At 63.0% G+C, this 115,343-nt stretch carries 91 protein-coding genes, 1 tRNA gene, 2 pseudogenes and 1 riboswitch (2 of these 95 only partly in view); of the genes and pseudogenes, 30 read left to right on the top strand and 64 right to left on the bottom strand.

Going from position 1 to position 115,343, the window contains the following annotated elements; translation table 11 throughout:
* Positions 1 to 13, bottom strand: the 5' end (the start) of a protein-coding gene (locus tag SIN04_RS15545; RefSeq protein WP_341264044.1) for an alpha/beta hydrolase. It extends 647 nt beyond the left edge of the window; 13 of the gene's 660 nt are visible here — the first part of the coding sequence; the start codon lies at positions 11 to 13; its stop codon lies beyond the left edge, outside the window.
* Between the two features lie 67 nt (positions 14 to 80).
* Positions 81 to 1,001 (bottom strand): thioredoxin family protein, encoded by a 921-nt coding sequence (locus SIN04_RS15540; protein ID WP_134490619.1) that lies wholly within the window; start codon positions 999 to 1,001, stop codon positions 81 to 83.
* A 219-nt stretch (positions 1,002 to 1,220) separates the two neighbouring features.
* On the opposite strand from SIN04_RS15540, the gene SIN04_RS15535 reads away from it, so the two are divergent.
* Entirely contained in the window at positions 1,221 to 2,183 is a 963-nt protein-coding gene (locus SIN04_RS15535; protein ID WP_244605835.1) for a metallophosphoesterase, read from the top strand.
* 24 nt (positions 2,184 to 2,207) lie between these two features.
* On the opposite strand, the gene SIN04_RS15530 is transcribed toward SIN04_RS15535, so the two are convergent.
* The 4 genes from SIN04_RS15530 to rplM all read right to left on the bottom strand — a co-directional run bounded on the left by SIN04_RS15530 (position 2,208) and on the right by rplM (position 4,878).
* The gene (locus tag SIN04_RS15530; protein WP_134490617.1) at positions 2,208 to 2,696 is read right to left on the bottom strand and encodes a CDP-archaeol synthase; all 489 of its coding nucleotides are present in this window, start codon (positions 2,694 to 2,696) and stop codon (positions 2,208 to 2,210) included.
* A gap of 171 nt (positions 2,697 to 2,867) precedes the next feature.
* Positions 2,868 to 3,782: an N-acetyl-gamma-glutamyl-phosphate reductase gene (argC, locus tag SIN04_RS15525; protein WP_134490615.1), complete on the bottom strand. Its 915-nt coding sequence runs from the start codon at positions 3,780 to 3,782 to the stop codon at positions 2,868 to 2,870.
* Positions 3,783 to 3,925: 143 nt separating this feature from the next.
* A complete protein-coding gene (rpsI, locus tag SIN04_RS15520) occupies positions 3,926 to 4,405 on the bottom strand; it encodes a 30S ribosomal protein S9 (RefSeq protein WP_134490613.1) in 480 nt (159 codons plus the stop codon).
* A 2-nt stretch (positions 4,406 to 4,407) separates the two neighbouring features.
* Positions 4,408 to 4,878 carry a 50S ribosomal protein L13 gene (gene rplM / locus SIN04_RS15515; RefSeq protein ID WP_134490611.1) on the bottom strand — a complete coding sequence of 157 codons (471 nt, stop codon included), beginning with the start codon at positions 4,876 to 4,878 and terminating at the stop codon, positions 4,408 to 4,410.
* A gap of 257 nt (positions 4,879 to 5,135) precedes the next feature.
* Here rplM and SIN04_RS15510 point away from each other — a divergent pair, with 257 nt between their 5' ends.
* On the top strand, positions 5,136 to 5,597 hold the full coding sequence (locus SIN04_RS15510) for a CoA-binding protein (protein WP_341264043.1): 462 nt from the start codon (positions 5,136 to 5,138) through the stop codon (positions 5,595 to 5,597).
* On the opposite strand, the gene SIN04_RS15505 is transcribed toward SIN04_RS15510, so the two are convergent.
* Positions 5,598 to 6,677: a COX15/CtaA family protein gene (locus tag SIN04_RS15505; RefSeq protein WP_134490609.1), complete on the bottom strand. Its 1,080-nt coding sequence runs from the start codon at positions 6,675 to 6,677 to the stop codon at positions 5,598 to 5,600.
* 314 nt (positions 6,678 to 6,991) lie between these two features.
* Here SIN04_RS15505 and SIN04_RS15500 point away from each other — a divergent pair, with 314 nt between their 5' ends.
* On the top strand, positions 6,992 to 7,201 hold the full coding sequence (locus SIN04_RS15500; protein ID WP_134490607.1) for a DUF2842 domain-containing protein: 210 nt from the start codon (positions 6,992 to 6,994) through the stop codon (positions 7,199 to 7,201).
* Between the two features lie 6 nt (positions 7,202 to 7,207).
* Here SIN04_RS15500 and SIN04_RS15495 read toward each other — a convergent pair whose 3' ends face one another.
* The 3 genes from SIN04_RS15495 to SIN04_RS15485 all read right to left on the bottom strand — a co-directional run bounded on the left by SIN04_RS15495 (position 7,208) and on the right by SIN04_RS15485 (position 10,945).
* Positions 7,208 to 8,665: a hypothetical protein gene (locus SIN04_RS15495; RefSeq protein WP_134490605.1), complete on the bottom strand. Its 1,458-nt coding sequence runs from the start codon at positions 8,663 to 8,665 to the stop codon at positions 7,208 to 7,210.
* Between the two features lie 160 nt (positions 8,666 to 8,825).
* Positions 8,826 to 9,791: a bifunctional 5,10-methylenetetrahydrofolate dehydrogenase/5,10-methenyltetrahydrofolate cyclohydrolase gene (locus tag SIN04_RS15490; protein WP_244605834.1), complete on the bottom strand. Its 966-nt coding sequence runs from the start codon at positions 9,789 to 9,791 to the stop codon at positions 8,826 to 8,828.
* Positions 9,792 to 10,066: 275 nt separating this feature from the next.
* Positions 10,067 to 10,945: an aldose 1-epimerase family protein gene (locus SIN04_RS15485; RefSeq protein ID WP_341264042.1), complete on the bottom strand. Its 879-nt coding sequence runs from the start codon at positions 10,943 to 10,945 to the stop codon at positions 10,067 to 10,069.
* A 227-nt stretch (positions 10,946 to 11,172) separates the two neighbouring features.
* Between SIN04_RS15485 and SIN04_RS15480 the strand changes: the two genes are divergently transcribed.
* From SIN04_RS15480 to SIN04_RS15465, 4 genes are all read left to right on the top strand, one after another.
* Positions 11,173 to 11,529: a DUF2147 domain-containing protein gene (locus SIN04_RS15480; RefSeq protein WP_134490601.1), complete on the top strand. Its 357-nt coding sequence runs from the start codon at positions 11,173 to 11,175 to the stop codon at positions 11,527 to 11,529.
* 225 nt (positions 11,530 to 11,754) lie between these two features.
* Positions 11,755 to 14,157: an ATP-binding protein gene (locus tag SIN04_RS15475; protein WP_244605991.1), complete on the top strand. Its 2,403-nt coding sequence runs from the start codon at positions 11,755 to 11,757 to the stop codon at positions 14,155 to 14,157.
* 31 nt (positions 14,158 to 14,188) lie between these two features.
* A complete protein-coding gene (locus SIN04_RS15470; protein ID WP_244605833.1) occupies positions 14,189 to 15,352 on the top strand; it encodes an adenylate/guanylate cyclase domain-containing protein in 1,164 nt (387 codons plus the stop codon).
* 17 nt (positions 15,353 to 15,369) lie between these two features.
* Positions 15,370 to 16,323 (top strand): M91 family zinc metallopeptidase, encoded by a 954-nt coding sequence (locus SIN04_RS15465; RefSeq protein ID WP_134490597.1) that lies wholly within the window; start codon positions 15,370 to 15,372, stop codon positions 16,321 to 16,323.
* A gap of 71 nt (positions 16,324 to 16,394) precedes the next feature.
* On the opposite strand, the gene SIN04_RS15460 is transcribed toward SIN04_RS15465, so the two are convergent.
* From SIN04_RS15460 to SIN04_RS15445, 4 genes are all read right to left on the bottom strand, one after another.
* Entirely contained in the window at positions 16,395 to 16,826 is a 432-nt protein-coding gene (locus tag SIN04_RS15460) for a hypothetical protein (protein WP_341264041.1), read from the bottom strand.
* Positions 16,827 to 16,831: 5 nt separating this feature from the next.
* Positions 16,832 to 19,939: an efflux RND transporter permease subunit gene (locus tag SIN04_RS15455; RefSeq protein WP_341264040.1), complete on the bottom strand. Its 3,108-nt coding sequence runs from the start codon at positions 19,937 to 19,939 to the stop codon at positions 16,832 to 16,834.
* A complete protein-coding gene (locus SIN04_RS15450) occupies positions 19,939 to 20,949 on the bottom strand; it encodes an efflux RND transporter periplasmic adaptor subunit (protein WP_134490595.1) in 1,011 nt (336 codons plus the stop codon). Before SIN04_RS15450 ends, SIN04_RS15455 begins: the two co-directional genes overlap by 1 nt.
* A gap of 136 nt (positions 20,950 to 21,085) precedes the next feature.
* Positions 21,086 to 22,636: an SUMF1/EgtB/PvdO family nonheme iron enzyme gene (locus SIN04_RS15445; RefSeq protein ID WP_341264039.1), complete on the bottom strand. Its 1,551-nt coding sequence runs from the start codon at positions 22,634 to 22,636 to the stop codon at positions 21,086 to 21,088.
* A 542-nt stretch (positions 22,637 to 23,178) separates the two neighbouring features.
* Between SIN04_RS15445 and SIN04_RS15440 the strand changes: the two genes are divergently transcribed.
* Together SIN04_RS15440 and SIN04_RS15435 are read left to right on the top strand one after the other, a co-directional pair.
* Entirely contained in the window at positions 23,179 to 24,792 is a 1,614-nt protein-coding gene (locus SIN04_RS15440) for a B12-binding domain-containing radical SAM protein (protein ID WP_244605831.1), read from the top strand.
* 257 nt (positions 24,793 to 25,049) lie between these two features.
* The gene (locus tag SIN04_RS15435; RefSeq protein ID WP_341264038.1) at positions 25,050 to 27,833 is read left to right on the top strand and encodes an autotransporter domain-containing protein; all 2,784 of its coding nucleotides are present in this window, start codon (positions 25,050 to 25,052) and stop codon (positions 27,831 to 27,833) included.
* A gap of 61 nt (positions 27,834 to 27,894) precedes the next feature.
* Here SIN04_RS15435 and SIN04_RS15430 read toward each other — a convergent pair whose 3' ends face one another.
* The 6 genes from SIN04_RS15430 to rpsM form a co-directional block, all read right to left on the bottom strand.
* Entirely contained in the window at positions 27,895 to 29,214 is a 1,320-nt protein-coding gene (locus tag SIN04_RS15430) for a replication-associated recombination protein A (protein ID WP_341264037.1), read from the bottom strand.
* Between the two features lie 110 nt (positions 29,215 to 29,324).
* Entirely contained in the window at positions 29,325 to 30,719 is a 1,395-nt protein-coding gene (locus tag SIN04_RS15425) for a DegQ family serine endoprotease (protein ID WP_134492577.1), read from the bottom strand.
* A 307-nt stretch (positions 30,720 to 31,026) separates the two neighbouring features.
* On the bottom strand, positions 31,027 to 31,449 hold the full coding sequence (gene rplQ / locus SIN04_RS15420) for a 50S ribosomal protein L17 (RefSeq protein WP_134490587.1): 423 nt from the start codon (positions 31,447 to 31,449) through the stop codon (positions 31,027 to 31,029).
* A gap of 84 nt (positions 31,450 to 31,533) precedes the next feature.
* Complete coding sequence (locus tag SIN04_RS15415; protein ID WP_134490585.1) at positions 31,534 to 32,550, bottom strand: DNA-directed RNA polymerase subunit alpha; 1,017 nt, start codon at positions 32,548 to 32,550, stop codon at positions 31,534 to 31,536.
* 188 nt (positions 32,551 to 32,738) lie between these two features.
* Positions 32,739 to 33,128, bottom strand: coding sequence for a 30S ribosomal protein S11 (gene rpsK, locus SIN04_RS15410; protein WP_012591970.1), 390 nt, complete (start codon positions 33,126 to 33,128; stop codon positions 32,739 to 32,741).
* A 71-nt stretch (positions 33,129 to 33,199) separates the two neighbouring features.
* Positions 33,200 to 33,568: a 30S ribosomal protein S13 gene (gene rpsM / locus SIN04_RS15405; RefSeq protein ID WP_134490584.1), complete on the bottom strand. Its 369-nt coding sequence runs from the start codon at positions 33,566 to 33,568 to the stop codon at positions 33,200 to 33,202.
* Between the two features lie 376 nt (positions 33,569 to 33,944).
* On the opposite strand from rpsM, the gene SIN04_RS15400 reads away from it, so the two are divergent.
* Positions 33,945 to 34,019, top strand: a tRNA-Gly gene (locus SIN04_RS15400).
* Positions 34,020 to 34,282: 263 nt separating this feature from the next.
* Here the strand turns inward: SIN04_RS15400 and SIN04_RS15395 are convergent.
* Complete coding sequence (locus SIN04_RS15395) at positions 34,283 to 34,870, bottom strand: DUF308 domain-containing protein (RefSeq protein ID WP_134490582.1); 588 nt, start codon at positions 34,868 to 34,870, stop codon at positions 34,283 to 34,285.
* Positions 34,871 to 34,952: 82 nt separating this feature from the next.
* Positions 34,953 to 35,708, bottom strand: coding sequence for an alpha/beta fold hydrolase (locus SIN04_RS15390; protein ID WP_134490580.1), 756 nt, complete (start codon positions 35,706 to 35,708; stop codon positions 34,953 to 34,955).
* Between the two features lie 166 nt (positions 35,709 to 35,874).
* Here SIN04_RS15390 and SIN04_RS15385 point away from each other — a divergent pair, with 166 nt between their 5' ends.
* Positions 35,875 to 36,768, top strand: coding sequence for an AraC family transcriptional regulator (locus SIN04_RS15385; protein ID WP_134492575.1), 894 nt, complete (start codon positions 35,875 to 35,877; stop codon positions 36,766 to 36,768).
* Between the two features lie 219 nt (positions 36,769 to 36,987).
* On the opposite strand, the gene SIN04_RS15380 is transcribed toward SIN04_RS15385, so the two are convergent.
* Positions 36,988 to 37,320: a hypothetical protein gene (locus SIN04_RS15380; RefSeq protein WP_166795956.1), complete on the bottom strand. Its 333-nt coding sequence runs from the start codon at positions 37,318 to 37,320 to the stop codon at positions 36,988 to 36,990.
* Positions 37,317 to 38,024, bottom strand: a complete 708-nt coding sequence (locus SIN04_RS15375) for an ABC transporter substrate-binding protein (protein WP_134490576.1) — start codon at positions 38,022 to 38,024, stop codon at positions 37,317 to 37,319. The genes SIN04_RS15380 and SIN04_RS15375 overlap by 4 nt, the downstream gene beginning before the upstream one ends.
* A 437-nt stretch (positions 38,025 to 38,461) precedes the next feature.
* Here SIN04_RS15375 and SIN04_RS15370 point away from each other — a divergent pair, with 437 nt between their 5' ends.
* The 3 genes and pseudogenes from SIN04_RS15370 to SIN04_RS15360 all read left to right on the top strand — a co-directional run.
* Positions 38,462 to 39,505 (top strand): AI-2E family transporter, encoded by a 1,044-nt coding sequence (locus SIN04_RS15370; protein ID WP_166795955.1) that lies wholly within the window; start codon positions 38,462 to 38,464, stop codon positions 39,503 to 39,505.
* 255 nt (positions 39,506 to 39,760) lie between these two features.
* Positions 39,761 to 41,527, top strand: a complete 1,767-nt coding sequence (locus SIN04_RS15365; RefSeq protein ID WP_244605830.1) for an MOSC and FAD-binding oxidoreductase domain-containing protein — start codon at positions 39,761 to 39,763, stop codon at positions 41,525 to 41,527.
* A 130-nt stretch (positions 41,528 to 41,657) separates the two neighbouring features.
* A pseudogene (locus SIN04_RS15360) lies at positions 41,658 to 41,908 on the top strand (IS481 family transposase); the annotation flags it as partial.
* Positions 41,909 to 41,914: 6 nt separating this feature from the next.
* On the opposite strand, the gene SIN04_RS15355 reads toward SIN04_RS15360, so the two are convergent.
* Together SIN04_RS15355 and SIN04_RS15350 are read right to left on the bottom strand one after the other, a co-directional pair.
* Positions 41,915 to 42,895 carry an aldo/keto reductase gene (locus SIN04_RS15355; RefSeq protein WP_341264036.1) on the bottom strand — a complete coding sequence of 327 codons (981 nt, stop codon included), beginning with the start codon at positions 42,893 to 42,895 and terminating at the stop codon, positions 41,915 to 41,917.
* A 51-nt stretch (positions 42,896 to 42,946) separates the two neighbouring features.
* Positions 42,947 to 44,050 (bottom strand): YihY/virulence factor BrkB family protein, encoded by a 1,104-nt coding sequence (locus tag SIN04_RS15350; RefSeq protein WP_134490570.1) that lies wholly within the window; start codon positions 44,048 to 44,050, stop codon positions 42,947 to 42,949.
* A 117-nt stretch (positions 44,051 to 44,167) separates the two neighbouring features.
* Between SIN04_RS15350 and SIN04_RS15345 the strand changes: the two genes are divergently transcribed.
* Positions 44,168 to 45,040, top strand: coding sequence for a Ku protein (locus tag SIN04_RS15345; protein WP_341264035.1), 873 nt, complete (start codon positions 44,168 to 44,170; stop codon positions 45,038 to 45,040).
* 4 nt (positions 45,041 to 45,044) lie between these two features.
* Here the strand turns inward: SIN04_RS15345 and SIN04_RS15340 are convergent, their stop codons facing one another.
* From SIN04_RS15340 to ligD, 3 genes are read right to left on the bottom strand one after another with little or no spacing between them, the layout of a single operon-like run.
* Entirely contained in the window at positions 45,045 to 45,875 is an 831-nt protein-coding gene (locus SIN04_RS15340) for a Ku protein (protein WP_341264034.1), read from the bottom strand.
* Between the two features lie 45 nt (positions 45,876 to 45,920).
* Positions 45,921 to 47,003, bottom strand: coding sequence for an ATP-dependent DNA ligase (locus SIN04_RS15335; RefSeq protein ID WP_134490568.1), 1,083 nt, complete (start codon positions 47,001 to 47,003; stop codon positions 45,921 to 45,923).
* Positions 47,003 to 49,675 (bottom strand): DNA ligase D, encoded by a 2,673-nt coding sequence (gene ligD, locus SIN04_RS15330; protein ID WP_341264033.1) that lies wholly within the window; start codon positions 49,673 to 49,675, stop codon positions 47,003 to 47,005. Before ligD ends, SIN04_RS15335 begins: the two co-directional genes overlap by 1 nt.
* A 432-nt stretch (positions 49,676 to 50,107) precedes the next feature.
* On the opposite strand from ligD, the gene SIN04_RS15325 reads away from it, so the two are divergent.
* Positions 50,108 to 50,722 (top strand): SH3 domain-containing protein, encoded by a 615-nt coding sequence (locus SIN04_RS15325; RefSeq protein ID WP_341264032.1) that lies wholly within the window; start codon positions 50,108 to 50,110, stop codon positions 50,720 to 50,722.
* Between the two features lie 76 nt (positions 50,723 to 50,798).
* Here SIN04_RS15325 and phaZ read toward each other — a convergent pair whose 3' ends face one another.
* Positions 50,799 to 51,839: a polyhydroxyalkanoate depolymerase gene (gene phaZ, locus SIN04_RS15320; RefSeq protein WP_423136029.1), complete on the bottom strand. Its 1,041-nt coding sequence runs from the start codon at positions 51,837 to 51,839 to the stop codon at positions 50,799 to 50,801.
* A gap of 394 nt (positions 51,840 to 52,233) precedes the next feature.
* Between phaZ and SIN04_RS15315 the strand changes: the two genes are divergently transcribed.
* On the top strand, positions 52,234 to 52,728 hold the full coding sequence (locus SIN04_RS15315) for an Hsp20/alpha crystallin family protein (RefSeq protein WP_134490562.1): 495 nt from the start codon (positions 52,234 to 52,236) through the stop codon (positions 52,726 to 52,728).
* A gap of 270 nt (positions 52,729 to 52,998) precedes the next feature.
* On the opposite strand, the gene SIN04_RS15310 is transcribed toward SIN04_RS15315, so the two are convergent.
* Both SIN04_RS15310 and SIN04_RS15305 read right to left on the bottom strand, forming a co-directional pair.
* Positions 52,999 to 53,856, bottom strand: a complete 858-nt coding sequence (locus tag SIN04_RS15310) for a universal stress protein (RefSeq protein WP_134490560.1) — start codon at positions 53,854 to 53,856, stop codon at positions 52,999 to 53,001.
* A gap of 190 nt (positions 53,857 to 54,046) precedes the next feature.
* Entirely contained in the window at positions 54,047 to 54,487 is a 441-nt protein-coding gene (locus SIN04_RS15305; RefSeq protein WP_134490558.1) for a DUF2267 domain-containing protein, read from the bottom strand.
* A 322-nt stretch (positions 54,488 to 54,809) separates the two neighbouring features.
* Here SIN04_RS15305 and SIN04_RS15300 point away from each other — a divergent pair, with 322 nt between their 5' ends.
* Positions 54,810 to 55,220: a DUF3775 domain-containing protein gene (locus SIN04_RS15300; protein WP_134490556.1), complete on the top strand. Its 411-nt coding sequence runs from the start codon at positions 54,810 to 54,812 to the stop codon at positions 55,218 to 55,220.
* A gap of 87 nt (positions 55,221 to 55,307) precedes the next feature.
* Positions 55,308 to 55,523, top strand: a complete 216-nt coding sequence (locus SIN04_RS15295) for a ChaB family protein (protein ID WP_134490554.1) — start codon at positions 55,308 to 55,310, stop codon at positions 55,521 to 55,523.
* A 22-nt stretch (positions 55,524 to 55,545) separates the two neighbouring features.
* Here SIN04_RS15295 and SIN04_RS15290 read toward each other — a convergent pair whose 3' ends face one another.
* The 4 genes and pseudogenes from SIN04_RS15290 to SIN04_RS15275 form a co-directional block, all read right to left on the bottom strand.
* Positions 55,546 to 56,208, bottom strand: a complete 663-nt coding sequence (locus tag SIN04_RS15290) for a phosphoribosyltransferase (protein WP_134490552.1) — start codon at positions 56,206 to 56,208, stop codon at positions 55,546 to 55,548.
* A 139-nt stretch (positions 56,209 to 56,347) separates the two neighbouring features.
* Positions 56,348 to 56,785, bottom strand: coding sequence for a universal stress protein (locus SIN04_RS15285; protein WP_341264031.1), 438 nt, complete (start codon positions 56,783 to 56,785; stop codon positions 56,348 to 56,350).
* A gap of 102 nt (positions 56,786 to 56,887) precedes the next feature.
* Entirely contained in the window at positions 56,888 to 57,088 is a 201-nt protein-coding gene (locus tag SIN04_RS15280) for a hypothetical protein (RefSeq protein ID WP_341264030.1), read from the bottom strand.
* 852 nt (positions 57,089 to 57,940) lie between these two features.
* Positions 57,941 to 58,591, bottom strand: a pseudogene (locus SIN04_RS15275) (PEP/pyruvate-binding domain-containing protein); the annotation flags it as partial.
* Between the two features lie 374 nt (positions 58,592 to 58,965).
* Between SIN04_RS15275 and mgtA the strand changes: the two are divergent.
* From mgtA to SIN04_RS15260, 3 genes are all read left to right on the top strand, one after another.
* A complete protein-coding gene (mgtA, locus tag SIN04_RS15270) occupies positions 58,966 to 61,641 on the top strand; it encodes a magnesium-translocating P-type ATPase (RefSeq protein ID WP_134490548.1) in 2,676 nt (891 codons plus the stop codon).
* A gap of 418 nt (positions 61,642 to 62,059) precedes the next feature.
* A complete protein-coding gene (locus tag SIN04_RS15265; protein WP_134492573.1) occupies positions 62,060 to 62,536 on the top strand; it encodes a (2Fe-2S)-binding protein in 477 nt (158 codons plus the stop codon).
* Positions 62,536 to 64,866 (top strand): xanthine dehydrogenase family protein molybdopterin-binding subunit, encoded by a 2,331-nt coding sequence (locus SIN04_RS15260; RefSeq protein ID WP_341264029.1) that lies wholly within the window; start codon positions 62,536 to 62,538, stop codon positions 64,864 to 64,866. The genes SIN04_RS15265 and SIN04_RS15260 overlap by 1 nt, the downstream gene beginning before the upstream one ends.
* A gap of 117 nt (positions 64,867 to 64,983) precedes the next feature.
* Here SIN04_RS15260 and SIN04_RS15255 read toward each other — a convergent pair whose 3' ends face one another.
* From SIN04_RS15255 to SIN04_RS15195, 13 genes are all read right to left on the bottom strand, one after another.
* Positions 64,984 to 65,634: a sarcosine oxidase subunit gamma gene (locus SIN04_RS15255; protein ID WP_341264028.1), complete on the bottom strand. Its 651-nt coding sequence runs from the start codon at positions 65,632 to 65,634 to the stop codon at positions 64,984 to 64,986.
* Complete coding sequence (locus SIN04_RS15250) at positions 65,627 to 68,602, bottom strand: sarcosine oxidase subunit alpha family protein (protein WP_341263996.1); 2,976 nt, start codon at positions 68,600 to 68,602, stop codon at positions 65,627 to 65,629. Before SIN04_RS15250 ends, SIN04_RS15255 begins: the two co-directional genes overlap by 8 nt.
* Positions 68,599 to 68,880 (bottom strand): sarcosine oxidase subunit delta, encoded by a 282-nt coding sequence (locus SIN04_RS15245; RefSeq protein WP_134490172.1) that lies wholly within the window; start codon positions 68,878 to 68,880, stop codon positions 68,599 to 68,601. Before SIN04_RS15245 ends, SIN04_RS15250 begins: the two co-directional genes overlap by 4 nt.
* Positions 68,881 to 68,934: 54 nt before the next feature.
* Complete coding sequence (locus SIN04_RS15240) at positions 68,935 to 70,185, bottom strand: sarcosine oxidase subunit beta family protein (RefSeq protein WP_341263997.1); 1,251 nt, start codon at positions 70,183 to 70,185, stop codon at positions 68,935 to 68,937.
* Positions 70,186 to 70,255: 70 nt separating this feature from the next.
* Entirely contained in the window at positions 70,256 to 71,557 is a 1,302-nt protein-coding gene (gene glnT / locus SIN04_RS15235) for a type III glutamate--ammonia ligase (protein ID WP_134490174.1), read from the bottom strand.
* Positions 71,558 to 71,661: 104 nt separating this feature from the next.
* Positions 71,662 to 72,996, bottom strand: a complete 1,335-nt coding sequence (locus SIN04_RS15230; protein ID WP_341263998.1) for an FMN-binding glutamate synthase family protein — start codon at positions 72,994 to 72,996, stop codon at positions 71,662 to 71,664.
* The gene (locus SIN04_RS15225; protein ID WP_134490542.1) at positions 72,996 to 73,703 is read right to left on the bottom strand and encodes a protein glxC; all 708 of its coding nucleotides are present in this window, start codon (positions 73,701 to 73,703) and stop codon (positions 72,996 to 72,998) included. Before SIN04_RS15225 ends, SIN04_RS15230 begins: the two co-directional genes overlap by 1 nt.
* Positions 73,700 to 74,599, bottom strand: coding sequence for a class II glutamine amidotransferase (locus SIN04_RS15220; protein WP_134490540.1), 900 nt, complete (start codon positions 74,597 to 74,599; stop codon positions 73,700 to 73,702). The genes SIN04_RS15225 and SIN04_RS15220 overlap by 4 nt, the downstream gene beginning before the upstream one ends.
* A gap of 132 nt (positions 74,600 to 74,731) precedes the next feature.
* Entirely contained in the window at positions 74,732 to 75,385 is a 654-nt protein-coding gene (locus SIN04_RS15215) for an XRE family transcriptional regulator (protein ID WP_341264027.1), read from the bottom strand.
* 208 nt (positions 75,386 to 75,593) lie between these two features.
* On the bottom strand, positions 75,594 to 79,874 hold the full coding sequence (locus SIN04_RS15210) for a translocation/assembly module TamB domain-containing protein (protein WP_134490538.1): 4,281 nt from the start codon (positions 79,872 to 79,874) through the stop codon (positions 75,594 to 75,596).
* Positions 79,874 to 81,895 (bottom strand): autotransporter assembly complex protein TamA, encoded by a 2,022-nt coding sequence (locus tag SIN04_RS15205; protein ID WP_134490536.1) that lies wholly within the window; start codon positions 81,893 to 81,895, stop codon positions 79,874 to 79,876. Before SIN04_RS15205 ends, SIN04_RS15210 begins: the two co-directional genes overlap by 1 nt.
* A gap of 248 nt (positions 81,896 to 82,143) precedes the next feature.
* Positions 82,144 to 82,620, bottom strand: coding sequence for a Crp/Fnr family transcriptional regulator (locus tag SIN04_RS15200; RefSeq protein WP_134490534.1), 477 nt, complete (start codon positions 82,618 to 82,620; stop codon positions 82,144 to 82,146).
* A gap of 417 nt (positions 82,621 to 83,037) precedes the next feature.
* Complete coding sequence (locus SIN04_RS15195) at positions 83,038 to 85,164, bottom strand: molybdopterin-containing oxidoreductase family protein (RefSeq protein WP_134490532.1); 2,127 nt, start codon at positions 85,162 to 85,164, stop codon at positions 83,038 to 83,040.
* 252 nt (positions 85,165 to 85,416) lie between these two features.
* On the opposite strand from SIN04_RS15195, the gene SIN04_RS15190 reads away from it, so the two are divergent.
* Positions 85,417 to 86,880: a PLP-dependent aminotransferase family protein gene (locus SIN04_RS15190; RefSeq protein ID WP_341264026.1), complete on the top strand. Its 1,464-nt coding sequence runs from the start codon at positions 85,417 to 85,419 to the stop codon at positions 86,878 to 86,880.
* Positions 86,881 to 87,183: 303 nt separating this feature from the next.
* Here the strand turns inward: SIN04_RS15190 and SIN04_RS15185 are convergent, their stop codons facing one another.
* Positions 87,184 to 88,467: an NAD(P)/FAD-dependent oxidoreductase gene (locus SIN04_RS15185; protein ID WP_341264025.1), complete on the bottom strand. Its 1,284-nt coding sequence runs from the start codon at positions 88,465 to 88,467 to the stop codon at positions 87,184 to 87,186.
* A 248-nt stretch (positions 88,468 to 88,715) separates the two neighbouring features.
* Here SIN04_RS15185 and SIN04_RS15180 point away from each other — a divergent pair, with 248 nt between their 5' ends.
* Together SIN04_RS15180 and SIN04_RS15175 are read left to right on the top strand one after the other, a co-directional pair.
* Complete coding sequence (locus tag SIN04_RS15180) at positions 88,716 to 89,729, top strand: DUF4105 domain-containing protein (protein WP_134490524.1); 1,014 nt, start codon at positions 88,716 to 88,718, stop codon at positions 89,727 to 89,729.
* Positions 89,730 to 89,945: 216 nt separating this feature from the next.
* Positions 89,946 to 91,184 (top strand): MFS transporter, encoded by a 1,239-nt coding sequence (locus tag SIN04_RS15175; RefSeq protein ID WP_134490522.1) that lies wholly within the window; start codon positions 89,946 to 89,948, stop codon positions 91,182 to 91,184.
* A 20-nt stretch (positions 91,185 to 91,204) separates the two neighbouring features.
* On the opposite strand, the gene SIN04_RS15170 is transcribed toward SIN04_RS15175, so the two are convergent.
* The 4 genes from SIN04_RS15170 to SIN04_RS15155 form a co-directional block, all read right to left on the bottom strand.
* Positions 91,205 to 92,194: a zinc-dependent alcohol dehydrogenase family protein gene (locus tag SIN04_RS15170; protein ID WP_134490520.1), complete on the bottom strand. Its 990-nt coding sequence runs from the start codon at positions 92,192 to 92,194 to the stop codon at positions 91,205 to 91,207.
* A gap of 102 nt (positions 92,195 to 92,296) precedes the next feature.
* Positions 92,297 to 92,938 (bottom strand): peptidase S14, encoded by a 642-nt coding sequence (locus tag SIN04_RS15165; protein WP_244605828.1) that lies wholly within the window; start codon positions 92,936 to 92,938, stop codon positions 92,297 to 92,299.
* An 86-nt stretch (positions 92,939 to 93,024) separates the two neighbouring features.
* The gene (locus SIN04_RS15160) at positions 93,025 to 94,188 is read right to left on the bottom strand and encodes a glycosyltransferase family 4 protein (protein WP_134490518.1); all 1,164 of its coding nucleotides are present in this window, start codon (positions 94,186 to 94,188) and stop codon (positions 93,025 to 93,027) included.
* A gap of 13 nt (positions 94,189 to 94,201) precedes the next feature.
* Positions 94,202 to 95,473: a hypothetical protein gene (locus SIN04_RS15155; RefSeq protein WP_341264024.1), complete on the bottom strand. Its 1,272-nt coding sequence runs from the start codon at positions 95,471 to 95,473 to the stop codon at positions 94,202 to 94,204.
* Between the two features lie 327 nt (positions 95,474 to 95,800).
* Here SIN04_RS15155 and SIN04_RS15150 point away from each other — a divergent pair, with 327 nt between their 5' ends.
* Positions 95,801 to 96,328, top strand: coding sequence for a hypothetical protein (locus SIN04_RS15150; RefSeq protein ID WP_341264023.1), 528 nt, complete (start codon positions 95,801 to 95,803; stop codon positions 96,326 to 96,328).
* Between the two features lie 41 nt (positions 96,329 to 96,369).
* On the opposite strand, the gene SIN04_RS15145 is transcribed toward SIN04_RS15150, so the two are convergent.
* The 8 genes from SIN04_RS15145 to SIN04_RS15110 form a co-directional block, all read right to left on the bottom strand.
* The gene (locus SIN04_RS15145; RefSeq protein WP_134490514.1) at positions 96,370 to 97,047 is read right to left on the bottom strand and encodes a YoaK family protein; all 678 of its coding nucleotides are present in this window, start codon (positions 97,045 to 97,047) and stop codon (positions 96,370 to 96,372) included.
* Between the two features lie 164 nt (positions 97,048 to 97,211).
* The gene (gene atzF, locus SIN04_RS15140) at positions 97,212 to 99,029 is read right to left on the bottom strand and encodes an allophanate hydrolase (protein ID WP_134490512.1); all 1,818 of its coding nucleotides are present in this window, start codon (positions 99,027 to 99,029) and stop codon (positions 97,212 to 97,214) included.
* A complete protein-coding gene (uca, locus tag SIN04_RS15135) occupies positions 99,026 to 102,559 on the bottom strand; it encodes an urea carboxylase (RefSeq protein ID WP_341264022.1) in 3,534 nt (1,177 codons plus the stop codon). Before uca ends, atzF begins: the two co-directional genes overlap by 4 nt.
* 4 nt (positions 102,560 to 102,563) lie before the next feature.
* Positions 102,564 to 103,214: an urea amidolyase associated protein UAAP2 gene (locus SIN04_RS15130; RefSeq protein WP_134490508.1), complete on the bottom strand. Its 651-nt coding sequence runs from the start codon at positions 103,212 to 103,214 to the stop codon at positions 102,564 to 102,566.
* A 23-nt stretch (positions 103,215 to 103,237) separates the two neighbouring features.
* Positions 103,238 to 104,059: an urea amidolyase associated protein UAAP1 gene (locus tag SIN04_RS15125; RefSeq protein ID WP_134490506.1), complete on the bottom strand. Its 822-nt coding sequence runs from the start codon at positions 104,057 to 104,059 to the stop codon at positions 103,238 to 103,240.
* A gap of 83 nt (positions 104,060 to 104,142) precedes the next feature.
* Complete coding sequence (locus SIN04_RS15120; RefSeq protein WP_134490504.1) at positions 104,143 to 104,919, bottom strand: ABC transporter ATP-binding protein; 777 nt, start codon at positions 104,917 to 104,919, stop codon at positions 104,143 to 104,145.
* The gene (locus SIN04_RS15115) at positions 104,916 to 105,734 is read right to left on the bottom strand and encodes an ABC transporter permease (RefSeq protein ID WP_134490502.1); all 819 of its coding nucleotides are present in this window, start codon (positions 105,732 to 105,734) and stop codon (positions 104,916 to 104,918) included. The genes SIN04_RS15120 and SIN04_RS15115 overlap by 4 nt, the downstream gene beginning before the upstream one ends.
* 11 nt (positions 105,735 to 105,745) lie before the next feature.
* Complete coding sequence (locus SIN04_RS15110; RefSeq protein ID WP_134490499.1) at positions 105,746 to 106,828, bottom strand: putative urea ABC transporter substrate-binding protein; 1,083 nt, start codon at positions 106,826 to 106,828, stop codon at positions 105,746 to 105,748.
* Between the two features lie 59 nt (positions 106,829 to 106,887).
* Positions 106,888 to 106,996, bottom strand: a riboswitch (guanidine-I (ykkC/yxkD leader).
* Between the two features lie 315 nt (positions 106,997 to 107,311).
* Between SIN04_RS15110 and panE the strand changes: the two genes are divergently transcribed.
* The 3 genes from panE (at position 107,312) to SIN04_RS15095 (ending at position 109,923) form a co-directional block, all read left to right on the top strand.
* On the top strand, positions 107,312 to 108,268 hold the full coding sequence (gene panE / locus SIN04_RS15105) for a 2-dehydropantoate 2-reductase (RefSeq protein WP_134490497.1): 957 nt from the start codon (positions 107,312 to 107,314) through the stop codon (positions 108,266 to 108,268).
* 64 nt (positions 108,269 to 108,332) lie between these two features.
* A complete protein-coding gene (locus SIN04_RS15100) occupies positions 108,333 to 109,220 on the top strand; it encodes an NAD(P)-dependent oxidoreductase (RefSeq protein WP_134490495.1) in 888 nt (295 codons plus the stop codon).
* Between the two features lie 43 nt (positions 109,221 to 109,263).
* Positions 109,264 to 109,923: a class I SAM-dependent methyltransferase gene (locus SIN04_RS15095; RefSeq protein ID WP_134490493.1), complete on the top strand. Its 660-nt coding sequence runs from the start codon at positions 109,264 to 109,266 to the stop codon at positions 109,921 to 109,923.
* Positions 109,924 to 110,174: 251 nt separating this feature from the next.
* Here SIN04_RS15095 and SIN04_RS15090 read toward each other — a convergent pair whose 3' ends face one another.
* Entirely contained in the window at positions 110,175 to 112,754 is a 2,580-nt protein-coding gene (locus SIN04_RS15090; RefSeq protein WP_134490491.1) for a putative bifunctional diguanylate cyclase/phosphodiesterase, read from the bottom strand.
* Between the two features lie 400 nt (positions 112,755 to 113,154).
* Between SIN04_RS15090 and bfr the strand changes: the two genes are divergently transcribed.
* The gene (gene bfr / locus SIN04_RS15085; protein ID WP_134490489.1) at positions 113,155 to 113,640 is read left to right on the top strand and encodes a bacterioferritin; all 486 of its coding nucleotides are present in this window, start codon (positions 113,155 to 113,157) and stop codon (positions 113,638 to 113,640) included.
* 158 nt (positions 113,641 to 113,798) lie between these two features.
* On the opposite strand, the gene SIN04_RS15080 is transcribed toward bfr, so the two are convergent.
* Positions 113,799 to 115,343 carry the 3' portion of a thioredoxin domain-containing protein gene (locus SIN04_RS15080; protein ID WP_134490487.1) on the bottom strand. The gene runs 540 nt beyond the window's last position, so only the last 1,545 of its 2,085 coding nucleotides appear in the window; its start codon lies off the right edge, out of view — the gene reads right to left on this strand; its stop codon occupies positions 113,799 to 113,801.

The raw sequence follows: 115,343 nt of genomic DNA, 5'->3' as shown, positions 1-115,343 counted from the left end.
GCGGCTCGGCCACCCGCCGCCATGCCACGACCCATGCGCCAGAATGAAGGTTTTGCGCTCGCCCAGCGATCCGGCTCAGATCAGGAGAAGAGCACGATAGACAGTTTCTTGCGGGCGCCGATCGTCGCCGGCTCGGCCGGGCCCCAGGCCTCGAAGAATTGCAGCAATTGCTTGCGGGCGGCGTCCTCGTTCCAGGCGCGATCGTTCTTGATGATGTCGAGCAGCGCGCCCGCTGCTTCCTCGCGGCGGTCCTGCGCATTCAGCCCGATGGCGTAGTCGAAGCGCGCCTGATGATCGTTCGGATCAATCTCGATCTTTCGCTTCAGCTCGGCGAGATCGCCGATCGAGCCCGCCTGCTCGGCGAGGTCGAGGGCGGCCTTCGCCGCGATGACGCCGGCGTGCTTCTCGGCGCCGGCCGGCGCCGTGGCGAGAAGCTGTTTTGCCGCCTCCAGATCGCCAGCTTGAATGTAAAGCTTGGCAAGGCCAGCGAGCGCTTCGAAATCGGCCGGGTTTTCGGCCAATAAGGCGGCGTAGACCTCACCCGCGCCAATGGCGTCGCCTTCGGCCAGCAGCGCCTCGGCCTCGGCGATGAGGTCTGCGGCCCCGCCGATCGGACCGACGAGACGCTCAATGAAGCCGCGCACTTCGGATTCCGGCAAGGCGCCGAGGAAGCCGTCGGCGGGCTGGGAGCGTTCGAAGGCGATGACCGCCGGGATGGAGCGAACGCCGAGCCGCCCCGCGATCTCCGGATGTTCGTCGATATTCATCTTGACCAGCTTGACCTTGCCGCCGGCCGCCTGCACGACTTTTTCCAGAATGGGCGCCAGTTGTTTGCAGGGCTCGCACCAGGGCGCCCAGAAATCGACTAGAACCGGCTGGCGCGCGGATTCGGCGAGGACGTCTGCGCCAAATGTCGCCGTCGTCGTGTCCTTGACAAGAGCGCCGCCCGCGGCTCCATTCGGCTTGGCTTGTTCCGCGCCGAGGCCGTATAATCCCGCCATGTCCCGCTCTCCTTCGGCGCCGTTCGCGCTCACTTGATTGGCTTTGCCAAAATGGAGCTTCGGCGGCAAAATCGCAACCCTTGCCCTGGTTGATTGCGATGATCCGAACGCCGCCCATTGAAGCAAAGCGCCCTCGCGGCGGCGCGATTTAACTGCCGAGTCCGTTCCTTGCTGCAAGCTTCCTCTCCGCGCCTTAAGTCCAGCCCCGAAGGAATCGCCGTGCAACCTCTGGACGTCGCCTCAGATGAGGCCGCTCACCGCCTTGAGCAGCGCCTCGGCAAGATCCACACGCGCCAGCGCATCGGCATCGAGGAGGCTCATGAGGCTCAGGTCTTCGGCCAGGGCCTGAATTTTTTCCATATCGAGAACTGGTATTCGGTGCATGCGATGATGCGCCTCGCGCTGCGCCTCGCGGGCCTTTACGGACGCGGCCAGCGCAACGCCGCGAAGGTCGAATTACGGCGCAACGCGATCGTCTCCGAGCGGCTGCCGCCGGCGTTCGAGGGCTTCACGGTGCTGCATCTCAGCGACCTCCATGTCGAAATGAGCGGCCCGGCGATGGTGCGGGTGGCCGAACTCGTCGCGGACCTTGAATATGACATTTGCGTCATGACGGGCGATTTCCGCGCGGGCACCTGCGGCTCCTTCGCCGCCGCGCTTGAGGGCGTCGCGCCGATCTGCGCCGCTCTCAAAGGGCCGGTCTATGGCGTGCTCGGCAATCATGACACCATCAAAATGACGCCGGGTCTCGAAGACATGGGCGTCGTCATGCTGCTCAACGAATCGGTTCGCATCGAGCGGGGCGGCCAGTCGATCCATCTCGCGGGAATTGACGACGCGCATTTCTTCCGCGTCGACAATATCGAAAAAGCGGCGGCAGATATTCCGTTCGACGAATTTTCAATTCTGCTCTCGCATACGCCCGAAATCTACCGCCAGGCGGCGCACGCCGGCTTCAACATGATCTTGTCCGGCCACACCCACGGCGGCCAGATCTGCCTGCCGGGGGCGATCCCGATCACGCTCGATTCAACCCTGCCGCGCGCATTCGGCGCGGGCGCGTGGAAATATCTGGAAATGGCGGGCTATACCTCGGTCGGGGCAGGATCGAGCGTGCTTCCGGTGCGCTTGAACTGTCCGCCCGAGATCACGCTTCACCGACTCCAGCGCGTCACTGATTGACCTTGAGGGATCGTTACGGCGGGGTCAGTAAGGGTGCTCGCGGATCTTGAGGCTGAACAGGGCGCGGGAAATCAAGAGTTCACCGATCCAGAACACGAGCGTCGCGAGAAGCACGTCCGAGACGGTCAGGCCAAGCGCGCTCATGCAGGCCACCAGCGGAAACAGGCATTCCGGCCCCTGATCGAGGCCCGGCGCCATGCTGTGCGGCGGCAGGCCGAGACGCCGCTTGATAAAGCTCGAGAGAAGGTCGCCGGCCATGGCGGCGGCGCCGGCCAGCGCTCCGACCTGCCAGCTCAATCCGAGCAGCAGCGCCGTCAGCGAGGCCGCGATGAGACTGGCGATGACGCCCCGGATGGTCTTGGCCGAACCGAACAAAGGGCCGCCGTCGGAAAAACGGGCGCCGAAATCCAGCGCAAACGCGCCCCGCTCGCGAAACATCCAATGGGCCAGAACCGGCGCGCCATTGGCGGCGAAAACGAGGATCAGTCCCTGAACGATCGGCAGAAGATGCATGGCGGTTCTTCACCTGCGCGGCCGACCCCGGGCGCGGTTCGGTTTCAACTTGTCCCGTTAAACGCCAGGGCGGCCCGCTTCGTTCCGCGCTTTACATTGCGGCAATTTCACACCCAGGCGCAAATCATCCGCTTCGTCAGTGATTTTGGCGCGACGTTCCGGCGCGGCGCGCTACCGCTCCAGCATCAGTTCGAGATTTTGCAGAGCCGCGCCCGAGGCGCCCTTGCCGAGATTGTCGAGCTTTGCGACGAGAATCGCCTGACGGCGCGCCTCGTTGGCGAAGACGCGCAGCTCAAGATCATTGGCGCCGTTCAGCGATTCCGGCTCGATTTTGCCGGAAGGGTCGGCCGGCGCGAGTGTGACGAAGCGGGAGCCGGCGTAATGGGCCGAAAGCGCGCCCTCAAGATCGACGCCTTTGGGCTTTTGCGGCAGGTCGTCGAGAAAAAGCGGTATGGAAACGAGCATCCCTTGCGCGAAATTGCCGACCGAAGGCGCGAGGATGGGGCGGCGCGAAAGACCCGCGTAATGCTGGATCTCGGGCACATGCTTATGCTCCAGGCCAAGGGCATAGAGCTCGAAGGCGGGCGCGGCGCCGCTCTCATAATCGGCGATCATGCTCTTGCCGCCGCCCGAATAGCCGGAGACCGCATTGATGGCGATCGCCCAGTCCACCGGAATGAGGCCGGCGTCGACGAGCGGACGCAAAAGCGCGATCGCGCCGGTCGCATAGCATCCGGGATTTGCGACGAATTGCGCCTTGGCGATGGCCTCCGTCTGGCCAGGAGCGAGTTCGGGAAAGCCATAGATCCAGCCCTTGGCGACCCGGTGGGCGGTCGAGGCGTCGAGAACGCGCGGCGCCTTTTCGCGCAAAGTCTCGACGAGAGCGACGGTCTCGCGCGCGGCGTCGTCCGGCAGGCACAAAATCACCACATCGACGGTCGCCAGAAGCTCTTTCTTGGCGGCGGGGTCCTTGCGCTTTTCGGGCGGAAGGCCCGCAATCTCAATGCCCGGCTCATTGGCGAGGCGCGCCTTGATGCCAAGCCCGGTGGTTCCGGCTTCGCCGTCGATAAAGACTTTTCCGCGCATGATCGTCGCCCGAAAGGTGAAGTTGCGGCCTAAAATCCTCCGATCATGCCGCGCTTTTATGAAGGCGGATCGGAGAATCGCCGTTTGCTGACAAAAAAGGCGGCCAACGGCCGCCTTGATCGTCAACGTCCAACCGTAAATGGTTAACGTTTTGAGAACTGGAAGCTGCGGCGGGCTTTTTTCTTGCCGTATTTCTTGCGCTCCACGACGCGCGAATCGCGGGTGAGAAAGCCCTCTTTTTTCAAGGCGCCGCGCAGGTCAGGCTCGAAAGCGACGAGCGCCTTGGAGAGACCGTGACGCACCGCGCCGGCCTGACCGGAAAGGCCGCCGCCAGCGACGGTAACGGTCAAATCATACTGGTCGACGCGCTTTGCGACGCCAAGCGGCTGCTGCAGGATCATGCGCAGCACGGGGCGGGCGAAGTAAACCTCGATCGGACGGCCATTGACGATGACCTTGCCGGTGCCGGGCTTGATCCAGACGCGGGCGACGGCGTCCTTGCGCTTGCCGGTGGCGTAGGCGCGTCCCTGCGCGTCGAGCTTTTGCACGTAACGCGGCGCTTCCTCGGGTGGGGCGGCGGTGGCGCTCTTCAGATCCTGAAGCGAAGACAGAGTCTCGGCCATAATCAGACAATCCTCGAATTCTTACGGTTGAGACTGGCGACGTCGAGCGTGACCGGCTGCTGCGCGGCGTGCGGATGATCCGCGCCCTTATACACTCTGAGGTTGCCGAGCTGCTTGCGCCCGAGCGGCCCGCGGGGCAGCATGCGCTCGACGGCCTTTTCCACGACGCGCTCCGGGAAGCGTCCATCGAGGATGAACTTCGCCGTCCGCTCCTTGATGCCGCCCGGATAGCCGGTGTGGTGATAATAGACCTTCTGGTCGCGCTTGCGGCCGGTGAAAACCACCTTCTCGGCGTTGATGACAATGATATTGTCGCCATCGTCCATGTGAGGCGTGAAGGTCGCCTTGTGCTTTCCGCGCAGGCGAAGCGCCACCAGCGTCGCGAGCCGGCCGACGACGAGGCCATTGGCGTCGATCAGCACCCATTTCTTGTCGATGTCCGCCGGTTTGGCGGAATAGGTCTTGCCGAACATCGTTTGAAATCCATGCGTAAAATCCGCACGGCGTTCTGCTCGGGCGGTCGATGGCTTGCCTTTTATGGCGCGGACGCCCGCCAGTCAAGCGTTTGCAACGAGCAAGACGAAAGAAATGCCTCAGCAATCAATCGTTTGTCATGAGAGGTAATATAATACCGCAATTGGCTGCTTCGGATCAAATTTTCCTCGGCCGCGCCTTGACGATCGCAGGCGATCGGCGTTTGCCTCAGAACGCCGCCGGAGGATCGCTCGACATGACACGCGCTTACGACACAGATTACACCGATGATTTTCTCCGCGCGGTTTTGCGCAAGGTCAAGACGGTCGCCGTCGTCGGCGCTTCCGCGAACCCCGAGCGGCCTTCGTATGAGGTCGCGGCTTTTCTGATGTCGCGCGGCTATCGCGTGACCGGGGTCAACCCCGGTCTTGCCGGACAAACGATCCTAGGGGCGCCTTTTGTGGCCAGCCTCAAGGATCTGCCCGAGCCTGTCGACATGATCGACATTTTCCGCAACTCCGCGGCGGCGGGGGGCGTTGTCCAAGAGGTTCTGCCGCTGGATTGGCGCCCGCTAGTGATCTGGATGCAGCTTGGCGTGCGCAATGAGCCAGCCGCCGCGCTGGCGAAAGCGCAAGGAATCGAAGTTATCATGAACCGCTGTCCGAAGATCGAATACAGCCGTCTGGGACTCGACCGGACCGGCGCGGAGGCCGACTAGCTAGCGAGCCTGCGCCAGAGCCTGCGCATGGGCGACCGCCATGCCGAGAACGATCATCGCGAATGCCTGGTGCAGCAGGCCGGCCCAGAGCGGCACGACAAGCACGAGCGTCGTAATTCCAATCAGGGCTTGGGCCGCGACGAGGCCCGCAAGCGCGTTGGCGCGCCGGCTCGCGCCTCCAGCCCCCGCGCTTCTGCGTGTGAGAAGCGCCTGGGCGAGCGCAAAGGCCAGCACCGCATAGGCGACCATGCGATGCTGGAACTGCACCGTCAGAAGATTATCAACGAAATTGCGCCAGACCGGCCGCAGCAGCGTCAACTGGTCGAGCGGGGGAATGAACCGTCCATCGATCAGCGGCCATGTATTATAGGCGCGGCCGGCGCGTAATCCCGCGACGAGGGCCCCAAGGCCGATCTGCGCCAGCACGGCGACGATGAAGATATTGGCCCAAACGCCGAGAGCGCGCGGCGGCGCGGGGACCGCGGCTCTCTTCTCGCGCAGCGAGGCGGCGAGCCAGACCAGAACCGCGAACGTCAGCGACGCCAGCATGAGATGGATGGCGAGGCGCTCCTGCGCGACCTCGACGCGGCCGGTAAGGCCGGACTTCACCATCCACCAGCCGACGAACCCCTGCAGGGCGCCGAGCGCCAGCACGCCGATAAGCTTTGGCTTCAGCGCGGCCGGGAGCTGTCCTCTCGCCCAGAAAAAGATCAGCGGCAGAAGGGTGGCGAGGCCGATCAGGCGCCCGAGCAGCCGGTGGCTCCACTCCCAAAAGAAGATGAACTTGAAGCCGCCGAGATCCATGTCTGGAAAGACGGCGGAATATTGCGGAATGTGTTTGTAATTCTCAAATTCGGCCCGCCAGTCCGCCTCGCTGAGGGGCGGAATGACGCCGGTCAGAGGCTTCCATTCCGTAATCGAAAGGCCGGATTCCGTCAGCCGCGTCGCGCCGCCGACGACGACCATCAGGAACACCAAGGCCGCGAGCGTCCAGAGCCAGACGGCGACGGCTGGTCCCGCGCGCTGAACCCTGACATCGAAGGCCGTCGGCGCCGGCAGCGGATCATAAACCCAAGTCATGCCAGTCCTTTCGCGCATGCCGGCACGTCATGCCCTTTGGCGATTGCATGCATTTTCCGAAAACTCCGCATCTTTCCGCCCCGACGCTCTGGAGCGATTTCTGATCGATCGAATGAAGACATTCGATCGATCAGAAATCGCTCCAGATTCAAAAGCTTGAGCATATTCTCGTCGATCAGTTCAAACCGATCTGATCGGAATATGCTCTAGAAGCTTCGCCGCAGATCATCTAAAGCTGTCCGCCGGCATAAAGCCCCCGGCGCACGAAGTCCATGCGCGCCAGCGCGCATCCCGGCGCAGACATGGAGACACACATGCGCATGCGAACCCGCAAATTCATCGGCGCGCTGGTGATGACGGGATTTGTGGTGGTTTACGCGCTGATCGCCATGGCGCTGGCGCAGGCGCGTCCGGTGCAGGAAGCGCCCCCGGCGCTTCAGATCGTTTTCTACGCGGTGCTCGGCATGGCGTGGGTGCTGCCCCTGATGCCGCTCATCAGATGGATGCAGAAGCCGGATATTTGACCGGCTTCATGCCGCGTCCTGGCCGATGCTCCGCTCGACGGGGGCAATGGCGCCGATAACGAGAATGCTGCGCGCGCCTGCCTCGCGCAGCTCGGCCTCAGCTCTCGCGATGGCGCAATCATGCGCCTCCGGCGCGGCTTCCAGCACAAGAAAATCGGCGTCCGCGGCGAGCGTCTTCGCCATGTCGTTGGCCTCCAGCGGCGGCGTCCGCAGCCAGATGAAGTCATAGGTGCGCGCCAGGGCGTCGATGACGTTGGAAAGCTCGGAAATATCAATCGGACTGGCGCCGCCTGCCGGGACGAAATGGAGCCGCGAGCGGGGATCGCGCCGGATCACCGCGGAAAATGAGGCGCCGCCGGCGAGCAGGTCGCTCAGCCCCGGCCCGTCGCATGCTGGAAGAGCGTCGGCGTCATCGGCCTCGGCGGCGTCGAGACTGACGGCAATCGAGCGCCCTTCGCTTCCCAAAAGCCGCGCGAGGGCCAGCATGATGTCCGGCGCGGGGTAGGCCGGCGACAGCTTCGCGCCGACGATGCGAAGGCCTTTTGAGGGCCGTCGCGCGGCCAGAATGTGGGCGGCGATCTCATCGAACGCCGCTGCGTTTTCAGCTTCGGCGCGTCGCGACGCCGCGCTCCGGCCTCCTCCGGGCAGCGGAAATTCCGGGAGCTTTTTGAGACGAACAAAAAAGGGGAAGTCGCCGACCGCGCGCGGGAGCGCCATCGGCTCTTCGCCCGAAGGCGGCCGCGGCGCTCGCCTGAATGCGCCAAAGCCGAATGCCGCGAGGGCCGCGGCGCCTGCTCCGATCGCGAAGATCAGGTGACTGCCCGGAAGCAAGGGCCTGCGCGGGACGACGGCGGGTGAAATGACGCTCCCCGTGATCCCCGGCTCGCCGGCCTCGCGAGGCTCCGCGACGGCGCGCATCTCGAGATAAAGGCTCGCTATGCGGTTGGCCGCGCTGGCGGCGAAGGCGCGGTCACGCGAGCGAAAAGCGATTGTGACAAGCCGCTGCGCCTCGGAGGCCCTGACGCTGAGCCGATCTTCGTAGGATTGCAGGATGCGCTCGTCCTGACTGACGCGCGCCGGATCGCTCATCAGTCCGAGGGAAATGAGCGCGCGGGCGATCGGCCCAACGCCTCTGGCCAGAGGATCGAATTCGGTCCGGGCGTCGATGCGCAGCTCTTTGATGGCGCGCCGGCCAAGATCGCGCGAGGCGATAAGCCGGGCCTCGCCGATGAGAGAGTCGGCGTCATTTGCGGATTGCGCCGGGGCGTTGACCGGGGCCGCGATATATAGCTCAGTCTCGGCGCGATATTGCAGGGGCGTCAGAGCGAGGAACAGGCCGGCGGCGAACGGCGCCGCCAGAGCCGCCGCGACCAGCGCCTTTTTGCGCGCCGCGACGGCCTCGCGAAAAAGGTCGAGCCTGTGGGGACGGTCAACGTCCGGCTCTTCCCAATCCAGCCAATGCATCGGTCCGCTCCAGAAGCCGCAACGCGTCAATATGAGACGCCGTTATGGTTTCGGAGTGGTTAACGACACAACTAAATCGGGAGCCGACGCAGAGTCGGCTGTGGAACGCCCCATCGCCTGGCGAAGGTCCAAAGCCTTACGCCCGCTTGATCCGCTTGGGTCAGTGCGCCGCCTTGAGCCCTGCGATCTGGATCGCAGCTTTCAGCGTATTGCTCATTAGCATGGCGATGGTCATGGGTCCGACGCCACCCGGCACCGGCGTGATCGCCGCGGCGCGATCGAGGCACTCGGCGAAAGCGACGTCGCCGACGAGCCGCGTCTTCGCCGGGGCGGAGGGATCATGGCTTGGGACCGAAATGCGATTGATGCCGACGTCGATGACGATCGCTCCCGGCTTGATCCAGTCGCCGCGAATCATCTCCGGCCGTCCCACGGCGGCGATGAGGACGTCCGCGCGGCCGACGACGGCCGGCAGATCGCGCGTGCGCGAATGGGCGATGGTCACGGTCGCGTTGCGGCCAAGCAGCAGCTGCGCGATCGGCTTGCCGACGAGATTCGAGCGGCCGACAACCACGGCTTCGGCGCCTTCCAGCTTGACGCCGAGCGCGGCGGCGGCCTTTTCAAGCAAAATCATGCTGCCAGCCGGCGTACAAGGCACCAGCGCGCGGGAAAGATTGCCGATCGCGAGCAGGCCGGAATTGATTGGATGCAGGCCGTCGACGTCTTTTTCAGGAGCGATCGACTCAATGATCCGCGTAGCGTCGGCGCCGCCCGGCAGCGGCAGCTGCAACAGGATGCCGTGGATTGCCGGATCGGCGTTGAGCTGCCGGATCAATGCGATGATCTCAGCCTCGCTGGCGGTGGCGGGAAGATCATGCTGCACGGAATGAAAGCCGACAGCCTTCGCGGCCTTGCCTTTGGCGCCGACATAGACCTGACTTGCGGGGTCTGCTCCGACGAGGATCACGGCGAGGCCAGCCTTCAGCCCCTGCCCCGCCAGTCCGCGCACTTTCTCGGCGATCTCGGCGAGAACTTCCTCCGAACCACGCTTTCCGTCGATCAGAAGGGCCTTGCCGCTCGATGGGCGCAGGACGCCGCTTTCGGTCGGCGTGGGTGCAGCGGACATCATATTCCTCCAGTTACGGCTTCGGCCGGGGTACGGCCTTGCCATGTTCTTGTGTCAAAATTCTGCGCCGCCGCCAAGCGCGCCCGCGAAGGGGGCTCTTGGCAGGCTCGTGCGACAGCGACGGGTATAAGTGGAAGCGAAAATAATAATGGTCGAGCGACTTCGATACAAAAATAATTTTGCGGGCCGCCAAGATAAATTTGGCGGCAGGTTCGTTGCCGGCGCGCGTAAACGCAGGTAGCGGCCGTTCGCCCACGCGGGGTGCTGGCGGCGGGTCAGCCGGACGGGGGCGCAATAAAGGAATAGCGCGCGACGTGATGGGCGACGGCGCCCGGCGCCAATATGCGCATGGATGGCTTTTCAAAGAGATCGCCTTGAAAATCCTCAGGATCGCCGTGCCCCGTCCAGGATTCGATCGCCAGAAAAGAGGCGCCGGCTTTCGACCACAGGGCGAAATGATTGAAATTCGACATTTCAATCGCGATCGCCGCGCCGTCCTTATGCTCAAAGCGGAGACCGCGGCTGCGCGCATTGAGAAAACAGAGCGCCTCTTCGGCGAAAAGCTCCGGCTTCAGCGCGAGCCCGCGCCCGTTTAGCGGCACACGCCGCCGGGCCGCCTGAAAGAGCCCCTGCCGGGAGATTCCGGGCGTGAGCGGATCTTCCTGCGCCGCGAAGGAGATCTGATAGTCTTTTGGCTCGCCGCCGGCGAATGGCCAGCGAAATCCAGGGTGCAGGCCGCAGGCATAGGGCATCGGGCCTTCGCCCCGGTTTTTGACGGTAAGGGTCGTCGTCAGGCTGTCCTTTGCGAGGCGATAGCCGACGCACAGCCAGAACGCGAAGGGATAAAGCCTCAAGCTTTCCGCGCTGCTCGAAAGAGTGAGGCGCACGCGATCGGGAGTGATGACGCCCGGCGAAAATGTCATGCTTCTGGCGAAACCATGAAGACCGAGGGAATAGGTTTGTCCGAATACGCGCGCCTGTCCGCCGCGCGTCCAGCCGACGAGCGGAAAAAGGATCGGCGCCGTCCCGTCCCAGAAGGTCTGGTCCTTGTCCCAGAGCAGAGGCGTCCCGCCGACGCTCCAGCGCAGCAGCTCAGCGCCGTGCAAGGCGAGCGAGGCGCGCGCCGGCCCCGAGGCGAGTTCGATCACATCCATGCGGCTTTGAGGCTCCGTTCGCCCGGCGCGGCTGATTCGAAGCGTCCGGAGCGAGGGCGACAAGACGCAAGCGCGGCGGGCGCGTCAAGAACCCGGCAGTATGGCGGGGCGGCCGACCAGAAGAAGGCGCTGGTTCGATGCCGGGCTGTGTGCAAACTCACAAACGCGGAGGCCCGCGAACGCCATGGTGGCGGGACGTTTCGACCCATTAGCTCGGGAGAGCCGCCATGAAATGTCTCGCTGTCGCCGCTGCCCTTTTCGCCAACTTTGGCGCGCCGGCGATAGCGAACCCCGCCGGAGAGTGGCGCATCGCGGACGGCACGGCGAATGTCGCCATCCGTCCGTGCGGCGCCAATTATTGCGGCTATGTGTCCTGGGCAAAGGACGCGGACATGGTCGGCAGGCCGGTCCTGATCAGCATGAAGCCGAGCGGCAAAACATGGGCGGGCTCGATCCTCAACGCCAGAGACGGCCAGAAATATACTGGCCGCATGTCGCTGCGCGGCGAGGAACTGCTGCAGGTCGAAGGTTGCGTCCTCGGCGGAATGATCTGTGGCGGCCAGCAGTGGTCGCGGGTGAGGTAGACGCCTCCCCGCCGGGCGCCGGCTGCCGCCGGGGCGGCAAATGCTTTGGCTTTGGCGCCGGAGCGTAAACGCGCTAAATCTTATCTGGAGATAGCGCGGCGCCGCGGTCTTGACCGCGCAAACGCGGACGCAATGCATTTTCGATTTCACGGGATCGAAAAATCTGTCTATCTTTTTGTTTTATCGCATTTTCTTCATGCGAATGGAGGCCAGCTTCGCGTGAAAATGCTCTCAACGCGGGATGATGCTTTGAAGCCGGCCTTGACGGCGTCTCCCACAGATCTGTTGCGAAATCTGTTCCGGCAGCGGAGCCTGTTTGGGAAATATATCGCCTATTTTGTCGGACTTGTCGTCTTCGTCCTGACGATCAGCAGCGCGGTCGACGTGTGGATCACCTACCGCGACACGAAAAACATGCTGCTCCACGCACAAGGCGAGAAGGCTGACGCGGCGGCGCGGCGGGTTGAGCAATTCCTCGCCGAGCTCGAGCGCCAGATCAGCTGGGCGACGCGGGCGAGCGCCGTGACCGCCAACCAGCGCCAGGAAGATTATCGTCGCATTCTCGCGAACACGCCGGCGATCGCCGAAATCGCGCAGATCGACGGCTCCGGCAAAGAGGTCGTTACGCTCTCGCGCGACGGCGGCGTTCTCCATACGGGCGATGACTGGACGCTGACCGCGGCCTTCCGCGAAGCGCGGCTCGACTCCGCCTGGTTCGGCCCCGTCGTCTTCGCCTCGACCGGGCCGCGCATGCAGATCGCAATGGCCCATGCCGGCGAGGGCGCCGGCTTCACGGTCGCCGAGATCGAGCTCAAATATCTGTCCGATATTCTGAACGGCATTCAAGCCGGCCCCGGCATCTCGGCCTATCTGACGACCAGCGAGGGACGGCTCATCGCTCACACCGACACGAGCCTCGTCGGCAAAAACCTCGACATGTCCCGGCTTCCCCAGGTGCACGCGCTGAAAAAGTCGGATGCGCCGGTCGACATTGGCTCCGATCTCGAAGGCCAATCCGTGCTGAGCGCCGCGGCGACCGTGCCGCGCATGAACTGGCTGCTGTTTGTCGAACAGCCGGTGTCGCAGGCTTTCGGGCCCGTTCTCGCCCTGCTCGTGCGGCTCGCCTGGCTGTTTGCGCTGGGGCTCATTCTGTGCGTCGGCGCGGGAATGTTGCTGGCGCAACGCATGATGGGGCCGATCCGCGCCGTGCAGGAAGGAGCCTTGCGGCTCGCGGCCGGTGATTTCGACCACATGATCGAGGTCCATACCGGCGACGAGGTCGAGGTCCTTGCCGATGAATTCAATCGCATGGCCGCGCAATTGCGCGAATTCTACGCAAGGCTGGAGCAGAAAGTCGATGATCGTACCCGCGATCTCGCCCGCTCCGTGAGCGAGCTCAAGGCCCTGGAAGAGATCGGCAGGGCCCTCGCCGCTTCGCTGGAGCTGAGCGAGGTGCTGCAGACGGCCTTGACGCATGCGGTCGAACTCGCCGAGGCCGACGGCGGCGCCATCTACAGTTTCGACCGCGAGCGCAACGCCTTTCATCTCGCCGAGGCGCATGGCCTTGATCCGTCTTTCGTCGCCGCTCTGCGCGAGGTCAAGCTGACGCGTCTCGATGGATTGCTTGGCGAGGTCGCCGAGCACGGCCGCACGGTGCAGGTTCCTGAAATCGGCGACGTTCCCGGTTTTCCCTTGCGGGCGGCGACGATCGCCGCCGGCTTTCGTTCGGCTCTCGTCGTTCCGCTCATCGCGCCGGATGGAGTGCTCGGCGCGCTCCTCGTCGAGAGCCGCAGGCCAGGCCCTTTCGCCGCGAACAAGGTGAGCCTGATGCAGGCCTTCGCGCATCAGTCGGTTCTCGCCATGCGCAACGCGCGGCTGTTCCGCAAGGTTGAGGAAAACGGCCGTCAGCTCGCCATCGCGAGCGAACACAAGTCGCGATTCTTCGCCAATATGAGCCATGAACTCAGAACGCCGCTAAACGCCATTCTCGGCTACGCCGAGCTGCTGCGCGATGGCCTCTACGGCGACCTGCCCGACCGCGCGAAAGGCGTCCTCGAACGCGTGCAAAGCAATGGCGCCCACCTGCTCGGACTGATCAACGACGTGCTCGACCTGTCGAAGCTCGAAGCCGGCGAATTGTCGCTCGCGCTCGATGAATATTCCATGCGTAATATCATCGAACAGGTCGTCGGCACGACCTATTCGCTCGCCCACGCGAAAGGCCTGGAGCTCTCGGAGGAAATCGAGGAGCCGCTGCCGATCGGGCGGGGCGACGAACGGCGCCTCGTGCAGGTGCTTTTGAATGTCCTCAGCAATGCGATCAAGTTCACCGACGAAGGCGGCGTCACCATCAACGCGCGCGCCGTGGCCGATATGTTCGAGATCATCGTCAAGGATACAGGGCCGGGAATAGCGCCGGACGATCAGGCGCGGATCTTCGAGGCGTTCCAGCAGGGCGACAACACCAGCACGCGTCAGAAGGGCGGCACGGGGCTTGGCCTTTCGATCAGCAAGCGCTTCGTCGAAATGCATGGCGGGACGATCAGCGTCGCCTCGAAGCTCGGCGAGGGCGCGACATTCACCATTCACATTCCGATCCGGGTCGAACGGCAGAAGGCGGCGGCGTAGAGACGCGGCTCTGCAAAAAAGGGGGAGGCCAGTGCATAATCCGCCGCGCATTCTCGCCGTCGACGACGTCGCGGAAAACCTTGAGATCGTGTTCGTGCGCCTGCAGGCGCATGGCTATGAGATCATCACCGCCGCCGACGGAGAGGAAGGCCTCGCGAGGGCGCGTGAGCAAAAGCCCGATCTCATCCTTCTCGACATCATGATGCCGAAACTTGACGGCATATCGGTGCTGAAGGAACTGAAGCACGACGAGAGCCTTGGCTTTATTCCGGTCATTTTGCTGACCGCCAAGGCTGACCGCGCCGACGTCGTCGCAGGGCTCGACGCCGGCGCCGACGATTATCTGACCAAGCCTTTCGACCAGAGCGCGCTCGTCGCGCGCGTGCGCTCGATGCTGCGCATCAAGGCGCTGCATGATCTCGTTCAGGACCAGGCGGAAAAGCTCGCCGAACAGACGAAAGAACTTGCCGCCTTCAATGCGACGTTGGAGGCGCGCGTCAGCGAGCAGGTCGGCGAGATCCAGCGAATGAGCCGCCTCAAGCGCTTCCTGTCGCCGCAGATCGCCGATGTGGTGGCGGCGAGCGGCGACGCGCAGAGCCTTCTTGAGAGTCACCGCCGCGAAGTCACCGTGCTGTTTTGCGACTTGCGCGGCTTCACCGCCTTCACCGAGACCGCCGAGCCCGAAGAGGTGATGCGCGTTCTCAACGATTATCACGAAGCGTTGGGGGAGCTGATCGATCGCTATGAGGCGACGCTGGAGCGCTTCGCGGGCGATGGCATGTTGATCCTGTTCAACGATCCGCTACCCTGCGACAAGCATACCGAGCGGGCGGTGCGCATGGCGCTCGACATGCAGGCGACGATCAAGGCGCGCGCCAGCGTGTGGCGCAAACGCGGACACGAACTTGGCTTCGGCATCGGCATCGCGCTCGGCTTTGCGACGCTTGGACGGATCGGCTTCTCGCGGCGCTTCGACTATTCGGCGGTCGGCAGCGTCACCAATCTCGCCTCGCGCCTTTGCGACGAAGCGAAGTCAGGCCAGATCATCATACAGACACGGGCGTTTCACGCGGTCGAGGGACTGTTCGAGGCGCGCGAACTTGAACCCATGACTCTCAAGGGCTTTCGCCGGCCGGTTGAAGCCTTTGAGATACTCGGGGCGATGAAGCAGGAAGAAAAAAGCGCGGAGGCCTAGCTGATCGGGAGGGCGTCATGTTCTGGCCGCACTGGAAATATGAGGAATATGTAGAAAAGCATGTAGGCTGGGCCGATTCGGTCGAGTTGTTTGATCCCCATTCGGAGCGGCTCGACGAAACCTTCCATAACGTCCGCGTGACCTTTTATTCCATGCCGGACTGGATGGACTGGTATGACCTCACGCTCGATGATTCAGCATTCAAAATCTTCCATCACCGCTACAGGGCTGAGATGAAGGATTATAAGGCGAAACTGCGCCGCCAGTTTGCGCCGATCACAGGGGTGAGCGTAGGCAAGGCTTTGTTGAAAGAGCTCGGCTCCGTTCATCGCGTCGTAAAATTCCGTCCCAACTGGAATTGGGGCGATCCGCTCAATGCGGACACAGAGCCAAGAAGCGTCGCCCACCCCGAAAACGCCGATTGGATCCATTCGATGGCAAAGGGCGAGCGGTTCTATTTCCATCACAAGCGCCGGGTCGGCGCCGGCGGCGGCGCCAACTCGATCATTCGCTACACGCCCGAGATGTGGGGGCCAGGGGGCGCGGCGAAGTCGAAGGCGCCGGGCGACGATCCGGATGAAATCATCTTTCACGAGTTGATTCACGCCTCTCGACAAATGAGAGGCGTCCAGGAAAACAAGAAGGTCGATCGCGGATATGACGACGTGGAGGAATATCTCGCGGTTGTCATTTCCAACATCTACATGTCCGAGAAAGGAAAGACGGTTCTGCTCGGCGATCATGGCGACGCGACGCTGCGGCATCCGGAAAAATTCCTGGACAATGTGCAGCACGTCGATTTGACGCCGCGTCAACTGTTGCTGAATTTCAAAACCGCACAACCGGACTTCTTCCGCGATCTCGCAAATATCGGTCGAGGAGTCGCCGCCTTCAATCCGGTCCGCCAATTCGATGAAGAATTGAAGGCTGGCAGGGCGCTCGCCGATGTCATGCTCGACGCCGGCCGCTGAGATTTGGCCAGGGTCCGCGGCGTTGGCGCAAGGCGTTCAGCGTGGCCTTGCGCCGACCCGAGCGAGGCGGATTACGGCTGCTTCCCGGCGATATTGCGAAGAGCATTCATAAGATTTTCAATGGCGTCGCTCCGGGCCGTCCCTTCCATATAGATCAAAGTCATGGAGGGGCTGAGGCCCATCTGCTCCGCGGCGCTTTGCCTTTCCTCCGGACCGCCGGGCACGCCCTCGCTCACCAAAAATCTGATCCACGCCGCGTCGAGCGCCTCCGGCCCCTTCCCGCAATCAATCTTGTCGGGCAGATCGGGCGACTCTTCATCCTGAAGAATGGTGACGCCGCATTTGTCCTTAAGGTCCTGCACCGCGGCCTCGATGCTTTTAAGGTTCTTCGCCGCAAGCTCCGCCTTCGTCGGCGGAGCGCTTTCCTCGCCTGGCGCCGCAAGGCACCAAACCACTGTAAGAAGGGCTCCTCCCGCTATCCCTTTTTTGGTCAGCCAACGCATTTTGCTCACTCCTTTCCCAATATGCTCTTTGCTTCCCGCCGGGGCGTCGGCGCGCCCGAAGATCGCGCCGCCGCGAACCGCCGCCATAAGCCGCCGATCCCGCGTCCGGCGTCGTCCATCATGGCGAAGAACGCGGGAACGAAGAGTAGCGACAGCACTGTTGAGACAATAAGGCCGCCGATCACCGCGATCGCCATGGGCGAGCGGAATTCGCCGCCGGCGCCGATCGCCAAGGCGCTCGGCAACATGCCGGCGACCATCGCCACCGTCGTCATGATGATCGGCCGCGCGCGCTTCTTGCCCGCTTCGACGATGGCCTCTGTCCGCTCCATGCCGCGCTTCATGGCCTCGATCGAAAAATCGACCAGCATGATGGCGTTCTTGGTGACAATGCCCATCAACATCAAAATGCCGATGATGACGGGCATGCTGACAGGGCGTCCGGTGAGCAGCAGGCCGAAGATCGCGCCGCCGATCGAGAGCGGCAGCGAAAACAGAATGGTGACCGGCTGGAGAAAACTCGCAAAAAGAATGACGAGCACGGCGTAGACCATGACGAGGCCGTTGCGCATCGCCTCGGTGAATCCGTCGAACAGTTCGGCCATCGCCTCGGCGTCGCCGGATTTGCGCACTCTTATTCCTTTCGGCGGGTTTTTCATGAGCGGCAGATCATAGATCGCGGCTTCGGCCTCGCTCAGCGTCGCCCCGGGGGCGAGCGCCGCCTGTATCGAGGCTTCGCGTTCGCGATCGAAGCGGCTGATGGTCGCCTCGCCCTGGCCGAGTTCGACGGCGGCGATTGAGGACAAGGGCACGACGGCCCCGGTCGCGGTAGGGACGCCGATCGTCTCGAGGACGTTCTTGTCCGTCCGCGCGAGGCCGCCGAGTTGCGCCCGGATCGGGATTTGCCGCTCGCCGGCGTCGAATTTTGCCAGAGCGGGCCCAACATCGCCGATTGTCGCGATGCGGAGCGTCTCCGAAAGGCTCTCGGTCGAGACGCCAAGCCGCGCGGTAAGGTCGCGGTCCGGCTTGACCAGAAGCTCGGGCCGTTCCAGCGAGGTCGAGGCGACGACATTGGCGAGCGCCGGGACGCGGTTCATCTGGCCGGCGAGCTCGGCGGCGAAATTCGCCACCGTCACGGAATCGGGGCCGGTGACGACATAAGACACGGGGCGCTGGCCATAGTCGTCGACGAACCAGCTGCGGATGTCGGGCAAGGCGTCGAGCTCGCGGGAGATTTCCGTCTCGAGCTCGCGCACGCTCTTCGTGCGCTCCGAGCGCGGCCTGTAGTTTACGACCAGCGAGGCCTTGCGCACGTCGGAGGTGCTCGGCGGAACATGGCCGCCGTCGATAAAGACATGCGTGATCTCGGGACGCTTGCGCAGCGCGCGCGCCACTTCATCGGCGATGGCCTGCGTCTGCGACAGATCGGAGCCGGAGGGCAGCTCGATCGCAAGATGCGAGCGGCTGGCGTCCTGCGTCGGCTGGAAATCGGTGCCGATCAGTTTGGTGCTGAGAATCGACAGGGCGAAGAGGACGAGCCCGATCCCAACCGTGCGGTAGCGGCGGCGCACCGACCAGGCGACCAGCCGCCCATAGCGCTGCGTTAGCTTGCCTTCCGCCGTTTCCTCGCGCCCTTGCGTCTTGAGGAAATAGGCGGCGAGCATCGGCGTGATGAGGCGCGCGGCGAGCAGCGAGAACAGGACTTCGGCCGAGACCGTCAACCCGAACTGCTTGAAATATTGCCCGGCGATATTGCTCATGAAGCTGACGGGGGCGAATACGGCGACGATCGTCAGGCTGATCGCGACGACGGCGAGGCCGATCTCGTCCGCGGCCTCGATTGCGGCCTGATAGGCCGATTTCCCCATCCTCATATGGCGGACGATATTCTCGATCTCGACGATCGCGTCGTCGACGAGAATGCCGGTCGCCAGCGTGATCGCGAGCAGGCTGACAAGGTTCAGCGAGAAACCCAGCATATCCATGACAAAAAAGGCGGGCAGGATCGAGAGCGGCAGGGCGACCGCCGCGATGACCGTCGCGCGAATGTCGCGAAGGAACAAAAACACCACCACGACGGCGAGGATCGCGCCTTCGAACAGTGTGCTCATCGCCGAATGATAATTGCCGAGCGTATAGGCCACCGATGTGTCGATCCGCTTCAGGGCGACGTCGCGATGGGCGGCTTCGAGTTCGGCGATGCGCTTTTCGACTTCGGCCGCCACCGCCACGTCGCTCGCGCCTTTCGAGCGCTGGATGCTGAAAGCGACGATCGGCTCGCCGTCGAGGCGCGCGAAGGTGCGCGGCTCGGCGATGGTGTCGGTGACGACGCCGAGTTCGTCGAGGCGCACGGCGCCCCCGCGCGGCAGGCTCATCATCGCGCCGGCGAGTTCATCCAGCGTGCGCGCGCCCGCCAGCGTGCGGATCGACTGGATCTGGCCGCCAAGCTCGGCGCGCCCGCCGGCGAGATCAAGGTTTGATCCGCGCAGGCGCCGACTGACGTCGGCCGCCGTGAGGCCAAAGGCGGCGAGCCTTGCGGGATCGAGCGAGACGAGAATCTCGCGGTCGACGCCGCCGATGCGTTCGATATTGCCGACGCCGCGCACCTCGAGGAGCCTGCGCTCGACGACGTCGTCGATGAAATTCGATAATTGTTCCGGCGTTTTGCCAGGCGCGATGGCGGCATAGGTGAGGATGCTCGCGCCGACGACGCCGACCTGCCGGATCAAGGGTTCGCTGATGCTGCGCGACAGCTGCCCCCTGATGCGCGTGATGGCGTCCTTGACGTCGTTCAGCGCGCGGTCCGTATTGGCGTCGAGCGCCAGCGTGATCGTCGTCGCCGAGACGCCGTCGGTGACTTCGCTGAGGATATGGCGCACGCCTTCGACGCCGGAGACGGCGTCCTCGACCGGCCGCGTCACCTGCGTTTCGAGTTCGGCCGGCGCCGCGCCGAACTGGGTGATGACGACGGTGATGATCGGTTGATCGACGTTCGGCAGCAGCGTCACCGGCAATTTTTTGAAACTCGCCGCTCCGAGGGCGAGGATCACCAGCGCGAAGACGATCGCCGGCAGCGGACGCCGGATCGAATAGGCCGAGACATTGATCGTCATCAGGGGGTCTCCGTCGCTTTTCCGGCGTCCTCGCGAAGGACCGGAGAGACGATGTCGCCGTCGCGAAGAGAGGCGCCGGCGTTGGCGACGACGAGATCGCCGCTGTGCAGCCCGGCTTCGATTTCGGCGTCGCCGCCGGCGATGAGGCCGACCTTCACGCGCACGGTCTCGATGGCGCGCCCGCGCACAACCTGCACGCTCGCGCCCTCGCTGGTGTAGGACAGCGCGGAACGCGGGATCGAGACGCCGCAGCTGTGGCGCGCATCGATCGTCGCACGGATCAGGCGCCCGACGCGCAGCGCGGGGTCGCGTTCGAGGGCGAGCCGGACCTGACCCATTTGCGTCGCAGCATCAATCTCGGATGCGATCCTGCGCACGCGGCCGGTCATGTCGCGGCCGTCATCGGTCTGCACCCGCGCGCTCTGGTCTTCCTTGATCTCGGCAAGATAGACGCTCGAGACTTGCGCCACCGCCTCGATCAATCCATCGACCGCGAGGCGAAACAGCGGTTCGGCGCGCGGCGAGGCGATCGCTCCGATGCGCGCGCTTGATGCGACGATCGAGCCGGCGGCCGGCGCGCGCAGCACGATCGAGGCGGGCGGGGCGGCTTGCCCTTGCGCGGCGGCCTGCTGCGCCGCGGCTTGCGCATAGGGGCTTGGGCTCTCGACGCGGTCAAGGCGGACGAGAGGCTGCCCCTCGGCGACGACATCGCCCTCGCTGGCGAGGATTTCGGCGACGGCGTAGCCTTCCTGCGTCAGCACGACGACCGCATCGGAGCGCGGCGCTAAAAAACCCGTCGCGTGGATCCCCTCCGAGAAGCAGGCGGAAGCAGCCTGCGCCACGCTAACGCGAATCCCCGCCGACTCACTGCCCGCATCGCCCTCCTGCCGCCTCAAATCCTGCTGCGCCGCGGCGGGATCCAGCCGGACGAGGCCGAGCGCAAAGGGAAACGCCAGGGCGAGCGCGGCTGCGAAAGACCATCTGAAAGGCAAAGCGCGCAAAAAGGTCATGACGGGCTTTTCCTAAGTCTGCGGATGCAGGGCGGGCGGTCGAAGCAAGGAAAAGTTGAGGCGAACCGGTTAAATCAGAATCGAATCGATCGAAGGCGCAATGGGTTGACAGCTTGCGGCAAAGCCGGATCGGCGATCAAGGGAGATCGCGCACAACCCGAAAGCCGTTTGTGTAATAGCGCAGCTCGGCGTCGTAGAGAAAGCGCGAGGCGGAGCGGACATAGCGCGGCCCCGCGTCGAATGACCCCCCGCGCACGACGCGCTGCTTGCACGGGCCATCATGCGCGACGCCTCCATCGCGCGGCGCGCCCTCGTAGTTCTCGCTCCAGCAATCTTCAACCCATTCGGCGATATTGCCGGCGGTGTCGAAGAGGCCAAAGGCGTTCGCGGTATAGGAGCCCGCCGGCGACGGCAGGCCGGCGCCGCCGCAGCCACGGCAATTGGCATGGCCGCTTCCGGCTTCGTCTCCCCACCAGAACCGCGTCAGGGCGCCCGCGCGGGCGGCATATTCCCATTCCGCCTCGCTTGGCAGCCGATAGGGATGACCGCTCTTGCGGGACAGCCAGTCGAGAAAGCGATGCGCATCGCTCCAGCTGACTTCGCCGACCGGGCCGTCATTATGGTCCCGGCCGCGATCATCGGGGCGCCAGCCGGCGCAGCCGCCATCGGCGATGCAGGCGTCCCACTGCGCGAAAGTTACTTCGACGCGGCCTATCGCAAAAGGCCGGCCGATTGTGACCGAATGTACCGGCTGTTCGGCGGCAAAATCCTGCGATCCCATGGCGAAGTCCCCGGCCGGAACGATGACGAGCTCGGGACAGGCGGCGCAATCGCGAAAGACCGCTCCAGGCTTTGCGTCTTGCGGCGGCCCGAGTTGGACCGCGCCCGCGTCGGCCTTCGCGTCGGCCGGCAAATCCGGCGTCCCGGATCCGGATTTCAGGAAAAACGGTTCCGTCAGCGTCGACTTCACAACAGGCGTCTGCTGGTTGCTGGTTGCGCGCGCAACGCCAAGCCGGGTGTGGTTGAAGACATCGTCGGCGCGGGCGTCGGGCGAGCGTAGTTCCTTCAAAAGCTCGCCGATGAACATGTTGCTGTCGCCGTCGACGACCTTGCCCGGCTCTGCGGATGACAGAAGCAGGGTCTGCGGCGGCGGATCGATCGCGCCAAGGCCTCCCGACAGACTGCGGAAACGGCGTTCGAAGGGATTTCGCCGGGAGGCGTCGAGAATCATGATCTTGACCTTGGCGCCGGCCTTATCCATCGCGGCTAAAATCGCGTCGACGCTGATCCCCTGGTCGCGAACGTCGGCCTCCGTCCAGATGTTGGCGTCGATGGGGATGAGATAGGTCGTCCCTTTCGCCTCGACGCCGTAGCCGGAAAAGAAGAAAAGCGCCGCTGAGCCGGGCTTGATCGTTCCCGTGAAGGCGTTGATTGCGCCGCGCATGGCGTTCTGGCGCAGGTTTGCGGCGATGCCGACGTTAAATCCGATGCGCGTCAGTTCACGCGCGAGACTCTGCGCGGAGCTGAGAGCGGGGGCGGAGGGCAGGCCGCCGGACGCATAGGCGGCGTTGTCGATGACAAGCGCCGATCCGGGCGGCGGCGGCGCGTCGGTCAATTCCTCCGTTGCCTGAGCCAATCCGGGCTGCGCCTCGAGCGCGAGACTGATGACGAGGCTGAGGAGGACCATGAGACAGGCGCGCATGAGACCCGCGGGGGCGTGGCAGGACAATTCTCCGCGCCGGAACGCGGGAGACGCATGAGCGATTTGGGGCGCCCAGGCGTCCTCGATGCGAGGCTAGCACGCGTCGCCGGAAAGTCTATGCTCGGCGCCGTCTCGCCCTGGCTCCGATGCGCGGCGAAGCGCGCGCTTGTTGCGACGCGCTCGCCTCGCGACTGCTTTACTTCCCATTGGAAGGCGATAGGCTTCGTCCGAATGGGCATTGGAGCCGCGCTTGGAGCCCGCCGCTTGGGGATCAAGGCGGGGCGGGCCCAGGCTGAAGCTCCGACGGGTTGTTTTGGCCGGCTGCAAGGATTGAGTGATGAATTGCGATCCGCGCGGCCGGAAACTTGAACAGGCCCATCGGCGTTCGCCGTCCAGGATCTGTTTTGCGGGGGCGTCGTCCGGCGTCCTTATCTTTGCCCGCTTGTCCTGACCAACTTGTTTCAGGAATGAATCAGCCATCGGCGATTGAAAGCGAGAGGTCGATCCCTTTGACAGAGAGCGCAATCTTGTCTTCCGTCGAAAGTGGGCCAAAGCGCCGCATTCTCTGCGTTTTTCCCCGCTACGTCCCCTCATTCGGCACCTTTGAATACGCCTATCCGCTGACCCCCGGCGTCAGGGCCTTCATGCCGCCGCAGGGGCTTCTGCTTATCGCGGCGGTTTTGCCCAAACATTGGGACGTGCGCTTCATCGATGAAAATATGGACGCGGCGAGCGCTCACGATTTTGCCTGGGCCGACGCCGTTTTTGTCAGCGGCATGCACATTCAGCGCCGCCAGATGGAGGATATAAGGGCGAGGGCCCATGCTCTCGGCAGGCCCGTCGCTCTCGGCGGCCCGTCGGTTTCCGCGTGCCCCGAAGAATATCCGCGATTCGATTATCTTCATGTGGGCGAATTGGGCGATGCGACCGGCGCGCTGATCGCCATTCTGTCGCGCGACGTAGCGCGGCCGCCGAAGCAGATCGTCCTGACGACAAAAGAGCGCCTCCCTCTCGCCGAGTTTCCGGCGCCCGCCTATGAACTCGCCAAAATAGACCGCTATTTCCTCGGCAGCATCCAGTTTTCGAGCGGCTGCCCCTACACCTGCGAGTTTTGCGACATTCCCGGCCTTTACGGGCGCGTGCCGCGGCTCAAGACCCCGGCGCAGGTTGTCGGCGAACTAGACAAGCTGCTCGCTTGCGGCGTTAACGGCTCGATCTATTTCGTCGACGACAATCTCGTCGGCAACCGGCGCGCGCTGCAGGATCTGCTGCCTCACCTTGTCGAATGGCAAAAGCGCAACGGCTATGCGGTCAGCTTCGCCTGCGAGGCGACGCTCAATATCGCGCGCTCGCCGGAGATCCTGAGGCTGATGCGCGAGGCGGCGTTCGACACGATTTTTTGCGGCATCGAGACGCCGGAACCCGCGGCTTTGAAAGCCATCCAGAAATCGCACAATGTCGCGGCGCCGATCCTCGATTCGGTGCGCGCGATCAATGATCATGGAATGGAGGTGGTGACCGGCATCATTTTAGGGCTCGACACGGATACGCCGGAGACGGGCGAACGGATCGTCGATTTCCTCGCGCAGTCACATATTCCGCTGGCGACGATCAATCTGCTGCAAGCCCTGCCCCGCACGCCCTTGTGGGACCGCCTGCGGAGCGAGGGGCGCCTTCGCGAAAACGACGCGGAGCTCGAATCGAACGTCGAATTCAAACTGCCCTATGACGACGTGCTCGCGATGTGGCGCCGCTGTATGGAGAAGGCCTACGATCCCAAAGCTCTTTTCGCCCGCTATGAATATCAGATGCGCGCAACGCGGCCTAACCGGCTGAAACGTCCCAAAAGCCGCCAGCGCCTGTCGCCGCGCAACATTCGCATGGCTTTCGTCATTTTGGCGAAGCTCTCCTGGAAAGTCGGCGTTCGCGGAAGCTACAGGCGGGCGTTCTGGTCTTTCATGCTGCGCCGGCTGATGCGCGGACAGATCGAGCCCGTCTTGAGCGTCGGCCTCGTCGCCCATCACCTCATCATGTTTGCGCGGGACGCGTGCTCGGGAAAAAGCAACGCATCGCATTATTCAGCGAAGACCCGGCCGCTTGAGGTCAACGCGCCGCTCGCCCAGCAGAGCCCGGCCCAATAGAGTCCGATTCTGTGGCCCTAGCGCAACATGTTTCAAGATTTAGCTCTTTGAATAAACCTGGCCGCAATGGCGCGGCTGAACAAGTGAGGGCGTGAACTGCGCCTAGCGCGTTGCAATTAAAGCCCCATGCGTCATGCGTTGCACTGGGTTCAACTGCCGTGTGATATTTTCCCACGACAAGGGCGATTTGTTGCTGATTGCACGCAATTCAACCTGTGAGGTAACTATCATGTGTTGAGGGATTTGGGGCCAAGTCCATGCGCGATTTACTTTTCCGCCGCAACGCGGCTATCGAGCCGCGGCCAGCAACAGCGGGCGGGGGACGGCGGCGCATCGCGATGGTCTTGCGCATAGGCTTGATCGCCGGGGGCCCCGCGATCGGTTTAGCCAGCGGCGCCAAAGCCCAGACCATGACATTCGAGGGTCTCCAGGACGGGGAACTCGTCAACGCCTATTATAACGGCGGCTCCGGCAGTCTCGGATCGCAAGGCGGACAGGCCAAGAATTATGGCGTCGCCTGGGTCGGCGCTCTCGCGGGTTTCGCCCCCAATGGGACTTTCAACAACGTCGCGAACGAGCCTACTTCTCCGACGGTTATGGGATTTTTGTCCGGCCCCGCGCCAGTGATGAATGTGGCGAACGGATTTACAAAGGGATTTTCCTTCGCATACGCCGCGCCTTTCTTCACGGGAACGATCACCGTCTGGTCCGGCCTCAACGGCACGGGCACGGAGCTCGCGACGCTCACTTTGCCGACCAACGGCAGCAATCCGAATTTCAGTGAAAGCTATTCAAATTGGACGCCAATCGGCGTCGGCTTTTCTGGAATCGCGGAATCAGTCACCTTCGGGGGCACGGCGAACTTCATTGTGTTCGACGATGTCACGATCAATTCGATCAACCCCGGCGGCAGCACGATCAATACCACGCAGCCGTTTTTCCTCGCCAGCGCCCTTGGCGCCACCGTTTCGCCCGTATTTCAGGGCGGCACGCTGCGGATGGATCAGATCAACGGAGTCTACGCCCAGAACTTCACGCTCAACAATTCCGCCACCAACACAATTGACGAGGCCGGCAACGTTTCCACGTTCACCGGCGTTTTTTCGGACGCCGCGCCAGGAACGCCAGGCAATCTCATCATCGCCAACAGCGGCGCCGGCGGCTCCGCGACCTTCACCGGCGTCAACACCTATACGGGAACGACAACGATCAACGCCGGCGCGACCTTGATCATTGGTCCTGGCGGCTCAATCGACAATCTGAGCACGATCACAAACTCAGGCGTGCTCAATGTCGCCGCCGGAGGCGCAATCACCGTCGCGGGCATCACCAACAACACGACCGGCGTCATCACCAACTTCGGCGCCATCACCGACGCCCTGGACAATTCCGGCGTCGTCATCAACGCCGCGGCCTATAATGCCGATGTCAATAATTTCGCGACGGGCGCCATCGTCAATAGCGGCGTCTGGACCGGCGATCTCCTGTCCAACACAGGCTCCATCATCAACAGCGGAACCTGGAACTCCGCGAGCTTCAACAACAATGCCGGCGGCGTAGTGAATACGGCGGGCGTTTTGACGGCGACGGCCGCCCTCGCCAACGCCGGCCTCTTCAACGCGCAAGGCTCCTTGACGACGCCGCTCGTCAACAATACCGGCGTCTTTAACGTCACAGGGCCGCTCGCCGGATCCATAGGAACATTCAACAACGCCGGCACGCTGAGCCTCGTCAACGGTTCGACGACCGACACATTCGCCGCGACGACCTACAATGGACAGGGCGGCCGATTCGCCATCGACGTCAATCCGACTTCGACAGCCGCGACACAGCGCGCCGACCTCCTGAAAGTGACCAACCTCAGCGGCTCGACATCGCTTTTCATCAACGCAGTCGGCGGTTCGGGACTCATCCGCACGCCGATACCCGTCATCGCCGCGACGACTGTCGCGCCGGGAACCTCAGTCTCAGTCGGCAACAACCCGGGGATCATCAATTACAGCCTGCAGCAGGCCGGCGGAACTTACAATCTGATTTCGACGGTCAATACGAGCGTCGCCTCGGCGACGCCAACCGGCATCAACGCGGTCGTCAGCGCGCTCAACACCGGATTTTTCCAGAACGCCAGCGCCTTCATCTCAGAGCCGCCAGACCCCAGCAGGAACCAGTGGAACGGCGGTCCCTGGATCCGCGTCGCCGACGGACAAAACGATGTGAGTTCGCTGACCTCGGCGCAAAATCCGACAGGAACCGCGTCGGCGCCCGCGAAGGTTCGCGCGAACTTCAACGGCTTCCAGACCGGGGTCGATCTCGGCGTCGCAAATGTCGAAGGATCGGGCTGGAACACCCATCTCGGCGTCACCGCCGGTCAGGTCAATCTTCGCACCAATGATCTAGTGACGACCAACATCTCGAGCCAGGTGCAGGTGCCGTTCATCGGCATCTATGGCGCGGTGACGGGTCATAACTTCTTCGCCGACTTTCAGGTCCGCGAGGATTTCTATGAAATGAATCTCTATAATCCGGGGGCGTTTCTGACTGGATCCAATCTCGCGGGGACGGCGCTCGCCGTCAACGCCTCGGCTGGCTATCGGTTTGATCTGCCCTCCTCGTGGTTCGTCGAGCCGTCGGTCGCATTCATGTATTCGGATCTGCATCTCGACAGCCTGCGGGTCGGGCTCGATTCGAGCGGAATGTCATCGGCCTATCTTAATTTCAATCCCTTCCTCAGCGACCTTGGGCGCGCCGGCGTTCGCGTGGGCACCACTTATATCTCCGATGCTCTCCAACTGGCGCTGCAGCCTTTCGTGACGGGCAGCGTCTGGCGCGAATTCGCCGGCGACACGCATACGACGTTCGTGACGCAGGGAGCCTCGGTGCCGCTGAGCGTCACCCGCATAGGGACCTTTGGGCAGGTCGGCGTCGGCGTCTCCGCGCAGGTGTTGAAGACGGGAGTTCTTGGCTTTTTGCGCGGCGATTACCGTTTTGGCGACTCCATCAGCGGCTATGCCCTGGTCGCCGGATTGCGCTATCAGTTCTGAAGCCTGGCCCTTCAAGGGCGCGGTTGTCGGTCTGAATGACGCGGTCGATCTCGGGGAGGCCTCAGGAGCCGGACCCTTCTTCGCGCGCTTTGCGCAGCTTCGCCCAATAGGCGAGGCGCTCGCGCAGGTCCCGCTCAAAGCCCCGGGCGGCCGGCGCGTAGAGCTTTTGCCGTCCCAGCGCCTCGGGCCAATAGTTCTGGCCGGAAAACGCGTCGGGCTCGTCGTGATCATAAGCATAACCTGAGCCGTATCCCTCGCGCTTCATGAGCTTCGTCGGCGCGTTAAGGATCACTTTCGGCGGCATCAGCGAGCCGTGCTCTTTGGCGAGGCGCATCGCGCTTTTATAGGCGACATAGGCCGCATTCGACTTTGGCGCCGTAGCCACATAGATCACCGCCTGCGCGATGGCGAGTTCGCCTTCGGGCGAGCCCAGAAAATCATACGCCTCCTTGGCCGCGTTGGCGACGACCAGCGCCTGGGGGTCGGCAAGACCAATGTCCTCCACCGCCATCCGCACCACGCGCCTTGCAATGAAAAGAGGATCTTCGCCGGCGTCGAACATGCGCGCGAGATAATAAAGCGCAGCGTCGGGATCCGAGCCGCGGACTGTCTTATGCAGCGCGCTGATGAGGTTGTAATGGCCCTCCTGCGCCTTGTCGTAGATGGGCGCGCGGCGCTGCACGATTTCGGCCAATGCGGCGGCGTCGAATATCTCGTCCGGCGCCGCCGCGCGCCAGACTTCTTCGGCGAGCGTCAAAGCCGCCCGGCCATCGCCGTCGGCCATCCGGATCAGAGCCGCGCGCGCCGACTCGTCGAGCGGCAAAGGCCGCCCTTCGAGCAGTTCCGCGCGCGCCAGCATCTTTGCGATCGCCTCGTCGTCGAGAGCGCGAAATGTCAGCACGCTCGCGCGCGACAGCAGCGCCGCATTCAGCTCAAAACTCGGGTTTTCGGTGGTCGCTCCGATGAGAATGACCGACCCGTCCTCCATGACGGGCAAAAAGCTGTCCTGTTGAGCCCGGTTGAACCGATGCACTTCATCAACGAAAAGCAGGGTGCCCTGCCCCGCCGCCCGCCGGCCACGCGCCTCGTCGAATAGCTTTTTCAGTTCGGCGACCCCCGAAAAAATAGCCGAAATCTGCACGAAAGTGAATGTCGTCTCATGCGCGAGAAGCCGCGCGACCGTCGTCTTGCCGGTGCCGGGCGGCCCCCAAAAGATCAGGCTGCCGAGCGAGCCCGAAGCGATGCGGCGCGTCAGCGCGCCTTCGGGACCGACGAGGTGATCCTGCCCTACGACTTCCGCGAGGCTTTTTGGGCGCAGGCGATCCGCGAGCGGCTGCGGCGCCTGATTTTCAAGACCTGCTGCGGCGAAGAGATCGCTCATATATGATCCAGGGCGCCGAGTTCACGCTCGACGCCAAAACGGCGCAGACCTTTCAAATCGGATCATGCGCCAGAAAGAAAGCCCGTCATAGGATCACCGCCGGCCGAACCTCAGCCGCCGAGCATGGTGGTGACCACCTCGCCGCCCCGCCCGATAGTCAGTTTCCAGTACTCGTGCCTGCTGCTGACAGCGCGCTCGAGATCGCGCGTCGTCCGCACCTTGACATCGTTGACCGACAAAATGACGTCGCCCTTCTGAAAGTTCACTGCCGCGGCGGTCGACCCGTCTTCGATATCGCTGACGACGACGCCCTCGCTGACGCCATGCAAGGACATTTCCTCGATAACCGCAGGCGACAGATTGACGACCGTCGCCCCCGCGAAGGGCGAAGCCCCCTTCAGCTTGACCGGATCGCGCGCGGGGATTTCCGCGGCCGGCGCCAATGTCAGCTTCACGTTGAGCGGCTTGCCGTCGCGAATGAGCGCCAGCGAGGCCGTTCCGCCGAGCGGTTTCGTCGCGATCCGGTAGCCGAAGCTCTCAGGATCGTCGACGCTCTGCCCGTCGATGGCGGTGATGAGATCGCCGCCTTTCACGCCCGCCTTGTCGGCCGGGCCGTCGCTCGTCACTTCGTTCACGAGAGCGCCGGACGGCCGGTCGAGGCCAAGCGAATCGGCGATCTCCACGGAAACGGACTGGAGGCTCGCTCCGAGCCAGGGCCTCTGCACCGGCTTGCCGCTTTTCGCCGCGGCGACCACGATTTTCACCATATTCACGGGAATCGCGAAGCCGATGCCAACCGAACTTCCGGTTTGCGAAAAGATCGCCGAATTGATTCCGATCAGCCGCGCCTTCATGTCGATGAGGCCGCCGCCTGAGTTGCCGGGATTGATCGCGGCGTCCGTCTGGATGAAAAACGCCGAATCGGAGATGCCCCCTTGCGTGCGGGCCAGCGCGGAGACGATCCCTTGCGTCACGGTCTGGCCGACGCCGAACGGATCGCCGATCGCGAGCACGATGTCGCCGACCTCGAGGGCGTCGGAATCGCCAAGCTCCATGAAGGGGAAATCTCCCCCGCCCTTGATGCGCAACACCGCAAGGTCGCTGCGGTGATCGCGCAGCACGATGTCGGCGTCGAATTCGCGTTTGTCCGAGAGCGCGACTTTGACGTCCGTCATGCCGTCAATGACATGGTAATTGGTGACGACCAGCCCCGATCGGTCGACGAGCACGCCCGAGCCGAGCGAGCGCGTCGTGGAGCTGCCGGGGCGTCCGCTGCCAAAGAAACGCTCAAAAACGGGATCGTCGAACAGGGGATTCTTGGGGCGCTTCTCGGTGCGGGAGGCGTAGACGTTGACGACAGCCGGCTGCGCCTTCTTCACCACAGGCGCAAACGACAGGAGAATTTCGCCTGGCGTCGCGGGAACCTGCCGCGCGGGCTCCGCCGCCGCCAGGCCCGCGCAAAAAATCAAGGAAAGCGCCAATGCGGCGCAAAGCGCGGGACGCATGGCCGCGGGAGCCCGCCGGCGCGAAAAAAGTCCCGTCGTCATGGATCGCCCCATCGCCCGAGCATCCTGAATTGACATGGCCTCGTCCACAGCAGAGCTTATGCCTGAAGCCGACCCCTGCGCCAAAGGCATCGGAAAACGATCTTTTATCCTACCGCACCGCCTGCATGCGAAACGAGATCCGCTCGGCGCGAAGATGCGGCAGGGGGGAGCCACCCCAGAATTTTTTCTAGAAGCAGCGAGCAAAAAAACCCTGCTTCGCCGATTCCGCATTGGTTGCGTCTGCGCGGCGGCGCAAGCGCGCCGATCAGGCCGCCGCTTCTTCGTCCTGTCCGCCCTGCGCCGGGCCGGAATCCTGACCCTTTGCGGAAACGTCGCGATCAACGAATTCAATCACGGCGAGCGCCGCATTGTCGCCATAGCGGAAGCCGGCCTTGAGGACGCGCGTATAGCCGCCATGCCGGTCCTTGTAGCGCGGTCCGAGGACCGAGAACAATTTGCCGACGAGCGCCACATCCTTGATCTGCGCGATCGCCTGACGGCGCGCGTGCAAGTCGCCCCGTTTGCCGAGCGTCACCAGCTTTTCCACGATCGGACGCAGATCCTTCGCCTTCGGCAAGGTCGTGACGATCTGCTCATGCTTGATCAGCGCCTGGGCCATATTGGCGAACATAGCCTTACGATGTTCATGCGTGCGGCCGAAGCGCCGATGAGCGTTGCCGTGATACATTGGCTTTCTCCATCATTTTTGCGGCCGCCGTGCCAAGGTACGGCCGCTCCTTATTGTCTCCCTTTTTGGGAGCGTTAGATCTGATCAATAATGTTCTTCAAAGCGCTTGGCGAGTTCGTCGATATTGTCCGGCGGCCAGCCGGTGACTTCCATGCCAAGATGCAGGCCCATCTGAGCGAGAACCTCTTTGATTTCGTTCAAAGACTTGCGGCCGAAGTTCGGCGTGCGAAGCATTTCGCCTTCGCTCTTTTGAATGAGATCGCCAATATAGACGATATTGTCGTTCTTCAGGCAGTTGGCCGAGCGCACCGACAATTCGAGTTCGTCGACCTTCTTGAGCAGAGCCGGGTTAAAGGCGAGTTCCGGAATCGACGGCGTAAGCTCGACGCGGCGCGGCTCCTCGAAGTTGACGAAGACATTCAGCTGATCCTGCAGAATGCGCGCGGCGAAAGCGACCGCGTCCTCGGGCGTCAGGGCGCCATTGGTTTCGACCTGCAGCGTCAGCTTGTCGAGGTCAAGGTTCTGACCTTCGCGGGTGTTTTCGACGCGATAGCTGACCTTTTTCACCGGCGAATAGAGGCTGTCGATCGGAATGAGGCCGATCGGGGCGTCTTCGGCGCGGTTGCGGTCCGCGGCGACATAGCCTTTGCCGGTGTTGACCGTGAATTCCATGCGGATCTCGGCGCCCTCATCGAGCGTGCAGATGACAAGGCCGGGATTGAGGATGGAAATGTCGCCCGTGGTCTGGATGTCTCCGGCGGTGACTTTGCCGGGGCCCTGCTTTTTCAGGACGATGCGCTTCGGGCCTTCGCCCGGCATTTTGATCGCAATGTCCTTGATGTTGAGGACGATGTCGGTCACGTCCTCGCGCACGCCGGGGATCGACGAGAATTCGTGCAGGACGCCGTCGATATGCACGGAGGTGATCGCGGCGCCCTGGAGCGACGACAACAGAATCCGGCGCAGCGAATTGCCGAGGGTGAGGCCAAAGCCAAGCTCAAGCGGTCCCGCGACGATGGTCGCAAAACGCTTCGGATCATCGCCTGAGATGACTTCGAGTTTGTTCGGTTTGGTGAGCTCTTGCCAGTTTCTTTGGATCACGAAAGAGCCTTTCTGACGGTGCGGCGCCCGCCTGGCGCCCGGACAAAGTGCCGAAAAATGCGGCGGACGCCTGATCGCCCGCTTTTCGGCTTCGAGAAATGCGCCTGACCGCGTCGCGGCGCATGTCTCTGATCTTGTTTCGCAGAGCGCGAACCGCTAAGGGGCTCGCTTTTTGCGTGACCTCGGCCTTAGACGCGGCGCCGCTTGCGCGGCCGGCAGCCATTATGGGGGATCGGCGTGACGTCGCGAATAGAGGTGACAGTGAAACCAGCCGCCTGCAGCGCGCGCAGCGCGGATTCACGACCAGAGCCGGGCCCCGACACTTCCACCTCAAGCGTGCGCATGCCGTGCTCGGCGGCTTTGCGGGCGCAGTCCTCGGCCGCCATCTGGGCGGCGTAGGGGGTCGATTTACGCGAGCCTTTGAAGCCCATGGTGCCGGCGGAGGACCAGGAGATGGTGTTGCCCTGCGCGTCCGTGATGGTGATCATCGTATTGTTGAACGTCGAGTTCACATGGGCGACGCCCGAGACGATGTTCTTGCGTTCGCGACGGCGAACGCGGGTAGCTTCCTTGGCCATATGCTATTTCCTTCAGGCGCGCCCGTAATGCCAGGCGCTCGGGATTGATCTCTTTTGTAAATGAATGACGTCTACTTCTTCTTGCCTGCGATCGGCTTGGCTTTGCCTTTACGGGTGCGCGCATTGGTATGAGTGCGCTGCCCGCGCACGGGCAATTGCCGGCGGTGACGCAGGCCGCGGTAGCAGCCAAGGTCCATCAGGCGCTTGATGTTGATCGCAACTTCGCGGCGCAGATCGCCTTCGACGAGATAATCGCGGTCGATCGTCTCGCGAATCTGCAAAACTTCGGCGTCGGTCAGTTCGGCGACGCGCCGCTCCGCCGGGATATTTACCTTGGCGCAAAGCGCCTCAGCCTTTTTGGGGCCGATTCCGTGAATATATTGGAGAGCAATGACGACCCGCTTATTGGTCGGAATATTAACGCCTGCGATACGTGCCAAGACCCATGCTCCATGTCGGCCGCGCTCGTAAATGCCGCGCGGCAAGTTTCCTCGCGTCCGGTGGAGGCCGGCCCATGCGAGGCGCCTGACAAATAAAATTATGGGGCGCGCGTGACGCCCCCGAAACTTTCGTTTCAGGCTGGAAGCGGCGTGCATAGCCGATGCCGGGAGCCGCGTCAACTATTAAAAGCTCGCCTATCAAAATCCATGGCCTTGGGTCCGCCCGCGGCGGAGCGGGGGAGGCAGCGGAGGTTATATGAGGAAAACTTCGCCGCCGGTCCAGGAAGCGAGAATAGAAAGCGAAACGGCCTGTTGCATTCCCCAATCGTTTGCGCCATATAGCGCAAACCGTCGGCGTCGCAGCCTGCGGATGGATGCGGGTGTAGCTCAGGGGTAGAGCACAACCTTGCCAAGGTTGGGGTCGAGGGTTCGAATCCCTTCGCCCGCTCCAAAAACTCTTAGAGATTTCAAGCTGATAAAAGGCGTCCCTCGGGACGCCTTTTGCTTACCTGGGCTTCGCCGTTCGCGGGGTAAGCGAGCGAAGGCGGATTTCCGCGGCAGATCCTCGCTTTTGCGGCAATTCGCTCACCAGGGACCTTCGCGAGAGCGGATCCGTCAATCTACCCAAATCGAAGGTTTGTTAAGCGCCAGGGCGGGAACTGTGGATCAAAAAGGAGGGGCGACGCATCGCGGGCCCCTTATGTGCAGACTGGATTAGGCGGCGCGCCCGGAGGCATGGCGACGTGCTTGCGCGATGGTGAGCCAAATGGCCGAAATGAGGAAGTATAAGGCGCCGAACGCCGCATACGGCGCGATATCGGTGATGCCTACGGTTGCGCTCCCCGTCGCCTGTTTGATGAAGTAGGCGCCGACGAGCGCCGACTGCGCCCCAGCGAGGATCATCGCCCACTGCGCACCGATCTTCCAACGGCGCACACCGGTGATGAGTTGGAACAGACCAGCCAATATGGCCCACGTCCCGAACACCGCCATCACCACATGCAAGTCTCGCGTAAGGGCGCCAGCGACCGCGATCGTGGCGAAGGCGCTGATCGCGACATTGATCGTCTGGCTGCTATTCGGCTTCAGGCCGCCGCTGCGCTGGGCGTCGACGAAATTGGCGAGCGCGTCCCAAGCCGGATAAGCGACGAGGAGCGCCGCCGCAACCAACGGCGAGCTCTTGCCGACGGCGAAGGCCGCAGCGAACCAGACGACCGCGACCGCGGCGCGGATGAAATAATAGGATTTCAGCCAGCGTGACGCTGCGTCGCGATCCGGCTGCGGGAAGGTTTGACTGTTCATTGCAAGGATCCTGTTTCTGCTGGAGGGCGCGAGATGGCGCCGGACGACGGGCGGCTTCGGCCTCCCGTCGTCCGGCCCGGGATCACTGTCCTTTGGCGGCCCGTTCGATGAGCGCGGCGACCTCTTTGGGGTGCGACACGGGAGACGCATGGCTCGACTCCAGCGTGACGGTCGTGGCGTTCATGCGTTTGGCGAAGAAGGCCTCGGCCTGCGGCGGAAGCATCAGATCGTTGGCTGAAATCGCGTAATAGGTCGGCTTGAGATGCCAGGCCGCCACGGTCGCCGGGGCGCCGAAGGCGGCGCCGCTGATTGGCTTCTGCTTCAGAGCCAGGGCCTCGCCTTCCGCGGCCGGCGCGTCGCCGACGAAGACATGCGCGTAGGCGGCCGGATCGATCGACAGGAAGCCCTTGGAGTCCGGCCGGACGGCCTTCAGGCCCTCGGCCGGCGGGCCGTTGGCCGTGAGCGCCTGAAGGGTTTCACCCTTGTCCGGCGCGAAGGCCGCGACATAGACCAGCGCCTTGACCTTGGGGCTGTCGCCGGCTTCGCCGATCACAACGCCGCCCCAGGAGTGGCCGACGAGGACGGTCGCGCCCTTCTGGGCGTCCAACACCTCGCGGGTCGCGGCGACGTCGGCCTCGAGCGAGGTCAGCGGAATGTCGACTTCGGTAACCTTGAAGCCCTTCTTGCGCAGCAGGTGGGCCACCTTGTCCCAGCTGGACTTGTCGGTGAAGGCGCCGGGCGCAAGCACCACATTTTTGGCGGTTGCGGCGGAGGCGGCGATGGGAGCTCCCATCGCGAAAACGGCGGCGAGAGCGGCGCCGACAGTGAGCATTTTCATTGGATTGTCCTTTCGACAGGGCGATCAAGCCGGTAGATCAGAACATTTCCGATCAAAGCAACTTGACGCGGGAAAACAATTACGGTTTGCTTAGAAAAGTGCATATTTCCATGTAGTTAAGCACTCTGCACGGCGCATTGATAGATTCAATGGGGTGGTCATGGCCATGACTGAACTACCGGAAAATTTGACCATTCGTCCGGAAGTGGAAGTCGACAGTCCCGCATCGACCGATCTGCTGTCGCGCGTGCTGGCGCAAATCCACCTCACGGGAGACCACGTCTATTCCCGCGCCCTCACGCCGGAGGGCCGCTTGGATTTGGAAGCCGAGGCCGCGCACGTCTGCATCGTGACCCAGGGGGCCCTGCGCATCGAGGGCGAGGAGAGCGGGCCCATGGTCATGGATACGGGCGATCTTGTGATGTTGCCGCGTGGCGCGGGCGACCTGCGACTGACGGCCTCGGGCGCCCCCGCGACCATGGTCCTTTGCCGCTTCCGGTTCGATCCGGACAGCCTCCGCGGGATGGTGTCCGCCCTGCCTGGATGCATCCACATCCGACAGGCGGAGGGCGCGGGCTGGCTGGAGGGGATCGTGCATTTCCTGATGCTCGAGGCCGGCGATATTCAGCCTGGCGCCGCCTTGATGGTCTCCCGACTGATCGACTTGGTGGTCATCCGCACATTGCGCAGTTGGGTCCATCAAGGGCCCGCATCCGGATGGTTAGGAGGACTTGCCGATGTGCGCATCGCAAATGCTCTGAAGGCCATTCATGAGCGGCCCATGCAGCGGTGGAGCATCGAGACCCTCGCGGCTATTGCAGGAATGTCCCGCTCCAGCTTTTGTGAGCGCTTCACCGCCTTGGTAGGCCGTGCGCCGCTGCGCTACCATAATGAGTGGCGCTTGGCGCTAGCACGGGACCTGCTGAGCAAGCGCGACGCGCGGGTCGGCGAAATCGGGTTTAGCATCGGCTACGAGTCGGAGGCCGCATTCAGCCGCGCTTATAAAGCGCTTTTCGGCCACTCACCGCGCGTCGATTATAGACTGAGCATTCGAGGTTGACGGCCGAGGCCGTTCGCACGCGCTTGGCCATCCGAAAGGGGCCGGGAGCCGTCCGTCAGTTTCCTGGCGACGGACGGATCGAAGCAGAGGCGGGCGCTTGAACAGACGGCTCCTTCCGACCCAGCAACGAACCTTGGCGCTTCATCTCAAAGCAGACCTACTGGCGGCAGGCCAAAGCTCGAGCGCCGCGCCAGCCTCGCGAAGGGGAATTGCCCATTCTCACGACCGAACGAACTCCACATACATTCTGCGCCACGGCGAAGCGTCGATCAGGCGCCAGCGGTGACCCGATCCCGTGGTGTCGTCAGCGAGGAGCACGTCTCCCGGAGCGAGGATGAAAGTCTCCCCGTCGCGCGTCGTGAACTCGAGCATCCCTAAAAGGGTGACCACATATTGCTCACAGGGCGCGACATGCCAATCGAGCGCCGATCCCGGCGGACTTTCCTCGATGTGGACCAGACGGACCGGGCGCTTCTCCCCGACAGGCCATTCCAATTCCTCGACATGGGACTGGCCATCCGTACCGCTATAGAGGCGGACGCAGCGGCTCATGGCTCGATCCATTCCTTGACGAGCTTCGCGAGCGCGCCCTCGGCGGCCAATTGCGCCTGCATGTGGTTCAGGGAATCGCGCAGTTGGCCGTTGCCCCGGCGCACGGACAAGGCCAACTGCTCTTTCGTGATCCCCTCCTGCACGATGCGGAGGGTGGGTCGGGTCCGGATCAGCCAGCGCGTGACAGGCGCCAGCTTCATGGCCGCCGCGATCCGGCCGACCTCGACATCGTCGAGCATCTCCTCGATGCCGTGATATGGGTAGATCCGAACCTCGGCCACGCGGCCCTCTGACTTGAGACGCTCGGCGACGGGCTCAGAGGTGTTGCCCTTCTGGACCCCGATAATCCGCCCTGCGAGGTCGCCCGTTGACCGGACGCCCGGATCACGCGTCACGCACGCGACGAGGCTTTGGCCCGACACGACATAGGGATCGCAGAAGTCGGCCCGCTCCTGCCGTTCCGGTGTGACGGTCGCCCCCGAGGCGACGCAATCCCAGGACCCGTCAGCTAGGCCTTGAAAGATATCGTTGAAGTCAGCGCCGGTGAACGGGACACGCTCCAGCGTCAGCCCCAACCGGGTGCAAATCGCGCCCGTGAGGGCGATGTCAAAGCCCGTGGGCTGGCCATCCTGCAGAAACTCGAATGGCGGGTCTGGAAAGGCCGACGCGATACGAAGGAGGCCGGGAGAGATCGTGCTACTCATTGGCATGCTCGCAATTCACTGGTCGACTGCTGTACCACGACCGCACCGCCAGGGCGATCCGTTCGCGCCGCCGCGGGCCACGCCTCTTGGGAACGCTTCAACTCGTTCATGGGCGCGGCGCGCGTCCCGGGATCAAACCATCCGTCACACCGCCGCCACCGCGGCCGATGATGCTGGATCGAGCACGAAACATCCTTTTTTTGCCCGGTTTTGAAGATGTACGCTTGTTGCTGCAGCGATCGACCCGACCAGGCATCTGGAAAAAATGTTGGCTGAACTGGCAAGAGCGGATGACGCTCTGAAGGAACACTGAGCGATGCTGACGCGCCGTGCAGTTATTACCCTGCTCGAAGTCACCCCGTATTATGGTAATGGCGTCGTTGGCCGACGCACCTCGCCCAGGCACACCCAGTCGCCACACCTTCCAGGCAATCTCGATGCTCGACGAACATTCCACTCTCCGCCAGCGCTTCTCCACCATCCTCCTCACCGCTGGGGTCGGCATGGGGGCCCTCCTTTGCTACCTGATTGCCGTCCCCTTCCTCCCCGCCATCGTCTGGTCTTTCGCCCTCGCGATCCTCTTCGCTCCGCTCGACACCCGGATCCGCAAGGCGGTGCGAGCCCGCGGGCTCGCCGCCGCCGCCACTCTCGCCATCGTCGCCGGCGTCATTGTGGCGCCCGCTATCACCGCCATCGGCTTCCTGCTGAACGAAGCCGTCGGCAGCGCCCCCCGACTCAACGCCGTATTTGACGCCCGTAACTGGACCCGCGCCATCGACAACTATCCTCACCTCGCCCCGGCCATCCACTCCGCCATCGAGCGCCTCAACATCCCCGACCTCATCCAGGCCGCCACCGCTTGGCTCGCCGGCTGGAGCGGCTACTTCGTCCGGGGCTCCATCGCGGGCCTGGTCAACCTGCTGCTCGCCTTCTATTTCCTTTTCTATTTTTTGCGGGACCGCGAGATGGCGATCGCCACCACCCGTCGCGCCCTGCCACTCTCTGAGGCCGAATTCACCCGGTTGACCGCTCGGATCGCCAACACCATCTTCGCCTCTGTCTACGGCACGGTCGCGGTCGCCGTTCTGCAGGGCAGTCTGGGCGGCGCGATGTTCTGGTGGCTCGATCTGCCCGCGCCGGTGTTCTGGGGCGTGATGATGGGTCTGCTCGGTATAGTGCCTTTCCTCGGGGCATTCGTGATCTGGGCTCCCGCCGCGGCGGCCCTCGCCCTGACCGGCGAACTGCAATCCGCCATCATTCTCACGGTCTGGGGAACCATCGTCGTCGGTCTGGTCGACAACGTGGTCTACCCAATCCTCGTCGGCAGACGACTGATGCTTCACACGGCGCCATCCTTCGTCGCCGTCGCCGGCGGCTTGCTCTTGTTCGGCGCCTCGGGGGTTGTGCTGGGACCGATCGTCGTCGCAGGGACCCAGACCTTGCTTGAGATCTGGCGGGAACGAACCATGGAGTCCGCCTGACCCGGCCCGCCGCGCACCGAATAGATGTCATGGCGGTCAGCGGAGCAGATTAGCGCGTCGTACGTCGGTCGGTAGGCTTGGAAAATACCTCGTGGATCGACTCTAACACTTGAGTGCCCACGCCGTGCCTCGCACGCTTGCATGAACAAGCATTACGCGCCAACAATCGAACCGGGAACCCGCAGCAGCCGCTTGGAGAGATCGGGCGCAAACGCCTGGCGATGGGCATTCCTCTTGTCGGCGAGGGAGGTGGAAGTGACGGCGCGTTTGCTATCAGTGAACGTCGGTGTGCCGCGCGATATCGACTGGCGCGGAAGGACTGTTCACACCGCCGTCTGGAAGACGCCCGTTCAAGGGCGACGCATGGCGCGTCGTCTCAACATCGACGGCGACGGGCAGGGAGACCTCGCCGGACACGGAGGCGAGCACCGCGCCGTCTTCGTCTATCAGATCGACTCCTACCGCTACTGGCAGAGCCAGCTCGGTCGAGACGATTTTGCCTATGGGCAGTTCGGCGAGAATTTTACCGTTGACGGCCTGTCCGACGACGAGGTTTGCATCGGCGATCAATATCGGATCGGCGGTGCGTTGTTGGAGGTGACGCAGCCGCGCGTCACCTGTTACCGTGTGGGCATGCGGATGAGTGAGCCACAGATGGCCGCACTGCTGGTGGCGCAAGGCAGACCGGGGTTCTACCTTCGTGTTCTGCAGGAAGGCGAGGTGGCGGCCGGCGACGAGATCGTGCAGGTGGCCGAGGGTCCCGAACGCATGACCATCTTCAAGATCAACGCTCTGCTGTACATGCCCGGTCACAGTCGCGGCCAGTTGGAGCGCGCGCTTCGCATCCCGGCGCTGAGCGCCGGCTGGCGCGCCTCTTTCCAGGCCCTGCTCCAGCAGGACCAAAGCCGCGGCGCGACGACAGGAAACGCGGGGCTTGCTCCGTCGTCAGGACCTGTTCCGGCGTGGCTGGGATTCCGCCCGCTTCGGGTTTCGCGAAAGTTTCGCGAAAGCAGCAACGTAATCTCGCTGACTCTCGAGCCTGTTGACGGATCCTCCCTGACCAGAGCCTTGCCGGGCCAGTTTATCGTTCTGCGGCTGAAGGCTGCGCCCGATGCGCCCACGCTCTTGCGCAGCTACTCGCTGTCGGGCGAACCCAGCACCGAGCGCTATCGCGTAAGCGTAAAGCGTGAACCCCATGGAGGGGCCACCGCATACATCCACGATGAGTTGCAGGTTGGCGACGTACTTGACGTGAGCGCGCCCCGGGGAAGCTTCACGCTTCGCCCGGGCGACGGACCTGTCGTCTTCCTAAGCGCCGGCATTGGCGTCACCCCAGTGCTGGCAATGCTGCACGCTTTGGCGGCAGATGCGTCAACGAAGGAAATCTGGTGGCTGTACGGGACTCGCGAACGTCGTGAGCACCCCTTTGCCGTTGAGACGGACGCCCTCCTCGAAGCTTTGGTCCACAGTCGCCGGCACATTCGCTACAGTTCGCCTGCGGCCGAAGATCAGTTGGGAGTCGATTTCGACGCTTGCGGACACTTGGATATGGATGGGCTCCGAGAGACCGCGGCGCCGCGCGATGCTGAGTTTTACATCTGCGGGCCGCCCACCTTCATGCGTGATATGACCGCCGGCCTCGCCGGCTGGGGGGTTGCCGCCGGCAACATCCACACCGAGATTTTCGGCTCAGGTCCGTCCGTAACTCCCGGCATCGCCGCGGCGCCGCGCCCGCAGCCTCATCTGCCGCCCGGGGCTCCCGGCAATGGACCACGCGTCTCGTTTGCCCGGAGCGGCATTGAAGTTCGTTGGGAGTCGGGCTACCAGAGCCTGCTCGAGCTCGCCGAAGCGTGCGACGTGCCTGTGCGATGGTCGTGCCGGACGGGGGTTTGTCACACTTGTGACACCGGGCTTGTGGCGGGGGCCGTCACATATCGGCCCGACCCAATTGACTCGCCGGCTGGCGACAATGCGCTGATCTGCTGCTGCCAGCCGCAAGGCGACGTCGTTCTCGACCTTTGAAATTTTGCTGTGATGCGATCAGAGCTGCGCACGGCATTGTCAGGTTATTGGGTGGCGAGCGCGAAAAACCTGCATCTCTTAGCTCTCGAAGCGACAGCGACGGCGGCGCTCGGGGTCGGCATGCCATCGGCATGGGAGCGCCCGGACAACGCCGCGAGTTCGAGCCGAACTCTCAGCATCGACGACGGATGCGCCGATGGGGCCGCGCGAGCGCCGAAGCACGGTGCTGACGCCGGTCGAAGGAGCCATGATCGTCGCGTTCCGGCAGCGGACGCTGCTGCCGCTCGACGATGTCATGGGATGCCTGCGCAACAGCATCCGGAAGCTGACGCGATCAAGCGCCTGCGTCGCTGTCTCGAACGCCATGGCAGGTCCCTGCTGACAGCTTTAGCGATTTAAGGCGCTCATTTGCGGAGCCGCGTAGCGCGTCCCGGCGGCTTTGCCGGGAGGAGCGATGCGCGAGATGCGCTCAAGCTCCCCGGCGCTCAGGGAAACGTCGAGGGCGCCGACGTTCTCTTCAAGATATTTGCACCGCTTCGTGCCAGGGATCGGCACAATATCGTCGCCCTGCGCCAGCACCCAGGCGAGCGAAAGCTGAGCCGGCGAGCATCCCTTCTCGCGGGCGATCGCTTCAATCTCGTGGACAAGATCGAGATTTTTGGCGAAATTCTCGCCCTGGAAGCGCGGTGAATTGCGCCGGTAGTCGTCGGATGCGAGATCATCGACGCTCTTGATCTGACCGGTGAGAAATCCGCGTCCGAGCGGCGAATAGGCGACGAAGCCGACGCCAAGTTCGCGCACGGTCGCAAATATCTCGTCTTCGGGATCGCGGCTCCACAGCGAATATTCCGTCTGCAGCGCTGCGATGGGGTGAACCGCATGCGCCCGCCGGATTGTTTCGGGGGCGGCTTCCGACAGCCCGAGGTGTAGCACCTTGCCCTCGCGCACGAGGTCCGCCATCGCGCCAACCGTGTCCTCGATCGGCGTCTGCGGATCGACCCGATGCTGATAATAGAGGTCGATCACGTCGACGCGCAGACGCCGCAGGGACGCCTCGCAAGCCTTGCGCACATAGTCGGGCCGGCCATTCTGGCCGAGAAAGGCTCCGTCCACGCCGCGGACATTGCCGAATTTGGTGGCGAGAACGACACGCTCGCGCCGGTCCCGGATCGCCGCGCCGACCAGTTCTTCGTTTCGCCCAAGGCCATAGACGTCGGCGGTGTCGAGAAAGGTGACGCCAAGCTCAATGGCGCGATGGATCGTTGCGATCGACTCGGCTCGATCGCTTTCGCCGTAGAATTCCGACATTCCCATGCAGCCAAGACCCAGAGCGGAAACCTCCAGGCTGCCAAGATGGCGCTTGTTCATGTTCATTTCTCCTTCTTGCAAGCTTTTATTAGTCCAGGATGCGCGCCCGCGCTATTTGGCTCCGGACGCGGTTGCGCTCGCGTCCCGGCCGCTCTGACGCTCGATCTTGGAGTTCAGCTCCCCGCCGAGCAAAACGACGATGACGGACAGCCAAAGCCAGGTCATCAAGCCGACGGCCGCGCCGAGCGATCCGTATGTCGCGTTATATTTGCCGAAATTGGCGACGTACCACGAGAACAGGACCGATCCGCCAAGCCACAGGAAAGCTGCGAGCGCGCTTCCCCATGTGACCCATCTCCATCGCGGAGCGCGGCGGCTCGGCCCGAAGCGGTAAAGCACGGCCAATGCGAAGAGGGCGACGAGAAGCAGGAGCGGCCAGCGCAGAAGCGACAGGAGCGCGTCGCCGCTTCCGCCGAGCCCAATGTCGCCGAGGAGGAGGGGCGCAACCACCATAGCCCCGAGCGCCAGAAGAATGAATGCGATCGCCGCGAGGGTGAAGGCCAGCGAGAGAAGATTAAGCCCGATGAAGCCGCGCTTCTCCTTTTCTTCATAGACGACGTTCATGCCTTCGATCAGGCCTTTCATGCCGGAGTTTGCGGTCCACAGCGAAACAGCGAGGCTGATGAAAAACGCCGCGCCCAAAGCGTGATGGGCCTCGCCTGCGATGCGACCGATTTCGCTCCCGATGAGATCCAGCGCTCCGCTCGGCAGAAAGCTTGCGAGGCTGTCGAGGCGGCCGCCAACGTTGGCGGGATCTGCAAAAAGTCCATAAAGCGATACGAGCGCCGCCAGCGCCGGGAATAGAGAAAGCAGGGCGTAAAACGTGATTCCGGCGGCGACCAACAGGATGCGGTCTTCGCCGAGACCCTGCCAAGTCCGCCCCAGGATATGTTTCCATCCCTGCGCCGGTATTTCGGCGGGGCTATCGGCGGCCTGCCCCGCCAGCGCCTCGCGCGCATGCCGCCCCGGCCCGGTTAAAGCAAAGGTTTCAGCATTCGGCCGAAGGCGGGTCTCGCGGGCGGCGTCCGGCGCATGAGGCGACAGGCGAGATCTCATTGAAAGCAGCATGGAAACAAGCCCCAGCCCAAGGATCAGCGCCCACCAGGCCAGGGAAGGCTTCCTTTGGTCAGGTTCGAGATTTGCGATTCTGCTCAAGCTTATGCCTCGTGAGCGCGCGCGGTGAGTGATGCATCAAAGCCGGAGTGTAGCAAGGACAGCCGACGCGGAACGGCTTATGCTGAGAGACGTTCCGAACAGAAAGGAGAAACAGGCATGGCGCCGCGAGCGAATTGGAAAGGCGTTCTGAAGGTCGCCGAATTGAGCTGCCCCGTTTCGCTCTTCACAGCGGCGTCGACATCGGAGCGGATCGCCTTCCATACCTTGAACAGGCAGACCGGGCATCGCGTGCAACGGCAGTTTGTCGACAGCGAAACGGGTGAGCCGGTCGAGCCGGCCGATCAGGTCAAAGGATATGAGATGGGACAAGGCGATTATGTCGTGCTCGAGCCTGAGGAGATCGCCGCCGTAATTCCAGAGAGCGACAAGGTTCTCGACGTTCAGGCCTTCATCAAATGCGACGACATCGACGACACTTACTTCGACCGGCCCTATTATCTCGCCCCCAGCAATCCGGTCGCTCAGGAAGCTTTCACATTGTTGCGCGAATCCATGCGATCGAAAAAGGTCGCGGCGTTAGCGAGAGCCGTCCTGTTTCGCAGACTGCGGTCCATTCTCATTCGCGCTCATGGGAACGGCCTGATCGCCACGACGCTCAATTTCGATTACGAGGTGCGGTCCGCCGAGGAAGCGTTCAGCGAGATACCGGAGATGAAAATCGAAGGCGAAATGCTCGATCTCGCAAAGCATATCATCCGGACGAAGAAGGGCAAATTCGATCCTAAGACCTTCGACGACCGTTATGAGGCCGCCGTCGCCGAGCTTGTCAAAGCCAAGCTCGAAGGCCGCGAGATCAAGGCGCCCGAAAGGCTCGCGCCGAGCAAGGTCGTCGATCTCATGGCCGCGTTAAGGGAAAGCGCGAAAGCTTCGTCCCGCTCCGCTAAACCGGCGGCGAAACCGTCAAGGGCTCGCAAAGGGGGCGCCTCCAAGGCGGCCGCAACGCCAGCGCCGCGCAAAAAGGCAGGCTGACGGTTTATCGCTTGGACGTCCTGGGGTTGGAAGTCTTGGAGTTGGAAGTCTTGGGGCTTGATCCGAGGCTTTGCCGCAAAGCGTCCATGATGTTGACGACATTGCTGGGCTTTTCCTGATCGGCTTTGGCCCTGCGCGGAGGCTTGCCCTTTGTCTTGGCTTCGATGATCCCCAGCAGCTGGCTTTGCACCGGATCCGTCGCCATTTCAGGCGACCAAGGCTTTGTTTTTTCTTCGATGAGCCTGTTCACGAGGGCCATCAGCTTCGGGTCGAGCTTTAGATCCTCGACGGCGTCGAAGTAGAGCTTTTCATCGCGAACCTCGTCGCCATACCGTAAGGTCCACAAGATGATGCCCTTATCGCGCGGCTCGAGCATGACGGCGCGTTCCCGCCGATAGAGAACGAGGCGGGAGATCCCGACCATTCCGGTCGCCTTCATCGCCTCCCTGATGACGGCATAGGCTTCTTCCCCGACCTCATCGTCCGGCGTCAGAAAATGCGGCGTATCGTACCAGATCCAGTCGATCGACTCTTTGGGCGTGAACATCTGGATGTCGATGGTCCGCGTGCTCTCAAGCGCCACGGCTTCGAGCTCCTCATCCTCCAGCATGACATAATCATTGTCGCCGCGCGGATAGCCCTTGACCTCATCGTCGTCATCGACGGCTTTGCGCGTGACGGCGTCGATGTAGCGGCTTTGAATCCGATGGCCCGTCTTCCTGTTCAGCGTATGAAAGCGGATTTTTTCTTTCTCCGATTGCGCCGGCGCCATTGCGACGGCGCAGGTCACGAGCGAAAGCTTCAGATAGCCTTTCCAGAATGAACGCGGAGCCATTGGTTTTTCCTCCATGCTCCAGGACGGCGGCCTTTGCCGAGGCTCTCAAGCAGCGCCTTGCGCCGGAGCGATCTGTTCGAGCGTACATTGCCGCGGCGCCTTGTCGGGACGCCAGCGGATCAGCTTCGTCCCATGCCGGAAGCGGCCGTCAGTTACGTGATCGAAGCGAACCTCGGCGACCATGACGGGCCTCACCGGCGTCCACTCGCCGCTGCGCTCCGTGCTCCACCGGCTCGGACCTCCCGGCGCCTGCCCCGTGAAGCCTGGCGTCTGGCGGAGCGCTTCGAGCTGGCGCGTCAAGGCCGGGCGCTCGACGTCCGAGATGGTCGAGGTAAAGCCGATATGGTTGAGCTTCCCCTCAGCGTCATATAGGCCAAGCAGCAATGAGCCGACTTCTTGGCCTCCGCTTTCGTAGCGAAAGCCGCCGACCACGCAATCGGCTGTGCGCAAATGCTTGACCTTGATCATCGCCCGTTGTCCGGCCTCATAAAAGCCGTCGAGACGCTTGGCGACGACCCCATCGGTTTCGCCGCGGCCCGCCGCCTTCAGCCAGCCTTCCGCTACGGCGTCATCCAGCGTGCGCGGCGAAAGGGTCAGCGTTTTCGAAACGCCGACGGACGCGATGAAAGTCTCGAGGACCGCGCGCCGCCGGCTGAGCGGCTCGTTCAACAGGATCGCTCCATCCGGCGCGACGAGCATATCGAACAGCGTCAGGCGCGCGGGCGTCGCCGCCGCGAGCTTGCGAATGCGGCTTTCGGCTGGATGCAGCCGCATTTGCAGAGCCTCGAACGACAAACGCCCATCGACCTCAATGACCAATTCGCCGTCAACGACAAAGCAGGGACTCGGCAGATCGGCAAGAAAGGCGACGACCTCGGGAAAATAGCGCAGAAGCGATTTCCCCGACTTCGCCCGCAGCTCGACCTTCCCGCCCTGCTTGAAGGCAAGGCACCGGAACCCATCCCACTTCGGCTCATATTGCCAGACGCCATCGGCTTTCGGCAGCGTCTGCGCGCTCAACGCCTCCATCGGGGGCGTCGTCAGGGGAATTGGGAACGGCGCATCCGGCTCCGCTTTGAGCGCGGCCGCGCTCTCGGCGCGAGACGTTTTGACGCCGCCGGGGGGCATCACGCCGCGACCTTCGATCGGCCAAGCTTGTTGATGGCCGCACCGAGTGATCGTTCTCCTTCGCAATAGTCCGCCCAGGCTTTGCTTTTGGCGATGAGGCCTGGCGCCGTGCGGATCGTGAATCGCTTGGGATCGAGACCGGCCTTCACCTGCATCCAGCTCAACGGCATGGAAACCGTAGCCCCTGGTCTCGCCCGCGGAGACAATGGCGCGATCGCGGTCGCCATCCGGTCATTGCGGAGATAATCCAGAAAGATGCGGCCAGTCCGAAGCTTTTTCGCCATGTTGATGACGTAGCGCCGCGGACTGTCGCCCGCCATACGCCGGCATACCTCCCGCGCAAATTCTTTCGCCTGAGGCCAGGTCGGTTCGCTGTCTTCAGGCGCGGCGAGCGGCGTCACGACATGCAGCCCTTTCCCGCCTGTCGTTTTGCAGAAACTGACCAAGCCCAGGGCGTTCAGCCTGTCCTTCATTTCACGAGCGGCCGCGACGACGTCGGAAAAAGCCACCTCCGGCCCGGGGTCGAGATCAAAGACGAGGCGCCCAGGGGTTTCAGGGCGATACGGCTCGCAGTTCCAGGGATGAAGCTCGAGCCCCCCGATCTGCGCAATCGCGGCGAGACCCTCGACGCGGTCGATTTGGAGATAGGGCTTTCGATCTCCAAAGACGGTGACGAGATCGAGCAGGTTGGAGGCTCCCGGCATGGCGTGGCGCTGGAAAAACTGTTCCCCGGCAAGGCCATCCGGCGCGCGAACGATCGAGCAGGGACGTCCGCGGATATGGCTCATCAGCCGCGGCCCCACCGCTTCATAATAGCGGGCAAGGTCGAGTTTGGTGACCGGTTTGCCGTCGCCGGCGTCCGGCCAGAGAGCTTTGTCCGGATTTGAGATCACGACTCCCATCACGACGGGCTTGCCCGTCTTGGCCGCGGCGGAGCGCCTTCCCACGGCTTTGATCGGCGCCACGGGTTCCGGAGCGCTCACGTCAGCGGCCCGCACTGGCGTCTCGACCTCAACTTCGGCGGCTGGCTTATCTTCGCGCAGCCCCTTGAAGGCGGCCTGACGAACCATGCCGGCGCCGGTCCAACCGGCAAATTCGATCTCGGCGACGAGTTCGGGCTTCGTCCAGTGGATGGTTGCGTCCTTACGCGGAGCGCCGGCGCCGGTGAAGGGCGACTTGGCCGTCGCAAGCGCCTTGAGGCGGGGCAGCAGCGTTTTCACTTTCGCCTCGCTATAACCCGTGCCGACCCGGCCGATATAGACGAATGCCTCGCCGTGATTGACCCCGACGAGGAGCGAGCGGAACTTGCCATTGGTCGTCGTCCATCCGCCGATGACGACCTCATAGCCTGCCCTGCACTTCGATTTTGTCCATGCGCCGGAGCGCCCGGACCGATAACGCGCATCGAGCTTCTTCGAAACAATGCCTTCAAGAGCCAGGCGGCAGGCGGATTTCAACACCGCGTCTCCGCCGGTGGCAAAATGCTCAACATAGCGAATGAGGGCGTCTTTTCCCCGCCCCTGCCCGTCAATCAATTGCCGCAGCCGATCTTTGCGCTTTGACAAAGGCTCGGGACGCCAGTCCCTCTTGCCTTCGATCAGAAGGTCAAAAACGAAAAAAATCAGATTATCGGTTTCCCGCTCAGACAAAGCCGCCTGGAGCGCCGCGAAATCAGGCGCGCCGCGATCGTCGAGCGCGACGATCTCGCCGTCGATGATCACATCCGGAAAAGACTTCGCTTCTCTCGCGATCGCCGGAAACTTCCCGGTCCAGTCAATGCCTTTGCGCGTCTTCAGCGTGACCTTTCCGCCTTCCACGCGCAATTGCACCCGGTATCCGTCAAACTTGATCTCATGCGCCCACCCTTCACCCGATGGCGGCCGCGCCACCGGCTGGCAAAGCTGCGGGGGGATGAAATCCGGCATCGCTTCGATGTTGCTCCGCGCCGGCTTGCTGGTGGATTTTTTTGCCCCCGCCAACAGGCCCGATCTTTCATCGGCGGCGAGACCGTGGTTCGAATCCCAAACAGCATCGGGGTCGGCCGTCTCGCTTCCGCTCAGCATGAATGGCTCCGGGCCGGCGCCCTTGCCCGCGGCGATCGCCGCCATCGGCCGGCCGGAGGCGACGGAACGATCTTCCGCGAGAATGGAGTCGGCGTCGCCTTCCCGCGCATATTCATCGTGGTGCTTGATCAAAAGCCAATTGGCGCGCTTGCCGCCGGTGCGGTCCTGCTTCATGCGCACAAGCACCCAGCTCCCGTGTAAACGCTCGCCGTAAAGCGAGAATTTCAGATCGCCATCGGCGAGCATGTCTTCAGGGCTTTTGTCGCCATCGGGAACCCAATAGCCGCGGTCCCACAGCTGGACCGTGCCGCCGCCATACTGGCCTTTGGGTATCGTGCCTTCAAAGTCGCCGTAATCGAGCGGGTGGTCCTCGACCTCAACCGCGAGGCGCTTGTCATGGGGGTCGAGAGATGGTCCGCGCGTCACGGCCCAGGATTTGAAGACGCCGTCCATCTCAAGACGCAAATCATAATGAAGCCGGGTCGCGGCATGTTTTTGAATGACGAACCGGCGGCGATCCGAACCGGGAATTTTGACCTCTCCGCTCGGCTCGGCCGTTTTGGCAAAGTCACGCTTTGCGCGGTATTTCGTCAGCTGCTTCTCCGCCACGAGTTCTCCGGAAGATTGTGAGCGTGCTGAACAGGCGCTTCGCCGCTATCGGGGCGCCCCAATGCTGCCTCGCCGCCGAAGCGCCCCAACAACAACGCGGCTGCAAAAGTTTAGTTCACGCATCTTCGCCGTCGCGGGGAAAATGTCCGCCCTTGTTCGGCTTCACGCAATATTGCTCAGGCGATGTTGCTTCGCTCGCGCCCGCGGGTTGCTTCCTGTTGCGCCAGATCATAGCTCAATGCGCGCCTTGCGAGTCTTAATCGTCGAGGCGGCGTCGCTCGTCAGCAGGCGGGCGGCGGCTACCGCGCCTTAACCCGTTCGCGAGTATGACAATTCATCATTACGGGCCGAGAACGCGCCTTTCGTCACAATTGCTGAATGGAGCGCCAGCGGCGCGAATATCGAGCTTCTCCCAACCGAATGAGAGCAATCATGAAGATCCTTTCGCTATCGCTTCTGACTGGATTGGCGCTCGCTGGAACACTCGCTTCGGCCAAAGCCCAGACCGCCGTCAGCCTGGATCTCGCCAATCTGCGCTCTGGACCGGGCACGGGCTATGCGGTGATAACGACGGTCCCCCCGAACGCCCCGCTGAACATTCTTCGCTGCCGAAACAGCTGGTGCCGGGTCTCCTGGCAAGGGCAAACCGGCTACATCGCCGCAAGCCTCCTCGGCAGAACGAGGGGCTCCTTCGTCGCCGCCGCTCCGCCGCCGGCGACCGTCTATGTGGGCCCTTCGGTCGTGGTCGGCGGGCCCTACATTGACCCCTACTGGGACGACTGGGGCTATGGCTGGGGCGGCGGCTGGGGACCTGGCTTGGGCTTGGGCTTGGGCTGGGGCGGCGGCTGGGGTGGCGGCTGGGGCCCGGGCTGGAGAGGCGGCTGGTCTCGTGGCGGATGGGGCGGGCGCGGCGGATGGGCCGGGCGCGGCGGTTTCGGCCGTCCCGGATTCGCGCGCGGCGGATTTGGCGGCTTCCGCGGGGGAGGCTTCCACGGTGGATTTGGCGGCTTCCATGGCGGCGGCTTCCATGGCGGCGGTCGACGCTAAAGCATGACGCCAAAAAGCGGAGCCGGTTTTCGGACGGCGGCGGCGCCCACGCGCGAATAACGGCAATGCGCCAGGCTCACGCTATGATGGATGAGGGATTTGAACGGTCCGGCGGCCTCGGGACGCCGGGCGCCCTTCCCCGGTCCTGCTCGCGGATGAAGCGGCGCAGGCGCGGAAGCACGGCCGAACGCCACACCGCGCCGTGAAGCAGGCCAAAATGGCCAACGCCGGGCTGCACGTAGCGCTGGCGCAGGGACTTCGGAATATTGACGCAGAGATCTTGCGCCACATGCGTCTGTCCGGCCCCCGAGATATCGTCCTCTTCCGCTTCGACCGTGAAAAGCGCCGTGCGCGCGATGGCGTCTAGCCTGATTGTCTCGCCTTGCCAGGCAAGGCGCCCGAGAGCCAGGTCAAATCGCTGAAAGACCCTGACGATCGTCTCCAGGAAAAATTCGGCCGGAAGATCCGTCACCGAAAAAAACAGGTTCGGGAAAGGACGCTCGGACGGATATTCGCCATCGTCATTCATGAATTTGCGGAAGAGTTCTCCGCCGGTCAGGATGTGACGCGTCAGATAAGCGAGCAGAGTGGCGATCTGAAGGCTCGCCGGATAAACGAGCCGCCCCTGTCCGGGATCCGGGGACGGAACCTCGATTATTGAGCTTTGCCGGAGCCAGGCGATGGATTGCCTCCTCGCCAGAAGATCGCTTCGCGTCGGGTTGATGCGCGGATCGATCTTGCCGCCAAACAGCGTCATCGATCGCGGCGCGCCGCTTCCACGGAGCGCGCAGATCGCCGTCGCCGCAACCGCCGGCAAAGCCGATTGGCAAAGACCGATGAGGTGAAGGTCGTCGCCCAGAAAATGCAGGAAATCGACAAGATAGCCGATGTTCTCGTCAAGACCGAAGCGTCCCTCCGACAACGCCACCTGCGACGCATCCGCCCATTGCGCGAGATAAAGGTCATGATCCTGCGCAAGGGCGAGGATCATGTCATAAAGCAAGGCGGCGCGATGGCCCGATATGGGGGCAACAACAAGGACGCGCGGACGAGGGCGGCTGTCGTCGCGTTCGAACCGGACGAGCCGGCCAAACGGCCTGTCCACGACGACCCTCATGGACAAGGGTTGAATCCGATCGCTTGTGTCGGGGAGCAAAAGGCCGAATGCTCGTTCCCTGAGGTCTTCGTCCTGCTGGCGGTGCGCCGTCATCGCGACCTTTCGTGTTGTAGCGCCATTTCCGACTGTGACCGCGGCCTCGGATCAAAGTTTAGCATGTTATATCAACATACAGCGCCGTAGCCATTCATATCAATCACCATATCAGAAGCTAAAGATACGCTTGCGGCTTCATCGAAATGCAAGAAGGCGGCAACCACGCCCGCTCGTTCCATTGCTGCATTCTTGACCTAAATCAACACCACTGTGGAACTTGAGGGTATAGTCTTCCTTGGCCGCTCAAGGCTATTCTTTGTAGCCTCTTGGCGGCGCGATCAGAAGTGGAGATGAACCCATGGCGCTGTTGCCAACGCTGAGGTCAAGAAATCAAAATCTTGCCGATCCATTCGCGGCGTTCAGACGCGAACTCGACTCCTTCTTCTCGGACTATAATCGCGGCCTTCCGACGCTCACCGAGGTAGGCGCCCAGATGCCCGTGCTGAATATCGCCGAGACCAAGGACGCGATCGAAATTACGACCGAACTTCCCGGCGTCGACGAGAAGGACATCAACGTCAGCCTCGATGGAAACCGGCTCGTCATCGCTGGCGAGAAAAAACAGGAAAGCGATCGGAGCGAGAAGGAGTGGCATGTGGTCGAGCGCAGCTACGGCGCATTTCACCGCGCCATCGCCTTGCCGTTCGAACCAAGCGATGCGTCGATTGAGGCCCATTTCGACAAGGGCGTCCTGCACCTCAAAATCAACAAGCCGACTGAAGTCGCCAAAGCAAAAAAGACGATCGACATCAAGGCCGGTCCGCCCAAGGGCGCCGCCCCGGATGCGGCCTGAGGGCCAACTCCCGGCGAGCCTGAAAGCGCAGCGCGAAATCCGGTCCGCTCAAATCGGATTTCGCGCCATAAATGCCGCCCTTGAAGACCCGCCGAAGAGCGGTGCGTTATGGCGCGGCCGGCCAGCGTTCAATTCGGTTCAGCCAGCACCGATGTTGTATCGCAAGCCGCACGGATAGAGGCATGCGGGCTTCGGGGGGAATCGCCGCTGGCGCCGGCTAGGGGCGGCGCTCGAACGCGCCGGACAGGACCGGTTCGCAATCCAAGGCCGTCAATGAGCCATCAACATAGGCGACGGGCAATCCGCGAGGAAACGCCGCGTCACGCCGCCTGTAATCCATTCGCGAAAGCGAGAATGCCCATAGGCGCCGAGCACAACAAGGCCGACGTCAAGGCGCCTGATCTCATTGAGAAGCGCGTCGGCGGTATTATCCCAGTTCGCAACATGGCGCAGCTCGACTTTGACGCCGTGACGGTCGAGATGACGCGCGATATCGGCGCCGGGCTCAGCGTTTCTCGCCTCGGCGGGACCGTCGCGGTCGACGATGGCGACGATGACGTCTTGCGCCTTTTCGAGGAAGGGCATCGCTTCGGAGAGCGCTCGCGCCGCCTCGCGCGTGTCGTTCCAGGCGACGAGAACCGTTTTGGTCATATGCTCCACTGTCCCCTGAGCGACCGGGACTGCTTCGTCGGGGACGACATAGACGCCGCGCCCGGACGCGAACAAGGCCGCCTCGATGACTTGCGGCCAACAGTCTGGCGCGTCCGCGCGATAAGGCTTCATCGTGACCATCAGATCGGCGGTCCGGGCCTGACTGGCCACCGTCCTCCATAAGCCGTCGGCAAAGAGGTCGAAGCGGCGCAACTCCGCCGGCGCCGCGATCGTCTCGAAACGGCGGCGAAGCGCGCGTTCGATCTGGTCGCCGTTTGCGCGGGCTTCGTCCTGACTGGCGGCGATGACGGGCGTGACAGCCGCGTATTCGGCCATCGCAAGCGTGATTTCCGGAAGGATGTTGGCGTAAAGCCCCCTGATATGCGCGCCAAAGGTCGCGGCTATGCGTTCGGCATGGGCGAGCCTCACCGCATCGTCAGCGGAGCCATCGAGATGGACGATAATGTCTTTGATCATGGTGAGCGACCTTTTCCTGACGCAGCGCAAAGGTTGCGTCCAACCCGGCTATGAAGCGCGAAGCGATGGCGCATTATGTCCTCCGGCGGCGCAGCCATCGTCTGCGCAAAATCGCGCCGCTATGTTGATCTGCATCAAGACGTCGATGTTTCGCGCTACGGATAAGGCAAGACGCCCTGCGGCCCTCCGGCTAACGCCGGGCCGCGGGCGGCCACAGGGCTTTCAGGGGCGCCGGCAGTGTGTCGATGATCTTGGCGGTTTCGCCGGGATCGAGTTCCTCGAAGAGCAGTTGAAAGACAGCCCGGGTCATAGCCAGCGCGTCCCGCGGGAACTGAGGCGGAAGCTCGGCGGCGACGCGCTGGACAAATTCGTCTACATGTTTGTCGTCGATCGGCTTTCCGGCGATCCGCCACCCCTCATAATAGACGCCGCGAATGACAATGGGGAGCTGAGCGCCGAAATGGACCGCCTGTTCGGGAGTCAAGCGGTCCCGCAAAGCATGCAGAACGGCGCGCAACGCGCTGTAGGCGTCATGGCGTTTTTCGAGGTGATGCTCCGCCGCGATCCTTTTCAACCAGAGGTTCGTCTGCTGGTTGGCATGCTCAAGCGCTGGAATTTGCGCGTCGCCCATGTTTGCCTCCGTTAAGAAATGGCGTCTGATTCATGATAAGGTTACTCGCCCCCTTGTACGCAAGCCTTGTTCCTGATTAAGAGTTTTGACTCAATGGGAACTCGTCGGCGGCGGTGGTGTTGGTTTGATCGAGCGCGAGCTGAACGTTGCGCGCCGCATAAGTCGCGATGGCGAGGCGGCGTTCGCCTGAAACTATATCCGCCCCTTTTGAGCTTGCTCAACCCGCTGCGCGCGCTCGCCGTTAATCTCATCTTCGGCAGACCGATCTCACGCCGCCGGTCGTTACGTGTTACGTTTTAGGCAATCTTTTTGGAGGCATGTGATGCCCGACCTGTCCATCTCGCCTGAGAAAGTATGCTTCATCATCGTCAAGGTCCGCCAATTCGACGCCAAGGATGCGATCACCGAGCCAGACCCTGGATCCAACGCGAGCGATGACGGCATGGTCGAAGTGCTTGAGGATCATCCCGATGATCCGGTGCGCGTCGAGCTCACCAGCGTGATCTGGGGTTTGAACGAGGACGAACAGATCGATCTTGTCGCCCTGGCCTGGCTTGGACGTGGCGATGGTGATCTCTCCAACTGGGACGAGCTGCGCGCCGAGGCGGCCCGCGCCCATAACGACCGCACGGCCGCCTACCTCCTGGGGATGCCGCTGCTCTCGGACTATCTGGAGGAAGGCCTTTCCCAATTCGGGGAGTCCTGCGCGGGTTATGATTCGGGGCTTCTTTAGGGCGTGACGCCGAAAGAGCGGAGCGCACGCCGCCGGACATATTTGCGCTCTTGAAGATTAGGCTCCAGCGGTTGTTTTGAAAAACTGATGCCTTATCGCGCCAACGCAGATCTTCCCGCCTCCATCCGCGAGCGCCTGCCCGAGCACGCGCAGGACATCTATCGCTCGGCCTTCAACCACGCCTTCGCCGCCCACGCCGGCGATCCGCGACAGGAGGAAGCGGCGCACCGCATCGCGTGGGCGGCCGTGAAACGGTCCTACGTGAAGGTTGGAGATCGCTGGGAGGCGATTGAGCAACGGTAGGCAAGCTTTGACCGCGAATAGCTCAACCCGTGGTGCGCTGTTCTGTTGGAAAGCGGCTCAAAATGGCGATAACCTCCCCATCGCTCACCTGTCGGAAGTCGTCGTAGAAAAAACCGATGGCCCCGAACAACTCCGGCGTCTCCAGACAAATCAGGGCGTCGGCCTCCTGGCGAAGCTCACGGACCGCGTCGGGGGGAGCTACAGGGATGGCGAGAACAAGCTCCGCGGGTCCGCGCTGGCGTATTGCGCGCAGGGCGGCCTTCATCGTCGCGCCGGTCGCGACGCCATCGTCGATGACGATCACTGTCTTTCCGGCAATCTCCGCCCTGGCCCGTTTGCCTATGTAGCGCTTTCGGCGGCGCTCGATCTCGGCGAGTTCGTCCCTGCAGGCCGCGTCGAATTCGGCGCCCGCGACGCCCACGCTCCGGATCACGTCATCATTGCGAACGATGATGGGCGCGGCGCCATCGACCACTGCTCCCATCGCCAGCTCCGGCTGCGTCGGCACGCCGATCTTGCGGACAAGAACAAGGTCGAGCGGCGCGTTGAGCGCAGACGCGACCTGCGCCGCGACAGGCAGGCCGCCACGCGGCAATGCGAGAACCACCGGCTGCTTGCTCTTGTAGCTCGCGAGCGCCTCGGCCAGCTGGCGGCCGGCGTCTTCCCTGTCCAGGAACAGGCTCATGAATCCTCGCTTCGATTCGCCGCGAGGTCCGCTGCGTCTGTCGACATTTTGTTAGCTCCCGCTGGCATGGCGTCTGATTCGTTGAAACATCCCGCGCTCCCCGAGAAGAGCCTACGCCCGACTTCAGCAGGCGAACAGGCTACCTGTAGACGAGCACCGGAACTTTTGAGTGCGTAAGCACCTTGAGGGTCTGACTGCCAAGGATTATCGCGTCAAGACCGCGGCGTCCGTGTGAGGCCATTGCGATCAAATCGCAGCCTCTCTGCACCGCCGCGTCAATGATCGCCTGATATGGCTGATCGTTCTCGACCTGCAATGTTTCGCAAGGAACCCCGAGCGCCTTGGCCTTAAGCTCGGCGACCGTCAGATAGTCCGCCGCCCGCTCCCGGCCTAGCCTCTCATGGTCGGCGCGCATTTTCGAAATCTGATCGGCGTCGGAAGAAATGACATGAAACGGCTCCGCGATCGTTATGACGGTGACCTTGGCCCCCGTCTCCCTCGCGAAATCAATGCTTTTTTCCATGGCGACGATCGACAGCGGCGAACCGTCCGTTGGGATAAGTATATGATTATACATAACGCTACCTATTTTCTGCGAAGTATTCCGCCCTGGCCGAGAACGACAAAACCGGATGGCGACGAATACAATAGATCAAGTTCGCCGTAGACGCAGTGGAGATTATGTCCGGCTTTTTTGCATCACGGCGGCGGCGATCATGGAGAAGCGGCCGCGAGGACTGTAGTCACAGTAGCCGAAGGCGCGCCCGCCGTCTCGCGCGTCATTGCCGGCGGCGAGACAGACCTTTTCATCCTGTGCGCTGTTCTCGGAACGGTGGAGAGAGGGGTGGTCGCGATCGACGCGATATATGGAGTTCGTCAACGAGACGCAGGATGCGCCGCCAACAGCATACGAGAATCCCCACAATCAAGAGGTCGAAGCGGTCACAACCGATATCATGCCGGACAATCGCTCGTAACGCCGGGCGAGGCTGTTGATTGTGTTGGCGGAGGTGCGCGGAAGGTCATGATCAACGGAAGCCACGAAGATAAATGGAAAACACGGGGCGCAGGCATAAAGCCACGTAGAACCCTCCGGGCTGGCCGTCAGCCCGTGCGTTGATCTGATTTATTCTCCTGGCGTTAATCCGGCGGTCAGCCGGGAGCAACGAAAGCCAGGCGTTATACGCACTCGCTCCTGTGGGTGAAGCGCCTTCGGCTCCCGCTCACCTCGACATCAAGGAGCACTGTTCCCGAAGCGCCCGTGATGCGATAATTCGTAAGCTTTCCCGACGAACATTCGCCCGGATTTGCCGCGGCCTCAGCGCCTTTGACAGCATCTTCGAAGGTAGCAAAGCTCAACCCCAGGTCGTGAGGCTCCATTAGCCCATGGGCTCCGCGTCCGTATAGCTGAACCTTGAACATTGTCGGATTCTCCGCTCCCACGCCAACGCATGAGACGCCCTCGCGGTTCAATTTTAAATGATGAATCTGCCAGACCGGCGGGTTGTGGCGCGCACGCTCCGATTGCGAAACTGGACCGCGCGGACGCCCAAGGTAAGCCGTCTTCGCTATCGATTGATGGAGCCCCTAACGCGCCGCGGCCGCCGCGCGTTCCGCATCCGCCACCACCTTCAGCGCGCCGATCAGGCTGGATGGATTGACGCTGATGGAATCAAATTCCCCAGCGGACCAGAGCGGCGGCGATCTCGGGATAGTTTGCAGGCGCCTCGCTCGCCACATCGCGAAATCCGGTCTCGGTGTCGAGGGTGAAGATCACGCCGCTCGAGCCGACATCCGAACGCACCATTTTGATCACGGCGACGGACAGGGCGACCTTGAAATGATCGAAGCCATTGTCGAGGCGGTAGGTGATGGCGCGGTCGGTGAAGATCGAGGCGAAGCACTGCCGGCAGGCCTCGACCGCGGCGGCCTCGCCGCTCACGTTCAGATAGCTCTCATGCTGGCCGGCAAAGCTCGCCGTCGGCAGATCCTCGGCCGTCGCCGAACTGCGCACCGCGACGGAGAGGCTCCCGCCGCATCTTTTCTTCAACTCCCGGTAGGCGGCGACGATCTGACGGCGAAGCTCCTCGCCTCCAGTCGCTGCGTAGACGATCCGGCGCGCCTCGGCCGCCCTTTCGGACAAGAGATCGACGTCGCTTACGTCCAGCCCGTCGAGCAGGCGATGCAATGGCGCAGGGGCGCCCGCCGCCGTGAGGGCGTCGCGGTAAGCCTCAGCGGTGACGGCGAAGCCCGGCGGAACCTTGACGCCCTGGCCCGAAAGCGCCGAGCAGAGCTCGCCGAGCGAGGCCGTTTTGCCGCCGACGATGGCGACATCGGCGCCGCTGAGGTCTTCAAACCAGCGGATATAGTTTGAGCTGGTCATCGGCTCCTCGCCCTTTCAAGGCCTCGAACTTGCTCCAAACGAGGCTCGCGCCCCTTGATCGCGATCAATGGTGGCGGCCCAATTCCGGTTGTAGGCCTATTTGCATCGGCAAGAGCAGCGGGGCGCCTTTGGCGCGGCCGGTGGATCGTAAGCACATTGACACATGCAGTCGCTATCGAATGGCTGATAAACGCATCGCTCGTTCCAGATCATGGGAGCGGCGCTCGCAGGACGCGGCTGATGAACCTTGTGCGAGACATGCGAGAGCCGGCAAACCGCCTCCTCCGGCTCGGGGCGAGACTGAAGGGCCTCGACCCGACTCCGACTGCGCGAGAATTGGTCCACGCGAAACGGACATCGAAAAGGCGGCGCGCATGAACGGCCAGACTCTCCTCGATCATCTAAAGTTTTTTCAGGCGCCGCCCAACCGCCATCCACAGGCGTGCGATACCGACATCGTTCTGTCGAAGGAGATTCTCGCTGTGAGCCGGTTGGAGCAGGCCGAGATCTGGCCGCTGCTTCGGGCCTCACCCGAGGGGCTGACGCGCGATGAGGCGGCGGCAAGGCTGGCGTCGGTTGGACCTAATCTCGTCACTCAGGAGGGACGCCCGAGCGTCCTGCGCGAATTATGGGGCCGCGCGAAGAATCCCCTGAACGGGCTTTTGCTCAGCCTCGCGACCATGTCTTATTTCCTCGGGGATATCCGCGCATCCGTCGTCATCGCGATCATGGTGGTCCTCGCCATCACGACGGCGTTCATCCAGGAGCATCGCTCCAACGACGCCGCCGCCAAGCTCCGCGCCATGGTGAAGACGACGGCGAGGGTCAAGCGACGCGGCGCCGGCCTTGAGGCCAGCGAAGGCCAACCCGACGGATTCATCGACATCCCGATGGACCAACTTGTTCCCGGCGATATCGTGCGCCTTTCGGCCGGCGACATGATTCCGGCCGATCTCAGAATCCTCAGCGCGAAGGATCTTTTCATCAATCAGGCGGCGTTGACCGGCGAGGCCATGCCGTCCGAGAAATCGCCGGCGATTGCGGACGCGAGCGTCGCCGATCCCTTCGACCTGCCCAATCTCTGTTTCATGGGAGGCAGCGTGGTCAGCGGATTTGGAACCGGCGTGATCGTACACACGGGGGCCAGGACCTATTTCGGCCAGCTCGCCGAACAGATCGCTGGGCGGCGCGAACTGACCGGCTTCGACAAAGGGGTCAACCGCTTCACCTGGCTGATGATCCGGTTCATGCTGGTGATGGTTCCCACCGTGTTCCTGATCAATGGCTTCACGAAGGGCAATTGGCTCGAGGCGCTTTTATTCGCGGTGGCCGTCGCGGTCGGCCTGACGCCGGAAATGCTGCCGATGATCGTCACCGTCAATCTCGCCAAAGGCGCGATGGCGATGTCGAAGAAACGCGTGATCGTGAAGCGCCTCAACGCGATCCAGAATTTCGGCGCCATGGATGTCTTATGCACCGACAAGACCGGCACGTTGACGCAGGACCGCATCATCCTCAAGCTGCATCTCGACATTTGCGGCGAAGATAGCGAGCGGGTCCTGGAGTATGCCTATCTGAACAGCCACTATCAGTCCGGTCTCAAAAATCTGCTCGACGTCGCGGTCCTGCAACATATCGAGCTCGGCAAGAACCTTCATCTGCAGCATCAATACAAGAATATCGACGAAATTCCCTTCGACTTCGTCCGCAGGCGGCTTTCCGTCATTCTGTCGCGCGAAGACGAGACGCATGTCCTCATCTGCAAGGGCGCCGTCGAGGAAGTTTTCGCCGTTTGCAAGCATTATGAACTCGACGGCGAACGCGGAGCTCTGGACGCATCTCATCTTGCGACCGCGAAAGCCGAGACTCTGGCGCTCAACGAGGACGGTTTTCGCGTCGTCGCCATCGCTTACAAGGAAATTGCTGATCTCAAGCCAAGCTATTCAGTCGAGGACGAAAGCGAGCTGACGCTGCTCGGATATATCGCCTTTCTTGATCCACCGAAGGATAGCGCCGGCGCCGCCATCGCGGCGCTCAATCGATCCGGCGTCGCAGTCAAGATTCTGACCGGCGACAATGAGATCGTCACCCGCAAGATCTGCCGCGAGGTCGGCCTCGAGGTAAAATGCGTCGCGCTGGGTCCCGAAATCGAACAGATGAGCGACGGGGCCCTGGCCGAGCTTGTGGAATCGACGACCGTCTTCGCCAAGCTTTCCCCGGCCCAGAAAGCGCGCGTGATCGGGGCGCTTCACGCCAAGGGCCATGTCGTCGGCTTTCTCGGCGACGGCATCAACGACAGCCCGGCGCTCAAGGCCGCCGACGTCGGCGTGTCAGTCGACACGGCGGTGGACATCGCCAAGGAATCCGCTGACATCATCCTGCTCGAAAAGAGCCTGATGGTGCTTCAGGAAGGGGTCATCGAAGGACGAAAGGTCTTCGGCAATATCACCAAATATATCAAGATGGGCGCAAGCTCTAATTTCGGCAACATGTTCAGCGTGCTTGGCCCCAGCATCTTTCTGCCCTTCCTGCCGATGCTGCCGATCCAGGTGCTCACCAACAACCTGCTCTATGATTTTTCGCAGACCGCGATCCCGACAGACAATGTCGACGAAGATTATCTTGAGATCCCGCGCAAATGGGACATTGGCAATATATTCAAGTTCATGGTCTTCATCGGGCCAATAAGCTCGATCTTCGACTATGCGACCTTTTTCACCATGCTCTATGTTTTCGATGGCTGGAACAATCCATCGCTGTTCCAGACCGGCTGGTTCGTCGAATCCCTGCTGACGCAGACGCTCATCATTCACATCATCCGCACCGCGAAGATCCCGTTTCTGCAAAGCCGCGCCAGCCCTGCCTTGATCGCGACCAGCGTCACGATCTGCGCGATCGGCATTGCGCTGCCCTTTACCCCCGTAGGCGCGGCGTTGAAGTTCACGCCCTTGCCGCCGCTCTACTGGCCCATCGTCGCAAGCTTCCTCTTGAGCTACGCGATCCTGACGCATCTCGTAAAAACCTGGTTCGTGCGCCGCTGGGGCATGTAAATTCTGGTCAGAAATGACCCTGCAAGGGAGCACTCCTCGTCGACGCACCGTTAAGATTAAGCGCAACGGGCGCATTGCAAGTTGTGGTTCACGCGTCCGCCACACGCGCTGACCGCAGCCGCGCGCGGCATTCCGACGCGCGCGCAAGCTAAAGCAAAAGCGCTGAATCGCCATTTTTGGCGCGCATTTGCGCAATCGGCGCGGCGAACGCTCATCGCATCGTCAATTCCGCGCCGACAAAGCCGGCGCTCCTGAGCGCGCTTTTCGGCGCTGGCGTATTTGTGAGTTGGCAATGAGGCCGCATTGCTCGAACATAAGCGCCTGAGAGCGTTGGCTCGTTGGACTTCTTTTTCCAGACAAGCGGACTTTGCCAACTCGGCGGCTGAAACGCTTCAGCCGCTCCATTGGAGATTGAATGATGATCAAGACGACGGTGAACGGCAAAGCGCGAACCTTCGACGGCGATCCGGACACGCCGCTGCTTTGGTATCTGCGTGACGAACTCGGCCTGACCGGAACGAAATTCGGCTGCGGACAGGCCCTATGCGGCGCCTGCACCATCCATCTCGGCGGAACGGCCACGCGCGCCTGCGCCACCCCCATATCCAGCGCGGAAGGCCAACAGATCACGACGATCGAGGGGCTTTCTCCTGACGGCAATCATCCTGTCCAGATCGCCTGGCGCGAGCTGAACGTCGCCCAGTGCGGCTATTGCCAGGCCGGCCAGATCATGCAGGCCGCATCGCTCCTCAAGGAGTCGCCAAAGCCCACGGATGAAGAGATCGACAATGGGATGAGCGGCAATCTGTGCCGCTGCGGAACCTATCCACGCATCCGCGCGGCGATCAAGCAGGCCGCCAATGCAGCGGCGAATTCCAGCAAAGGAGGGCTGTGATGACCCATGACCATTCCTTCTCCCGGGCCGCCTCGGTCGAAGAGCCAGCCGGCGGCGAGATCGTCAACGTCAGCCGGCGCGGCCTGCTTGGCGGCATGGGCGCCCTGGTGCTCGCCGTGTCGCTGCCGCGCGCCGCTAAAGCGGAAGAAGCCAAGCCCAAGGCGTTTGGGGCCGACGGCATGCCGCACGGCTGGCAGGACAACCCCAAAGTCTTCGTCTCGATCGCTGATGACGGCGCCGTCACCATCACCTGCCCGCGCTCCGATATGGGGCAGGGCGTCCGCACAGGCTGGGCGATCATGATCGCCGATGAACTCGAGGCCGATTGGGCGAAGGTCCATGTGAAGCAGGCCGAGGGCGATGAAGCCAGATATGGCAATCAGGACACTGACGGCTCGCGTTCGACGCGTCATTTCTTCATGCATATGCGCCATGCCGGCGCGGCTGCGCGCCTGATGCTGATCGAGGCCGCCGCCAAGCAATGGGGCGTTCCGCTGGGCGAAATCAAGGCCGAGAACAGCGTCGTCACCCATGCCAAATCCGGCCGGAGCCTCGGCTATGGCGCGCTCGCCAAGGCGGCGTCCGAATTGCCGGTCCCGGCGCGGGAGTCCGTCGTCCTTAAGGACCCCAAGGATTTTCGTTATATCGGCAAGGGGACGCTCGGGATTGTCGATAACCGCGCCATCACGACCGGCGCGGCGCTCTACGCGGCCGACAAGAGCTTTGATGGCATGCTTTACGCCGTCGTCGCCCGGCCGGCGGTGTTTGGCGGCACGGTCAAAAGCTTCGACGCCGCCGAGACGCTGAAGGTTCCCGGCGTCGTCAAGGTGATCCAGATCGCTCCGCCGTCGGCGCCGGTCAAGTTCCAGCCGCTCGGCGGCGTCGCCGTCATCGCCAAAAGCACCTGGGCGGCGATGAAGGGGCGCGAAAAGCTCAACATCGTGTGGGACGACGGGCCAAACGCCGCCTATGACTCGACCGCCTTCCGCGCCGAGCTCGAGAAGGCCGCGCGCAAGCCCGGCAAGGTGGTTCGCTCCCAGGGCGACGTCGACGCGGCCTTCGCGACGGCGGCCAAGCGCGTGTCAGCGGAATATTACGTGCCCCATCTCGCGCAGGCGCCGATGGAGCCCATGGCCGCCGTCGCGCGGATCACTGACGGTCATTGCGACATATGGACTTCGGTTCAGGCGCCGCAGGCCGCGCGCACGCTCGTCGCCGGCCAGCTCGGCGTCGGCGAAGAGAATGTGACCGTCAATGTCAGTCTGCTCGGCGGCGGCTTCGGCCGCAAATCAAAGCCTGATTATGTGGTCGAAGCCGCTTTGTGCAGCAAGGCGATGGACGGCGCCCCCGTCAAGCTGCAATGGACGCGCGAAGACGATATCCATCACGGCTTCTATCACACCGTCTCGGTCGAACGTCTCGAAGCATCGCTGGACGAAAAGGGCTTTCCGACCGGCTGGCTGCATCGCAGCGTCGCGCCGACAATCGCCTCGATCTTCGCGGCGGGCGCGGACCATGAACAGCCGTTCGAACTCGGCATGGGCCTTGTCAATATGCCCTTCGCCATTCCGAATGTCCGGATGGAAAACCCGGAGGCGCCGGCCCATGTCCGCATCGGCTGGTTCCGCTCGGTGTCGAACATTCCGCACGCCTTCGCGATTCAGTCATTCGTGGCGGAACTTGCGCATGCGGCCGGGCGCGATCCGAAAGACTATCTGCTCGAGCTCATCGGCCCGGCGCGCGTCATCGATCCGACCAGCCTCGGCGACGGGTGGAACCACGGCGAAGATCCGAAACTCTATCCGATCGACACCGGCCGCCTGCGCCGCGTGATCGAGACGGCGTCCAGCGCGATCGGCTGGGGCCGCAAGATGCCGAAGGGCCGCGGCCTCGGCGTCGCCGGGCACTATAGTTTCGTGACCTATACCGCCGTCGCGGCGGAAGTCGCGGTCGACGATAAAGGCGTCATCACGATCCCCCGCGTCGATATTGCGATCGACTGCGGCCCGCAGGTCAATCCCGAACGCATCCGCTCTCAGATGGAAGGCGCGGTGGTGATGGGCATGGGTCTCGCGCTCACCGCCGAGATCAGCTTCAAGGACGGCCGTGCGCAGCAGAACAATTTCGATGGCTACGAGATCACCCGCATCGACGCGGCTCCCAGGGAGATCAACGTCCACCTGCTGCCGCTCGCCGATTACAACCATGTGCTCGGCGGCGTCGGGGAGCCCGGCGTGCCGCCGGTCGCGCCGGCGATCGTCAACGCGATCTTCGCGGCGACGGGACGGCGTGTGAGGCAGCTGCCGATTCGCGACCAGCTGAAAGCGTAACAAGCTTTGACGAGGGCGGTTCAATCCGCCCTCGCACTTCGGCGGCGCGGGCCCGTTTCGCCGAGCAAGAAGACATGCGTTTGGCGCGTTGCCGCCCCGAGGGCCGGCGCGTTTGCTTCAAACCTCTTCTGCGAGGTCGACCCAAACGGCGTATTGGTGGCTGGCGTGGATGAGTGCGTTGTAGAGGCTTGCGGCGAAGCTTCGGGCGACGGCGCATTCATAGGCGTGGCCGGCGGTTGTGCGGCGGAGCTGGACGCTCATGCCGTGCAGCTCGGTGGCGGCGGCGGCGCCTGGCGGGAAGGCGGCCGGGTCGAGGTCGAGGCGGACGAGCTTGACGAGCGCGTCGGCGGCGCGCGGTCCGCTGAGCCTGAACGCCGTGAAGCCGTGCGAGACGTCGACGACGGTCGCGAGATCGCGCGCCGCCGCGATCAGCGCGGCGCGGCGCGGGGCGCGGTCTTTTCCGCGCGCAATGGCGTGCCAGCGCGACGGGCCGACGCCGACGAAGGAAAAGCCGCCCGCCTCGACGGTTTGCGGGCCGTCGGCCGGCGCCTGTCCGAACGCCGCGCCGATCGCCGCGATGAGCTCCGCCGTCCTGCCGCGGCGCGCCTCGATGTTGAAGCGGTCCTCCCCGGCGACCAGCTCCAGCGTCACGCCGGGCGCCGGCGCCGGCGCGCCAAAACGTCCGGCGCGAAAATAATGCGGCGTCAGTTCCAGGGCGAGCCCGGCCGCGGCGCCGGCCGCATGAGATGTTGCAAAGGGGTCAGACACGGGAGCGCTCGCCTTTCGGATCAACGAAGCAGGAGGCGACGATTTCGGCCGCGACGTCGCCGCCGCGAAGGGGATCGTAAACGCGCACTTTTTCGCCGATCCGGTCCGGGCCGCCCGACGCCAGGGCGAGGCCGATCCAGGAGGACAGCGTTGGCGACCAGCAGGCCGAGCTGATCCAGCCAAGATCCGTTTCGGCGCCAGGAACGGCGCCGGCCGGGATGATATGCGCGCCGCTGCGAATGCGTTGACCGGGATCGAGCGGCCTGACGCCGACGAGGCGCGGCCGGGCCGGATCGACGAGCGCCTCGCGCGCGCAAAGGACGCGGCCGACATGATCCTTGTCCTTGGCGAGCGCGCGCGCCATGCCGAGATCATAGGCGGTGGTCTGGCCGTTGATCTCGCCGCCGGCGGGATGGCCTTTTTCGATGCGCATCACGCCCATCGCCTCGCTGCCATAGGCGACGACGCCATAAGGTTCGCCGACCGCCATGACGCGGCGGATCAGCGCGTCGCCAAAGCCCGCCGGAACGCCAAGCTCGAAGGAGCGCTCGCCGGAGAAGGACAGCGCGCAAAGGCGCGCCGGAACGCCGCCGCAGATCGTGATCTCGGCCGCCCGCATCGGCGGAAAATCCGCCTGGGTGATCAACACCGGCGCGTCGACGAGCGCCTGCAGCACCGCCGGGGATTTCGGCCCGGCGATGGCGAGCTGCGCCCAGCCGTCGGTGACCGCCGTGAGGTTGACGTCGAGCTCCGGCCACAGCACCTGCCGGCAATATTGCATGTGCCGGTAGACCGGCGCCGCGTGCGCCGTCGAGACATAGGCGACATATCTGTCCTCGGCGAAGCGGGCGAACATGCCGTCGTCCTTGAGGAAGCCGTCCTCGCGCAGCATGATGAGATAGCCGCAGCGCCCGACCTTGATCGCCGACGGGCGCATGGCGCAGACGAGATCGAGGAACTTTGCCGCGTCCGGCCCCTCGACCTCGACTTTGCCGAGGGTCGAGACGTCGGTCACGCCGACGCCTGAGCGCACCGCATTCACCTCGCGGTTGGCCGTCGCCAGAAGATCCGCGTCGCCGGCGAGCGGAAAATACTGCGGCCGCTTCCACTGGCCGGCGTCGACGAAGGGCGCGCCGCGCTCCAGCGCATAGGCGTGGATCGGCGTCTCGCGCAAAGGCTTGAAGGCGCCGCGCCGGTGCGCGCCGGCGACGGCGCCGAGGGCGACCGGAACCACCGGCGGGCGCGCCAGCGTGACGCCGGTCTGCGGGATCGACTGGCCGGTCAGCTGCGCCATGATGGCGAGCGCGTCGAGGTTTGCGGTGCGGCCCTGGTCGGTCGCCATGCCGAGCGTCGTATAGCGCTTCAGATGTTCGACCGAGCGATAGCCTTCGCGATGGGCGAGGATGACGTCGGAGGCGGTGACGTCGTGCTGGAAATCGACGAACACCCTGGCGTCCCCGCCCCGGCCCGGCCGCCACCAGGCGGGCGCTGATCCCGCCGCGCTGTGCCGGATGGCGGGAAGCTCGACCGGCTTGACCGGGAGGCCGAGCGCCTGCAGGGCCGCAGAGCCCGCGTCGGCGCCGCTTTTCAGCGCCTCGCCCGGCGCGAAGACGCCGGCCGCCGCCCCCGCCATGTGAAGGCCGTCGACGCCAGGGGCGAGGAACGCCTGGATCTTGTCGGACCAGGCCGGACGGCCGCGAAAACAGCTCGCAAGCTGAATAGAGGGGTTGAAGCCGCCCGAGACGGCGAGCGCGTCGACGGCGAAGTTTTGCGCGGCGCCCGATCCTTTGACCGTAATGGCGCTGAGGCCTTTGCGCCCTTGCGTGGCGACGACGGCGCCATTGAGCACGACGGGAACGGCCTTCGCCACATCGGCGAACTCCGCCGGCGCCTTTTCGCGCGCGTCGATGACGACGACCGGAGGGAGCCCCGCCTTGATGAGGTCGCGCGCGGTGAGCCAGCCGTCGTCGGTCGCCGTATAGACCGCGATTTGGCGGCCCGCGGCGACGCCGAAGCGGTTGAGATAAGACCGCACGGCGCCGGCCAGCATGATCCCCGGCCGGTCATTGTCCGGGAACGCCAAAGGCCGCTCGCTCGCGCCCGTCGCGATAATGGCGCGGCGGGCGGCGATGCGCCAGAAGCGCTGGCGCGGCGTGAAGGGCGGCGGCTCCGGCAGATGGTCGGCGACCCGCTCCAGCGCCGCGAACACGCCGCCGTCAAAAGCCGCGACGACGCTGGCGCGCGAAAAAACGCGGACATTCGGCATGGCGGCGAGTTCGGCGGCGACGGAGTTCACCCATTGGGCGGCCGGCTGGCCGCCGACGCTCTCGCGCTCATCGAGAAGCCGGCCGCCAAGGCGTGGCTGATCCTCGCAGAGAATGACTTTCGCGCCCGATCGCCCGGCGGTCAGCGCCGCCATCAGCCCGGCGCCGCCGCCGCCGGCGACAAGCAGGTCGCAATGGGCGTTCGAATGCTCATAGCTGTCCGGATCTTCGAGCGCGCTGGCGCGGCCGAGCCCGGCGGCGCGGCGAATGACCGGCTCATAGATTTTTTCCCAGAAGGACGCCGGCCACATGAAGGTCTTGTAGTAGAAGCCCGCCGCGAACACCGGCTTCAACAGGCCGTTCAGCGCCATGACGTCGAAGCCGAGCGAGGGCCAGCGGTTCTGGCTCGACGCGACAAGGCCGTCGTAGAGTTCGATCGTCGTCGCCTTGACGTTGGGTTCGCGGCGCGCGCCGGAGCGCAGTTCGACGAGCGCGTTCGGCTCCTCGTGCCCCGCCGAGAGCACGCCGCGCGGACGATGATATTTGAACGAGCGGCCGACGACGCGCACGCCATTGGCGAGCAGCGCCGAGGCCAGCGTGTCGCCGGCGCAGCCTTGATAGCTCCTGCCGTCGAATGTGAAGGACAGCGGGCGCGAGCGGTCGATGAGGCCGCCGGAGCCCAGCCTGAAGCCGCCGCCGCTCATGACGCCTGCTCCGGCGCCCGCGTCGCCTCGACCTTCAAAATGTCGTGCGTGCGCGTGTCGCGCTCGATGAGAAGCCAGCTCTGGCATCCCGCCGCGTGGAACCAATGTTCGCGGTGGAGCCCGGCCGGGTTGTCGCGCAGATAGACGGCCGTGGCGAAGGCGGCGCGGCTCGCGGCGCTGTCGAGGCCGCCGTCGGCGCCGGGCCGCGCCACGGCTTCGCCATTGACCGCGAACTCGGCAAGGTCGCGCGGCCCGCAATAGGGACACTGGATCAGCATGCGTCAAAACCTTGTGCCGGGCGCCGGTGACGATCATTCATGACGATTATCATCTCAATGCAGATTGGGCGACGGACCGGCGCCCTTTTCATCGATGACGCGGCCGCTTTCGAAACGGTCGAGCCGGTAGGCCGCGGCGGCCGGATGCGGCTCGCCTTTGGCGATCAGATGCGCGAAGCAGAAGCCCGCCGCCGGCGTCGCCTTGAAGCCGCCGTAGCACCAGCCGCCATTGAAGAACAGCCCGTCGACCGGCGTCCTGTCGATGATCGGCGAGCCGTCCATGCTCATGTCCATGAGGCCGCCCCAGCTGCGCAGAATGCGCAGGCGCCCGAGCATCGGCATCAGGGCCATGGCGTTTTCGGCGACGTCGGCGAAGATTGCGAGGCTGCCGCGCTGCGCATAGGACGGATAGGGCTCAAGATCGCCGCCGAAGACGAGGCTGCCCTTGTCCGATTGCGAGATGTAAAAATGCCCGGCGCCGAAAGTGACGACGCAGTCGATCACCGGCTTCAGGCTTTCGGACACAAAGGCCTGCAACGCATAGCTTTCGATCGGCAGCCGCAGTCCGGCGAGCGAGGCCACGCGGGACGAGTTGCCGGCGACCGAGACGCCGACGCGCCGCGCGCCGATAAAGCCTCGCGTCGTCTCGACGCCGATGATCTTGCCGTTCTCCTGCCTGAGGCCGGTGACTTCGCAGTTCTCCACGATGTCGACGCCGCGCCGGTCGGCGGCGCGCGCATAGCCCCACACCACGGCGTCGTGGCGCGCCGTGCCGCCGCGCCGCTGCAGCAGGCCGCCCTGCACCGGGAAGCGGGCGTTGTCGAAATCGAGATAGGGCGCCATTTTCCGCACGCCCTCGCGGTCGAGCAGCTCCGCGTCGACGCCATTGAGCCGCATGGCGTTGCCGCGCCGCGCGAAAGCGTCGCGCTGCGCGTCGCTGTGACAGAGGTTGAGCACGCCGCGCTGCGACACCATGGCGTTGTAGTTGAGGTCCTGCTCCAGCCCCTCCCACAATTTCATGCCGAGTTCATAAAAAGGGATGTTGCCGGCAAGCAGATAGTTCGACCGGATGATCGTCGTGTTGCGTCCGGCGTTGCCGGAGCCGATCCAGCCTTTTTCGATCACCGCGACGTCGCGGATTCCGAATTCCCTGGCGAGATAATGGGCGGTGGCGAGGCCGTGGCCGCCGCCGCCGATGACAATCACGTCATAGGCCGCCTTCGGCTGCGCCTTGCGCCAGTGCGGCGTCCAGCCGGCGCCGCCGTTCAGCGCGTTCTTCAAAAGCTCAAAGCCGGAGAATGTCATCCGTCATATCTTTCGGCGCGGATTTGTGATCGACGCGGGCGCCGCGCGCCGGCGCCCATGAGGCTGCGTTTCAGCAATCCAGCGTGTGGTCGCGCTCCCAGTCGCTGAGATGGCGCGTATAGTCCTGCCATTCCTGGTGCTTGAGCTTGGCGTAGGAGCTGACGAAGGACTCGCCAAGGCCCTCCTTGACGATCTTGGAGGATTCGAAGAGACGGAGCGCGTCGAGCAGATTCTGCGGCAGCTTCTTCGCGCCATTGACCTTGTGCGGCTCGGCGTACATGTCGAAGTCGGAGCGCTCGCCCGGATGACGGTTGCTCTTCATTCCGTCAAGGCCGGCGACGAGGACGCTGGCCTGCAGCAGATAGGGATTCGTCGCGCCGTCGGCGAGGCGGAACTCGAAGCGTCCGCCTTCGGGAATGCGGATCATATGCGTCCTGTTGTTGCCGGTGTAGGTGATCGAGTTCGGCGCCCAGGTCGCGCCGGAGGTGGTGCGCGGCGCGCTGAGGCGCTTGTAGGAGTTGACCGTCGGATTGGTGAGGGCGCAGAGCGCGTCGGCGTGCTCCATCAGGCCGCCGAGGAAACGGTAGCCGAGCTCCGAGACGCCAAGCTCGCCGTCCTTGTCTTCAAAGGCGTTGTCCTCGCCGCGCCAGAGCGACACATGCGAGTGGCATCCAGAGCCGGTCAGATTGAGGAACGGCTTCGGCATGAAGGTCGCCCGCATGCCGTGTTTCTCGGCCAGCGACTTCACCATATATTTGAAGAAGGAGTGCCGGTCGGCGGTCTTCAGCGCCTCGTCATATTCCCAGTTCATCTCGAACTGCCCGTTGGCGTCCTCATGGTCGCTCTGATAGGGCTTCCAGCCGAGCTCGTCCATCGCTTCCGAGATCTCGGTGATGACCTCATAGCGCCGCATCAGCGCCTGCTGGTCATAGCAGGACTTCGCCTGCTTGTCGGCGCCGTCCGCGATGCAGGAGCCGTCGGGCGCGAGCAGGAAAAACTCGCATTCGACGCCGGCCCGCATCTCATAGCCAAGCTCTTTCAGTTCGGCGATGAGGCGCTTCAGCACATTGCGCGGGCCCTGATCGACCGGCTTGCCTTCCATGTAGAGATCGGCGGCGAGCCAGCCGACTTCCCGCTTCCACGGCAGCTGGATGAGGCTGTCCGGATCCGGCACCGCGAACATGTCCGGCATGGCGGGCGTCATATCGAGCCAGGTCGCAAAGCCCGCAAAGCCCGCGCCGTCGCGCGCCATCTTGTCGATCGCCCGCGCCGGCACCAGCTTGGCGCGCATGTGGCCGAACAGATCCGTGTAGGATACCAGGAAGTTCTTGATGCCGCGCTCCGCGGCGACTTCCGATAGCAGGGTCGACATAAGCTTCCTCTCCAAATATTGTGACCGTTGGTTGGCCGATACGAACCTTCGAATTGTTCAAGCAATTCGAAGTCCACAGCTGAGGCGACGTGGGTCTGCGCCCGCTATCGTTCTCCGGCTCCCGGAATCCACGACGTCCCGGCGAGCGGAACGCCGGCCATGGCGGCGGCCTCCACCGTCAGCGCCACAAGATCCTCCGGCTCGAGATTATGCACATGGCTCTTGCCGCAGGCGCGCGCAATGGTCTGCGTCTCGAGCGTCAGCACCGACAGATAATTGGCGAGCCGGCGCCCGGCCGCGATCGGGTCAAGCCGCTTTGCGAGCTCGGGGTCCTGCGTCGTGATGCCGGCCGGATCGCGCCCTTCATGCCAGTCGTCATAGGCGCCGGCGGTCGTGCCAAGGGCCTGATATTCGGCCTCAAGATGCGGGTCGTTGTCGCCCAGCGCGACGAGAGCCGCCGTGCCGATCGAGGCGACGTCCGCGCCAAGCGCCAAAGCCTTGGCGACGTCGGCGCCGTTGCGGATGCCACCCGAGACGATGAGCTGCACCTTGCGGTGCATGCCAAGGTCGCGCAGCGCCTGCACGGCCGGCCGGATCGCCGCCAGAATCGGAATGCCGACATGTTCGATGAACACTTCCTGCGTCGCCGCCGTGCCGCCCTGCATGCCGTCGAGAACGATCACGTCGGCGCCCGCCTTCACCGCCAGCGCGGTGTCGTAATAGGGCCGCGACGCGCCGACCTTCACATAGATCGGCTTCTCCCAGTCGGTGATCTCGCGCAGCTCCTCGATCTTGATTTCGAGATCGTCCGGCCCGGTCCAGTCGGGGTGGCGGCAGGACGAGCGCTGGTCGATGCCTTCCGGCAGCGTGCGCATCTCGGCGACGCGCTTCGAGATCTTCTGGCCAAGCAGCATGCCGCCGCCGCCCGGCTTCGCGCCCTGTCCGATCACCACCTCGATGGCGTCCGCCCGGCGCAGATCGTCGGGGTTCATGCCATAGCGCGAGGGCAGATACTGATAGACGAGGATCGAGGAATGGCCGCGCTCCTCCTGCGTCATGCCGCCGTCGCCGGTTGTCGTCGACGTGCCAACCACCGAGGCGCCGCGCCCCAGCGCCTCCTTCGCCTGCGCCGAGAGCGAGCCAAAGCTCATGCCCGCGATGGTGATCGGGATCTTCAGTTCGATCGGCTTCTTGGCGAAGCGCGCGCCGAGCACCACCGAGGTGTCGCATCTCTCGCGATAGCCCTCGAGCGGATAGCGCGACATCGAGGCGCCGAGAAACAGGAGGTCGTCGAAATGCGGAACCTTGCGTTTGGCGCCGCCGCCGCGGATGTCGTAAATGCCCGTCGCCGCCGCGCGCCGGATCTCCGACATCGTCTGCGGATCGAACGTCGCCGAATAGCGCGGCAAGGTGCGCGGGATACGAATCTGATCGTTCATCAATAGGCCCCCGCATTGTCGACATGGAAATGGTAGAGCGCGCGCGCCGAGCCGTAGCGCCTGAACTCGCCGACGTCGACTTCGCCCGCCGCGCCCGCCCGCTCCAGCGTCGCGTAGAGCTCGGCGCGATGCATGTCGTCCATCGGCTTTTCGACGCAGTCCGCGCCAAGGCTCTTCACCGCGCCGCGCACATAAAGCTTCGCCTCATAGATCGAATCGCCGAGCGCGTCGCCGGCGTCGCCAAACACGGCGAGCGTCCCCGCCTGCGCCATGAAGGCGGACATCGGCCCGATCGAGCCCTTGACGATAATGTCGACCCCCTTCATCGAAATGCCGCAGCGCCCCGAAGCGTTGCCCTCGATGACGATGGCGCCGCCATGCGCCGTCGCGCCCGCCGCCTGGCTGGCGTCGCCCTTCACATAGATGAGGCCCGACATCATATTCTCGCCAAGGCCAAGCCCGGCGCTGCCGTTGACGATCACCGTCGCGCGCTTGTTCATGCCGGCGCAGTAATAGCCGACGTCGCCGTCGATCTCGATCGTCACGTCGGCGTCGACGCCGGCCGCCACGGCGTGCACGCCGCGCGGATTGAGAACCTGCCAGCGCGCGACATTGCCGCCTTCCCTGATCGCGTGAAGGGCGGCGTTGAGTTCACGCACCGAAGTCGCGGCGAGGTCGACCGCTTTCGCTGAAAATTGAGTGGTCATGCGGCGCGGTCCCAGAAATAGACGGTGGCGGGATTGGGCTCGAAGACGCGGGCGTTTTCGATGCCCGGCAGGCGGCTCAGAGCGCGATATTCGGTGCCGAACGCGACATATTGCTCGGTCTCCGCCATCACCGCGTGCTTGCAGCCGATCGGATCGCGCAACACGCCAAAGCCCGTGTCGGTGCCGACCACGAAAGTGTAGAAGCCGTCGAGATCCTTCAGCGAGGCTTCAAGCGCGCCGCCAAGGCTTTCCCCCTGCGCAAGACGCCACGACAGATAGCCGGCGGCGACTTCCGAATCATTCTCCGTCGCAAACGAAATCCCCTCGCGCGTCAGCCGGCGGCGCAGCTCATTGTGGTTCGAAAGCGAGCCATTGTGCACAAGGCACTGGTCCTTGCCCGTCGAAAATGGATGCGCCCCAGCCGTCGTCACCGCCGATTCCGTCGCCATCCGCGTATGCCCGACGCCATGCGTCCCGCTCATCCGCGAAAGACCGAACCGCCGCGCAACATCCGCCGGAAGTCCAACCTCCTTGTAAAGCTCCATATGCGAGCCGACCGAACTCACCGTCAGATCATCGTCAAGATCCCCGATCGCCGACAGCGCCAGGCCCGCCTGCTCCGCCGCAACCGTCACCACAACATGCGTGCCCCGCGCGACGACGTCGACCTCGCCATCAAGCGCCGAAGCCAGCGATACAGCCAGCGCCCCGGCGTCAAACAAACGCCCCGCGCGAAGCGTGATCTTGATCCGCTCCGGCGAGCCATCGCCATAAATCGCAAAACCAGCGCTGTCCGGACCCCGCGCCGTCATCGTCTCAAGCATCACCGCAAGATGCCGGCCAAGATCCGGCTCAAGCGACGGGTCCTTAAGGAACAATCCCACTATGCCGCACATCGCTCAAATGTCTCCCGTCGACAATTTCTTCTAAAGAAATTATACGTCGCTATAGGAAACAGCAAGCGGAAAATGATCTTCGAAAAGATAATTTTTACGAAGCGCGCCAAAGCCGGGGCGAAGCCCGCGCCGTCAGTCGTTCGGATAGATGATGATTGAAAGATAGGTCATCGGAAGTTCGGTCAGCTCCTCCGGCCCATGCGGCGCGGCCGCGTCGAAAAACAGCGTGTCGCCGGGTTCGAGCAGATAGCTGCGGTCGGCATGGCGATAGAGCACCTTGCCCGCCAGCATATAGATGAGCTCGACGCCGGCGTGCTGAAACGAGGTGTAGGGCCGCGCCTCCTCTGACAATTGGATGAGAAACGGCTCGACGACGATGTCCTTGCCGAGCGAATGCCCAAGAAGCTGGTAGTGGTGGCCGGCCTTGGTGCCGCGCCGCTCGATGTTGACGCCGCGCCCCGCTTTCACGAAGGAGCAGTCATGGCGTTCCTCATAGGGCGTAAAAAATGTCGACAGCGGCTGGTTGAGCGCACGCGCCAGCGATTGCAGCGTCGATAGGGAAGGCGAAATCTGGCCGTTCTCTATCTTCGAGAGCATGCCAGTCGAAAGGCCCGCGGCCGTCGCCAGCTCGCCGCCCGTAATGTCGAGGCGCTTCCGATGCTGCCGGATCTGTGCGCCGATGGCTTCTTCGAGCGTTCGCTCGGCGGTGCGCGGCGCGCCCGACCCCGTTTCAAAGCCGTCCTCAATCGAGCCTGATTTGTCGGACTTGGTCACGCGAGGCTCCATATCGCAGATCCCATCAAGTTCGGGATGTCGTCATTTCCTCAACTATGGCCAGTCTCCCTTTAGCATAACAAGAGAAATAACGGCTGAAATTGATATTCCTTAACCTGCGTTGCGGACGGCTTGCCCGTGGCGCCCAGGGATTAGGCGGCGGCGCGCTTGCGCCTCGTTTCAGCAGCCTGACCCGCGCCCGCGGGATTGGGAAAAGGCGTCACCACTCATGTTCGGCGCCGACGCCGACCGAGACATTGCCCGTCGCATCGATCACGCCTCTCGCCTTCAATTGCTTGTAGATCGTGATGTTCATCCCGACCCCGGTCTCGGCGGCGGTCGCGCCTGTGTGAACGCCAAGGCTGACGCGATCGCCGAGAAATTTACTTAACGGATTGTTCGATTGGCTCGCCGTCCCAAGCCCCAGCGAACGGCGCAGGCCCTCAAGCGCGTCATTGCCGCCCGAATAGATCGCCGCGGCCTGCGCGAGCGCCAGGGCCTGCGTCGGCGAAAGCTGACCAGACGGCGCGCCAAACAGCAGCCGCGACAAAATCTCGTCCTGCGGCATATCGGGGCTGGAGGTAAAAACGAATTGCGGGTCCGACGGATCGCCAGTGATGGCGACGCTGACCGAAGCGCCGCCCGCCTGCGTCGTCGCCAGAAAGTCGAGTTCGGGCGAAAGATCCCCGGCAAAGGTGAGATTGGCCCGCGTAAAATCGAGGTCCGAGGTTAAGAGTCTGAGATCGCCGCTGATCAGATGAAAGGCGCCGACGGGATCTGGCTGGGCCAATGTGCCTGTCAGGCGTAAATTGCCGCCAAGCTGAGCGTTAAGCCCGCGTCCGTGCACGCGAATACGGCCCGGCACGTCGATCGTGAGATCGAGCGCTGCGTTGAACGCCGCGGCGCCCCTGCCTCGTTTGGCTTTGGCGGCGATGGCGAGCCGCGCCTCGGCGGTCGGCGTCGGATCAATGTGGCGCGTTCCCGGCAGAGGCTGCAACGAGCCCGGCAGCCGGTCGGGGATCGGAATGTCGAGCGATAAAATGTCGATCCGTCCGCCGACGCGCGGATCCCGCACCAGCGGGCCTGAGAGATTGATGTCGAAGTTCAGCTCCGCCGTCGCCAGCGAGCTTTGCACAAGCTGGGCGTTCTGGCCCCTGACGTGAATGTCGCCCGGAAAGCCGCCGGCGGGATCCAGCCGGATCGAGCCTCCCGCCGTGATGGCGCCGCCATTGCGCGTCGCGGCGGAGGCGTTCTCGATCGTCACATGATCGCCCTGCGCGACGAGGCGGGCATGAATGGCGGTGAGCCGGATGCCGAGGATCGCGTCCTCGAACGCGCCATTGGACAGCGTCGCCGACCCCGATGCGCTCGGCTGCTGCGCCGTTCCTGTTAGCCGGCCCTCGACCGCGATCGCCCCGGTGACGCGCCGCCCGGCCGTGGATAAGGACCGGTTGGCGACGCCGGCGTCAAGATTGCCCTTCAGCCCGAGATCGAGCGGGCCCGACGCCGCGAGCGGCGCGCTGCCGGAGACGCGGAGCGCCCCCGACTGGCCAACCTTGAGCGTCGCTTCGAGCGTCGTGCGTGTTCCCTCGAGCCGCCCGCTCGCGTCGACGTCGATCGGCGGCAATCCGGCGTTCCGTGTTTGTGGCGCGGCGAGCTGCGAAATTCTGAAGCGATAAGGGCCCGTCGGCGCGGCGGGCGCACCGCCAATCGTCGCCTCCCCCTCAAGCGTTCCGGACAGGCCAAGTCCGGGGGAAAAAACATCGCCGGCCGACAAGGGGATGGCGCGGAAAAGCACCTTGAGATCAAGTTGTGGGCCAGCGCGCCCGTCGATCGTGACCCGGCCGCCGTCGAGGCTGAGCGTCAGACTGCGGAAGTCCGCGCCGCCGTCCCTGATCACGATGGCGGCGGGTTGGGCGAGGGCGATCCTGTCGCGCCCGCGCGTCGCTTCGAATTTCGCGATCTCCAGCCGTACCGGATCGGCCGCGACGACTTTCGCGCGCATATCCAGATTGAAGCCCCGCGCCGCCGCGCTCAGCGCGATGTCGCTGGCGTCCGCGCCGGCTTTAGCATTGAGCCTGACGCGGGAAATCGTCTGTCCGCCAAAGCGCGCCTCGTCCGCTGCGAGCGAGCCCGACACGATGGGGTGGCGATAAACGTCCGTGAGGGCGAGGTCGGCTGCGAGCCTGTCGAGGCCGAGGCCAAAACCGCCGATTTTTTCCGCATTGGCCTTGATGGCGGCGTCCTGACGCGTGTCGGCGTGGGCGAGGCTCACCTCGGCGTCGAGGGAGCCCGACAGCTTTTCCAGGGCGAGGGCGGAAAGATCATCGAGATTTTTCGCATGAAGGCTGAATTGCCCGGCGGCGAAATGCGCCGGGTCGAGCGCGACGCCGCCCTGCGCCGTGACCGAGCCGATCGCGACATCCGCCCCGTCGATGACGACGCCACCCTCCTTCGGGCGCGCGATGTGGACCGCGCCGCGCGCCGGCTTGCGGTCGATTTCGCCATCGAGCGTGAGATGGGCGTCGGGCGCGTCCCTGAGATTGGTCGCCTTCGCGACGACGTCCAATCGCGGAACCGGGCGCCCGAGCAGGCTCGCGTCACGCACGCTGATCGTCGCCGTCGCATCCGGCTGCGCGAGCGCGCCCGTCACATGCGCCGCGATCTCAGCCCGTCCCGTCGTGCGCTTGTCGGCCTTCGACAGCTCCGGAATCCTCAGCAGCGCCGTGAGGTCCGCCGATTTGGGCGTCACGGCGCCATCGACGCGGGCGCTGGCGTTCGGCCCCGTCAAGCGCAGATCGCTGAAGCCGAAGCCGCCATCGGCGTCGAGTCTGACGCCCCCGGCGAGGGTAAGGCTGCCGCCGTAGAGGCCGTCGACCGGCGTGATACCGGTCGCGAAGCGATCGGCGGCAGCGTCGATTTGCGCCGTAAAGCGGTTCGAGCGCGGCGTGCCTTCGAGATCGGCTTTGAGCGTCGCCTCGCCCTTCAGCGCAAGACCCGCGACCGCCCCGAAGCGCGCAAGGTCGGGCGCCGAAACCTCGAGACGGCCCCTTAATTCAGCCCGGCCCGCGCGGCCCTTGAAGCCGGCCGAGAGCGTCTCGGACTTCAGTTCAAAAGTCTGAAAATCAATGACGCCCCTGGTCGTGCTGACGCCGCGCGCGGTAAAGCGCGCCTCGCGGCCGACCGCCTGCGCCAGCGCCGGATTTTCCAGCTCCAGCCCTTTTACCCGCGCATCCGCGGAGAGGTTCAGCAGCGTCGAGGTATTGGCGATTGATCCGTTCGGCGTCATCGTCAGATTGGCCTCGAGCCGGCCAAGCGAAACGCTCGGGAGGCGGGCGTCCTCGACATCGAGCGTCGAGGCGATCTCGGGCGCATCGAGCGGCCCGGCAATATGCGCGTCGAAAGCGAAGCGCTTGATCCTGACGTCCTTCGCCAGGGCGCCGCCCTCTGTACTCGGCGTGTTTTGCGCCGAAACCCTGATATCGGCGATCTGCGCGGCGGACAAGGCGCCCGTAATATCGAGCCGCGCGGCCGCCGCAGCGAGGTTGATCCCCTGGATTGAGACGGCGCCGTCATCTGCGAACAAGACCGCGCCGGTGAGCCTGGTCGTTCCGGCAAAGACCGGGGCGGCGACCTCTGGCAGCATCCCGGACGCCTCGGCCGCGAGATTGAAGCCGAGCCTGCGCCCGGCGCCCTCGCGATTGACCATTGCGTCGCCAGTCGCGCCAATCCCCTGACCGGCGTCGAAAACGAGCTTGGCGTTGAAGGCGTCCAGCACGCCAGAGCCATTGATCTTGAGCTTGACCGGAGGCCTGCCCGGAATATTGCCGAGTTCGGAAATGATGCCGCCCGCCGGCTCGTCAAGATTGACCATCAGATCGAGGCGCTGCGTCTGCGGCACGAGGTTGAGGCGCACATTCAGCGTCGCCGGCCGGTCCAGCCTTTGCGCGTCGAGAAACAGCTGCAGCCCTTCAGAGGGCGGTCCGAGCTTCGCGTTCCCGCCCGTCGAAAAGCTCGAGGCGACGCCAAGCACGGGCTGGCCAAAATCGGCGCGCGCCAGCGTGAATTGCTTGATGTCCACGCGCAAAGGCAGTTCCGGCAGGAGCGGCTGATCCTCGCCCGAGACGGGCGCCTCCGCCGGGACCGGCCTTCGCGGCATATCCATCTGATCAATGTCGAGCTGGTCGATTTCGAGCCGGCGCTGCAGCAACGCAAGCCGGCGCCAGACGATGCGGACGCGATTGACGCTGAGCCAGACGCCATCGCGATCGGCGATCTTGAGATCGCGCACCGTGGCGTCGGAGGAGAGCGCCCCATCGATGGCGCCGATCGAAACGCGGCTCGCCGGCGTCGAAAGCGCGCGCGAGATGAGATCGGCCAGAATCCCTTTTTCCTCCTCGGCCGCGTAGCTTCCAGCGGCGAGGACGCCAAGCCCCAAAAGCACGAGGAGCGCCACGGCGAGCGCCGATGTCCGGTGAAGGGAAAAGCGCGGGCTCGCCATCAGAACGGTTGTCCAATGCTGACATAAAAGACGACCGGATAGTCGCCGGGCCTCGGATCGAGCGGGCGGGCGACGTCAACCCGGATCGGCCCGATCGGCGTATAGTAAAGCAGGCCAAGGCCAGCGGAAAAGCGCGTGTCGCCGGGCCCCGAGAAGGGAAGGGAGTCGCGAAAGGCGCCGCCGATGTCGAAAAAGGGGGCGACGCCGATCGTCTCCGTCACCTTGATGCGCGCCTCCAGCGTCGCATTGAAGGCGCTGAGGCCGCCGATCGTATAGCCGAAGGGGTTTGCGGGGCCGATCGTCTGGTAGCGATAGCCGCGAACGGTCGGAAGGCCGCCCTCATAGATGCGGTAATTCGCCGGGATCGCGGCGAGCCCGCCCGTCTCGCCGAAGATCGAGCCAAAGCCGGCGCGGCCGGCGAGAATGTAATGGGCGTCCTCGTCGATCGCGTAATATGCCGAGGCGGCGACGCTCGCCTTGGTGAAACCGGCGGTGCCGAAAACCGAAGGGTAGGGGGTCGCAAGAGCCGTTACGCGAAAGCCGCGGCTCGGGTCGAGCAGTTTGTCGGTTCCGTCATAGCGCAGCGCCAAAGGAACGCCGAGCAGCGTATAATCGACCCGCCCTAACGCGTCCGTCGCCTCGCCCTTCTCGAATTTGAGCCCGGCCTGAACGGAGAGCGTCTCGTTGATGCGGTAGCGCAGCGCCGCTGTCCCGCCCGCGAACTGATCAGCGTAGCCGCCGAAGCTGCCACCGCCCGAGCGGTTTTCCTCGCCGATGCCGTCAAGCAGGAAATCAACGCGCGAGCCATAGAGGGCCGGCTTCACGAAGCTCGCCGTGACGCGGCCGCCGATGCCCGCATTGCTGAAATTCTGCGGGCCGCCGAAGGTATTGAAGGTCGGCGTGAAAATGCCATAGATCGGCGGCGCGTAGAATATATCGCCTTCCAGCCTCAGGCTTTCGGCGCCGCCGAAGAGGTTGCGGTTTTCGTAATAGACGCTGCCGGTCGGGCCATCGACCGTCGAATAGCCGGCGGTCGCGCCGATGAGATTTCTCGCGCGGTCGCCGACGTCGATGAAGATCGGCAGATTGCCGTTGGCGTCGAGCCTGTCGCCCTCACGAATGCGCACCGCGCCGACGGCCAGAAGCGAGGTGATCGACTTGCGGGTGTCCGCCAGCGCCTTCGGCGTATAAGGCTGGCCTTGCTCGAGATAGATGAACGAGCGGACGATCGAGGGATCAAAGCCGTTCGGCCCATTGACCGAGACCTCGCCGAAGCCGGCTTTCGGGCCGGGATCGACGGCATAGGTCACATCCATCGTCAAAGTCGCGTGATTGACGATCGGATGCGGCAGCGGCGCCTTGACCAGCGGATGCGACTGCCCCCGAAAATAGTCGATCAGACGCGCATTGGCGTCGCGCAGATCCGAGGCTTTGGCGGGATCGCCCTGGTTCAGCCTCAGAACGTAAGGCGGCAGAACCTCGGGCGGAAAGGGCGTCTGCGTCGTAGAATTGACCACGGCGATGTCGCGCAGGTGAAAAAGCGGCCCTGTCTCGACCGTGATCGTCACGGGGACCACGGCGCGGTTCAGATAGACGTTCGCCGCGCGGGCGAAGGCCTCCCCGTCGCTCCTGCCAAGCTCTAGCCGGGTCGCGCCCACGGTGGCGAAAATCCGCGCGTTAAAATAGCCTGCGCCCCAAAGCGCGTCGACGAGCAGCGGGAAATCGGCCTTCAGCCGCTGCGCCAGAGCTTCCCCATCCGGCGGCGGGTCCTGCCTCAGCTTGTAAACGTTCGAACTATCGAGCAGGGCGTCCCTGACGCTATCCTCGCCTTGAATAACGAAATCGATCTTGTAGGGCAGGGTCGTCGGCGAGGGGTTCGGCGGCTCGTCCGAGCCAAAAAGCCCGAAGAAGTCAAAGGCGACGGCGACGTCGGCCTCAATGAACGCGCCGACGCCGACGACGCCCATCAAGATCAGGCCGAAAATGGAACGCCTTTCGGTCCGCCGCCTTACGCAACCCATCAAACCCCCGCCGCCACAAACAGGCTTGCCGCCCGCGGACCCCGCTCCTAAATCACAAATGCGAAGCGCAAGTTAGCGCGCTCTCGAGCACAAGGCTACCCATGCGGTTTTGCTTGCGAAACCGTCCGGTAAAGACAGCCCATAGCGCCTGGCCGCCACTTGCAGGCAATTATGAGATCAAAGCGTCGGGATTGAGTTAATGGGGGAATTCGTTTGGACGCTTCTCAACCCAAGCGAATCCGCGCCATTCACTCGCGTGAAGCATCTGTCAACTCGGCAATGCGATTGTCAGCGCGGCGGAGCCGCCGACAGAGCTCACGGTTGATATTCAGCATCACCATCAGGTAAGCGTGGATGTCGGCCTTGTAATACGCGTAGAGATTTCGGGCCGTGAGCTCGTACAGCACGGTTCGACTTTCAGCGACGACAGTGGCTGATCGGTTCTCCATTTCGATGAGCGTCATTTCGCCGAAAAAATCACCCGGCCCGAAACTCCCCATGCGGATCACGCGCCCAGAATTCCCGAGCTTGGTCACCGCGAGCTCGCCGGCGTGAACAATATACATTGAGCGCCCCGGCTCTCCTTCCGACACGACAGTGGCGCCGACGTCGAACTGGCGCTCGACCAGCATTGAGATCAGGAGATCGAGACTTGCGTCCGAGAGGCCACCGAAGAAAGGTGTGGAGATCAGGAATGCTTTCAGATCGGGCGAGCTGACAGCCATAAAAGGAACATACCTCCGCTCCCGAGCCTTGAAGGCATCCTATCACCTTCGGCTGGCGGCGCGACACGCTATCCATGGGACGCTTGCCTGTCCCGAAGTCTGCCGCTCCGCGCGTGCGGCCTCGTCCTCGTTCGCCTCAGTGACGGCGTCCGCCGTTCGTTCGGCGGCGGTCAACCCTTCGCGGTCTTTCAAGCGGATCTCTTGAGCGGAAGGAATGCGCCCATCTCCGCCGCCGAGGTATCCTAACCGGCTTCCCGAAAGCGGACGCGGCGCCCGAGTGCCTTGTTGACCGGGACGGGGAGGAAAGCGGCCATTGACGCCCGACGGCCGCATGGCGTCCGCCGCGTAAAAGGGAACGATTCGGCCGGTAGGTGACCGTTGCGCTCTGCGCAACGATCCCCACCGTCCCCAGGCACCTCAGTTGGCTCGCGTGACCTCAACGAGGTTGTCCGAGAAAGACGGAGCATGGCCCATGTCTGCGAAAGCTGAGGAGCTAACGCTATTGACCGTGCCGTCGTTGAGCTGGCGCCAATAGCCGAGCGTCGCGACGACGACCCCCGGATTGACGTCGCCGGTGATGCGGGCGACGCCCTTAAAGGCGCCGCGATCGTTGGCGACCTGAACGCGGTCCCCATCGACGATGGCGCGCCGGTCCGCGTCGACCCGGTTGATCAAAACGAACTGTTCGCCTTGGCCTTTAATCTTGTGGTCCATGTTGGCGTAGCACGAATTCAAAAATCCGTGGCTCTTCGGCGAGACGATGTTGAGCGGATACCTCTTGGCTCGTTCGGGATCGTTCGTGTGCGACTCTCGCGACCCCACGTAGTCCGGCAACGGGTCCAAATCCTCGCCAGGTTGGAAGCCTTCGTACATCTGCCGGAATGGACCGGCGACGAAATTTTTGGCGCCATCGATCCGTAACTCGCATTTGCCGGAGGCCGTCGGGAAATTCCCTTCTCGATGTGGCGCGCGGTCGTCAGGGGTTCCAACCTTAAGCCGCGCAAAACCGTGCTGACGCAAGTAGGCAAGGTCGATGCCCTCGCAGGCGGGTGAAGACCAATCCACATAGTGCTCAAGGCACTCCGAATCCGTCCATTTGAAGTTTTCTTCTTCGAAACCCATCCGGGCGGCGAGGCGGCGGAAGATCTCATTATTCGGGATCGCCTCGCCGGGCGAGTCCGCGCATTTCGTATTATAGGTGAGGTAGAGGTGTCCCCACGACAGGATCATATCCTCCATTTCCGCGCCCATGGACGCCGGCAGAACAATATCGGCGTACGATGCCGTATCCGAGATAAAGTGTTCGGCGGAGACCAAAAAGAGATCGTCCCGCATCAGGCCTTGAACGATCTTATCGGTCTCCGGCGCCTGTGTGACCGGATTCGAATTCCAGCACATCATCGACATGATCGGCGGGTCGAGAGGCAGTTCACCAGTTAGCGCACGGCCGATCTGCAGGTTGTTGACGACACGCGTGCCCTCGGGAATGAGGTCGGGCCGGCAGATCACGTCGAACTTGTAGGGATGCTCCCAGACGGGGAACTGGGTTACGCCGCCGCCGACATGGCGCCACGCGCCCGTCAGCGCCGGGATACAGGTGACGGCGCGGATGGTTTGGCCGCCGCCAAAATGACGTTCGAGCGCGACGCCCATCCGAATGGCGGCTGGTTGTGCGGTCGCGAGTTCGTAAGCGAGCTTGCGGATGTCAGCCGCGGGCACGCCGGTAATTGCCTCGGCCCATTCCGGCGTCCGGGTGCGAGCACGCTCTTTCAGGTCCTCAAAGCCTTTTGTGTAATTATCGACATAGTCCTGGTCGACCAGACCGTCTTCGATGATCGAATTGATCAGCGCCATCGCCAGCGCCGCATCGGTCCCAGGCTTGGGACAAATGTGCCAGTCCGCAGCCTTGGCGGTGCGCGAGGAGTAGGCGTCGATAACGACGACCTTGGCGCCCGCCTTCTGGGCATCGCGAACGATGGCCCAGTGATGCAGGTTGGTGCTGACGCTATTGCACGCCCAGATTACGATGTACTTCGAGTGAATGTAGCTCTCGGGGTCGAGGCCAGCTGTTGGGCCGACGGTCAGCAGCCAAGCCGTGCAAGAGCCCTCACCGCAGAATGTCCGCTCGCAGACGGTCGCCCCCAAGCGGTTAAAGAAGGCGTCGCCTCCATTCAGACCGTGCACGAGCCCTTGATGCCCGAGATAGCTGTAGGGGATGATCGCCTGCGGGCCGTGATCGGCGATAATCGCCTTCCAGCGCGTTACGATCTCGTCGAGCGCCTCGTCCCAGGTTATGCGCTCGAATTGTTTAGATCCTTTAGGCCCAACACGACGAAGCGGGTAAAGAACCCGGTCGGGGTGATAGTGCCGAACCTCGTAATCCTTGAGTTTCACGCAGAGGCCGCCGCGCGTCATCGGATGGTCGGGGTTTCCCCTCACGCCCTGCAGGACGCCTCCGCTGACCTCGAAAATCATCGAGCAAGTGTCGGGACAGTCATGCGGACAGCCGCCAAAGAAGGTTTTTGGCTTCGTAAGCTCGTTCATATGCGCCTCCCCTGCGTTGCCGTGCTTTCGGGACAGGTGTCGTGGAGACCTGTCTTTGCGCACTCTTTGGCTGATAAACAGCTTGAAAATTGGCTTAGCGTAAGAGCCAATTGTGACATGTTTTATGGCGCCAAGGCGCGCCTCGCTCGGCAACGACGTTTGGCGGCGCGAGCGCGGTTACCATTGCCGCACGATGAACCTGCGCCGCGACCGTGGATCGCGCTGGGGCCGAGAACGGAAGAGGAAACGCGAATGGAACTAACACTCTCTTTGGACCAAAAGACTGAAAAATCGCTCCAGACGCAGATCTTCGAACAGGTCCGGCAGATGATTCTGAATGGACAGCTAAAGGCCGGAATGACTTTAACGCCGAGCCGGATCCTGGCCGAGCGACTTAACGTCTCCCGCAATACGGTGACGAACGCCTATGATCGATTGGCCGGTGAAGGCTATGTCGAGGCCCGTGGGACAGCAGGCGTCTATGTGTCAGCCATCCCGCCCGACGACTTGATTCTCATCCAGGACGGCGGCCCGGCACAGAACAACGGGCCAATACTGCCAGCATCGAGCGAGCCTCTTCTTTGCTTTGCGGGTTCATCTGGCGGCGGCGCCCAACGGCCAGCCTATGATTTCTGGGTGGGCCGCTCTGATCCAACGGCGTTCCCGCTCATGACCTGGCGGCGCATCGTGAATCGATTGCTTTCAAGGGAGACCTCTTACCTCACCGATTATTGCGATCCTGCTGGGCTTCCGGAGTTGAGGGAGGCCATCGCCCACCACCTCGGCAGAACTCGCGGCATGGCTATCACACACGACCAAATCATCGTTACCGGGGGCGGACAGGATGCATTAAATCTGGTTCTGAGCCTCCTGCGGTCGCATACCCGCCAGCTCTGTATTGAAAATCCGTGCTACCTGGGCGCGTCAATGCTCTTCAACAGCACGACGCTTCCCTTGCATCCAGTGCCAGTCGATGAAGAAGGCATTCAAACAGAATGTCTTCCGACCGCGCGCGGGAATCTGCTCTACGTGACGCCCTCCCACCAATTTCCCACGGGCGTGGTGATGACCCTAAGCCGGCGTCTCGCACTTCTCCGATGGGCCGATGAAACCGACAGTTTCATCATTGAGGACGATTACGACAGCGACTTCCGATACGACGGACCACCGCTGACTGCCTTGGCCGGCCTCGATCGCGGGCGGCGCGTCTTTTATGTCGGTACTTTCTCGAAATCCGTGGGGGCCGGTCTCCGGATCGGTTTTGCCGCATTGCCGCGTATAAGATGGGATGAGGCGAGATTGCTTAAGGCGCGAATGAGCAACGGCCAATCTTGGCTTGAGCAGAGTGCGCTCTCATTTTTCATCAACGACGGGCATTTTGACCGACATTTGCGGAAGTTGCGGCAAATCTATATGTCGCGGCGGGACTGCCTCGTCGCATCCCTTAACGCCAACTTTAAAGAACCGAAGATTTCGGGAACCGAAAGCGGACTGCATCTCGTTTGGCAGCTTCCGCAAGATTTCCCCAGAGCACGGGAGATACAGCTCAAGGCGCGTGAAATTGGCGTGGGCGTCTACGCGCTATCGAGCGGTGCGGCATTCGATTTCGATGACGCACCAAACGATGACATCCTTGTTTTTGGGTATTCATCCCTCGACGTGGCGAAAATCCAAACCGCCGTGATGGCGCTCCGTCAGCTATTCATCCTAAAATAAAGCCTCAGCCTCACGGTCCGCCCGTGATCGGACGCGAGGAGCGTCGCTACAAGCAACTTCTCACGCCTGCCCCCGTCAGCCGATCGCCATTTCTGCTTCGGGCCGGAAGCCGCGAAACGCCCGCACGCGCCAAGGTCTGCTTTACCGCGCCACGCACCTAAAACCCGCCAGTCCGGCATCGGCCCGACCCAGCCGTGAACCGAATGTCCTTTTCCCCCATCGCGGTTCGCAAGCGGACAGCCAAAAAACACACTTTGCAGCTATTCAAATCGACCCGGTTCTCTCTAATTCCCCAGCCTGGCGCTAAGCCTTATCCTCGCCCGCCCATTGCTTGCCTTGCGTGATGAGCCGGGCGCTTCGCTGGCCCAGCAAGTAGATCCAGAGCCAGCTCAAGGCGACGCCGAGCCGATTGCGCAGGCCGATGAGAAAGTAGATGTGGACGATGCCCCACAGCCACCAGGCGAGCGATCCGCGCACCTTGATCCAGCCGAAATCGGCGATCGCCGCGCGCTTGCCGATCGTCGCCAGACTGCCAGCGTGCTTGTACTGGAACGGACCCGGCGCCGGCTTGCCTTGCAGCCGCGCCTTGATGACCTCGGCCACATAGGCGCCTTCCTGCTTGGCCGCCGGCGCTATTCCCGGCACAGGATTGCCGTCGGGGCCGTTGATCGCGATGGTGTCGCCGATCGCAAAAATGTTCGGATGGCCGGGAACGGTGAGATTGGGATCGACGATGACGCGCCCGACCCGGTCGGCCGGCGCCCCAAGCCATTCGGCGGCGCGCGAGGCCTGCACGCCGGCGGCCCAAAGGATCGTCTTCGCCGCCAGCTTCTCGCCGCCGAAGACAACGCCCTCCGCGCTGCAATTCGAGACAGGGTTTCCAAGCTTGACCTCGACGCCAAGCCGGTCGAGCGCCTTTTGGGCATAGGCCGAAAGTTCTTCCTTGAAGCCGGGAAGGATGCGCGGCCCCGCCTCGATCAGCACGACGCGCGCGGTCCGCGTATCAATATGGCGGAAGTCCTCGCGCAGGTTCTCATGCGCCAGCTCGGCGATGGTGCCGGCGAGTTCGACGCCGGTCGGACCCGCCCCGATGATGACAAAGGTGAGCAGCGCCGCCTTTTTAGCCGGATCGGTCTCGCGCTCGGCGCGCTCGAAGGCGAGCAGAATGCGCCGGCGGATGGTCGTCGCGTCCTCAAGGGTTTTAAGGCCCGGCGCGAAGGGCTCCCATTCGTCATGGCCGAAATAGGCGTGCCGCGCGCCGGTGGCGAGAACCAGCGTGTCGTAAGCGATCTCGGCGCCGTCCTCGAGCAGGACCTTGCGGCGCCCGGCGTCGACGCCCGCGACCGCGCCGAGCAGGGTCTCGACCTCTTTGCGCTTATAGACCAGATGACGGACCGGCCACGCAATCTCCGATGTCGCGAGCGAGGTCGTCGCGACCTGATAGAGCAGCGGCTGAAACAGGTGGTGGTTGCGCCGATCGAGGATCGTGATGGTCACCGGCGCGCCGGCGAGATTATGGACCACCTGAAGTCCGCCAAAGCCGGCTCCGACGACGACGACATGGTGTGGGGCGGGATGATCTGTCAATGGCTGGCCCTGTTCTGTGTCTGCCCTGGGACATTAACCGATAAACGTGAATAAATGCCGATGCCTCGATTTTAGCGCCTCATTGTGCGTCTGGCGATCCGGCTTCCGGCGCGCTTCCCCAGCCGCCGGAGACCTGCTATCGAGCCTGATCCATAAGCTTCGCCGCGAGAGCCCGCGACGCGGCGCCTTTTGCGCCAGACGTTGCGGCCCCAAACCGTGCGGCCCAAGGTCAGATTGGGGTCGCGCGCATGACTGCTTCCCGGTTCCGGCGCTTTTCGCGGCGCGGCGGCGTTTTCCTGAATTGCGTGCTTCTCCTTGGCTCGGCGGTCTGGGCGAGCTTTGCGCTCTGGTTTCAATTGCCGCTATCGGGCGGGTTGAAGCTCGCCGGCATCGCCCTGTTCGACGGTCTTGCCGCGCTGACCCTCGCCGGAGTGTTCTGGCGTCCTCTCCGGGGCGCCTGGATCGCCTATGCGCTCGTCTTTGCCGGTCTGCTCGGCTGGTGGTCGACCATTCTGCCAAGCAATGACCGCGACTTCGCTCCCGATGTCGCGCATGGCGTCACGGGAATCGTGCGCGGCGATGAATTGACCCTTGAAAACGTGCGCAATTTCACCTGGGCCTCGCCGACGGATTTTTCCGAGCATTGGGAAGAACGGCGCTATGACCTTGCGAAACTCAGCTCGGTCGATTTCTATCTCGTTTATTTCATGGGGCCGCTGATCGCCCATTCGATGGTGAGTTTTGGCTTCGAGGACGGACGCCATCTCATGTTCTCGATCGAGATCCGCAAGGAGCGCGGCGAGGCTTTTTCCGCGATCGCCGGCTTCTTCAAAAGATATGAGCTCGTCTTTCTCGCCGCCGACGAGCGCGATTTCCTGTTTCTGCGCAAGGCCGAGGATGAGGATGTCCGGCTTTTTCGGATCAGAACCTCGCCGCAGGCGGCGCGCGCGCTGCTGCTGCAATATGTCCGCGACGCGAACCAGCTCGCGGCCCACCCGCAATTCTACAATACGCTGACGGCGAATTGCACGACGAGCATTTTCCTGATGCTGCGCACGCTGTCGCCGACATTTCCGCTCGACTGGCGGGTCTTGCTTAACGGATTTTTGCCCTCCTACGCCTATCAGCACGGCCTCATCGACACCTCGATTCCCCTCGCGGAGGTGATCGCCCGCGCGGCTGTGACGGATCGCATCATGATGGGGCTGAGCGAGGTCGCATTCGGCCAAAGGCTACGCGAAGGTCTGCCTGACCCGAATTGATCCTTAAGGGCGCGGCGATTGGTCCACGCCGGCCAAGCCGATCCGGCCTTTCTTTTGCATTGCAATAAAATCACCGTGACACAGGGAAAAACGGGTCGCCACGGGCGTTGTGGCGTGTAGATTCGCCGTGTCGCCCACTCAGGCTGCCGATCGCGGGCTTGCCCCGGGCAAGCCGCGACCCCCCGCTAAAAATAGACGCGCAAAGGCCGCCCAAGCATGTCAGCACATTTTCGCGGGCGGACGCCCGCCGCTCCATCGCGAACCGCTTTGGTCGAATTTTCACTCGCGGTCGGCGGCTTCGGCATCGGCGCCGGCGAATTCGCCATCATGGGCCTGTTGCCGAATGTCGCCGAGGGCGTCGGCGTCTCGACCCCGACGGCGGGCCATGTCATCAGCGCCTACGCCCTTGGCGTCGTCGTCGGCGCGCCGATCATCACCGTTCTCTTCGCAAGGCTGCCGCGCCGCACGCTTCTGCTGGCGCTAATGGCGGTGTTTGCGCTCGGCAATTTCGCCAGCGCCTCTGCGCCCGGCTATGCGTCACTGATGGCGCTGCGCTTCATGACAGGCCTGCCGCATGGGGCCTATTTCGGCGTCGCGGCTCTTGTCGCCGCCGAGATGGCGGGCCCTGGCAAGCGCGCGCAGGCGGTCGGCCGCGTCATGCTCGGCCTCACCGTCGCAACGCTCATCGGCGCGCCGCTTGCGACCTCGATCGGACAGGGACTCGGCTGGCGCACAGCTTTCGCGCTTGTCGGCGCCATTGGCGCGCTCACCGTCGCCCTGGTCGCGCTCTTCGTCTCGCATGATCCCGCCGACGTCGAGGCGAGCCCCATGCGCGAGCTTGGCGCTTTCCGGCGGCCGCAGGTCTGGCTCGCCCTTGGCGTTGGCGCGATCGGATCTGGCGGCCTCTTCGCCATCTTCAGCTATATCACGCCGACGCTGACCGAGGTCGCCGGCATTCCGCTCCACCTCGTGCCCTTCGCGCTCTGCGCCTTCGGCGCCGGCATGATCGCGGGAAACATCGTTGGCGGCTGGCTCGCGGACCGCGCCCTGATGCCGACCATCGGCGGCGGCCTCATCTGGAACGGCGCCATGATGGGGCTATTTTATTTCACCTCCGGCCACGCGGTTCTCGCCGTCATCAATGTTTTTTTGATCGGAACCGCCTTCGTGCTCGTGCCGGGCGTTCAGACGCGCCTCATGGATGTCGCCGGCGACGCCCAGACGCTCGCCGCCGCGCTCAATCATTCAGCCTTCAACATCGCCAATGCGCTCGGCGCCTATGTCGGCGGCCTCACCATCTCCGCCGGCTATGGATGGCGCTCAACGAGCCTGGTCGGCGTCGGCTTCGCCCTCGCCGGTTTTGCGATCTTCTGCGTTTCGCTCGCCCTTGACGCGGCGCGGCGCTCAGCCATTCGCCGCCCGCGCCTTCGCATGCCGAGCGAACAGGAGTCGTGATTTTCGCGAAAAGGCGGCGGTCAGACGGTCACGACGATTTTGCCGATTTGCTGGTTTGATTCGAGGAAGCGATGCGCCTCGACGATCTGATCAAGCGGAAAAGTTTTCGCGATGACAGGCCTCAAGGCTCCTTTGGCGAGGCCGTCGACCACGAAGCTTTTGGCGCGCTGCAATCGCGCCGGATCTCCTGTGATCTCCATCAGCACATAACCGCGAATGGTCAGCAGATTGCGCAGCAAATCGAAGAGGGGCAGCAGGGTCGGCTCCGGGCTCAATGCGCCATATTGGAAAATGATCCCGTGGCGCGCCGACGCCTCGGCGAGCTTTGCAAGCGTCGGGCCGCCGACTGGATCGAAGGTCACGCGCGCGCCCTGTCCATTGGTGATGCGTCCGACTTCCGCGACAAGATCCTGCTCTTCGGTGGCGATGACATGCGCGGCGCCCAATTCCTGCAGCCGCGCCCGCTTGGCGCTCGTGCGGCTCAGGGCGATGGGAGTCGCTCCGACCATATTGGCGATCTGAATCGCAGCTATCCCGACGCTGCTCGAGGCGGCGGGAATGAGAACAGCGTCGGCGGCGGAAAGCCTGGCGATGTCGATCAGCGCGCCATAGGCGGTGACATACATCATCCAGGCGGCGGCGGCTTCCGCGAAGGAGAGATTTGGCGGATGTTTGATCACGGCGAAGGCCGGAGCGAGGACAAGCTCGCCATAAAGGCCGTACTGGTTCAACGAAAAAGCAGGGATAACGCTCACCGCGTCGCCGATCGCAAATCCCGTGACGCCCTCGCCGATCGATTCGATCTCGCCCGCGGCCTCATAGCCAAGGCCCGCCGGCAGCTTCGGCTCTTCGAGATATTGCCCGGACCGGAACATCGCTTCCGCGCGATTGACGCCTATCGCCTTGACGCGAATGCGCACCTCGCCCGCGGCCGGGGCAGGAACGTCAAGGTCGACGAGATGAAGAACATCCGGCGGGCCGATTTTATCGAAGCGGACATGACGGGACATGGCGGAACTCCTTGAGAGGTTTGCGCCCCGCTCCATCCGGACCCATGTCGCGACCTGAACGCCGCCGGGGGCCGCGCAATCGCAAGCTCGGCAAGACTGCGCTCAGATGACGCCTCCGACCAACTTGAGAGCAAGCGCCTCCTGCGCGTCGAGATACCAATTCTGCGGCGCCTTGGCGATCACCTCGTCGAGAGTGAGGGGCGACTCTTCGATCAGCGCGGCAAACCCTTCGCGCTCGATCGTGATGCCGTTCTGGATCTCATGCGCCAGCGCCTTGGCGATCGAAAGACAGCCTTGGAGCGGCCCGTCGAAATGGACCATCTTGTCGAGCTTGCGTTCATGGATCATCAGCCGCGCATCGCGCTCGAGCCAGCGATCGGCGACCGAAAACCCCGCCATGAAGGTGACCCCCGCCGAATAGACCGCGGACTTGCCGAAAAAGATGAAACGGCAGCCTTCCGCCGCGCGCAAAAGGCGAAGATCGGCGGCCATGGCGCGGGCGACTTCGGGATCCCCGCCAAGCGTCGTCAAGGCGATCACGAAAGGCCCGGCGCCCGACAGCGCCGCGACCTGCCCCTGAAATTTTTCGTGCATCGCGTCGTTCACCGGTCCGGCCAGGCGGATGTCCGGCCGCGCCAATCGGGCAAGCAGCGTTTTGTCCCGCGCGGCGGCGCTTTCAAAGTCTGAGAGCTCGCTGTTAGCCTTGACGTTGTCCAAGCGCATCCCCGCGACGATAAGGAACACAGCTGAAACTCGACGGGAGGCGAAGAGTTCCAGCGTTCTTCGCATAAGGACAAGAGGATGCGGGTCCAGGCTTGCGGCGCGCGGAGCTATTTGGCGGCGACGAGTTCCTTGAAGACAGCCATCGCCATATCGCCATAAGCGCGCCAGCCGCCGAAGCCTTGCACTTTTGCGAGTGCTTTCGTGCCCATCGCCTGTCGCTCGTCCGGGTGGTCAGCCATGTATTGCAACCGCTCGGTCAGCGCGTCGACATCTCGAATGGGAATGATGAATCCCTCTTCGCCATCGGTGACGATATCCTCGGCCCCCGTATTCGTCGATGCGATCACCGGGCAGCCGCATGCCATGGCCTGCGCGAGAACGAGCGCCAATCCCTCCTCGATGCTGGGTAGCGCCATGACGTGGCTACGGCTCATTAAGGTCTTCAGCTCACTTTGTGGCACCGGGCCGACAACACGGGCGGTCTCGGGCCAAAGATCACGGCGGCGCAGCATCTCTATCACCTCCAGGTTCTCGATGCCGACAAAGGTCAGGCTCTTGGCCGGGTGATCGAGCTTCTGAAAAGCTTGTACTAGATAAGGCACCCCCTTGCGGAGACTCATAGCTCCTACGAACAGAACATCGAAACGGCCTTCCTCGGGCTGTCCGACGCGTTCAAATCGCGACAAATTCACGCCGTAGGGCAGCTTTCGCAGTTTCTCAGGAGCAATCCCCTGACTGACGAAGCTTCGATAGACGAAGCTCGACGGAATCGTTATGCGGTCGGCTTCCGCATATTCGGCCTCTTCGGCGTCAACCGTGCGCGGATCGACCGTTTCGCCGGACAGACCCCATAGCTCCTGCTCTTCTTTTTGAAGCTGGCGCTGCACGCGAATATGCGAAGAGCCGCGGTCGCACACATAGAAAGATCCTTGAGAATGGGCGCGTTTGCCGGCCGCTAGGGAAGAACCGGACAACCCCATATAGACGTCGCAAGGCGGGAGATTGCGCGCGACAAAGGCGGCGAAGGCGGTCGCGTCGAGATGCTCCCATTGCCACAGCCACGATCGCGGCAGACGGTCGCGCCAACGAGCCGCCATATACGGGGCGTGGATAAATGGAAAAGTGTGGATCAACTCTTGTGGCAGAGCTTCATCACGAAGCTTGAAGCGGGGATAGCTTGAATAGATCCCGGCCAGCGCCTCCCGCGCATAGAGCTCCCGCGCGAGGTCGAAGGTGTGGAACTTGCCGTTCGCGGAGAGCGCGATTTTCAAGGGGGGCTCCTGTTTATGAGTTGGCCTCGGCGAACAGGCGGTGGGCGATGTAGGTGCAAATGGCCGCAATAAACATTTCAGAGACAAGCATGGCGGCGCAGATGCCGTTGACTTGCCAGATTATGCCGAAAAGCCAGCCAAGAGCGACGGAGAGAATTCCGGACAGAAGAAACCAGCCGGCCAGTCCGATATGCTGATTCGTGGCGAGCAGCAAGATTCGCGGCACGTGCCATACGCCGCCGACCGCGGCGTAAACCAGCAGCCACATCATCATGCTCGGGATGAACTCGATGCGGCCATGCGTCCAGATTCGCAAGAGAAAAGGCGACATGAAATAGAGCACGAGGCTCAATACAATCGACTGGACGGCGCCGAGCCGGGTGGAATGGCGATAAAGCGAGCGCACCCCCTTCATTCCCGCCTCTCCGAACAATCGGGAAAACTCCGGCTGGACGGCGTGACTGAACATCCCGGTCACCTGGACAGCGAGCCGGGCGATGGTGCGGTACGTGTTGAACACGGCCACGGCCGTTGTGCCGGCGAGGGCGGCGACGAGCAGTGTAACACCCTGAAAACTCAGGCCTGACGCCAAAGGAAATGCCATGAGGGATACCGCCGGCCGTATCATGCTCAAAAGTTCAGCCTTGCTTGCGTGCTGGAAGCCCAGGCGGAATTTGTGGTCGCCCTGCTGCGATAAATAGACTCCCGCCGCGGTTCCGGCGGCTCGCGCAACGAGACCGCAAATCGCCACTCCGGCGAGGGTGCGAAAAAGCATCAGGCCGGCCATGTAGCCGCCCCACTCGGCAAGGCGGACCGTCTGACCCAGCATTGTGCCGGCGGCGTAGCGGCCTGTCGCCTTGAACACCGCCTCCTGCAATCCGCCGTACAAAGCGAAAAGAACAGCGCACATCAACGCCGCCAAAGCGATTCTCTTGTCGGTCGTCATGCTGTCTGGCAGCGGCAGGAATAGAGCCGCCGGGATTATGATCGCCGCCAGCGAGCAGCACATGACTGTCATGAAAAGCTGCGCAGTCTGATAGATGCGATTGGCCTCCGCCGCATCCGAGCGGCCGACGGCCATCGTCATCTTGTTGCCGGCGGCGCCAACCATTCCGACGTCCGCCATCCCCACATAGGCCGGCAAGGCGGATAGAACCAACCAGGAGCCATAGGTCGCGGCGTCCCAGTATAGAAGGAATAAAGGCAGCGAAAAAATCTGTATTACGATCGTGATAACCTGACTAAACGCGTTGGCGCCGAGGCCCAGAATTATCCTTCGAAGCATGTTGCCGACTGTCCATAAGTCATTAATATTATAAACTAACAGTTTTTAGCCTGCAACCCTGCCGAAGTCAAGTTGAACGATTCGCCAGATTGTCCTGATGTTCAGCCTGAGAATATTTAGTTTACTTTTTCGGCGAACCGCCTCTTTTTCTGGCCGACGGTGCATTCAAAGGAAAATCACGCGCGAGCAAGGCTTTTGCAGTCCCGATCGGCCGCGCTATAAATCCGTCCCGCGCAAGGAAGACAAAGGCGAAGACGGCCACGCCTCTGTTTTCTTCAGGGTCGCCAAGCGCGAATGAATGTGCTGGCGCGCGGTCCAGAGGACAAAATGAACGATCATGACGCTTTAGCCTGGAACGGAAACTGGGCCTGGGGCCTTCCCTTGATTGCCCTCAACGTCATTTTTCACGTCATAGGCCTTGGCTTCATCAACGCGAATGTGCTCCGGGCGCTGGGCGGCTTCAAAGACCGGCGTCACTTTCTGTTGAAGTTTGCCATCGTCATGGGCGTCACCACGCTTTCGGCGACCCTTCTGCACGGGACCGAGGCCGCCATATGGGCCGGTGCGTACTGGGGCCTCGGCGCGCTTCCCGATACGAAAGGAGCCATGCTGTATTCTCTCAGCGCGATGACGACCTATGGCCACGAAAATCTTTTTCTCGCGGAGCATTGGCGCCTGATGGGCGCCCTTGAGGCGCTGAACGGGATGATCCTCTTTGGACTGACCACGGCGTTTCTCTATGGCATGATTCAACGGGTGTGGCCGATCGATGAGAGAGAATGGCCGGGGCCGCGAATGTCCTGGCCCAAACGAGCGCGAATGTCCTGGCCGAAACGAAGGAAGGCGCTGGACTGACATCGCCTTCGCTTTGCTGGCGTGGCTTCATTGATTTCCGTTTATCCTGCGGCGTCCAGATCATTCCCGACGCCGCGGGCGGGCGCGGTCAGTGCGGCGAGGACGGCGAGCAGCGCCGTCATGCAGGCGAGATTTGCGATAAGGCTTGAGCGGTGAAGCGCATAGGCGCCGCCGGCCGCGCCAGCAACAAAGGCGAGCCATGCGGCGAGGAACGCAAGCCATTCCGCGGCGGGGGCCTTGCCGGTGAGCGCCCGCGCAAGCGACTGACCCGCGCCGAACAGGGAGCCGGTGACAAAACTCTTTCCGACGTCGGCGCGCCCGACCAGCTGGCGCAGCGTATTCTGCATGCCCATCGCAACCGAGATTGGAAGCAGCGCGAAAAAGCCGGGGCGCATCAACGTCAAGCCGATGGCGGCGCCAAGCAGCGCGCATTCCATCATCAGCACGACCGGCAGCCGAAGCCGTCCTGAGGCGTCGGCGAGCAGCGTTCCGAAAAATGCGCCAAGAAAAAAAGACGCGATCACGCTGGCCCCGCGCAGAATCGAGGGACCATCAAAAGCGGCGGCGGCGACGCCAAGCTGCGTCGTGTTCCCGCTCATGAAGGACAGGTAGAACTGACCGACCTCGATGAAGCCGACGGCGTCGAGCCATCCCGCCACCAGGGCGAAGACGAGTCCCAGCCAAAGTTTTGTCGCGGTTGATCGCGATGCTTCGGACATCTCCCTCGATTGGCCTTGCGCTGTCACGCGTTCGCAGTCCTGAAAAGGCGCGGCTTCGAATCGCGCCACGGAACGCCTATGCGACACGACGCAAATCGAGAAAACAACGGAACCTTTGCGACGGCAAGTACGGTTTCGCGTGACTGTCGCCGCAACGTGGCGTCTTAGCAGGACGCCGGCGCATGTTCCGTCAGATAGGCCCGCCAGCCCCCCAGAGCGGTAATGTCCTCGCCGCCATCAAGCGCGAAAACCTCGCATAAAAATCCCGGGACCACGGCGCCGCTCGCGAGCGTTACCTTGCCGATCCCCATTGGCGCCGGCACGCCCGCAACAAAGCGGCCGAAGTCGCGCTCGGAGAGCGACCACAACTCCACCTCGATACCCGGCCCCTCAAAGCCCGGCGCATGAACGAGGCCGGGCTTTGGCGGCGTCGTCCCCTGCAGAGCGATCAGCCGATAGGATGGCGCCGTCCTCGTCGTTTCCACGAAAATCGCGCCGAGATCGGTCAGTTCGCGATTGAGGGGCAGGCCGGAAAGATGCGCGCCCGCGACGGCGAGGAGGATGCGCCCGCCGGAGGCGGGCTCCACAACCGAGACCGGCGGCTCGGCGGCGGCGCCGACAGCCTTGCCAACGCCTTCGCCCAGAGATCGATGCAGCGTGTCGGCGATCACGGCAAGATCGAAATCGGAAAAAGCCGGGCCGATCAGCGTGACGCCGAAGGGCAGGCGGCTCGTGGCGCGAAATCCCGCGGGCACTGCGATGGCGGCGTAATCGAGCAGATTGACGAAATGGGTGTAAACGCCAAGCCGGCTATTCGCGCCGATCGGATCTTCGGCAATCTGATCGACCGTGAAAATCGTGGGCGCCGTCGGCAGCAGCATGACGTCGAAATGCTCCCATTCGCGCTCCGCCGCGCGTGCTATGGCGCGTAGCCGATATTCGCCCTTGAACGCATCCGCCGCCGAAAGATTTGACGCCTTGCCGATGATCTGACGCACCTGCGGATCCATCTCCTGCGCGTGCGTCCTGAAGAAATCTTCGATCGCGGCGAAACGCTCGGCGACGAAGGCGCCGTCATAAAGGAGCGCAGCCGCCTGCTGGAAAGGCGCATAATCAATTTCGACCGGGCGGCCACCGAGCGCCGTCAGTCGATCAATGGCGCCCGCGTAGAGCGCCGCGGCCTCTTCATCGCCGAAAAACTCCCTGTCGTCCGGCCGTAAAACTCCGAAGCGGAAACGCTTCGTCGGAAGGCTCACTCTTTCGCCCTCGCGCGAATAAGGGTCTTGCGCGTCAAAGCCCTGCGTAATTTCCGCGATGATTTTTGCGTCGGCGCAGCTGCTTGCGAAAATGCTGACGCAATCTTGCGAGCGAACGGCCGGCAATACGCCCGCGGCGCTGATGAGGCCCTTGGTCGGCTTCCATCCAACGACATTATTGAAGGCCGCGGGCACGCGCCCCGAGCCAGCCGTATCAGTCCCTAAAGAGAAAGCCACGAGCCCGGCGGCGACAGCCACCGCCGAACCTGAGCTCGACCCACCCGATATGAAGCGATGATCAAAGACGCAGCGTGGCGCGCCATAGGGCGAGCGCGTCCCGTTGAGACCCGTCGCGAACTGATCGAGATTGGTCTTGCCGATCAATATGGCGCCCGCCGCCAGCAACGCGTCGATGGCGCTCGCGCTTTTCTCGGGCGTATGGGCGAAGGCGGGACAAGCGGCCGTCGTCGGCATTCCCCGAACGTCCATATTGTCCTTCACCGCGAAGGGAACGCCATAGAGCGGCAAATGCGCCATCAGCGTCCTGTCCTGCTGCAGCTTTCCCGCCCGGGCGAGGATCTCGCTTTCCTCGACGCGGCTGATCCACACCGCCGGATCATAGGCGTCAATCCGCTTCAGCACTTCGAGCATGACATCCCGCGGGGTGAATTTCTCCTGGCGATAGCCATCGCGCAGAACCTCAATTTGCAGCATCTCGGGAATCATGACGCGTCCTCGATTTCGATCACGGCCAGACGTTGGCCATTTTGTACCGGACGTCCGGCCTGACAGGAGATTTCGACGAGGCGGCCGCCCGCCGGCGCCGCAACCGCGATCTCCATCTTCATGGATTCGAGAATGACCAGTGTCTGGCCGGCGACAACGCGCTCGCCCGCGGCCGCCTCGATCTTCCAGACATTGCCCGGCATCGGCGCCTCAATCGCAATCGCGCCATCGGGTAGAATGATCTCCGTCAGATCATCTGCAGACCGATCCTCGACGAAAAGATTGAGGCCATGCTCCTCCCAGCGCCGGCGCTCTGCCTCGAATGCCGCGCGCTGGCGCGTCTGAGCCGCTTCAATCTCCTTGGCGTTATCGCGCAGAAACGCTTTATATCGCTTCAGACTGAATGTCGTGGGCTCGATCTTCAGCGGGTAGCGTCCGTGCAAGAACGCCTCACGCGCGTCGGTTAGCTCCTCGTGGCTCACGGGATAGAATCGGATCTGATCGAAGAAGCGCAAAAGCCACGGTTTTCCGGGCTCGAAAGCGTCGGTCGCGCGCCAGCTGTTCCACATCTGGATGGTGCGGCCGACGAGCTGATAGCCGCCCGGGCCTTCCATACCGTAAACACAAAGATAGGCGCCGCCGATGCCGACGGCGTTCTCAGGGGTCCATGTGCGCGCGGGATTATATTTCGTGGTGACCAGCCGATGACGCGGATCGAGCGGCGTCGCCACCGGCGCGCCGAGATAGACGTCGCCAAGCCCCATGACGAGATAGCTCGCGTCGAAGACAATATGACGGACGTCCTCAATGCTTTCGAGACCGTTGATGCGGCGGATGAACTCTATATTCGATGGGCACCACGGCGCATCGGGACGCACAAGCTCCTGATATTTGCGCATGGCAAGCTCCGCCTGCTCATCGTTCCATGACAGAGGCAGATGCACGATGCGGCTTTCGATCTCGACCTCATCGACCGGCGGCAGATTTGCTTCAAGCTTCATGACCTCATCGAGCAGACGCCGCAGCGGCAGCGCCGCGTCGTCATAATGGATTTGCAACGACCTTATGCCCGGCGTCAGATCAATAACGCCGGGAAGAGCCGCCTCGATCAATGCCTGATGCAGCAGGTGAACCCGCATCCGAAGGCCGAGATCGAGCACGATGGGGCCAAATTCGACGAGGAGATAGCTATCCCCCGCGCGCCGGTAGCAAACCGCCGCGTCGCCCTCGCCATGCCGATGCAAAATCGGATCGCCGCGCTCGCGGACAAGCGCGCCGCTCGTTGACCGGACAGGCGCCGGACGAAAACGGATTGTGTCGCCCGGCCGCAACTGGCCGACCTTCCAGAGATCGCTCTTGATGATGACGACAGGACAGACGAAGCCGCCAAGGCTCGGCCCATCGGGCCCCAGAATGATCGGCATGTCGCCGGTGAAATCGACGGCGCCGATCGCATAGGCGTTGTCGTGGATGTTGGACGGATGCAGTCCCGCCTCGCCGCCGTCGGCCCGCGCCCAGCGCGGCTTGGGGCCGATCAGGCGCACGCCCGTTCGCGCGCTGTTATAGTGGACCTCATAGTCGGTCGCAAAGAGTTCGGCGATGTCATCTTCCTTGAAGAAATCCGGCGCGCCATGCGGGCCATAGAGGACGTCGATCATCCAATGATGCGTGAGTTCACACGGCTCCACGTCTGCCTTCTGCGGCGCCGATACGGCTCCTGTTTCGGCGACGCGCAAAACGTCGCCCGTGCGCAAGGCGCCCGCCGCGTGGCCGCCGAATTTGCCAAGCGCGAAGGTCGCCTTGGAGCCGAGATAGAGAGGCGCGTCGATGCCGTTGCGAATGGCGAGATAAGTTCTGTTGCCGGGACCATTGACGGCGCCGAGCGTCAGCACCTGACCCCGGCGAACCTCGATCGGCTCGTCATAGGACGCGGGCTCGCCGTCGAGCGTCGCGCTCATTCTGGCGCCGGTCAGTGCGATGATCGTATCGAGATTGAAACGAAGCGTTGGTCCCCGCAAGGTAAGCTCGAGACCGGCGGCGCCCTCAAGGTTGCCGACGATCCTGTTGGCGAGTCGAAAATGATGATCGTCCATCGGCCCGCTCGGCGGAACCCCGACGTTCCAATAGCCAAGACGTCCCGGCCAGTCCTGAACGCTGGATAGCGTTCCGCCGGAAAGGACGTCGATCGTGCGCGGTACGAAAGTGAATTCGCTGAGCGTCTTCGTGATCATCTCGCCCGCGCGGAAAGGCTCAAGATCGAGAACCGCCGCGAGATAGGGAAGATTGCTTTCAAGCCCGGAAATATCGCTCGCCCTCAGCGCGCGCGACAGATTTTCGATCGCCGCCTCGCGCGTCGAAGCATAAGCGATCACCTTGGCGAGCAACGGATCGTAATAGGGCGAGACCTCGACGCCGGTTTCGATCCAGCCGTCGACCCGCACGCCTTCGGCGAATTTGACCCGCGTCAACAGTCCCGTGCTCGGCCGAAAATCCTTTGACGGATCTTCCGCGTAGACGCGCGCCTCGATCGCCGCCCCATTCGAGACGAGGCTCGCCTGCGATGGCAGCGTGAAATCGCCCGCCGCCTGCTTGACCATCCATTCGACGAGATCGACGCCGAAGATCGCCTCAGTCACGCAATGCTCGACCTGCAGCCGCGTGTTGACTTCGAGAAAGTAGAATTTCTGCTGATCGGCGTCATATACGAATTCAACAGTGCCGGCGGATTCATAGGCGACAGCTTTCCCAAGCGAAATTGCCGCCGCGCGCAGCGCGGCGCGATTCTCATCGCTAAGCCCTGGCGCCGGCGTTTCCTCGATGACCTTCTGGTTGCGCCGCTGCAACGAGCAATCGCGCTCGCCAAGCGCCACCACGCCGCCTTTGCCGTCGCCAAAGATCTGCACCTCGACGTGACGCGCGCGCGCCACGAATTTTTCGAGATAGACGCGATTGTCGCCGAAATTATTAGCGCCAAGCCGGCGCACGCTCTCCAAGCGCGCGGCAAGCTCCTCATCGCCATAGCAGAGCTGCATGCCGATGCCGCCGCCACCGGCCGTGCTTTTCAGCATGACCGGATAGCCGATGTGCCGCGCCTCGCTGAGCGCTTCATCGAGCGTATCGAGAAGATCGCTGCCGGGCAGCAGCGGCGCCTTGGCGCGCGCGGCGAGTTCGCGCGCCCTATGCTTCAGGCCGAAGGAGCGCATATGCTCCGGCCGCGGACCGATGAATGTGATCCCCTCAGTTGCGAGCCGTTCGGCGAAACCTGGATTTTCGCTCAAGAATCCGTAGCCCGGATGGACGGCCTCGGCGCCCGTCGCCTTGCATGCCGCGATCACCGCCTCGACGTTGAGATAGCTTTGCGCCGCGGGCGCGGGGCCAAGGCGGACCTGTTCGTCGGCTGCGAGCACCGTTGGCGAAAAGCGATCAGCGTCGGAATAGACGGCGACGGAGCGAACGCCGAGCTTACGCAAGGTTCGGATCACGCGCCCGGCGATTTCGCCTCTGTTGGCGATGAGAACTTTTTTGAACATCGCCCTATTTCCCCTCGCCGCCTCGATCGAAAATCAACACGCGGATCGGCGTCGGGTTGAAGCCATTGCAGGGGTTGTTGACCTGCGGGCAGTTGGATATGAGGCACAACACATCCATTTCGGCCGTAAGATCAATAAAGCCGCCGGGCGCCGAGACGCCGTCGACGATCGCCAGTTCGCCGCTAGGCTCGATCGGCACATTCATGAAGAAATTGATGTTGCTGACGAGATCGCGCTTGCCCATGCCATATTTGCCGATTTCGAGCGTGAAGTTCTCGCGGCAGGCATGCATATATTTTGTGTGGTGGCCGAAGCGAACCGCGTTGCTTTCGCAGCTACAGGCGCCGGCTGACGTGTCATGCAGCCCGCAGCTGTCGGCGACGACGCGCAACATGACATTCCCTTCGTTCGATATCAGTTTCGAGCCGAGCCCGATATAGGCGGATTTCTGTTCGCGCAGCGTATCCTGCGCGCTGTAGCGCTCCTCGAAATTGTCGGCGCGGTAGAACAGCGCGTCGACGGCCTGCCGCCCCTCAAGATCAACGATGCGGATCGTCTGCCCCTTGCGCACAAAGCCGGACCAGGGCGCGCGCGCCGGCACGATGGCGTCGAAGATTGCGGTCGCCGGATCGACGGAAGTCGTTATAGCTGACATGCTTATACTCCTCTCCCGGCCATTCACGCGCCAAACAGCGCATCGGTGTTTTCAAAGCCGCGCCTTGCTTCTTCGCTGGCGCCGCGGCACAGATCGGCCTCGTCGGCAGGCATGGCGCGAAACACGGTGGCCTCAACCGAACCCGGCGCGTAATCGGGGCGCGGATCGTAAGGATGCGGACAGTTGGACAAAGCGATGAGCAGGTTCATTTCCGCCCTGAGCTCCACAAAATCACCGGCCTTCCGCGAGGCTTCGCTCCACGCCAGAGCGCCCTTAGCGTCGGTCCGCACCGGCGCAAAGAAGGTGACGCACGGCATGATGTCGCGGCGCGTCAGGCCGAGCTTGGCGGCGGCGAGACAAAAATTATCGCGCGTGTTGCGTACAGGCGCCCCGCCATAACGTTGCTCATTGGTCGCTTTGGTGCTGCCGCCGACGAGCGCGTCATGATCGGCGCCGCTATCCTCCGTGATCGAGGCGAGCACGCGCCCCATGTCCGAGAACAGCACATCGCCCTTGCCGAGCAGCGCATTCCACTGGATCTTGACGGTGTCCCCCGCGTTATAGCGTTCGCTCACATCGTCGGCGTTCCAGATCAGCGTCGAGACGGAGGCTCGCCCGCTCGTGTTGACGATGCGCAACTTTTCGCCGCGATTGATCTTGCGCGACCAATACCATCCGTCCGGGATCGTTTCGCGCCACAGGATTTCATCGCGCGTAAGCGGGCGCGCGACAGATGGGGCCAGCTCACGAGGCGCCTGCGCGCGCAGTCTTTGCGCGGCGTTGCGCTTCAATTCGAGATAACGCTCCCGATGCTGCTCGGGCGTCGATGCATCTAACAGACTCATGACTTTGGTCCTTGCTGGCCAGCGCCAGGTCGTCCTGGCCCAATCCTCATGTCGCGCCGGGTCGTCCCGGCAGGAAGAAAGATTCAGGAGCTTTTTTTCGGCCCCTTTCGCGGAGCGGGGACATTCCAGGGCGCGTGCTTTGGCGGCCATACGTCGAGATCTCTCGTGATTGTGGCGCCAAACCGCTCGGGCTCGAGCAGGCTGTTTTCCTTGCGTTCAAAGGCGAGCACTCGCGTGCCAAGACGGAACGCCTCGCTGAGATCATGCGTTACCATGATGACCGTCATCTGCGTTTCTCTCCAGAGGCGGAGCATCAGCTCATGGATGTCCGCTCTGATGCCAGGATCGAGGGCGCCAAAGGGCTCGTCGAGCAACAGAATTTTCGGCCGCGTGATCAGCGCCTGGGCCAGCGCGAGACGCTGCTGCATGCCCCCTGACAATTGCGCCGGGTATTTGGTGAGCGAGGCGGAAAGGCCGACCTCCTCGAGCAGCGCCATCGCTTCTTCTGCGACTTTGCGCCTCGCTTTTCCGAAAAGCGCGCCAAAGAATTTCGAGCCGGCGAATTCCTTGCCAAGCACGACATTCTCGAGAACCGTCAGATGCGGGAATACGGAGTAACGCTGAAACACCACGCCGCGGTCGACGGTCGGCTCTCGCGGCAGCTCCTTCCCATCGACAAGGATGCGTCCGCGCGTCGGCGTTTCCTCGCTGAGAAGCATGCGCAGGAACGTCGTCTTGCCGCAGCCGGATGGGCCGACGAGCGCGACGAAGGCGTGCGGCGCTATGTCGAGCGAAAGCTTTTCGAGCACGACGCGGCCATCATATTCCTTCCAGACATTTTGAAAGCTGATGGTCGTCATTTCGCGCGCGCTCCCGCAAACCAGGGGAAGAGCCAGCTTTGCAGGCGCCGCAAGATATAATCCGACAGAAAGGCAAGGAGCGTGATCCAGGCGACATAAGGCAAAATGACATCCATCGCGAGATAGCGGCGCATCAAAAAGATGCGATAGCCAAGCCCGCTTTCGGCGGCGATCGCCTCGGCCGCGATCAGGTAGAGCCACGCGGCGCCAAGCGATAGCCGGACGGAATCAATGAGGCGCGGCATCATCTGCGGCGCCACGACGCGGAGCAGAATCTGCCATGTTGTCGCGCCAAGCGTCTGCGCCTTGACCAATTGCTCTACCGGCAGTTCACTGACCCGCAAGGCGAGATCGCGGGTCATATAAGGCGCGATGCCGATGACGATCAGCACGATCTTCGAGACTTCGCCAAGCCCGAACACGATGAACAGGATCGGCAGGATCGCGAGCGGCGGGATCATCGACAACACTGCTATGAAAGGCGTCAGCAGAACTCGCAGATAGGGCAACAGCCCAACCAGGAGCCCGATGACGCAACTACTGACGGTCGCGACCGCGAGGCCGACGCCGAGACGAGTGAGGCTCGCCGCAGTGTCGGACCAAAGAATGATGTCTCCCGTGCGCTTATCAGGCTCAAAAGCGACGCGTCGCACCGCCGCCGCCAGGCTGTCGAGGCCTGGCAGCAATTTATCGTCGGGATTGCCCGCATGGCGCAGGATCGATCCGATCGCATAGATCGCGATCAGCACGACGAAAGGAAGGGCGGGCAGGATGAGGCTTGCTCCCCGATTCGGGCGATAGGTGAGTAAGCGCATGGGAGAAGCCTTCAGTTCTTGGCCGTCGCGGCGGCGTCCATATAGGTCGTCACGAAGCGTAGCCCGATCTTCTTCGGATCGCCAAGAACGCTGCCGTCGGGGAATTTGACTCCAATCACGTCAGCGCTTTTGGCGGCGTCGCCAAGCAATCCATGCGTGAAGAGAAATTCATTCACAAGCTTCATGGTCTTCGGCAAGGCGGCGCTCGTCGTAAAGGCGATGGCGTCGGCTGGTGTGTAGAACATGCGCGTCGTCTTCAGCTGCGATTCGAAGCCCGCGAGATCCGTGCCGGAGGCCTTCCCCATGTCCTCCCGCGCAGCCTGCCCGGCCGGCGTTTTAGCGCTCATGATGGCGAGCGTCTCATACCAGATGCCGGCCAGCGCCTTGCCGAAATCGGGATTATCTTCCAGCGTCTTCGTATTGGCGATCGCAAGGTCCATGATCTCGCCGGGGATCTTGCTCGAGTCGAAGACCTCGTGCGCGTCCTTGCGCTGCATGATTTCGGAGACGATCGGATTCCAGGTCGTAACCGCCGTGACGTCGGGCGTCGCGAAGGCCGCCGCCATATCGGCGTCGGAGGTGTTGACGACGGTGACATCCTTTTCCGTCATGCCGATCGAGGCCAGCGCGCGATCGAGCAGGTAATGCGAGACGGAAAATTGGACGAGATTGATCTTCTGGCCTTTGATCGCCTTGAGGTCTGACTTATCCTTCAAGATGACGGCGTCATTGCCGTTCGAGAAATCACCGACGATCACGGCGGTGGAATCGACGCCGCCGACGGCCGGCGTCGCCACCGTATCCATGTTGGTGACGGTCAAGGCGTCAAAAGCGCCCGCTGTATATTGGTTGATCGACTCGGCGTAATCGTTGAATTGAACAACGTCGATCTTGATGCCGTATTTATCGGCCCATTTCTTGACGATGCCGTGGTCATTCGCCCATTGCCAGGGCATCCAACCGACATAGATCGACCAGGCGAGCTTGAAATCTTTTTTCGGCGCCGCGGAGACGGCATCCGCCGCCCCGAACAGCAAAACGGCGCCGAGACCGAGAGACGCGATTTTTGAAGCGAGCTTCTTCGTAGGCAACATCCAATCCTCCACAAAAGGGGACTGGCGAGACCATTGACGCCAATCCCTGACGTCGTTTGGTCTCCCGGGCTTTTATCCCGCCGTGCCTCCAGCCGATTTCTCCCAGCTGGATTGCAGCTCTCGGACCAGCACCGCAAACTCGCGATCGGAACCCTAGCCGCCTTCCAACGCAATCGTTGCAAGCGTGGCGCCAATTCCGAAATTGGCCAATTATTTCGTGATAATCGAATTGATTCAATCTCCTGGATCGGCAGTCCGTAATTTTTGACGCTTGTGCCAGCCCTTTCCCTGCGCCAAAAAAATAATCAGACTGATGGAATCATGATCAGGCGGCGATGCAATCGCCGATTGCGCCGAAACAATTGATGAGGCGAGCCAAGGCGCAAGATTGTTCGCCGGCGGCGGCCGTTCTACAAAGTGCGCGGCTGGAGCGCCGGCGCCAGCGCCGCGCCAATCGAGCGTCATCCCCGAAAGGACAGAAAAATGCGCATTCTCGTGGTCGGAGCCGGCGCGATCGGCGGCTATTTCGGCGCGCGCTTGCTGAAGGCCGGCCGCGACGTCACCTTTCTCGTGCGCTCGAGGCGGGTGGCGCAGCTCGCAAAGACGGGACTCGTCGTCAAAAGTCCGCTCGGCGACATCGACATTCAAAACCCGCCGGTGATTTCCGCCGAGGCGCTGCGCGAGCCCTTCGATCTCATCATTTTGAGCTGCAAGGCCTATGATCTCGATGGCGCTATCGACTCTTTTGCGCCCGCGGTCGGGCCTGACACTGCGATCCTGCCGCTCCTCAATGGCATGCGCCATCTTGATGCGCTTGACGCGCGTTTTGGCGCGGCCCATGTGCTCGGCGGCCTTTGCGCGATCTCGACGGCGCTCGATCCCGAAGGGCGTATTCTGCATTTCGGGAATTTCCACAATCTGGCGTTTGGCGAACGCGGCTGCGTCGGCTCGAAGCAAGTGGCGGCGATCGAAACCGCCCTTCTCAATGCCGGCTTCGACGCGCGCCGCAGCGGTAAAATTTTGCAGGATATGTGGGACAAATGGGCGTTCATCGCATCGGCCGCCGGGATCACCTGCCTGATGCGCGCCGCGGCCGGCGACATCGCGGCGGCTGGAGCCTCTGACCTTGCGACATCCCTCGTCGACGAATGCGCTTCGATCGCCGCTGAAAACGGATACGGCCCGAGCGAGGCGGCGCTGGCGCGCAGCAAAACCATGTTGACGGCGCCGGGATCGGAATTTGTCGCCTCCATGCTGCGCGACGTCGAACGCGGCGCGCCGACTGAAGCCGACCATATTCTCGGCGACCTCCTGAGCCGCAGGATTGTGGGCCCGGACCCGAAATCGCTTTTGCGCATCGCCTATGCTCATTTGAAGGCCTATGAGGCGCGCCGCGCGCGTGAGGCGGCCGCCACCAAACCGCCGCCGACGCAATCCTGAGCCCTCCACCCATGCATCGAGGGCGCGCTCACATTTGAGCCGCGCCGGAAACCAGGAGAAATCCATGAAAATTGCATTCCTTGGCCTCGGCGGAATGGGCAGCGCCATGGTGCGCAACCTCGTCAAGGACGGCCATACGGTGGTCGCCTGGAACCGGAGCTATGAGCCGACAAAAGCGATCAACGCGCTTGGCGTCGCCATTGAACGAACGCCAGCGGAAGCCGCGAAGGAAGGCGATATTGCGATCACCATGCTCGCCGACGACGCGGCGGTCGAAGCCGTGACGCTCGGCAAGGATGGCATTATCGAAGGACTGAAAGAGGGCGCCGCTCATATCTCGATGAGCACGATTTCCGTCGCGCTGTCGGAGCGGCTGGCCAAGGCGCATGCCGAGCGTGGCCAAAACTATGCCGCCGCGCCTGTGTTCGGGCGACCCGAAGCGGCGGAAGCCGGCAAGCTCTTTATCGCGGCCGGCGGCGACGCCGAGCTTATCGACAAAATCCGCCCGGCGTTGGAGGCGATGGGCCAGCGTGTATTCGTCATGGGCGATCAGCCGGCGCAGGCCAATCTCGTCAAGCTCACGGGCAATTTTCTGATTACCTGCGTCATCGAAAGCCTTGCCGAAGCCTTCGCGCTGACCGCCAAGGGTGGCGTCGATACGGCCAAGGTTTTCGAACTGCTGACGGAGACGCTGTTCGCCGCGCCGGTTTACAAGACCTATGGCGCGCTGATCCTCGACGGCAAATTCTCTCCGCCGGGATTCAAAATGCCGCTGGGGCTGAAGGATAATCGGCTGCTGCTGCAGGCGGCCGAAAAGCTCGAGGCGCCGCTGCCCTTCGCGTCCATCGTGCGGGATCGTTTTTTGGCGGCGATCGCCAATGGGGATGGCGGGCTCGACTGGTCGGCGATCGCCAAACGCGCGGCGGAAGACGCAGGGTTCGAAGTGAAATGAGGGGGCAACGCTGCTTCATGACCGTCACAGAAAGGCAAGCGCCATGAGCGTCAGTTCAGAACAGGTCGCCGCGGGACAGGCTGTCTACACCAAACGCACGCTCGCGCTCTACGACCTTATAGTGCTTGGCATATCCAATCGCCTGATTTGGAGGTGCCCTACTCCACGGCTCCTGGAGCACTACAACAGGCACGTCACCGCCAATCATTTGGATGTTGGGGTTGGGACGGGCTATTTCCTGGACCACTGCCGATTTCCGGCGAACCAGCCACGCATCGCGTTGATGGACCTTAATGAGACGACCCTCGACTTCGCCTCTCGTCGAATCGGGCGATACAAGCCGGAGATCTATCTCCGGAATGTCCTGGAGCCGATCTCAATCGACGCGGCGAAATTCGATTCGATCGGCATGAACTATCTACTCCATTGCCTTCCGGGGACGATACTGTCGAAGTCCGCGGCCTTCGATCACCTGAAGATGTTGATGAATCCCGGCGCGATCCTCTTCGGTTCAACCTTGCTGCAAGGCGGCGTCTCCCGGAGCGGGCCTGCCAAACGGCTCATGGAGGTTTACAATCGAAAAGGGATATTTTCGAATGAGAACGATGACGCCGACGGCCTCGAACGCGCTCTTACTCAGCGGTTTCGATCGGTCTCGATTGAAATCGTGGGCTGTGCGGCGCTATTTTCAGCACGCGCATAAGCGCCCCGCTTTACCGCATACCTGAGGCCCGACGTTTGGGACCACTTGCGAGCCGCGCGTCGCCCGCTCTGCGATGCGCGGCGGACGCAGGTGCTCTGCAGCGCAACGCCGACAAGCGCATGCCGGAGTTTATAACATAGCATGTGTTCTTCTGTGGAATAGCGTTCCGATGGATTCGCATTCCCTTCTTTTGCGATTGTTTTCGACGCATCGTGCAGGTCCGAGAAGTCCGCGATTTTTCGGCGTCATGTTCAATGTCTGACGAGGCCTTCGCAGCTTGAGCGCGCGCCTTCATTCGCCTTCAGCATGGGCGCGATCTTGCTCGCCGGCACAGGGGGGCTGAAGTAATAGCCCTGCATTTCGGTGCAGCCTTCATTGCGCAGCCAGGCGAGTTGTTCGCCTGTTTCGACGCCTTCGGCCGTGGTCGCGATGCCAAGGCTTGACCCAAGGCCGGCGACCGCGCGCACGATCGCCATGCAATCGCCGCCATCGGACAATTCGCTGACGAAGGACCGGTCGATCTTGATCTTGTCGAATGGAAAAGCGCGCAAATAGCTGAGGCTCGAATAGCCTGTTCCGAAATCATCCATGGAGACGCTGACGCCAAGCCCCCGAAGGCGATAAAGCGTTGCAAGATTTGCTTCGCTTTCCGCCAACAGAATGGATTCGGTGATCTCGAGCTCGAGCCGCGAGGCGGGCAAGCCGGAATTCGCGAGCGCGCTCAACACGGCGTGCGTCACATTTCCGGTCTTGAATTGAACCGAGGATAGATTGACGGCGACCTTCAAATGGCCCGGCCAGCGCGCCGCCTCGGCGCAGGCCTGCCTCAGCACCCATTCGCCGAGCGGCACGATCAATCCGATCTCTTCTGACAGGGGGATGAATTCCGCCGGAGGCACTAATCCGCGCGAGGGATGATGCCAGCGCAGTAAAGCCTCAAAGCCTGTGATCGCGCCTGATTTGAGCGAGACGAGCGGCTGGTAGTAAAGTTCGAATTCGCCGGCCGCCATAGCGCGCCTCAGATCAATCTCGAGCAAGCGGCGCGCCCGCACGCGCGCGTCCATCCCGGGCTCGAAGAAATGAAAGGCGCGCCGGCCTCCGTCCTTGGCGCGGTAGAGCGCCATATCGGCGTTCTTCAGCAAAAGATCCGAAGAGAGCCCGTCGCCCGGCGCCATTGCGATGCCGATGCTCGTCCCAATCTCAAGGGAATGGCCCTCGATCACAAAAGGCCGGCTCACCGCGTCGACGACATAGGAGGCAAAGCTGCTCGCCTCGTCCGGGCCTGCAAGGCCGGTTCGCAAAATGCCGAATTCATCGCCGCCAAATCGAGCGACGATATCGGTCGCGCGCAAACAGACGCGGAGCCGATCCGCGACGGCGCGCAAAAGCGCGTCGCCGACCGGATGGCCGAGCGTGTCGTTGATCGCCTTGAACTGATCGAGATCGAGATAAAACAGCGCGAGCTGGCCTTGTTCGGGATCAAGGCGCGCGAGCTCCTCGTCGAGCCTTTGGCGAAACAGCGCGCGGTTCGGCAGATCGGTCAGGGCGTCGTGATGCGCCATATGCGCGAGACGCACCTCGGCGCGCTGCTTTTCGGTCACGTCGATGATGGTGATAAGATGCGCATGCCGGTCGCGAAAGATGATTGCGCGCGAATGAACGATGACGTCGAGCTGGCTCCGGTCGGATCGCATGTAGCGTCCGATCCTCTGCGCTACCGGCCCCGCGGGATCGCGGCTTGCGAAGGCGCGAACGTCGTCCCAATCCTCTTCGGGGGTCACGTCGAAAGCCGTCATCGTGAGCAAATCCTCACGCGAAAACCCCCAAAGCGCCGCAGCCGCGTCATTGACCGCGAGAAAGCGGAACGTTTCCGGATCGCAAAGCGCCGTCGGCGTCGGGCTGCCGTCAAAGAGCAGGCGGAAAGAGGTCTCTCGCGCCCTGATGTCGCTGATGTCGGTCAGCGTCACCGCGACGAGATCGCCCATCGCCGATGCGTTAACGCTGAGATGCGCATCGGCGCCGGCGTCGAGAAAGGCGTCGATTTCAAAGCGGGCGCTGCCGCCATTTTCGACCACGCCGCAGAATCTCGCGAGCGCGCCGTTTCGGCCCCCTTCGGCGAGCAGTTCGGACAGACGCCGCCCGCGCAAATCGACGCCGCCGCGCTTCAACAGACGCGCGGCCCCATCGTTCAGGGTGACAATTTCAAAGTCGCATGCGGCCTGAGTTTCGTCACGGATGGCGGCCAGCGCGACGACGCCTTCATCGGTCGCGCTGAAGATCGCATCGACGAGGTTGTATCTCTGCTCCCGCTGCTTCATATAGACTTGGCAGAGCGGCGGCCCCCAGCGATTTGATACAGGCAGGGCCAGTAGGTCGTAGCTGCGGACGAGGCCGTCGACGACGGCATGCGCCACGGTTTCCGCGGGATAGCTTTTCTTCAGGGCGCGCATGACCGCGTCATGCATGGCTCTGAGCAGACCGCTCGAACGCGGGTTGATCGCCCCCCGGCGTGAAGGCTGATCAATCCAGGCTTCAATTGTCGGTCCAGCCATGAGAATGTCGAGCTGCCCGGGCGCCGTTACGCGAATCAAAGCCGCGCTGTCGGCAAGGCGGCCGAGGCCGCCGAGCGCCAGCTCCTCGTAAGGAGGAATGACGTTCGGAGGAACAATCGCCGCGCGCCAGGCGAGATGCAGGGTTTCGATTTCAGGCGGACGCCGCGCAGTGCTCACCAGAGCGCGCCCCTGCGCCGCGCGCCGGTCGCCTCGCATGCCGGCTGCGACCTGCTCAACCGGCCCGCCATCGACCTCGCGTCTCGTCGCCTGCGCCGACATATATGCACTCCTTATCTGACCATAACTGAAAGATGTCAGACGGAAGTTGCCTTTGGCTTTCGCCGGCCGATCGGATTTTAACCTCCCCGTGGACGAATATCTCGCGCCGCAATCACATCCCGCTGTTCAACTAACCGGATTTCGCGCAGGTAAAGTTTGGCACATTTTTTCCTTGGCCACTGCCCCCGCAGGGAAAGAAATATTCGCCGGAGCCGCCGGCCAATTGATCCATCGCAAAGTGTTCAAGGTCATTCTCGTTCAAATCGCTTGCATTGCCGAGGCCAGGGTTTATTTTAGAACCTGTCTTGTTCAGTCAATCGTCACTAGCCCAAATAGAGGCGCATTGATTCCACCATGGGCGCGAGCCACGTCTTAGGAATCGTTCGGGGAGTACTTCATTATGAAGGGTGACGACAGGGTCATCGACTATCTCAATCGCAGCCTGCGCAGCGAATTGACCGCAATAAATCAATACTGGCTGCATTTTCGTATCCTTGATAATTGGGGTTTCAAGGATCTTGCAAAGCAATGGCGCGAGGAATCGATCGAGGAGATGCGTCATGCCGATAAGATCACGGCGCGCATTCTTTTCCTCGAAGGTTTCCCGAATATGCAGGTGCTGGATCCTCTGCGCATCGGACAGACGGTCGAGGAAATTCTGAGCTGCGATCTCGCCGCGGAACTCGCCGCGCGCGCGCTTTATACGGAGGCCGCCGAATACGCCATCAGCGTGCACGACCGGGTGACGAAGGAATTATATGACGAGCTTCTGAAAGACGAAGAGCATCATATCGACTTTCTCGAGACCCAGCAGGAATTGATCCGCCAGGTCGGCGTTCAGCTCTATAGCCAGAAGCATATCGGCAAATTGTCCGAAGATCTTTAGGGCGTCCTCAGTCCGCTTTGTCTTGATCCCGAAAAGAAAGAGAATTTTTGGGATCACCAGCCCGATGATCAGGTTCTAGAGCGCTTTCCGATCGAATGGAGTCATTCGATCGATCAGAAATCGCTCCAGATTCAAAAGCTTGAGCATATTCTTGTCGATCAGATCGAACCGATCCGATCGGAATATGCTCTAAGCAGCCGCAATAGGGTTTCGGCGTCGCGCGCCGGCGCGGAACAGGCCCCTTCGGCACAGACGAAAGCCGCCGCCTCACCCGCCATTTGCGCCTGCGCGTGCGCCGGATGTCCGGCCGGCAAATCCTCCGCCCGCTCAATGTCCATGACGATGCGATCGCTGAACGGCGTCGAAAGCGCAATGTCATAGAGGGTCGCGCGCGCTGGCCCCACTGTCGCGATCTCCTTCACGCGCAAGCGCAAATCGAGCGCATTCAGGATGCCGGCGTGGCCGACGACATTCGCGCGCAGCGCCGGCGCCGTGGCCTCGAACAGTCTATCCGCCCGCGCAAGCCATTTTTCGTCTCCCGTCAGCCCGGCGAGGCGAACAAGGGCCGACAGAAAAACCGGATGGGCATTGGGAATGGCGTCATCCGTCGTCGGCGAAAGGCGCAAAATCACATCGCCCGCGTCTTTCGCCGCCATGCATATCAATCCCGTTTTCGCGTCGACATGATAGGCGTCGAGCGCCTCCGCCCAGCCGATGGCGTCGGCGAGATAATCGCGGCTTTGGATGGAGGCGCCCCTAAGGTTGCGCGCTTCATGCAGCGCCAAAGCCGCCTGGATCATCGCGGCGTGATCGAGCGCGAGGCCCGGAGTAACGAGGACACCGGCGCGCCAGCTGTGGGCGAGGCGTTTTTTCTCCTCCTGGTCGATATACTCCATCGTCGATGTGATGAACTCATAGGCCCGCGCGGCAAGCGCAATCCATTCAGGCCGATGCAGAAGCGTCGCCGCATGGACAAGGGCGGCGATCATCAATCCATTCCAGTCGGCCATGATCTTGTCGTCAAGACCTGGATGGACGCGCCGTTCGCGCGCCTCAAACAGAATTTGCCGCAGAGGCGCCAGCCGCGCTTCCTCCTCGGCGCTCGGGCGCACCGACTCGAGCCGGTTCAAAATCGTGACGCCGCCGGGATAATGGGCGTCGGCCCAATTGCCGATCGGGGAGGCATTGTAAAACCTGCCAAAAAAGCGGGCGTCCTCAAGGCCGAGGAGCGAGACCATCTCGTCCCATGTCCAGACATAGAATTTGCCCTCGATGCCTTCGCTGTCGGCGTCGAGGCTCGCGCAGAACGCGCCGCCTGCGTGGGTCATTTCGCGTTCGACCCAGCCGACCGTCTCCGCCGCCCTGGCGGAGAATAGATCATCGCCGAATTCATGATGGCAGAGCGCCAGACATTCGAGAATCTGCGCATTGTCGTAGAGCATTTTCTCGAAATGCGGCACGAGCCAGCGCTCATCCGTAGAGTAACGCGCGAATCCGCCGCCAAGATGGTCATAGACGCCGCCTTCCGACATATGTTCGAGCGTCAGCCGCACAGCCTCGCGATAAGGCGCCTCATTGAGCCGCGCGCCGGCGCGCCACAGCAATTCAAGAATCGGCGTATTCGGAAATTTCGGCGCGCCATTGAGACCGCCGTCGGCCTTATCCATGGCGCCCAAAACATGCGGCGCGATCTGATTTATGTT

The sequence above is a fragment of the Methylocella tundrae genome, from assembly GCF_038024855.1.
GTDB lineage: Bacteria > Pseudomonadota > Alphaproteobacteria > Rhizobiales > Beijerinckiaceae > Methylocapsa > Methylocapsa tundrae.
The sequence above is the reverse complement of the archived record's forward strand: the minus strand, read 5'-3'. Positions and strand labels throughout refer to the sequence as shown.

Coding starts and splice junctions, on each gene's coding strand:
- SIN04_RS15090 (WP_134490491.1), bottom strand. CDS start 112,754: ATGTCGGCGCAGGCGACGAGACGCGAGGTCGATGGCGGGCCGGTTGAG.
- panE (WP_134490497.1), top strand. CDS start 107,312: ATGCGCATTCTCGTGGTCGGAGCCGGCGCGATCGGCGGCTATTTCGGC.
- SIN04_RS15450 (WP_134490595.1), bottom strand. CDS start 20,949: ATGACCTTTTTGCGCGCTTTGCCTTTCAGATGGTCTTTCGCAGCCGCG.
- mgtA (WP_134490548.1), top strand. CDS start 58,966: ATGAACGGCCAGACTCTCCTCGATCATCTAAAGTTTTTTCAGGCGCCG.
- SIN04_RS15215 (WP_341264027.1), bottom strand. CDS start 75,385: ATGGAGCCTCGCGTGACCAAGTCCGACAAATCAGGCTCGATTGAGGAC.
- SIN04_RS15480 (WP_134490601.1), top strand. CDS start 11,173: ATGAAATGTCTCGCTGTCGCCGCTGCCCTTTTCGCCAACTTTGGCGCG.
- SIN04_RS15100 (WP_134490495.1), top strand. CDS start 108,333: ATGAAAATTGCATTCCTTGGCCTCGGCGGAATGGGCAGCGCCATGGTG.
- argC (WP_134490615.1), bottom strand. CDS start 3,782: ATGCGCGGAAAAGTCTTTATCGACGGCGAAGCCGGAACCACCGGGCTT.
- SIN04_RS15505 (WP_134490609.1), bottom strand. CDS start 6,677: ATGACTTGGGTTTATGATCCGCTGCCGGCGCCGACGGCCTTCGATGTC.
- SIN04_RS15145 (WP_134490514.1), bottom strand. CDS start 97,047: ATGTCCGAAGCATCGCGATCAACCGCGACAAAACTTTGGCTGGGACTC.
- rplQ (WP_134490587.1), bottom strand. CDS start 31,449: ATGTATCACGGCAACGCTCATCGGCGCTTCGGCCGCACGCATGAACAT.
- SIN04_RS15500 (WP_134490607.1), top strand. CDS start 6,992: ATGCGCATGCGAACCCGCAAATTCATCGGCGCGCTGGTGATGACGGGA.
- uca (WP_341264022.1), bottom strand. CDS start 102,559: ATGTTCAAAAAAGTTCTCATCGCCAACAGAGGCGAAATCGCCGGGCGC.
- SIN04_RS15225 (WP_134490542.1), bottom strand. CDS start 73,703: ATGACCACTCAATTTTCAGCGAAAGCGGTCGACCTCGCCGCGACTTCG.
- SIN04_RS15110 (WP_134490499.1), bottom strand. CDS start 106,828: ATGTTGCCTACGAAGAAGCTCGCTTCAAAAATCGCGTCTCTCGGTCTC.
- SIN04_RS15120 (WP_134490504.1), bottom strand. CDS start 104,919: ATGACGACCATCAGCTTTCAAAATGTCTGGAAGGAATATGATGGCCGC.
- SIN04_RS15245 (WP_134490172.1), bottom strand. CDS start 68,880: ATGCTGATCCAGTGTCCCTATTGCGGGCCGCGCGACCTTGCCGAGTTC.
- SIN04_RS15530 (WP_134490617.1), bottom strand. CDS start 2,696: ATGCATCTTCTGCCGATCGTTCAGGGACTGATCCTCGTTTTCGCCGCC.
- SIN04_RS15445 (WP_341264039.1), bottom strand. CDS start 22,636: ATGGTCCTCCTCAGCCTCGTCATCAGTCTCGCGCTCGAGGCGCAGCCC.
- SIN04_RS15265 (WP_134492573.1), top strand. CDS start 62,060: ATGATCAAGACGACGGTGAACGGCAAAGCGCGAACCTTCGACGGCGAT.
- glnT (WP_134490174.1), bottom strand. CDS start 71,557: ATGTCGACCCTGCTATCGGAAGTCGCCGCGGAGCGCGGCATCAAGAAC.
- SIN04_RS15375 (WP_134490576.1), bottom strand. CDS start 38,024: ATGAGTAGCACGATCTCTCCCGGCCTCCTTCGTATCGCGTCGGCCTTT.
- SIN04_RS15390 (WP_134490580.1), bottom strand. CDS start 35,708: ATGAAAATGCTCACTGTCGGCGCCGCTCTCGCCGCCGTTTTCGCGATG.
- SIN04_RS15170 (WP_134490520.1), bottom strand. CDS start 92,194: ATGTCCCGTCATGTCCGCTTCGATAAAATCGGCCCGCCGGATGTTCTT.
- SIN04_RS15130 (WP_134490508.1), bottom strand. CDS start 103,214: ATGTCAGCTATAACGACTTCCGTCGATCCGGCGACCGCAATCTTCGAC.
- SIN04_RS15475 (WP_244605991.1), top strand. CDS start 11,755: ATGCTCTCAACGCGGGATGATGCTTTGAAGCCGGCCTTGACGGCGTCT.
- SIN04_RS15435 (WP_341264038.1), top strand. CDS start 25,050: ATGCGCGATTTACTTTTCCGCCGCAACGCGGCTATCGAGCCGCGGCCA.
- SIN04_RS15220 (WP_134490540.1), bottom strand. CDS start 74,599: ATGTGCGGCATAGTGGGATTGTTCCTTAAGGACCCGTCGCTTGAGCCG.
- SIN04_RS15205 (WP_134490536.1), bottom strand. CDS start 81,895: ATGGGTTGCGTAAGGCGGCGGACCGAAAGGCGTTCCATTTTCGGCCTG.
- SIN04_RS15195 (WP_134490532.1), bottom strand. CDS start 85,164: ATGAACGAGCTTACGAAGCCAAAAACCTTCTTTGGCGGCTGTCCGCAT.
- SIN04_RS15540 (WP_134490619.1), bottom strand. CDS start 1,001: ATGGCGGGATTATACGGCCTCGGCGCGGAACAAGCCAAGCCGAATGGA.
- rpsK (WP_012591970.1), bottom strand. CDS start 33,128: ATGGCCAAGGAAGCTACCCGCGTTCGCCGTCGCGAACGCAAGAACATC.
- SIN04_RS15180 (WP_134490524.1), top strand. CDS start 88,716: ATGACTGCTTCCCGGTTCCGGCGCTTTTCGCGGCGCGGCGGCGTTTTC.
- SIN04_RS15290 (WP_134490552.1), bottom strand. CDS start 56,208: ATGAGCCTGTTCCTGGACAGGGAAGACGCCGGCCGCCAGCTGGCCGAG.
- SIN04_RS15335 (WP_134490568.1), bottom strand. CDS start 47,003: ATGCCCCCCGGCGGCGTCAAAACGTCTCGCGCCGAGAGCGCGGCCGCG.
- SIN04_RS15300 (WP_134490556.1), top strand. CDS start 54,810: ATGCCCGACCTGTCCATCTCGCCTGAGAAAGTATGCTTCATCATCGTC.
- SIN04_RS15355 (WP_341264036.1), bottom strand. CDS start 42,895: ATGAACAAGCGCCATCTTGGCAGCCTGGAGGTTTCCGCTCTGGGTCTT.
- rplM (WP_134490611.1), bottom strand. CDS start 4,878: ATGTTCGGCAAGACCTATTCCGCCAAACCGGCGGACATCGACAAGAAA.
- SIN04_RS15150 (WP_341264023.1), top strand. CDS start 95,801: ATGAACGATCATGACGCTTTAGCCTGGAACGGAAACTGGGCCTGGGGC.
- SIN04_RS15510 (WP_341264043.1), top strand. CDS start 5,136: ATGACACGCGCTTACGACACAGATTACACCGATGATTTTCTCCGCGCG.
- SIN04_RS15295 (WP_134490554.1), top strand. CDS start 55,308: ATGCCTTATCGCGCCAACGCAGATCTTCCCGCCTCCATCCGCGAGCGC.
- SIN04_RS15230 (WP_341263998.1), bottom strand. CDS start 72,996: ATGAACGATCAGATTCGTATCCCGCGCACCTTGCCGCGCTATTCGGCG.
- atzF (WP_134490512.1), bottom strand. CDS start 99,029: ATGATTCCCGAGATGCTGCAAATTGAGGTTCTGCGCGATGGCTATCGC.
- SIN04_RS15425 (WP_134492577.1), bottom strand. CDS start 30,719: ATGCGTCCCGCGCTTTGCGCCGCATTGGCGCTTTCCTTGATTTTTTGC.
- SIN04_RS15490 (WP_244605834.1), bottom strand. CDS start 9,791: ATGTCCGCTGCACCCACGCCGACCGAAAGCGGCGTCCTGCGCCCATCG.
- SIN04_RS15455 (WP_341264040.1), bottom strand. CDS start 19,939: ATGACGATCAATGTCTCGGCCTATTCGATCCGGCGTCCGCTGCCGGCG.
- SIN04_RS15380 (WP_166795956.1), bottom strand. CDS start 37,320: ATGAGCCGCTGCGTCCGCCTCTATAGCGGTACGGATGGCCAGTCCCAT.
- SIN04_RS15495 (WP_134490605.1), bottom strand. CDS start 8,665: ATGCATTGGCTGGATTGGGAAGAGCCGGACGTTGACCGTCCCCACAGG.
- phaZ (WP_423136029.1), bottom strand. CDS start 51,839: ATGAGGGTCGTCGTGGACAGGCCGTTTGGCCGGCTCGTCCGGTTCGAA.
- SIN04_RS15155 (WP_341264024.1), bottom strand. CDS start 95,473: ATGCTTCGAAGGATAATTCTGGGCCTCGGCGCCAACGCGTTTAGTCAG.
- SIN04_RS15345 (WP_341264035.1), top strand. CDS start 44,168: ATGGCGCCGCGAGCGAATTGGAAAGGCGTTCTGAAGGTCGCCGAATTG.
- SIN04_RS15305 (WP_134490558.1), bottom strand. CDS start 54,487: ATGGGCGACGCGCAAATTCCAGCGCTTGAGCATGCCAACCAGCAGACG.
- SIN04_RS15395 (WP_134490582.1), bottom strand. CDS start 34,870: ATGAACAGTCAAACCTTCCCGCAGCCGGATCGCGACGCAGCGTCACGC.
- SIN04_RS15340 (WP_341264034.1), bottom strand. CDS start 45,875: ATGGCTCCGCGTTCATTCTGGAAAGGCTATCTGAAGCTTTCGCTCGTG.
- SIN04_RS15465 (WP_134490597.1), top strand. CDS start 15,370: ATGTTCTGGCCGCACTGGAAATATGAGGAATATGTAGAAAAGCATGTA.
- SIN04_RS15315 (WP_134490562.1), top strand. CDS start 52,234: ATGGCGCTGTTGCCAACGCTGAGGTCAAGAAATCAAAATCTTGCCGAT.
- SIN04_RS15125 (WP_134490506.1), bottom strand. CDS start 104,059: ATGAGTCTGTTAGATGCATCGACGCCCGAGCAGCATCGGGAGCGTTAT.
- SIN04_RS15460 (WP_341264041.1), bottom strand. CDS start 16,826: ATGCGTTGGCTGACCAAAAAAGGGATAGCGGGAGGAGCCCTTCTTACA.
- SIN04_RS15200 (WP_134490534.1), bottom strand. CDS start 82,620: ATGGCTGTCAGCTCGCCCGATCTGAAAGCATTCCTGATCTCCACACCT.
- SIN04_RS15370 (WP_166795955.1), top strand. CDS start 38,462: ATGCTCGACGAACATTCCACTCTCCGCCAGCGCTTCTCCACCATCCTC.
- SIN04_RS15250 (WP_341263996.1), bottom strand. CDS start 68,602: ATGAGCGGCGGCGGCTTCAGGCTGGGCTCCGGCGGCCTCATCGACCGC.
- SIN04_RS15260 (WP_341264029.1), top strand. CDS start 62,536: ATGACCCATGACCATTCCTTCTCCCGGGCCGCCTCGGTCGAAGAGCCA.
- bfr (WP_134490489.1), top strand. CDS start 113,155: ATGAAGGGTGACGACAGGGTCATCGACTATCTCAATCGCAGCCTGCGC.
- SIN04_RS15240 (WP_341263997.1), bottom strand. CDS start 70,185: ATGACATTCTCCGGCTTTGAGCTTTTGAAGAACGCGCTGAACGGCGGC.
- SIN04_RS15095 (WP_134490493.1), top strand. CDS start 109,264: ATGAGCGTCAGTTCAGAACAGGTCGCCGCGGGACAGGCTGTCTACACC.
- SIN04_RS15285 (WP_341264031.1), bottom strand. CDS start 56,785: ATGTATAATCATATACTTATCCCAACGGACGGTTCGCCGCTGTCGATC.
- SIN04_RS15430 (WP_341264037.1), bottom strand. CDS start 29,214: ATGAGCGATCTCTTCGCCGCAGCAGGTCTTGAAAATCAGGCGCCGCAG.
- SIN04_RS15175 (WP_134490522.1), top strand. CDS start 89,946: ATGTCAGCACATTTTCGCGGGCGGACGCCCGCCGCTCCATCGCGAACC.
- SIN04_RS15310 (WP_134490560.1), bottom strand. CDS start 53,856: ATGATCAAAGACATTATCGTCCATCTCGATGGCTCCGCTGACGATGCG.
- SIN04_RS15485 (WP_341264042.1), bottom strand. CDS start 10,945: ATGGATGTGATCGAACTCGCCTCGGGGCCGGCGCGCGCCTCGCTCGCC.
- SIN04_RS15385 (WP_134492575.1), top strand. CDS start 35,875: ATGACTGAACTACCGGAAAATTTGACCATTCGTCCGGAAGTGGAAGTC.
- rpsI (WP_134490613.1), bottom strand. CDS start 4,405: ATGGCCGAGACTCTGTCTTCGCTTCAGGATCTGAAGAGCGCCACCGCC.
- SIN04_RS15325 (WP_341264032.1), top strand. CDS start 50,108: ATGAAGATCCTTTCGCTATCGCTTCTGACTGGATTGGCGCTCGCTGGA.
- SIN04_RS15115 (WP_134490502.1), bottom strand. CDS start 105,734: ATGCGCTTACTCACCTATCGCCCGAATCGGGGAGCAAGCCTCATCCTG.
- SIN04_RS15210 (WP_134490538.1), bottom strand. CDS start 79,874: ATGGCGAGCCCGCGCTTTTCCCTTCACCGGACATCGGCGCTCGCCGTG.
- SIN04_RS15190 (WP_341264026.1), top strand. CDS start 85,417: ATGGAACTAACACTCTCTTTGGACCAAAAGACTGAAAAATCGCTCCAG.